Genomic DNA, 115,343 nt, shown 5'->3' on the forward strand with positions numbered 1-115,343 from the left:
GCGCACCACCCGCCGCAAGCTGCCCTTCGGCGTCTGCCAGGTCGGCAAGGCCTTCCGCAACGAGATCACGCCGGGCAACTTCACCTTCCGTACCCGCGAGTTCGAGCAGATGGAGTGCGAGTTCTTCTGCAAGCCGGGCACCGACCTGGAGTGGTTCGCTTACTGGAAGGATTACTGCGAGAACTGGCTGCTGAGCCTGGGCATCCAGAAGGAGCACCTGCGCCTGCGTGACCACGAGCCCGCAGAGCTGGCTTTCTACAGCCGTGCCACCACTGATATCGAATATGCCTTCCCGTTCACCGACTGGGGCGAGCTGTGGGGCATTGCCGACCGCACCAACTACGACCTGAGCCGCCATCAGGAGGCTTCCGGCAAGAGCCTGGAGTACTTCGACAGCGAGACCAACGAGCACTACATCCCCTACGTCATCGAGCCGTCTCTGGGCTGTGACCGTGTGGCGCTGGCCTTCCTGTGCGAGGCCTACGACGAAGAGCACCTCGTGGATGCCAAGGGCAAGGAGGATGTCCGCACCGTTCTGCACCTGCATCCGGCGCTGGCTCCCTACAAGTGCGCTGTCCTGCCCCTGAGCAAGAAGCTGGGCGACAAGGCAATGGAGATCCGCAACGAGCTGAGCAAGTACTTCATGGTCGATTACGACGATACCGGTTCCATCGGCAAGCGTTACCGCCGTGAGGATGAGATCGGCACCCCGTACTGCATCACCGTGGACTTTGACACCGTCGGCGACGAGGCCAAGGGCATCGCAGCAGACAACTGCGTCACCGTCCGCGACCGCGACACCATGGAGCAGGTCCGTATGCCCATCTCTGAGCTGAAGAGCTACATTGAGAGAAAGATCGAGTTCTGAATTTTTTGATTTCAGAGCGATAAAATCAGCCCCGCCGTTGCAATTTCGGCGGGGCTGTGGTATAGTATAAATAGACGAAGAGAATGCTGCCCGGCAAACGGTCAGCACCTTTCCGGCATGTCAACTATAAAAAGTGACCGCACGAGTTGGGAGCTGGGCGGTCACTTTTTATGTGTAAAGATCTTCCATGCGATGTCGAACATGCCAAAGCCGACGGTTGCAAGCAGCGTCAGCAGAGCTAAAGTCTCCAAGAGCGTCATGAAGCATCCCCCCTTCCGCATAAAACGTCGGGGGTGCATAAAAATTGTCTGCCTCCCCGACGCAGGGCCGGAAAGGTGAACGGACCGCATGCCGTATGTGGGCAGCATTCTCATAAGCCAGTATACCAGACGTTTTGCCCTTTTTCAACGGGGCGGGACGTCTTTTTCTGTTTCGGCTGTGGACATCCCCTCGGAAAAAGGGTATACTGGACACAAGATCAACTGTGTGCCGTTTTTGCACGGCGGAAAGGAACTTTTGTGGAAAACTTCAACGAACTGCTGAAAAAATATGCCGATTTCATTGTCCGGGTGGGGGTGAACCCCCAGCCGGGCCAGACTCTTATCATCCGTTGCTCGCTGGAGGCTGCTCCGCTGGCCCGGCTGTGCGTCCGCAGTGCCTTTGAGGCCGGGGCGCGGGATGTGCAGGTGGACTGGAACGACAATGCCGTTTCCCGCAGCCGCATGGAACTGGGCAGCGAGGAGGCCCTGACGGACTTCAAGCCTTACCAGCTGCGCCGCTATCTGGACTACGCCGAAAGCGAAGGCAGCGTCTGCGTGCTGCACCTCATCGCCGATGATCCGGAGGTCTACGCCGGGCTGGACAGCGCCAAGATCAGCCGGGTGAACGCCGCCAACCGGAAATTCATGGCCCCGTGGCGGGAGTACACCATGAACGACCGGGTCCAGTGGTCCATCGCTGCCATGCCGAGCGCGCCGTGGGCGAAGAAGATGTTCCCCGACCTCGACACCGATGCCGCCATCGAGAAACTGTGGCAGCTCATCTTTGATGTCTGCCGTGTGACTGGCGGCGACCCGGTGGGCGAGTGGAAAGCACACCTCGACCGCCTGATGACCCTGCGCGACAAGATGAACGCCTTCGACCTCGAAAGCGTCCACTTCAAGAGCAGCAACGGCACCGACCTGACCGTCGGTCTGGCCGACAAGGCCAGCTGGGAGAGCGCCGGCAGCAGGAACGAGAAGGGCGTGGAGTTCCTGCCCAACATCCCCACCGAAGAGGTCTTCACCGCGCCCCACAAGGACAAGGTGAACGGCGTCGTCTACGGCACCAAGCCCTACGTCTTCAACGGCCAGCTCATCAAGGGCTTCCATGTGACCTTCCAAGACGGTAAGGTCGTGGAGCATGGTGCCGAGGAGGGCGCTGACCTGCTGGGTCAGCTGCTGGACACCGATGAGGGTGCCCGCAGCATCGGCGAAGTGGCGCTCGTGCCCGCTTCCAGCCCCATCAACCGCAGCGGTGCCCTGTTCTACAGCACCCTGTTCGATGAGAACGCCGCCTGCCACATCGCCTTCGGCGCCAGCTATCCCGGCACCACGGCCGACGGCACCCGCCTTTCCAAGGAGGAGCTGCTGGAGCGCGGCATGAACCAGTCGGCCATCCACGAGGACGTCATGATCGGTGCGGAGGACAGCGAGATCACCGGCAAATGCCGCGACGGCCGCACCGTGACCCTCTTCCAAAACGGTGTCTGGGCGCTGTAAGAGATTTTTCAACGAAATCTCTTGCATATTTTGCCGGAGTATGGTATATTCTATTTGTACGATATAACTTTTATGGAACGTGGGCCGCAAGGTCCGCGTTTCTTGTTTGTTTGGAGGTTTTTTATGGCGAAGCAGTCTGGCGGCAATACCGCCCAGAGAGTCGAAGCGCTTGTCCGCCCCACCGTGGAGGGCATGGGGCTGCGCCTGTGGGACGTTGTGTTTGAAAAGGAAGGGCCGGACTGGTATCTTCGCGTCCTCATCGACAAGACGGACGGCACCACCATGGACACCGACACCTGTGCCGATGTCTCCCATGCGCTGGACCCCATCCTGGATGAGGCAGACCCCATTGAGCAGAGCTATTATCTGGAAGTGGGCAGCCCCGGCCTGGGCCGCAAGCTGACCCGCCCGGAACATTACGAAGCCGTCAAGGGGCAGAAGGTCAGCGTCAGGCTGTTCCGTGCCAACGAGAACGGCACCAAGGAGTTTTCCGGCATCCTGACCGGCCGCGAGGGCAGCACCATCACGGTCGAGACGGAGAATGGCACCGTGAACTTTGAAGCGTCGGCCGCCAGCACCGTGCGTCTGTGCGACGACGAGGATCTGTTTGACTGAAAAAGAGAAAGAATTAGGAGGAACCCGAAAAATGGCAGCTGCTAATAATGAATTTTTTGAAGCTCTCTCCATGCTGGAGCACGAGCGCGGCATCACCGCGGAGTACCTGATCGAGAAGATCAAGGCAGCCATCGTGATCGCTGTCAAGAAGAACTACGAGGTCGAGGACGACAACGTCATGGTCGAGATCGACCCCGCCACCGGCAAGTTCAATGTGGCCCTGCTGCAGAACGTCGTCGCCGATGAGGACTGGTACGATGAGCACGCTGAGATCGGCCTGACCGAGGCCCAGAAGCTGCGCAAGAGCTACGAGATCGGCGACCGTGTCGTCACCCCGCTCAAGACCAAGGACTTCGGCCGCATCGCAGCCCAGACCGCAAAGCACGTCATCCGTCAGGGCATCCGCGAGGCCGAGCGCAGCCAGCAGCTGAGCGAGATCCAGAGCCGCGCCCATGACATCATCCAGGCCACCGTGACCCGTGTGGACAACGAGAAGGGCATCGTGGCCCTGGACCTGGGCAAGGGCGGCGAGGCCATCCTGCCCCGCAACGAGCAGGTGCCCGGCGAGACCTACACCGAGGGCGAGACCCTGCAGGTCTACGTTGTGGACGTCGTCAGCGGTGAGCGCGGTGCCCGCGTTATGATCAGCCGCACCCATCCGGGCCTGGTCAAGCGTCTGTTCGAGCTGGAAGTGCCGGAGATCTACGACGGTACCGTCGAGGTCAAGGCCATCAGCCGCGAGGCCGGTGCCCGCACTAAGATGGCCGTCTGGTCCAAGGACCCCAACGTCAACCCCGTTTCTGCCTGCATCGGCCCCCACGGCGACCGTGTGGCCGCTGTCGTCGAGAAGCTGGGCGGCGAGAAGATCGACATCGTGAAGTGGAGCGAGGATGTCTCCGAGTTCATCTCGGCAGCCCTCAGCCCCGCCAAGGTGCTCAAGGTCGAGCTGCTGCCCGGCGAGACCCGCTCCTGCCGCGTGACCGTGCCGGACCAGCAGCTGAGCCTGGCCATCGGCAACAAGGGCCAGAACGCCCGCCTGTGCGCCCGCCTGACCGGTTATAATATTGATATCCGCCCCGAAAGCGGTTATTATGGTGAGGAAGAGCCCAAGGCCGAAGAGACCAAGACCGAGGAGACTGCAGAATAAGCAGCCGCCCCATGCCGAAGGAGGGAAATCGGATGGCACAGAAGAAGATCCCTGCCCGCCAGTGCATCGGCTGCATGACCAGCCGCCCCAAAAAGGAGCTGGTGCGGGTGGTGCGCGCGCCCAGCGGCGAGATCAGCATCGACCTCGTGGGCAAAAAGCCCGGCCGCGGCGCATACCTCTGCCCGGACCCGGCCTGCCTGGCAAAGGCAAAGAAGAAAAAGGCGCTGGAGCGCTGCTTTGAGCAGCCGGTTCCCGCCGAAGTGTACGATGCACTGGCCGAACAGCTGGCCGGTGCCGCAAAGGAGGCGGAGCAGAATGGCAAAGCAGACTAAAAAGACCGAAAAGCCCACCCTGCCCCCGCAGGAAGCCCTGTATCAGGCCATCAGCCTCTGCCGTAAGGCGGGCGCATTGACCATGGGCTTTGACGCCGTGGAAGACGCCTGCGTCAAGGGCAAGGCCTGGCTCGTGATGACCGCATCCGACGCCAGCGCCAAGACCGTGCAGCGTTTGAATTATGCGGTGGGTGACCTCGTGGATGTGATCACCATGCCGCTGACACAGGACCGGCTGGCCGATATCAGCCGCAAACCGGTGGCGGTGTATGCCGTGACCGACCGCAACCTCGCAAAGCTCTGCTTTGACCGTCTGTCGGACTGCGGGGCAATCAAAAATGAGGAGGATATGAGCGAATGACCGTAAAATATAAAGTGAGCGATTTTGCAAAGGACCTGAACATTTCCGCAAAGAAGGTCCTGGATGAGCTGGCCGCGATGGGCAGCACCGGCAAGAAGAACAGCTCCACTCTGGAGGAGAACGAGCTGAACTACCTGCTGGAGAAATTCAGCAAGGACAACAGCGAGGCAGACCTGTCTGCCTACCTGAACAGCGCCCGGCAGCCGGCCCCGGAGAAGAAGGCCGAGCAGCCCAGAAAGGCCGAAAAGAAGGCAGAGCCCAAGGCTGAAAAGCCCGCAGCTCAGCCCGCTCAGCCTGCAAAGAAGGCAGAGCCCCAGAACAACCAGAACCAGAAGAACAAGAAGAACGAGCAGCACAAGAAGCGCGAGGAGAAGACCGTTTCTCTGAGCGAACTGGCCCGCGAGACCGGCGCCAAGGCAACCACCGCCCCGGCACAGTCGGTCTCTGTCCGCCGTGAGGACAGCCAGGTCACCGTCGATACCCGTACGGTGGACGTGAACGTGGACCGCTTCGATGCCCGTTACGATGATCTGGCCTCCACCAAGAACACCGAGAACCGCCGCAAGCCGACCCCGCAGGGCAACAAGCAGAAGTTCACCCAGCGCGGCCAGCGCCAGCGCCAGCAGTTCCAGAAGGGCAAGCGCGAGACCGAGTTTGAGCGGCTGCAGCGCATCCAGCTGGAGAAGGCCCGCAACGCACAGCTGAAGGTCTCCATCCCCGACGAGATCACCGTCGGCGAGCTGGCTGCCCGCCTCAAGCAGCAGGCCGGCAAGGTCATCGCCAAGTTCATGCAGATGGGCGAGATGCACGCCATCAACGACGTCATTGACTTCGATACCGCCTCCCTGCTGGCCGAGGAGTTCCACGCCAAGGTCGAGCACGAGGTGCATGTGACCATCGAGGAACGCCTGTTCACGCAGGAAGAGGACGCACAGGAAGACCTCGTCGAGCGTCCGCCGGTCGTCTGCGTCATGGGCCACGTTGACCACGGCAAGACCAGTATCCTGGACGCCATCCGCAAGACCAACGTCACCGCCGGTGAGGCGGGCGGCATCACCCAGGCCATCGGTGCTTATCAGGTCAAGGTCAATGACAGCGTCATCACCTTCCTGGATACGCCGGGCCACGAGGCGTTCACCTCCATGCGCGCCCGCGGTGCCAACATGACCGATATCGCGGTCCTGGTCGTTGCAGCCGATGACGGCATCATGCCCCAGACCGTGGAGTCCATCAACCACGCCAAGGCCGCCAACGTCAAGCTGATCGTGGCCATGAACAAGATGGATAAGCCCACCGCAAACCCGGAGCGCGTGATGGAAGGCCTGACCAAGTACGGCATCATCACCGAGGACTGGGGCGGCGACGTCGCCTGCATCCCCGTTTCTGCGCTGACCGGCATGGGCATCAACGACCTGCTGGAGCGCATCGCGCTGGAAGCCGAGGTCATGGAACTGAAGGCCAACCCCAACCGCCGCGCCAAGGGTGCTGTCGTTGAGGCCCGCCTGGATAAGGGCCAGGGCCCCATCGCCACCATTCTGGTTCAGAACGGCACCCTGCATGCCGGTGACGTCATCATCGCCGGTACCGCCGTGGGCCGTGTGCGCACCATGCGCAGCGACAAGGGCAAGCTGCTGAACGATGCCGGCCCCTCGACCCCGGTCGAGATCACCGGCCTGACCGCCGTGCCCGAAGCAGGCGACCTGTTCGAGGCCGTTGCCGACGAGCGCCTGGCCCGTGAGCTGGCCGAGCAGCGCATCGCAGCCGCCAAGGAGAAGCAGTTCTCTGCCTTCCAGAAGGTCACGCTGGATAATCTGTTCAGCCAGATGGCCCAGAACGATATGAAGGAGCTGGCCATCGTCGTCAAGGCCGATGTGCAGGGTTCCGCCGAGGCCGTCAAGCAGAGCCTCGAAAAGATCTCCAACGACGAGGTCCGCGTCCGCGTTATCCACGCCGGTGTCGGTGCCATCAGCAAGTCCGACGTGGACCTGGCCGATGCGTCCAACGCCATCATCATCGGCTTCAACGTCCGCCCCGACAACGTGGCCAAGGAAGAAGCCGCTGCCACCAAGGTCGAGATGCGGATGTACCGCGTCATCTACGATGCCATCAACGATGTCACCGACGCGATGAAGGGTATGCTGGCACCCAAGTTCCGCGAAGTCTCGCTGGGCGAGCTGCAGGTCCGTCAGGTCTACAAGATCAGCAATGTTGGCACCGTTGCAGGCTGCCGCGTCACCAGCGGCAAGATCACCCGCGACAGCAAGGTGCGTGTCGTCCGTGATGGCATCGTCATCACCGAGGACGAGATCGCATCCCTGAAGCGCTTCAAGGACGACGCCAAGGAAGTGGCCGAGGGCTACGAGTGCGGCGTCACGCTGGCAAAGTTTGCGGACGTCAAGGAAGGCGACGTGTACGAGGCCTTCAAGATGGAAGAGTACCGCGACTAAATAAGGAGAAACCGAATGTCTCAGAAAAATATGGGGCGTCTTGCCCAGGATATGAAGCGTGAGCTCATCGCCATCATCGGGCGGCTGAAGGACCCGCGCCTGGAGGGCGGTCTGCTGACCGTCACCCGTCTGGATGTGACGCCCGACCTGGATGTCGCCAAGGTCTATGTGAGCGTGATGGGCCGTGCCGACGGCCCCAAGCCCGCCATCGAGGCGCTGAACCGCGCTTCCGGCCATGTGCGCACCGAAGTGAGCAAGAAGATGCACATCCGCAAAGCTCCGCGCTTCATCTTCGTGGAGGATGACGGCGCAGCCTATGCAGCCCACATCAATGAGCTGCTCCGTGAGCTGAACGTCAACGGCGACAGCGAACAGCCGTCGCAGACCGAGGAATAAACAGCCTGCGGAAAGGATGGATCATGGGATGACAGAACAGTTGAATGTGCAGCAGATGGCCGAAAAGCTCCTGACTGCGGACGACATTTTGATTCTGTGCCACAAAAACCCGGATGGGGATACCGTTGGCTGCGGCAGCGCCCTGTACTACGCGCTCAGTGCGCTGGACAAAACAGCGGCGGTGCTCTGCTCCGACCCCATTCCCAGCCGGTATGCGTTTACCAACCCGCGTCTGTACAAAGGCGAGTTCGAACCCCAGATCGTCGTGGCCGTGGACGTGGCAAGCCTCCAGCTCTTCGGCGAGAACAACGGGATGCCGCAGTTCAGCCGCCACGTCGATCTCTGCATCGACCACCATGCGGGCAACAGCGGCTATGCCGAGTTCACCCTGCTGGACGGCACGGCAGCGGCAGCGGCAGAGCTGCTGTACGAGGTGCTTTGCGCCATGGGCGTGGACCTGACCCCGCACATCGCCAACTGCCTTTATACCGGTCTGTCCACGGACACCGGCTGCTTCCGGTTCTCTTCCACCACGGCCCGCACCCACATCGTGGCGGCCAAACTGATGGAAGCAGGGGCGCGGGTGGAAGAGCTGAATACGCTGCTCTTCGACACCAAGCCCCGCGAGCGGATGGAGGCGGAGCGGATCGCGCGCAACCATCTGGAATATCATCTGGACGGCCGCTGCGCTCTTATCTACCTCACCCGCGATGAGATCGAGCAGAGTGGCGTAGACCCCGCCGACCTCGAAGAGCTGACCAGCCTGCCCATCAGCATCGAGGGCGTCAAGGTCGGCCTGACCCTGCGCCAGCAGCCCGGCGGCAGCTACCGCATCAGTGTGCGCACCGCCAAGGGTGTGGACGCCTGCGCCATCGCGCGGCGTCTGGGCGGCGGCGGCCACACCCGCGCAGCGGGCTGTGAGCTGCTGGGCAACCTGGACAACGCCAAGAGTGCGATCCTGGCTGAGGTAGAAGCCGTGCTGGACGCAGAAAAACAGCCGCAGGAGGGCGAATGAATGCAGGGCATCCTCATCGTTGACAAGCCCACCGACTGGACCAGCTTTGACGTCATCGCAAAGCTGCGGGGCATCCTGGGCACCCGGAAGCTGGGCCACAGCGGTACGCTGGACCCCATGGCCACCGGGGTGCTGCCGGTGTTCTGCGGCGGGGCCAGCAAGGCCGTAGACCTGCAGCTGGACCACACCAAGGCCTACCGCGCCGTGCTGCGGCTGGGGGCCCGCACCGACACCGGCGACATCACCGGCACGGTGCTGGAAATGGCCCCGGTCACGGCAGGGGAGAAGGAGCTGCTGGACGTGCTCCCGCAGTTCATCGGCCCCCAGATGCAGACGCCGCCCATGTACTCGGCCGTCAAAATCAACGGCCAGCCGCTCTATAAAATGGCGCGGCAGGGCATCGAGGTGGAGCGGAAGGCCCGCCCCATCGAGATCCTGCACATCGAGTACGAGGGCAGCCCGGCAGAGAACGAATACACCCTGACGGTGCGCTGCTCCAAGGGCACGTATATCCGCGTTCTGCTGGAGGACATCGCCGCCGCCATGGGCCAGAAGGGCACCATGAGCGCCCTGCGCCGGGTGGCCGCCGGTGTTTACACCGAGGCCGACGCCCACACGCTGGAGGAGATCCAGGCGGCAAAGGACGCAGGCCCTGCGGCGCTGGAAGCGCTGATGCTGCCGGTGGAGAGCGTCTTTGCCTCGCTGCCGCTGCTGACGGTGGCCCCCAGGGTGGAACAGCACCTCTACAACGGCTGCCCCACCAGCCGCTACCCCGCCGCCGACGGGCGCTACCGCGTCCGGAACGAGGCCGGGCAGTTTCTGGGCCTTGCCAACATCGTGGGCGGAGTGCTCCGAGTCGAAAAGCTCTTTGTGGAGCGAAACTAACACAAAAAGGAACAAAATTTGATGCAGATCTTATCCTCTCTTTCGCCGCTGGCGCTGGAACACGAGGGCGGCACTGCCGTCGCTATGGGCTTTTTTGACGGCATCCACATCGGCCACCGTGCCGTGATCAACGGGGCCGTCCAGTGGGCCAGAGAACACGGTGCGGCCCCGGCGGTGTTCACCTTCCGGCTGCCGGCCGACAATAAGATGAAGGGCAAGCGCCTGCTCTCCACCGAGGACAAGCACGCCCTGATCGAAAGCCTTGGGGTGGAATATTACCTCTGCCCGGACTTTGAAGAGATCCGCGCGATGACGCCGGAACAGTTCGTGTACGGCATCGTGCAGGACTGCCATGCAAGGGCACTGTTCTGCGGCGAGAACTTCACCTTCGGGGCAAAGGCAGCGGGCGACCCGGATCTGCTGCGCAGGCTCTGCGCCCCGCTGGGCGTGGAGGTCGTGGTGGTGCCGATGGCCCAGTTTGAGGAAAAGCCGGTGTCCTCCACCCGCATCCGCACGGCGCTGGAGGGCGGCGACATCCCGGCGGCCAACGCCATGCTGGGGATGCCCTACGCCATCCGCTTTGCGGTGCAGCATGGGGCGGGCCTCGGCCGTACGCTGGGGGTGCCCACCATCAACCAGCTCTACCCGCAGGGTTTCCAGCTGCCGCGCTTCGGCATCTACATCACCCGCACGAAGATCGGTGATGTCTGGTATCCCTCGGCCACCGGGCTTGGCACCCGGCCTACCGTCAACAACGACCCCGCCAAGGTGACCTGCGAGACCTTCATCCCCGGCTTTTCCGGCGACCTTTACGGCACCGACCCGGTGGTGGAGTTCCACGCGTACCTCAGCCCCAGCAAAAAATTCGATACGCTGGACGAGCTGAAAGCCTGCATCAACCATGCAGCCGAGCGGGCGCAGGCGTATTTCCGGGCAGAGGCCTGAGCGTGAGCCGGAAAAGAAAGCACAGAATGGAGAATTTTTTCTTGCTTTTTACGTTGGTTTCTGTTATACTAGCCTTGTTACCGCAGCACGGGGCTGGGAGTATGCCCGTTTTTGGGAGTACCGTTTTTCCCGCATTCTGTGCCGACGGCAAATAAAATTTTATAAAGAGGTACTGTTACTATGAACAAGCAGGAAGTTATGGCCAAAGTCGCTCTGACCGAGAAGGACACTGGCTCCCCCGAAGTTCAGGTCGCTCTGCTGACCGCTCACATCAATGAGCTGAACGAGCATCTGAAGAAGAACCCGAACGATCACCACAGCCGCCGTGGTCTGATGAAGATGGTTGGCCGCCGCCGCAATCTGCTGGCCTACCTCCAGAAGAAGGACATCGAGCGTTACCGTGCTCTGATCGCAACCCTGGGTCTGCGTAAGTAATAGAAAACAGAGGGCAGGTACCGCAGCTGTGGTGCCTGCCCTTTGCTTTTTTTGTGGAACAAACGGCCGCTGCTGCGTGTTGCAGCAGTAAATCGAACGCCTGTGCCCGCCCTTTGGGGTGGTCTGCACGGGCGCTGGATTTATTGCTATGATGCGCGGCGGGCAGCCTTTTGGAAGATAAAAACCGCTAAAAGGACAAAGGAGGCAAACCAAATGGCAATCGAATTTGGTTCCCGCAAAGAGACCTTTGAGAACTTCAAGGTCTACGAGACGACGCTGGCTGGCCGGCCCTTCAAGGTCGAGATGGGCAAGATGTGCGGCCTGTCCAACGCAAGCGCCCTCATCCGCTACGGCGAGACCTGCGTGATGTGCAACGTGGTCATGAGCCCCAAGCCTCGCGAAGGTGTGGATTTCTTCCCCCTGAATGTCGAGTATGAGGAGAAGCTCTACGCCGCAGGCCGCATCCCCGGCAGCTTCATGCGCCGCGAGGGCCGCCCCGGTGAGCGCGCCATCCTCACCAGCCGTGTTGTGGACCGCCCCATGCGCCCGCTGTTCCCCAAGGAGATGCGCAACGATGTCTGCATCACCATGACCGTCATGAGCCTGGACCCGGACTGCAGCCCGGAGATCGCCGGTATGATCGGCGCATCCCTCGTCACTGCTGTGTCGGAGATCCCCTGGAACGGCCCCATCGGCGGCGTTCAGGTCGGTCTGGTGGACGGTGAGATCGTCCTGAACCCGACCCAGGAGCAGCGCAAAAAGAGCGACCTGGCCCTGACCGTGGCTGCCACCATGGATAAGATCGTCATGATCGAAGCCGGTGCCAACGAGGTCGATGAGGACACCATGCTGAACGCCATCAAGGCGGCGCATGTGGAGATCAAGAAGACCATCGCGTTCATCAACGAGATCGTGGCCGAGCGCGGCAAGCCGAAGATCGACTTCCAGGTCGTGGGCCTGGATATGGACGTCTTCCATGCCATCAAGGAGAAGTATCTGGACGACTTCAAGGCTGCGATGGACACCGACGACAAGAACGTCCGCGATGCCGCGCTGCTGCCCATCCTGGACAAGATCGCCGCAGAGTACCCCGACCTGAGCGACGCAGACCTCGACCTCGTCAGCTACAAGATGCAGAAGTACGTCGTCCGCCGCTGGCTGCTCGATGAGGGCAAGCGCGTGGATGGCCGCGGCATCAACGAGATCCGCCCGCTGGCCGCAGAAGTGGGCATCCTGCCCCGCGTCCATGGCTCCGGCATGTTCACCCGCGGCCAGACCCAGGTGCTGACCACCTGCACCCTGGGCGGCACCAAGGACAACCAGCTCATGGATGACCTGACCGATGAGCAGACCAAGCGCTACATCCACCACTACAACTTCCCGCCGTACTCGGTCGGCGAGGCCCGCGCACCCCGCAGCCCCGGCCGCCGCGAGATCGGCCACGGCGCACTGGCCGAGCGCGCCCTTGTGCCGGTGCTGCCCTCTCTGGAGGAGTTCCCCTACACCATCCGCTGTGTGTCCGAGGTCCTGAGCTCCAACGGTTCCACCTCGCAGGCTTCCATCTGCGGTTCCACGCTGGCTCTGATGGACGCCGGTGTGCCCATTAAGGCTCCGGTCGCCGGAATCTCCTGCGGCCTCATCACCGAGGGCGACCGCTGGATGACCATGCTGGACATTCAGGGTGTCGAGGACTTCCACGGCGACATGGACTTCAAGGTCGGCGGCACCCGCAAGGGCATCACCGCCATCCAGATGGACATCAAGATCGACGGCCTGACCTATGATATCATCGCCGAGGCCTTTGAAAAGTGCCGCAAGGGCCGTCTGTACATCCTGGACGAGATCATCAAGCCTGTCATCGCTGAGCCGCGCCACGAGCTGAGCCGCTGGGCCCCCAAGATGTTCAGCATGATGATCCCCACCGATAAGATCAAGGACGTCATCGGCAAGGGCGGCAAGGTCATCCAGGACATCTGCGCGACCTGCAACTGCAAGATCGATGTGCAGGAGGACGGCCACGTCTTCGTTTCCGCGGTCGATCAGGAGGACGCGAAGCGCGCCATCTTCACCATCAAGACCATCGTGGAGGACCCGGAGATCGGTGCCATCTACAAGGGCAAGGTCACCCGCCTGATGAACTTCGGCGCCTTCGTCGAGATCGCACCGGGCAAGGAGGGCCTCGTCCACATCTCCAAGCTGGACACCAAGCGTGTCGAGCGGGTGGAAGATGTGGTGGCCGTGGGCGACGCCATCGTGGTCAAGGTCACGGACATCGACCAGCAGGGCCGCATCAACCTGAGCCGCCGCGACGCCATCCTGGCTCTGGAAGCCAAGCGCGCCGCACAGGAGCAGGGCTGATTCGCGCTGAATCGGAAAGAACCAAATCCCCCGAAGGGAATCGAACGCAAAAGCGTTCGGCCTCTTCGGGGGATTTTTTGCGTTTTGAATGAAGAAAATGCAGAAACCCCCTTGACAAAAAACTAAAATCGTATATTATTGTATTAAGCGCTTAACATAGTAACACAAGGAGAAAAGACCATGAGCGAACAGTTTGATTCCAGCCGGCCGATCTATGCCCAGCTGGTGGAACGGCTCAAAGCCAGGATTCTGGCGGGCACCTACCAGCCCGGCGGGCACCTCGACTCGGTGCGGGACCTTGCCGCAGCGGCAGGGGTCAACCCCAACACGATGCAGCGGGCGCTGGCCCAGCTGGAAGCCGAGGGCCTGGTCCGCACCGAGCGGACGAGCGGCCGGTTTGTAACGGAGGATACCGATTTGATCGAACAACTGCGGGCGTCTGCGGCCCGAAACATCGCAGCAGATTTTCTGGAAAAAATGCGCAGCATCGGCTATACGCCCCAGCAGGCGGCAGAGCTGCTGCGCAGCTGGAACGAAACGGAGGGAAAACAGCATGAGTAAGATCCTGACTTGTGAACATCTGACCAAGGCCTATGGGAAAGAGAAGACCGCCCTGAACGGCATCGACCTGAACCTTGATTTTGGCCGCATCGTCGGCCTGCTGGGCCCGAACGGCAGCGGCAAGACCACGCTGCTCAAACTGGCAAACGGTCTGCTGCAGCCCACCGAGGGTGTGGTGAAGATCGCGGGCATGATCCCCGGCCCGGAGACGAAGGAGATCGTCTCCTACCTGCCGGATGCCGATTGGCTCCCCGACTGGATGCGGGTGGAAGAGCTGGTGAACATGTTCCGGGATTTCTACGGGACGCCCTGCGAAGCCAAAGCGTACATCGGGTTCGATGCCGCCAAAGCCAACGAGATGCTGGCCCGGCTGAACATCGACCCCAAGGCCCGGCTCAAGACGCTTTCCAAGGGCACCAAGGAAAAAGTCCAGCTGGTGCTGGCTATGAGCCGCGCCGCCAAGCTCTACCTGCTGGATGAACCCATCGGCGGTGTGGACCCCGCCGCGCGGGACTATATCCTGAACACGATCATTTCCAACTACAGCAAGGACGCAACGGTCGTCATCTCCACCCATCTCATTGAGGACATCGAGCCGGTGCTGGACGAGGCTGTGTTCCTGAAGGACGGCAAAATCTTCGCCCACCGCGCTGTGGACGACATCCGCGAGACCGAGGGCAAGAGTGTCGATGCGTATTTCCGGGAGGTATTCAAATGCTGAAGCAATTGTTGAAATATGAGTTCAAGGCCACCAAAAGCCTGTACTTCGGGCTGTATCTGGCGCTGGCACTGCTGAGCGTGGTGCTGGGCGTTTCGTTCCGGCAGGAAAATGCATGGGCCGACAATACGAATTTCGGGCGGCTCGAAGTCATTCTGATGGTCCTCTATCTCTCTGTCATCTTCGCCATTGCGGTGCTCTGTTTTGTCAGCACGGTCCAGCGCTTTTATAAAAATCTGCTGGGGCGTGAAGGCTACCTGATGCACACCCTGCCCGTGACCGAGACCCAGCTCATCCTCTCCAAGCTCATCACCAGCATGGTCTGGGTGCTGTGCAGCGGCCTGGTGGGCATCGTCTGCATCACGGTCATGGTTGCTGTCGGCGTGTTCGACCCGGAGACCTTCGGCATGGTGGACTGGGAAAGCTGGAAGCAGCTGTGGGGGATGCTGTATGGGGAACTGGACGCGAAGTTCTGGCTGGTGACGTTCTGGACCATCCTCATCAATCTGGCCCGGCTGGCCGACCTCATCCTCTGCGTTTACGCCGCCTGCATGATCGCCCATCCATTCCGGAAGTATGGGATGGTCTCCGGCATCCTCGCCTTTATCGGCCTGAACGTTGTGGAGAACCAGATCGATAAGCTGCTGGGCACGAACCATGTGAACCTGTTTGTGGACATTACCTATCGGGTGGCCGATGTGAACGTGACCGGTGTGACCTATGGAATGACCCCGATGCAGACCATGACCACAGCGTTCGGGGCCGACTCCGGCTACCTGTTCTGCTTTGTTGTGACCTCGGCCTTCGCGGCGGCCTACTTCTGCCTGACCCGCTGGCTGATGAAGCATAAACTGAATCTCGAATAAGAAAAGAAGCTGAACAACAGAAAAATGGCTTCCGGCAACTGCCGGAAGCCATTTTTTGTCAGGTGTAAAAATCAGCGGGCGTCGCGGTTGGCCTCGTACTCCTCCATGGAGATGTAGTGGTCCAGCACATGGATGCCCTTCAGGCGCTTGTTGGAGAAGCCGGTGGAAGCGTACTGGCCCTCCCAGTAGTTCAGGCGGGTGGCCAGATAGGCGGGCACACTCATGCCGCGCGGGATGACCAGCGCGTTGTTGATGAGCAGGGCCTCGGCATCGGCGAAGGCCTTGTAGCGGGCGTCGATGTCATCGGTGATCTGCTTGGCAGCCTCGATGGCGGTCATGTACTGCATGATGGCGTCCGCTGTGTCGCCGGTGATGAAGCCGTCTTCCACGCCGGTGCGCAGATACGCATAGCGCATCCCGCGGGAATCCTCGGCCTGATAGAACGGGTCGGTCTCGGTCTCCGGGTCGGAGTAGTCGGCGCCCCAGTTGCAGAGCAGGAACTCGAACTTGCCGTTGCGGCGGACGGCGGACAGGAAGCTGTCCGCAGGGCCTTCGGTGATGATGACATCAATGAAGTCGAAGCCGTCGTTCAGCACACCCTCCAGCTGCTGCTTGAAGACCTGGCACTGCTTGTCCCAGTCGGTGGAAGAGGGGTTGTAGGGCAGCTGCACCTTGATGGGGAAGGTGGCACCGGCAGCGGTCAGCTCCTCGATGGCAGCATCGCGGAACTCCTTGGCCTTGGCCTCATCGAAGAACTCGGTGATGTTGGCCAGGTCGCCGCACTGGGTGTAGTCCACACCGGCAGTGGTGGCGCAGAAGTTCGGGGGCGTGATGGTGTTCAGCTTGTAGCCGTCATAGCCTTCCGGGGCAGAAACGGCCAGTGTGACGGCGTTGTTGATGCCGTACAGGAAGGCCTTGCGGAAGTTGGTGTTGTTGATGGCCTTGGCCCAGTTGTCCGGCTCATACTCGGCATCCACGCCCTCGACGCTCCAGTTGGAGAACTCGTGGGCGTAGGGCATGAAGTTGAACATGTAGAAGTAGGTGTAGTTGGTGTTGGGGCGGTCCATGGAGACCATGCTCCTGGTGGTGTCGTCGCTCAGCCAGCTGTCCAGAATATCGGGACCGATGGTGGCTTCGTCGATCTCGCCGCGCTTGATCATCTCCGGGCCGTTGACGGCGGCTTCAGCGTTGTAGATGCGGCTGATGGTCTCGATGAAGACGTTGTCGGCGTCGTAGTTCTCCGGATTTTTCTTCATGATCCAGGTCTCCAGAGACTCGTAATCCGCCAGATAGAACGCACCGCAGCTGTACATGGTCTCGGCAGAGGTGGCGTACTGGTCGCCCATCTCGTCCAGCAGGGGGCCGTAGGCAGGCTCATAGGGCAGGTAGCACAGCAGGCTCAGGAAGCCGGGGAAGTCGTAAGTCAGGGTGTAGGTCAGGGTGTGGTCATCCACGGCCGTGACGCCCACGGTGTCGAAGTCCAGCGGCTCGTAGGTGCTGGCGGTGCCGTCCGGAGCGGTCACGGTGACCAGACCGCTGGCGTCGGCGGTGTAGGTGGTGCCGTCGTCGTCCACAACGCCGGTGTTGGCGTTGTTCAGGTAGACGTAGTAGTTGTAGTAGTCATCGGCACCGGCGATGTAGGCGGTGACCAGACCGACGTTGGAGGAGGCGTAGTCCGGGGTCAGAACATACTTCAGGGCGTCCACAAAGTCCTGCGCGGTGACGGGGGCCACGACTTCGCCGTTGTTGTCCACCCAGTTCTCCTCCCGCAGATGGAAGGTCCAGGTCAGGGTGTCCGCATCCCAGTCCCAGCTGGTGGCCAGACCTTCGCGCATGACGCCCTTGTTGTCGTACTCGACCAGCGTATCCACGCAGTTGGCACCCACGACCATTTCCAGGTCGGTGGCGGTGGTCAGGTAGTTCAGGGTGGCGGGCTGGCTGGAGTACAGGATGGTGTACTTGGAGGTGTCCACCGTGCCGGAAGCCGCGCTGCCGGTGCTGCCGGCAGAGGAACTGCCGCCGCAGCTGGTCAGCAGACCGGCTGCACATGCGCCTGCGGCTGCCAGACCGCTGGCTTTGAGGAACTGGCGGCGAGAAATCAAATGATCCATGATAAAATCCCTCTTTCTTCGTATTTCATGTTTTTGTGTGCGCCAGCGGCTGGGGTGCACTGTTTCCCATCAGCGGGGAATTGCAAAAAGGCGTAACGGAATACTTCCGTTACGCCTTTGTAACAGTCCCTCCCGACCACAGCCGTGTGGTTACAGAAAGTATAGCATCCTTTCGGGCGGACGTCAATTCTTTAATTCATATTGGTTTCGGCAGCGGGCGCTTCCGGCACAGCGGCGGCGGGGGCCGTTTCTGCGGCTGCGGCAGCCGACTCGGCCTGGACTTCCGCCGCCAGTGCCTTGGCGGCTTCCTCGGCGGCGCGCTTGGCCTCGCGCTCGGCCTGGCGCTCCTTGGCCTTGGCCACGGCTTCTTCCTGCCGCTTTTTGGTGCGGATTTTGATGCGGCAGACCGAGCAGATGCCGTCCTTGCAGTTGGGGGCGATGGGCTTGCCGCACTCCTTGCAGAGGCTCTTGGTGCATTTGTAAACGCTCACCGGGCCCAGCGTGGTCAGCTGGCGGAGCTTCAGCCCGTCCAGACCGCCGTTGGAGCAGGTGGCAACGCAGACGCCGCACTCACTGCACTTCCACGGCGTGATGACCGCGCGGGTCTGGCCGTCGGGCAGATCCTCGAAGCGGATGGCCCCGGCGCGGCAGGCCTTTTCGCACCGGCCGCAGGCAAAGCACTTCTGGGTGAAATTGGGCAGGTGGTAGCCGTATTTGAGGGGCGTTTCGCTGGCGGCTTTCAGCTGCTTGGTGCGCTGGTGCAGCAACAGGCGGAAGTCCACCGCGCTCTGGTCATCGTCCCGCAGGCCGGGCAGCATCCGGAGCAGCTGCTTCGTGCCCGCCTTGGAGCCGGCCGTCACCTGCTCCATCATCTCGCGGCGGGAGTATTCCTTGCTGTGGAAAGGGGCCGCATCCTGCTCGTAGGCCAGGGTGAACCGAGCCTCGAAGAGAGGCTGGCCGAAAAATTCCACCAGACGGGTGAGCTCGTTGCGCAGATGTTCGGCGCAGACGTCGTTCTCGCACTCGCCGCAGGGGGTCAGGTCCAGCACGATCTTTTTGTTCAGGGCCAGGTAGGCCAGCGCCTCCCACGAGAGGGCCGATACGCAGGCCCGGACGAGGGTGTTCTTGCGGGTGCTTTTCTCGCAGCCGATCCAGACGGTGTCGTTGTCGCTGTCGGCGGGGGCCGTGTCCCGCTGGACCTGCTCCGGCGAGGGGGCGATGCAGCCGCTGCGGCAGGCAGAAACGCAGAGGCCGCAGTCGGTGCAGGGGTCCCAGTCCTTGACGAGATTCGGGCGGGTGAAGATCGCATCCCCAAAGGGGCAGATGTCCTTGCAGGCCGTGCAGGGGGTGCGGTGCGGGTGCAGGTTCCAGCACTGTCTGCGGTTGATCTCCGGGTGGGTGGTCTTCATCAGCGCATCCATGGCGTAGCGCGTAAAGAAACTCATCGAATCACTCCTTATCCGGGTCCATGACCGAAGTCACGACGGCGTTGTCCAGCAAAAAGCGCTGGACCTTCTGGGCAGCTAGAGCAGCGGCCACGGTCTCCGGGGCCAGCACACGGCGGATGTCGGCTTCGGGGGTGTCCTGCTGCACGGAGAGGCGGCGGTATTCGGCGTTGACCTCTTCGGGCCGGACGGTGATGTTCTCGGCCTCTGCGATGGCGCGGGCCGCGTACATGGTGCGGATCTTCCGCTCAGCGTCGGCGCGGTAGCCTGCCCGCAGGGCCTCGGCGGTGGTGCGGCTGTTCTTGCAGTGCTGCTCCATGCTGATGCCGCTGCGGCTCAGGCGCTGGCTCAGCAGCTTCATCTCGTTGTCGGCGGTGCGGTCGAGCACGGCCTCCGGCACGGTGACGGTCAGGTTGGCACCGGCCATCTCCAGCAGCTTCTGCCCGGCGGCGCGGTCGGCACCGTCTTCGTGGATCTTCTGCTTTTTGGCGCGGACGGCCTCCCGCATGGCGGCGAGGGACGCATAACCGGCAGACTGCGCGAACTCCTCGGTCAGCTCCGGGGTGGTCTTCTCGGCCACGGAGTGGAGCGTGATCTCGAACTGCGCCGTCTTGCCGGAAAGCTCCGGCACGCGGAACGCAGCCGGATAGGTGAAGTCGAACCGGAAGGTCTCACCGGCCTTGTGGCCATAGATGGCCTGCTCGGCGGCGGGCATCAGCTTGCCGTCGCCCAGCACGACCATGACCTTCTCCATCCGGCTGTCGGGGATCTCCTGGCCGTCCATGAAACCGGCGAAATCCAGCAGCACCCGGCTGCCGCGCTTCGCGGCCTCGGTGGAGTTGTGGTAGGTGGCGCGCATCCGGGTCTGGTGGACCATCTCGATGTCCAGCGTCTTCTCGGAAATGCCGCGCACATGGCGGGTGACGGCCAGCCCTTTATACTGTCCAAGCTTTACTTCAGGGAAATTATTCTGCTGATTTTCCATTTTGCAATACTCCTTCTGACGATAGAACGTTTATTCGAAAAATGGGAGGGTGCGGTGTTATAACCCGTGGGCGACAAGCCAGCTCTCGGCGACCTGCGAGAACATTTCGGGGTATTGGGCATTTTCGGCGTCGAAGACGTGGAGGTAGGTCTCCACTTCGGCACGGGTGGGGGCGGCGACCCGCTCCCAGATGGTGAAGGTGTAGCCGTTGCCCATATCGAATGTGGCGGCAAGGGTGTGGGTGCCGTCCCGCAGCTCGGCGAATTTGGCGTTCAGCTTGTGGCCCAGCTCCGTGTCCGATGCGTAGGACAGGGGGTAGGGGTCAACGGTGACGACATACTTTGCCTCAAAGAAGCTCATGGGGAAGTTGTGGGTGCCCGGCACCGAGAAGCTGTCCGGCAGTTTGCCGTCCAGCGGCTGCTCCGGCAGCAGGCAGTTGCGCAGATGGCCGGGGTTGTAGAGCATGTCGTCGGTGATCATGTACGCGGTCTCGCCGTCGCCGAGGTGGACGCTGAGCCATTCGGTCACAGCCTGCAGCTGGCTCAGGTCCCTGCGGTCGCAGGTCAGACCGTCGAGCCGGACAAATTCTGCGGTGCTCTTGAGCGGGAAGTGGTCGATGAGAAAATCGGGCAGGGCCACCACCGTCAGCGGCGAGCAGCGCACCGATACGGCAAACACCAGCGTGAACGCCCAGTAGCCCAGCTTGAGGGCCTTGCGGCGCTCGATGCCCTCCGCCAGCGCCGCAGCGCCTGCCAGAAAGAGCAGGAAGTAGGCGGGGAGGAAGAGGAGCATCTGGTGGGAGCCGGTGTTCTGCACCCGCGTGAAGAGCACGAGGCTGACCGCCAGCTCACAGGCACCCAGCGCAGGCAGGGCGAACCGCTTGCGGCGGAAGGCATCTGCGATGCCCAGCCCGATGAGGATGAAGTTCAGCAGGCCGATGCGAAGGGTGTGGTAATAAAGCTCGGTGGCCATGCCGCCGACGTTGTAGTAAGAATAGCGGTCGGAGTAGTCAAAGGCGAGGATCCTGCGGACCATGGGCCAGAGCAGGGCGACCATTGCGACTAGGGCGCAGAGGCCGAAGGCGATGAGGTTGCGCACCCGGCGGACGGCCAGCGCCTTGTCGGTCCTGGCGAGTTTTGCGCTGCTGACCAGAAGCAGCAGTGCGTAGGAAAAGTAGTAGCCGACCACGAAGTAGAGATACCACCGGCGGGTCAGAATGACCGCTGCCGTGGCCAGAAAGAGGAGGGCGAACCGGCCCGGCTCCAGCTGTTCAAAGCGGTAGTCCAGCGTCAGCACCAGGATGGCGAAGGCGAAGATGAGGCCGAACCAGTCCGGCTGGGCCATCATTGCGCTCATCCGCAGAAACGGAAAGGTGAGCAGCCACGAAAAGCCGATGAGGAAGTAATAGAACCGGTTCTTCACCCGGAGCATCTGCCCCACCTTGATGACCACGCCCGCCAGCAGCACCATCAGGCTGGGCAGGACGCAGAACACCTGGCTGAACGCATAGCTGTCGCCGGTGCGGGCCGTCAGGCAGAAGGGAAACTCAGTGAACAGGGTGATGAAATTGGTGTAGTCCTCTGCGAAGGAGCCGAAAATGTACGCGAAGCCCGCCGCCGGGCCGGCAGCAAAGGCCGCCTCGGCGCTGTATTGCTTGACGAGGTAGTTGGCGTAGTCCCAGGCGTAGACGAAATCGCGCCGCCCCAGCGCCCAGTAGAAATAGAGCACCGCCGCCGCCCAGCAGCCCACAAGGACGGCCCGGTGGAAGAAGTCCAGCGTGACGCCGGACACCCGCAGCACCCACAGCGCCCCGTAGAACAGCGCACAGCTGCACCACAGGCTCACCAGCGGGAAGAATGCCGCCCCGGTGGGGAAGAGCAGCCCGATGGCTGCCAGGACCAGTACCCCGATGCCGAGCGCGGCCCCCGCTTTGCCCCAGGGGGTGAGGCCGCGTTTCAGCAGGGCCGAACGTGTTTGTTCCATAACACAAAACCTCTCACAAAACCTGATAGTTCATGTTACAGTATAACGGTTCTGCCCGGCGCTGGCAAGGCCGCAGCGGCGGCAAAACGGAAAATATCCCGCTGCATTTTCAGCAGACGGGATACTTTGAACAAAAAATTACTTTTTGGAATTGATTGCGGGCTTTGCAGCGGCCTTGCGCCGGGCAGCAGCAGCCTTCCGGGCCGAAGCCTGTGCGGCCTCGGCATGGGGAGCCTCCGGCGTCAGACGGAGCAGTCGGCTGCCCATGGCGGGCAGGTCGAGGGTCAGGGTGTAGTCCCGCCCATAGACGCCGCCGTCCGTGGTGTGGAAGCTCCGGGTCCGGCTCTTGTCGGCACCGTTCCAGCGGGAGGCCTCGCTGTTCAGCAGCTCTTCGGCCCCGCAGGGGAACTTGAGGTAGAGCGGGAACTTTTTGTGGGCGGTGTTCTGGGTGTTCATCACACAGAGCAGAGTCTGGCCCGCGCCCTTGCGCAGCCAGGCGTACACGCCCTCGTCCCGGCTCTCGCTGGCCACCCACTCAAAACAGCCGGGGTTGTATTCGCCGTCGTAGAGGGCGGGCTCTGTGGCGTAAAGGCGGCCGAGTTCGGCGAAGTATTTCTGGAAGCTGTCGTGGAAGGGGTATTTCATCAGGCCCCAGTCCAGCTCTTTCTTCTCGTCCCACTCGCGGAAATGGCCCAGCTCGTTGCCCATGAAGTTCAGCTTCTTGCCGGGGTGGGTGTACATGTAAAAGTACAGGGTGCGCAGCTGGGCGCACTTTTCCTCGTAGGTGCCCCAGAGCTTGTCGATGATGGTCTTTTTGCCGTGGACCACCTCGTCGTGGCTCAGCGCCAGCAGATACAGCTCGTTGTAGAAATACTGCATACTGAAGGTGAGCTTGTGGTAGGCATCCGGGCGCTCGCCGAAGGGGGTGGCGAAATAGTCCAGCGTGTCGTGCATCCAGCCCATGTCCCACTTGTAGTCGAAGCCGATGCCGTCGTAGCGGGTGGGGGCCGTGACCTTGAGGAAGTTGGTGGAGTCCTCGGCCGTGTAGATGCCGGTGGGGAACCGTGTGTTCAGGCCGTGGTTCAGATTCCGCAGGAAGGTGACCGCACCCTCGTTTACGCCGCGGTTGGGGTCGCCCTGCCAGTAGAGCGCGCGGGAGATGGCGTCCATCCGGATGCCGTCGCAGTGGTAGACGTCCATCCACAGGGCGGCGGCGCTGTTCAGGAAGCTGCACACCTCCCGGCGGTAGTAGTTGAAGTTGCAGGTGCCCCACTCGCTGTGGCCCACATCGCTGTCGTACTCATACAGATGGGTGCCGTCAAAGTTGGCCAGCGCGTCGCCGTTGGCGGCAAAGTGGACCGGCACAAAGTCCATGATGACGCCGATGCCCATCCGGTGGCAGGCGTTGACGAAGGCTGCAAAATCGGCCGGGGAGCCGTAGCGGCTGGTCACGGAGAAATAGCCGGTGGTCTGGTAGCCCCAGCTGCCGTCGAAGGGGTGCTCGGCCAGAGGCAGCAGCTCCACATGGGTGAAGCGGTGGTCCAGCAGCCAGGGAATCAGCTCCCGTGCCAGCTCGCGGTAGTTGTACCAGCCGTCCGAGCCGTCCTCGCAGGTGGCGTTGGGCTTGTGCTTCCAGCTGCCCGCATGGAGCTCGTAGATGTTCAGGGGCAGGTTGCGGCACTTGTCCCGCCGCTCCATCCAGGTGTGGTCGTCGAACGGGAAGTCCAGTTTGGTCAGGATGCTGGCCGTGCCGGGGCGCAGCTCGGTGGCAAAGGCGTAGGGGTCGGCCCGCATCACGGTGTTGCCGTCCCGCCCGTGGATGCGGAACTTGTACATCTCGCCCTCCTGCAGACCGGGGACGAAGCCGTTCCAGATGCCGGTCTCGGCCCGCTGCATGGGCACACCGGGGCCCCAGCCGTCAAAGCCACCGCAGATCTCCACGGCCACGGCGCTGGGGGCCCACACCGCGAACCGCCAGCCGTCCCGGAAGGGATGCGCACCCAGTGTGCGGTAGGCGTCAAAGCAGTCGCCCAGAAAGAACGAACGATCGATCGAAGGAAATTCCATGCCAAAAACTCCTTTTCTATTCACAGCCCTGCCCCCTCCGCCATTGCTTCGCAATGCCGCCTCCCCAAAGTGGGAGGGTTTGGCAGTTTATGCAGACGCGAAGCGGCCTGAGAGGGTGAGGCACCTTTCCTTTTTGTCATTGTTACTAAGAAAACCAAATCGAAATCGTCAAACCTGCTGATTTTGCAGGAGACTTTGTATAAAAATTAGCAAAGTTCCACACTTTGGTCCGGAACTATGCTATACTATCTCTGTCGCCCGTATGCGGCGGGCGCAGGAAAAACTGCTAGAATGGGAGAGACTGTAACGATGGCTTGGTATGACAACGCTGTATTTTATCACATCTATCCGCTGGGGCTGTGCGGCTGCGCACATGAGAACGACGGCCAGCCCACACCCGGTGCCTTTGCAAAACTGAACGCCTGGGCCGAACACGCTTATGAGGACCTTGGCTGCACGGCCATTTATATCGGCCCGCTGTTTGAGAGCGGCTCCCACGGCTACGATACCATTGACTACCGCCGGGTGGACCGCCGCCTGGGCACGAATGAAGAGTTCCGGGAGTTTGTGGCCAACTGCCACGCCTGCGGCCAGAAAGTCATCGTGGACGGCGTGTTCAACCATGTGAGCCGTGATTTCTTCGCCTTCCAGAACCTGAAAACGGACCGCGAGAACGCCCGGTATAAGGACTGGTTCTGCGATGTGAATTTCTGGGGCAACAACGAGTACAACGACGGCTTCTCCTACGGCAACTGGGGCGGCTTCAACCTGCTGGTCAAGCTGAACCAGCGCAACCCGGAGGTCCAGAATTACCACTACGATACGATCCGCTTCTGGGTCCGTGAGTTCGACATCGACGGCATCCGTCTGGATGCAGCCGACGTGCTGGACTTCGAGTTCATGAAGGGCCTGCGCCGCCTGGCCAACGAGGTCAAGCCGGAGTTCTGGCTGATGGGCGAGGTCATCCACGGTGATTACAGCCGGTGGGCCAACCCCGAAATGCTCCACTCGGTGACCAACTACGAGCTGCACAAGGGCCTGTGGAGCGGCCACAACGACCACAACTATTTCGAGATCGCGCACACCATGCGCCGTTTGCAGGGCCTGTGCCACGACACCCGGCTCTATCTCTTCTCGGACAACCACGATGTGGAGCGCCTGCCCAACAAGTTGCGCAACCGGGCCCACATCCGCCACATTGCTCTTCTAGTATATACGCTTTGGGGCATTCCGTCCATCTATTATGGCTCGGAATTTGCAATTGAGGGCAAAAAAGAGTGGGGGAGCGACTGGCCGCTCCGCCCCTGCCTGGAATTGGATGACTTCAAGGATGCGCTGACCACCAATCCGGTCACCAGCGTATACGCAGCGCTGGGGCGGCTGAAGGCCGCGTGCCCGGAGCTGACCTGGGGCGAGGTGAAAGAGTTGCAGCTGACTACCCAGTGCTATGTGTTCGCCCGTGTGCTGGACGGCAAGGCCGTCGTGGCCGTCTTCAACAACGGCGACAGCCCCGCGCAGCTGGAGTTCCCGCTGCCGGTGGAGGCCACCGGTGCCGAAGACCTGCTGGCCGACTGCGTGGGCAGCCAGCCGATCCGGACGGAAATCGAGTGGGGCCGGATGAAGGTGCAGCTGCCCTCCAATTACGCTACGCTCCTCCGCCTGAAATAAACTTGCACATTCCTGCGGGGTCTGTTATTATAAGGTAAAATCAGAAAACAGGGGGGCATTCGGATGAATGCTGTACAGCGCAGAGAAGTGATATTGGAGCGGCTGAGCAACGCCGACGCACCGGTCAGTGCCAGTGTGATGGCGGCGGAGCTGGGCGTCTCCCGCCAGATCGTGGTGGGCGATGTGGCCCTGCTGCGGGCCGGCGGTGCGGCCATCGAAGCCACGCCGCGGGGATATCAGTTCCACCCGGCCCCCGGCGGCTACACCGGCATCCTGGCCTGCGTCCACCGCACGGCAGAGGAGATGCGCACCGAACTGTATGCGGTGGTGGACCAGGGCGGCACTGTGGTGGACGTGGCCGTGGAGAACCCGCTGTACGGCGAGCTGCGCGGCAACCTGAACCTGTCCAGCCGGTATGATGTGGACAACTTCATCCAGCAGGCAGCGGATACCCCCGAATGCCTGCTCAGCCGGATGACCGGCGGGGTGCATCTGCACACCCTCTGCTGCCCGGACGAGAAAACGTTCCACCGCATTGAGGCAGCGTTGGAAAACGCGGGTGTCCTGTATAAAAAAGAGTAACAAAACCCGCAGATTCTGTCTATCAACAAAATCCGAAAAGGGTTGGGTATCCGACAAAATACCGAAAGAGGTGGATTATTTTTGGACATCCGCATCGAAAAGACCGACCGCGCCATCGAAAAAGCGTTTCTGGAACTGCGCAGCAAAATGCCGCTGGAAAAGATCAAGATCAAAGACCTGTGCGCACTGGCCTGCGTGAACAAATCGACGTTCTATGCCCATTATGAGGATATCTATGCACTGTCCAGCCGGTTGGAGGACAAGCTCATTGCCGACATTCTGGCCAGTGTCTCGGCGGTGGAGCTGCACCCGGTCCGGACGGAGGCGCTGACCCGTGAGCTGTTCCGGGCCTTTGTCCAGAACAAAACGGCGGTGAACATCCTCTTCGCTGATTCCCGTCAGGGCATCTTTGCCAACCGCATCGAAAAGGGCCTGCGGGAGCGCCTGACCGCGCAGGACCCCACCTTCGCCAACGACCCCAAGCGCGGCATCCTGCTGTCGTTCTGTGTGCAGGGCTGTTTCTATGCCTTTACCAACAACAGCAGCCGGATGGACGAGAAACACCTCGTGGACCTTCTGGCAGAGATCGCCAGGGCGGCGCAGAAAATCAAGATGTGAACACAAAAAAGAGCTTCCGGCATCTGATATGTAGGGGCTGTTGCACAAGTCCCTACAAAAAGACCAGAGTTATTCAGCCAAAAGGCTTTACAACTCTGGTCTTTTGCTTTTTAACGGCAGTCCTCCCGGTAGACATTCCTATGGGTCTAGGAACCGCGGTGGTCTGCGTTGATGATGTAGCCAAAGGGAATGGCACCGCCAGTGAACTTTCCCTTCAGTGCGTTTTCGGTCAGGCCACGAATGACCTTTTCTGCAAGGTCAGCGGAATAATACTCGGCATAACCTTCCAGCACCGATTCCAGAATGATGCCCACCGACCTATGGTTTTCGCCATAAGCTGGTGGGCATCTGTTGTTCTGGCTTATAATTCACTGATGGTTGCAGTAATGGGCTGCATAAGGATCCGCCTGACCGGGGTATATACTGCCAGCACCACCGCCGCCAACACGACGGCGACGGTCACAGCAAGACAGCCCCACGGCACCTGCCACGCTGCACCGAAATAATGGGTGATGAGCCGGGTATACAGCATCCGGTTCAGCACAAGACCCAGCGCAATGCCCACCACAAGACCGGACACCGCATAGGTGCCAGCTTCGGCAGAGACCATGCGTTTCAGCTGTGCATCATCCATCCCGATGGCACGCAGGATACCATACTGCTTCATTCGTGCCGACACGCTCATGGAAATGCTGTTGATGATGTTCAGAATGGTGATTCCTGCAATCACGATGAGAAACGCATAGACCACCAGATGGAACGCCCAGTAGGTGCTTTGTATCATCCGATTTCCTTCGATTCGGTTGGAAAAAACAACCTGCTTGTTTAACGTGTCGCTCAGCAGGGTGTGTATTTGTGCAATGGCTGCGTCTGCTGTGGTATCTTTTAGTTGAATATCGATCACCGCATAGCGGTTTTGCCCGGTCAGCTGATGGAAGGTTTCTTCAGTGCAGATAACAATCGGGGAATCGGTACTACTGAACGGGCTGTCGTTCAATACACCCACGACTGTGAGCTTTGCATCCTCCAGCTGAATGGTATCACCCACGGTCAGGGAGTTGCTTTTGTCGAATACCGTCAGCACAGGGTATGTGCCATCCTCCGGCTCCTGCGGAAAGGTTCCGCCAATCAGGTCTTTTTTCGCCCAGCCAAACTGTATCGTATCGTATGAAATCAGGTCGATGGACCCCTGTTTTCCCTGATATTCCGCCGGGAGCGGGCAATACATCCGCCCGAATGCGTGTTTGACTTCCGGCAGAGCTTCCAGCTGCTCCACCAGCACCGGGTCAAGGACATTTTGCCCGGATGTTTCACCCACCGATAAGTCCGGCGCGTAGGGCTGCAACGGATTCAGCGCAAATCCAACCCATCGAAGCAAAACCGAAAAGCTCAAAAACAGGAGAATGCTTAACGCAAAGGAACCTGTCATCAAAAGCAGATTCTTTTTGGACGAGGTTGCATGGCTCACGCCCAAAGAAAGCTCTGCACGACTTCCAAACAACCGAGCATGACACGGAGAAGCCGCTGCATTTTCCACCGCATTCCCGGTTGCTGCTGTGATTGGAGAAGCTTTTGCCGCCCGCCGTGCCGGAGAAGATGCCGCGAACCAAACCGTGACTAGTCCCAATACCATTCCGCAAACAATGCCGACCGGGCTTATTCCGAACACCGGCAAAGAGCTGAATTCATCGCCGACAAATCCACGCAAAAAGGCACACAATCCCCATGTGGAAACGATTCCCAGCACACACCCTGCTGGAACAGCAGTTTTACACCAGAAAAGAGCTTCCAGCCGGACAAGCGTCCGAACCTGATTTTTTCCTGCCCCAAGACAACGCAGCATTCCATAATAGCTGGTACGCTGAGCCACATTGCTGTTGATGCTGCCTGTGATCATAAAAATTCCGGCAAGGACGACCATGCCAGCCAACACAGCCGCCACCGTATATAAGCCTACAATATAATCGTTGTTGCTGCTTGCGTTCAACGCCATCAGGTAAGCGTTTTCGGAGATTTTTTCTTCTGAAATTCCGTACTTGTTTTCGATGTTCACAATGGACTGCCGCAAATTGGTACGTGGCTTGAACTGGATGAAATACTGTGTTTCAAAGGATTCTTCTGCCTGTGCGGCAATCTGAGAAAATGTACTGCGGTTCATCACCAGCACAACAGCATCATACTGGTTCGCATCGGAGGTATCCTCATTGAAACCTGCGACAGTAAGCGAAATGGTCTGTCCATCCGGGAGCGTCAGCGGAATCGCTGTACCGACCGTAACATCCAGCCAATCCCGGATGTTTGCTGTCACGAGCACTTCGCCATCCGCCGGGGCAGTGCTGCACTGCATTCCCGGAAAGATTTGAAGGATTGCATCATCTGCTCCTACCAGTGCGGCACGTTTATCTCCGGCAAAGTAGTTTTCCGTAAGGGAAGCGTTGATGTCGCTATACGCCGAAAATGCAGCAACATCCTCCTGTGCGGCAAGCTCTGCGGCTGTTTCAGGGGAGATGTCCTTTACCATGATATGCCAGTTTCCGTTTTTGTTCAGCTGGTTTGAGGTTTCCATCCGAATCGCCATATCTGCCATACTGAACACCGCCGTGACCAGAAACACCGCAAGGACGATGCACAAAATCGTCATGCGGTTCTGCCGTCTGCGTACCTTGGCAGAAATCGGAATCAGGCTCAGATAGCTTTTCATTTCTGTGCTGCTCATTCCCGGCACCTCCCAAAATCGGTCAGGCAGCCGTCCGATACCTGCAGCACCCGGTCTGCCGTCTGCGCAATGCTGCGGTTGTGGGTGATCATCAGGATGGTCTGCTCGTATTTCCGGGATGTTTCTTTTAGCAGGGCAATGACCTCGCTGGTGTTCTGGGTGTCCAGATTGCCAGTCGGCTCATCCGCCAAAATCAGCGAAGGGCGGGTCATCAGGGCGCGGCCAATGGCTACCCGTTGCTGCTGCCCACCGGAAAGCTGACTTGGCAGATGCTTCCGACGGTCTTTCAGATTCAGCACGGTCAGCAGTTCTTCCAGATATGCCCTGTCCGGCTTTTGGTAGTCCAGCAGCACCGGGAACAGGATGTTCTGTTCTACGGTCAGTTCCGGGATGAGGTTGAATGCCTGAAAGATAAAACCGATATTGCGGCGGCGGAAGATCGTCAGCTCCCGGTCTTTCATGGCAAAAACATCCTTGCCATCAATCAGCACCTTGCCGGAAGTCGGCGTATCCAGTCCACCAATCAGATTGAGCAGGGTGCTTTTGCCAGAGCCGGATTCGCCAACGACCGCCACATATTCGCCTTTCGGCACGGAAAAGCTAACATCTTTCAGCGCATGGACAGCGGTTTCTCCGCTGCCGTAGGTCTTGCAGAGATGGTTGACTTCTAATAGTTCCATAGCGTATCCCTCACTTTGCAGGTTCCTTCGATTCAGACGGATCTTCTCTGTCTGTGCAGAAAAGGATAACACGTCAACCTTACTGCAAGCCTACACTCAGCCTACAATTTTGTAGGAATCGGAAAATTCAGAGTAAAGGTCGTGCCCTTTCCCAGCTCGCTGCCTACTTCAATGGTGCCGTGATGGGCTTCCACAACGGCTTTTGCCAGCGGCAGACCCAGCCCGATGCCCTGTGTATCCTGTGAAAAGCGGCTGCGATAAAACCGTTTGAAGATATGGTACAAATCTTCCGGGTGGATGCCGCTGCCGTTGTCGCGCACTTTGATCTGAACCATGGACGGCAGTGCATTCCACTCTACCTGAATCGTATCTCCGCTCTTTGTGTGGTCAAGGGCATTCTTTACAAGATTGTCCACAGCTTCCTGCATCCAGTCACGGTCGCACCAAAGTGTAACCGCCTCTGAACCGGACAGAACAAGCTTTTTCTGTTCCTGCTCTGCACGATAGTGATACTGCCGCGCGATGTCCTGCACCATTTCAGCAACATTTTCGTTTTTCTTCTCCAAGACGACCGAACCGGCATCCAGCCGGGTGATTTTGAGCAGATTCTGCACCAGCGTTTCGATGCGGTCCAACTCCTGTTCGGACAGGTCTGCAAACTCTTTGACCTCCGATGGCGAAACAACTTCGTCCTGAAGCAGACCGTTGTAGATATTCAACGCCGCCAGCGGTGTTTTGAGCTGGTGCGAAATATCTGCAATGGTATTTTTCAAAAAACGCTTCTCCCGTTGCTCGTTGTCTGCGTGTGCGCTCAGAACTGCCGCCAATGCATTAACGGAGTGAAACAGACGGTAAAGTTCTCCCTCCCGGTCGCAGTCCAGTCGTGCATCCGGGTTGCCATCCAGACAGCTTTGGATTTGCTGGACTGCCTGTTCCAGAAGCGCGCTCTGCCTTTGGAAATAGCGAAAAAGCACGCCCCAGAGACAGCCGCCCAGAAGCAGAAAAACAAACAGTGACCCGAAAGAGAATGCGTGCGTTGTATGCCATGCAACGCCCTGCGTGAGAGCCAATGCCACTGCCCAGACCGCCAGCACGGCTTGGAATAAATTCCGGATCTCCCGGTTTGCGAATACTTTCATACGGCACCTTTACCCATTCCATTTATAGCCCATCCCGCGAACGGTCAGCAGCATCTGCGGTTTGCCGGGGTCGTCCTCGATCTTCATCCGCAGCCGCCGGATGTACACCGTTAAGGCACTGCTGTCAATGTAATCTCCATCGCAGTCCCACAGTGCATCCAGAATTTGTTCCTTGGATAGCACGGCATTCGGATGCTGCATAAAGAAGCATAGCAGCTTGTACTCTGCGCCGGTCAGTTCCAGCAAGGTTCCGTTTTTGTATGCCTGCCCCTGCAACAATCGGACGGTGATGCTGCCCGATTCCAGTACGGGTTCTCCTGCGTCGGACGCATTTGCACGGCGAAGCAGTGCATTGACCCGCGACAGCAGGACACCCAGCTTGAACGGCTTGGTCAGGTAATCATCCCCGCCCAGATCCAGTCCCATGATGATATTCATTTCCTCATCCGAAGCGGTCAGGAACAGAATCGGCACGTTGGATGTGCGCCGCACCTTCTGGCAGAAATCGAAGCCAGAGCCATCCGGCAGGGAAACATCCAGCACCAGCAGGTCATATTTTCCGTCTGACCACAGCGCATCGGCTTCTGCCAGCGTCCGGGCGGTATCCAGTGCAAAGCCCTGCTTCTTGAATGCAAAGGTCAGCCCACTGACCAGGCTCAAGTCATCTTCCAAAAGGAACAGTTTTCTCATGATTCCCTCTCTTTTCTGCGTTTTGTGTGTCCTACAGGTTCAAAAGCATTATAAATTTTTTCTGCGAACATTACAATGCGCGAAACGGAAATTGTTTCTTGCCGTGTGTTAAACATAAGTCCTCCTATCACTGCTTTACTGCAATAAAATTTGCAAAACCATCTTGACGTGCCCTGCAATCCATGATACCCTTTATCGCAAATCCCACCGAGCTTGTCGGGGCAAGGCCCCTCCATCTTGCTTGCGCAAGACCGTTCGGTCGCTTAAAAGCCCCACTGGGGCTTTTGTTGCTGCGCAAACGCGAGCTTGCCTATGGCAGGCAGAGCAGGCTCATCATGCCCCCAGCAAAGAAAAACAGAGCGTTCCCGACGGGGAACGCCCTGTTGTACATATCGCTGTTGTCTGTGACTTTTGGCAGGGTGCGTCCGCAGGGCGCACCCTGCTTTTTTTACTATGCTTCATCATTTTCTGCGCGCAGCATCCGGTATCCGACACCAACATGGGTCTGGATCAGATGCGGCGCATCCGGGTATCGTTCCAATTTTTTGCGCAGGGATGCCATGTAAACTCGCAAGGAAGCAATGTCATTTTCCTGCGTACTGCCCCATACTTTCTGCGTGAGGGAGGTATGCGTCAGCACTTTGCCCACATTATGCGCCAGCACACACAGCAGCTTGTACTCGATGGGGGTCAAATGCAATTCATTCTCGCTCAACCAGACGCAGCCTGCCGAGAAGTCGATCTTCAAAGGACCATTGACAAAAACCGGGCTGTTTATGCCGTCAGAAGCCAGCAGATTCAATCGGCGCTGCGTTACACGCAGTCTTGCCAGCAGCTCATCCACGGAAAACGGCTTTGTCAGATAATCGTCTGCGCCGTTGTCCAGTGCCTCGATCTTATCAGAATCTTCGCTCCGGGCACTCAGGACGATGATGGGCAGGTTCGACCATGTGCGGACGCTGCGGATGACCTCGATGCCGTCTATATCGGGCAGCCCAAGATCCAGCAGCATGATGTCCGGGTTGTGGCTGGTAGTCATCATGATCGCCGTTTCCCCATTGGAAGCAGTCAGATATTTATAGCCGTGGGTTTTCAGGGTCGTTGTGATCAGACACCGTACAGGAACATCATCCTCTACGACCAGAATGGACGGCTTATTCATGAATGTTCACCTCGCTTTGCGGCAATGCAAAGGAAAAGACACTGCCATTGGGAATGTTGTCACGCAGGGTCAATGTTCCGCCGTGAGCCGTCAGGATCGCTCGGCAGAGGGGCAAGCCCAGTCCAAGGCTGCGGTGACTGTCTGCGATGCGGCTCTGCCCGGTATAAAACATCTCGAACACCTGTGCTTTTGCGCGATCCGGAATGCCGGGACCGTTATCTGCAACTTCCACTACGACCTGATGGTCTTTCCGGTAAGCCGAAATCTGAATGACCGAGCCCACGGGGGTGTATTTGATGGCGTTATCCACCAGATTGACAACGACCTGCATGATCAGCCGTGCATCCACATTGACCAAGAGGATCTCGTCCCCATACTGTGTTGTGATGGTGTGTTCGCAGCTTTTCCGGTTGACATGATGCAGAGCTTCTTCGATCATTTCGTCCATCAGCTGCGGTGAGATCTGCAGATTCATCCGACCATCCTCAATGCGGGTGATGGAAAGCAGATTTTCCACCAGACCGATCAGCCATTGCGCATCGTCAAAAATATCGGTGCAGATCTTGTTCCGGGTCTCTGTATCCAGTGTTTCTCCGTTGGAAAGCAGATTGCTGGCATTGCCGGAAATGGAGGTCAGCGGGGTGCGCAGGTCATGGGAGATCGTGCGCAGCAGATTTGCCCGCAGCTCTTCATTCCTTGCCTGCAATGCAGCTTGCTCTTTTTCCAGCGCGTTTCTGCGGTTTTCGATGGCCAGCGCACCTTCGCCCAGAATGGAAAGCAGCACACTGTTTTCAAAGGCATCCAGCGGTTTTTCGGATAGATCGATCCCGATCACTCCAAACACGCCGCCTCCGGTCCGAAGTGCAAGATAAAGCCCCTTTGCATCCGGGTAGCTATCCGTGCCTGCGCCGGAACGCTTTTTGTTGGCAAACGTCCAGTTTGCTGCATCCCGTTCTTCCGGTGCAGAAAAGATGTTACACGGCACTTCCCCATCAACCTCAAAAACCTGTTCTGACCCAAGATCTCCGTTTTGTTCCGGGTAAACGATCAAACTCCGGTTCAGCAGCTTCATCAACTGGGACGCTGTCTGAGAGAGGATTTCTTCCTCGCTTTTTGCTCTCTGTAAAAGCTGATTTGTATCAAACAGTATTTTTGTACGGAACGCTGCCTGCGCAGACATTTTTGCATGATCCTTCAGCCGCGTTGTCAGGGTACAGGTGACGATGGCAGAAGTCAGCATCAGCACAAAGGTGATTTGATACCCCGGATCATAGGCATGGAATGTCAGTCTTGGCTCCGTCAGGAAGAAGTTATAGAGCGCAACGCTGGCGATCGAACCAAAAACGCCGCAGGAATAGCCAGATGTTGTAAGAGCCGTGAGCAAAACGCCCAACATATAGAACATAATGATATTGTAGCGCGCAAAGTCCAGTTGCAGGAACAAAAAGCCAATCACCGTGATGCAGGCTAGAATCCCTGCCGTAATCAGCAGATCACGGAACGATGGGACGATGGAACGGGCAAACAACCTTCTGCCAGAGCCGTAATCCTGCTCAACTGCTGCATCCGGGATGATATAAATATCCAGATTAGGCGCAGTCATCGTCAATTTTTCAGTCAGTGACGGTCCACTCCAGAAATGGCGGCGATGTACGCTGGAGCGCCCCAGCACGATTTTTGTAATGCCGGAGATGCGGGCAAACTCTGCGATCTGCTGTGGAATGTCATCCCCGTAGATCGTAGAAATGTCGGCACCTGCCTGCTCTGCCATACGAATGTGCTGCTGCAAGCGCCGACAGTCTTCTTTTCCCATCTGATCCGAATCCGGAGTCCGGACATACAGAGCTGTAAAGGTCCCGCCGAACGCTTTTGCCATCGTTGCTGCCGTCCGCACGATCTTTGCATTGGAGGGAGAGGACGACAGACACGCCAGAATATGTTCAGTGGGTGGGTCGTTCTGATTCATAAAGATCACCTGCCTTGCCCACAGTATAGCACAATTTGATGGTCACGACCACCAGCCGCGTCTTTTTCCTTCTTGTCGAATGATTTCCTTTCGTATGTGATCCAGCGCATCTGCTGCCCAAAATCCACTCAACATGACGCCAAGAACCATCAACAACAAAACGACATCCATATGATCCGTCCTATCTTTTCAGAGCCGGAAACACTTTTGGATCGATGCGTATTTCCCCAAAACCAGCATGCTTTCATCCCGGCACAGCTGCGTATCCGGCGTGATGTTCATATCGAGCTTTCCGTCTTTTTTCAGCGCAAGAATATTGATGTTATACTTTTTTCGGATATTGATCTCGCCGATCGTGCGATCCATCCATTCCGGCGGAATGGTCACTTCCATGATGGCGTGGTCGTCCTGCAGCTCGATATAATCCAGAATGTGTTCGGAGCTGTATCGGATTGCTGCCCACTTTGCCAGCTGCTTTTCCGGGTAGACCACTTCATCCGCACCGTTGCGTAGCAGAAACTTGGCTTGTACATCCCGCTCTGCACGCGAGACCACAAGCTTTGCTCCCAATTCTTTGAGCAGCGATGTTGTTTCCAACGAACTCTGAAAATTGCCGCCGATCGTTACGATGCACACATCAAAATTGCCGACACCAAGGGAGCGCAGAAAGTATTCGCTGGTGCTGTCACCGATCTGTGCATTCGTCACATAGGAAAGCACGGCATTCACACGGTCTTCGTTGCAGTCGATTGCCATGACCTGATGACCCAGCTCATTCAGTTCCTGCGCAATATGGCGGCCAAAACGGCCAAGCCCAATCAAAAGAATCGATTTCATACTTGTCTCCTTTATCCGATCGCGATTTTCTCCTGCGGCAGACGAGAGTGGGCAGGGCTGCTGCCAAATGCCGCATAAATCAACGTCAATCCGCCAACACGTCCCAAAAACATCAGTGCGATCAGCACCCCCTGCGAAAGGATGCCCAACTGCGGCGTGATGCCCAATGTCAGACCTACCGTTGCCACAGCCGAAGCAGTCTCATACAAACAGACTGACATCGGCAGCTGCTCTGTCGCAGCAATGACAAAGGCTCCGAGGAAGAACAGCGTCAAATACATCCCTGCAATCGTGGCAGCATTCTTGACCGCAGAACCATCTATGCGCCGCCCGAAAAATTCCGCATCTTCTCTGCGGCGGAAGGTTGCCCACATATTGGCCAGCAGAACGGCAAATGTTGTGGTTTTCATGCCGCCTGCCGTAGAGCCGGGCGATCCGCCCAACAGCATCAGAACCACCATCAATGCCTGTGAAGCGCTGCCCATCGCAGCAAGATCAGCGGTGTTAAAGCCGGCAGTACGGGGGGTAACGGATTGGAACATCGACAATAAAATGCGCTGCCGGGCAGAGCCTGCCGTGAACTCGAAGCAATAAAAGTACAGCGACGGCAGCACCAGAAGAAACGCCGTTGTGACAAGGATCACCTTGCTCTGCATCCGGTAACGGTGAAAGTCAAGGCGGTATGTACAAATGTCCTCCCATGTCAGAAAGCCAAGGCCGCCAAAGACGATCAGGGCCGCGATTACTGTGGTAAGCAATGGGTCACCTGCATACCGTGTCAGCGAAACAAATTTTGCACCCTCTGTTCCCAGCAGGTCAAAACCTGCATTGCAGAACGCCGAAATGGAATGAAACAGTGCATACCAAATCCCGCGCAAGCCATAATCGGCGCAAAATGTCGGCAGCAACAGTGCAGCACCGGCCAGTTCAAACAGAGCGGTGATCCGCAGAATAAAGCCTGTCAGCCGCACGATGCCGCCCATCTGTGGGGCAGCGGTGGCTTCCTGCATCGTGCTGCGCTGCTTGAGGGAGATCTTTCGCCCGGAAAGCAGCGCAAAGGCAGCGCCCACTGTAATGACACCCAATCCTCCGATCTGGATCAGAAGAAGGATCACACTTTGCCCAAAAACCGACCAGTAGCTGCCGGTATCCTGTACCACAAGGCCGGTCACGCAAAGGGCAGAAGTGGAGGTAAACAGTGCCTCATGGAACGGTGTGATGCACCGCTGCTGTGCAGCGATCGGGAGCATCAGAAGCAATGCGCCCACCAGATCAACTGCCGCAAACCCTGCAATAATGACCTGAAAAGAAGAAAAACGGTGCTGCCTGTAACGAGGATGTTGAATCATAAAAGCTCCTTTACCTATCCGTGTGCATAAAGATTAGCATGGAATAGATAAAGGAGCCGTAAAGAAAATTGTAGAAGTATAAAGATTCCATTAAAATTGATCGGCCAACACTAAAAAATGCCGGACATCACCAGCTCAAAAAAGCGGTAATGTCCAGCATTCATTCGGATTTCTAGTCCATGGCTCCCGGCCACATTCTTCAAATATTCCTCCGGGTCACCATTCAAAATCAAATCCGCATAGCCCAGCGGGTCATTGTAGATAAGGTAGTCCAGTTTTGACCTCTGCATCATGGTCACATCCAGTGCACTGGGGCTTTCATTGCTGCGCAACCGCGGCATTCTGCTTTCCGAAGAAAACAAAAAATCCGAACCCCTCTCCTATCGAGAAAAGGTTCGGATTTTCTATTTTAACGGCAGTCTTCCCGGTAGACATTCCTACGGGTCCAGGAACCGCGCACGAACAAAAGCCCCACTGGGGCTTTTGTTGCCCCGCCTGCGGCAGGGCCGTGTTGTTCAAGTCCTCTTATCCGCATAGAAGAGTGTTTCCAAAAGGACGGACGCAAAAGAAAAACGACAGCCTTTTTTGAAAGCTGTCGTTTGAGAGTGCGGATAAGAGGACTTGAACCTCCACCGAGTTGCCCCGATTAGAACCTGAATCTAACGCGTCTGCCAATTCCGCCATATCCGCATATTTTGTTTTCGTTCGTGAGCCGTGTCGCTCGGAACGATAGTAATTATACCATGGAAACGGGAAATGTCAAGCGCTTTTTTCGAATTTTTCTGACAAAAATTCCGGATGAAATTTTGGCACCGGAATGAGGACGATGGGGCGAAATTTTCGGTGAAATATGATACAATAAGACCTGAGCTGTCCGGGGCCTGGGGCCCTGCGGCAAAATACGATGGAATGAGGGAACCACACATGTTCAACTTTCTGATCTTTATCATCGGGGCGGCGCTCATGCTCGGCATGGGGGTGCGCAGTGTGCTTGCGCGGCGGCGTTTGCAGACAAAAGGCGAAAAGGTCACCGCCCGCGTTGCGGGCACCGCGCAGGGCCGGGACGGTCAGGCCTATGTGCTGGAATTTGAGACGGCAGGCGGCAGCCACCGCCTCCATTACCCGAAAGCGGCCAAGGGCAAGGGCTTTGCGGCCGGGGAGACCGTTACCTTATATTATGACCCGGAAGATCCGGAGAAGATGTATGTGGAAGGCGACCGCGCCGTGCTGGGGGCCGAAGTGCTGTACTTTGCTCTGGCGGTGGTGCTGGTGCTGCTGATGGCCGGATTTGTGCGGTGAGGAGGAAATGCCATGAAACTGGAACATTTTGGGATGCCGGAACCGGGCGACTGCCGGGTGGTCTTTTCGGCCAGTGCCGAGGAGCTGGAAGCAGCGGTGCAGGCCGAGCAGGCGGCACCGGATGCGCCCAAAGAGGAAGAAGACCTGCTGACGGCAGCGGTGAACCGCGCCATTCTGGAAGGTTTTTCGCCGCTGTTTGCGCAGCTGATGGAGGAGCACCGGCTCGTCCCGGTGACGGACCCGGACTTTGAGCTGCTGGCCGTCAACCGGGCTGAAGGGTTCCGGGCGGGGGCGGAGTTTTTCTGCCTGCCGCCGCTGGAACTGGGGCGGTACACCGGCTTTGTGCAGCCCATCCGGCCCCGGCCTATCCGGAAACTGACCCTTGAACTGGAGATCAACCGCCACCACGGCGACGAGGACCGCGCCGCCGACGAGGCGGGCAAAAAAGCCCTGCGGGACCGTGTGGCACGGGAGATCTACAAGACCCGCTGCGCCCAGGCCGAGACGCTGGCTGAGCGGGAGCTGGTCTACCAGCTCGGCGGCGAGGTGAAGGGCGCGCTGCCGAAGCAATTGGTGGCGGGCAACTACTTTGCCGAGCAGCGGGAGTTCAACCTGCGGATGCAGGCGAACAACATCAACTTTGACCAATACCTGAAGGTGCAGGGCCAGACGGTGGAACAGTTCCGGGCGGAGCTTCACGCTCAGGCGGAACAGAAACTGCGGGGGCGTCTGGGGCTTCTGCTGGTCGCCGAAACGGAACATCTCTGGCCCACAGAGGCCGAGGTGCAGGCTGCGCTGGAGGGCTGGAACGGGGAGCGGACCTTCCCGTCCAACGACAAGCGAAAGCTGCGGCAGGGCATTGCCAGCCAGCGCGCAGCTGCCTTTGTGCGGGCGCACTCCACGCTGACCCCGCCGCCGGAGGAGCCAGTGGTGGTCGAGACGGTCTGAAACGACGGGCGGCAGGATTCTGGCAAACAAAAATGGGATGCTTGTTTCAAGCATCCCATTTTTTGTTTGTGCCGGTCAGGTCTCCACGCCCTCGAACTGGCTGTTGTAGAGCTTGGCGTAGAAGCCGCCCTGGGCCAGCAGTTCGTCGTGATTGCCCTGCTCCACGATGTGGCCGTCCTTCATCACAAGGATGACGTCGGCTTCGCGGATGGTGGACAGGCGGTGGGCCACGATGAAACTCGTGCGGCCCTGCATCATCCGGGCGAACGCGGCCTGGATGCGCACCTCGGTGCGGGTGTCGATGGAGGAGGTGGCCTCGTCCAGAATCAGCATGGGCGGCAGGCAGAGCATGACGCGGGCGATGCAGAGCAGCTGCTTCTGGCCCTGGCTGATGTTGCCGCCGTCCTCCGCGATGACGGTATCGTAACCGTCCGGCAGGCGGCGGATGAAGCTGTCGGCGTGGGCTGCCTTGGCCGCGGCAACGATCTCTTCGTCGGTGGCGTCGGGCTTGCCGTAGGCGATGTTCTCGCGGACGGTGCCGGCGCGCAGCCAGGTGTCCTGCAGCACCATGCCGTAGCTGCCGCGCAGGGAAGCGCGGGTCACGTTCCGGATGTCGTCGCCGGAGACGGTGATGGAGCCGCTGTTGACATCATAGAACCGCATGAGCAGGTTGATGAGGGTGGTCTTGCCGCAGCCGGTGGGGCCGACGATGGCAATGCGCTGGCCGGGCTTGACGTCCAGGTTCAGGCCCTCGATGAGGGGGCGGTCCGGCAGGTAGCGGAAGGAGACGTCCTTCAGCTCCACATGGCCGTCCGGCTGCAGCACCCTGGCGTGTTCGGCTTCGGGCACCTGGTCGTCGGCGTCCAGCAGCTCAAAGACGCGGGCCGCGCAGGCCAGTGCGTTCTGCAGCTCGGTGACGACGCCGGAGATCTCGTTGAAGGGCTTGGTGTACTGGTTGGCGTAGTTGAGGAAGATGCTCAGCTGACCGATGGTGATGCCGCCCGCCACAGCATAGATCGCACCCACCAGACCGACGCCTGCATAGACGATGTTGTTGACGAAGCGGGTGGCGGGGTTGGTCATGCTGGAGAAGAAGATGGCCTTCAGGCTGACATCCTGCAGCTGCGTGTTCACCTCGTCAAAGGAGGCAAGGCTCTCGGCCTCGTGGCCGAAGGCCTGCACGACCTTCTGGCCTTCGATCATCTCGTTGACCAGAGCGGTCTGCTCACCGCGCACGGTGCTCTGCCCCTGAAAATACTTGTAGCTGCGCTTGGCCAGGAAGCTGGCTACCACCAGGCTCAGCGGGGTGATGCAGACGACCACCAGCGTGATGGGGACATTCTCCCACAGCATGAACAGCAGGGTGCCGAAGATGGTCAGCAGGCCGGAGAACAGCTGGGTGAAGCCCATCAGCAGGCCGTCGGCGAAGGTGTCCACATCGGCGATCATCCGGCTGACGATGTCGCCGGAGGGGTGGCTGTCGAGGTAGGAGAGGGGGAGGGTCTGGATCTTCCGCAGGGCGGCATTGCGCAGGTCGCGGCTGACGGAGAAGGTGATGCGGTTGTTGCAGACGCTCAGCAGCCACTGCGCAAAGGCTGCGAGGATGGCTACGGCCACGATCTGCAGGATGATCTGCATCACACCGGCAAAGTCCACACGGCCCTTGCCGAGCATCAGGTCGATGGCGCTGCCGCAGAGGATGGGGATATACAGCTGGGCGGCCACGCTCACGGCGGCCACGATGAGGCTGCACCCCACGAAAAAGTAGTAGGGGCGGATCTTTTTCAGCACCCGGCGGAGCGTTGCCTTGCGCTGTTCCGGGGTCAGGCTGCTCTTTGCTTTTGCACTCATTTCTGCGCATCCCCTTTCTTGAACTGGCTGGCATAGATCTCCTCATAGACCGGGCAGGAGGCCAGCAGGTCGGCGTGTTTGCCGAGGCCGACGAGTTTGCCGTCGTCCAGAACGAGGATCTGGTCGGCGTGCTGCAGGCTGGCGGCGCGCTGGCTGACGATGAAGACGGTCAGGCTGCCGGGCAGAGCCGCCAGTGCCTTGCGCAGGGCGGCGTCGGTGGCGTAGTCCAGAGCGCTGGCACTGTCATCCAGAATGAGGATGTCGGGCTTGCTCACCAGTGCGCGGGCAATGGTCAGGCGCTGCTTCTGGCCGCCGGAGAGGTTCCGGCCGCCCTGCTCTACCGGCTCGTCCAGCCCAAGGGGCTTCGCCTTGACGAATTCCGCAGCCTGTGCCGTTTCCAGTGCGGCCCACAGGTCGGCATCCGAGGCGTTCTTGTTGCCCCAGAGCAGGTTCGAGCGGATGGTGCCGCCGAAGAGCTGCGCTTTCTGCATGACGACGCTGACGCTGCCGCGCAGAACGTCCCGCGGGTATGCCTGCACCGGACGGCCCAGGATCTCAACCGAACCCTCGGTGGCATCGTAGAAGCGGGGGATGAGGTTGATGAGGCTGGATTTGCCGCTGCCCGTGCCGCCGATGACGCCGATGGTCTGGCCGCGTTTGGCTGTGAAGCTGATGTCCGACAGGCTGGGGGCACCGGCACCGGCGTAGGTCAGGCTGACATGGTCGAACCGGACGGCGTCGTCGGCCTTGCTTGCCTCCACGGCATCCGGAAGGGCAGCGGGGAACGCCATCCCCGGTTCCGTGTCCAGCACGGCCTGCACACGGCTGGCGCAGGCCAGCGCCTTGCTGATCTGCACGATGAGGTTGGCCAGCTTGACCAGCTCGACCAGGATCTGGTTCATGTAGTTGACCAGCGCGATGACATCACCGGCTGCCATGCCGCCGATGTTGATCTCGATGCTGCCTACATACAGCAGCGCCACGATGGCCAGGTTGATGATCACGTAGGTCAGCGGGCTCATCAGGGAAGAGAGATGGCCGACGTGCAACTGCATTTTGGTCAGCAGGTCGTTGGCAGACTCGAAGCGGTCGATCTCGCTCTTCTCCTTGTCAAAGGCGCGGACGACGCGAACGCCGGTCAGGTTCTCGCGGGTCAGGCCCAGCACCCGGTCCAGACGGGTCTGGGCGGTCTTATACAGCGGGTTGGTCAGGACCATGATGCCGAAGACTACGATGGACAGCAGCGGGATGGCCACCACGAAGATCCATGCGGCCCGCGCATTGACCGTGAAGGCCATGACCATGGCACCGACCACCACGAACGGGCTGCGCAGGAACAGGCGGAGGAAGAGGTTCAGGCCGCTCTGCACCTGATTGATGTCACTGGTCATGCGGGTGATGAGGGTGCTGGTGCCCAGCGTATCCATCTCGGTGAAGCCGAGCTTCTGGATGTGCTCAAACAGCGCATGGCGCAGCGAGGTGGAGTAGCCCACAGCGGCCTTGGCGGAGAAATACTGGGCCGTCAGGCTGCAGGTCAGGCCGATGACGGCGAGCAGCAGCAGGATGCCGCACCGCGCAAGGATATAATGCAGGTCGTGCGCCGCAATGCCGACGTTGACGATGTCTGCCATGACCAGAGGGACAAACAGGTCGAACGTGGCTTCCAGCATCTTGAACAGCGGCGCGAGGACGGCCTCGCGCTTGTAGCCGTTCAGGTGGGTAAGCATTTTGTTCAAGGCGAAAGACTCCTTTTCTGAAATGTAAATTTCTGAAATGTAAATCGGGGGAAACTTTCCCATCGCATATTATAATACAACCGGAATCGGAATGCTATTGTTTTGCGGAAAAATGCGGTGCGTCTTCCCCATTGTGAAACTTGGGAAATCCTGCTATAATAAATTATTATGACGGATGGAAAAAGAAGGGTGATGCAAATGGCATACGAGAAAAGCGCACGGCGGTTCCGCCCGGTGGGCAGCCGGAAGAAAAAAGCCGCCCCCCAATACAGCCCGGCGGGCACGGGCTGCCCGGTGGTGGAGCAGGCCGTGGAGCGGCTCTACCGGGAGCAGAACGAGACGCATTTCTGGAACCTGATGAACGCCCTGAACTATGCACTGGAGCTGAAAACGCGGGTGCTGGTGCCGCTGGATGCCGCAGCTGACCCGCAGAGCGGCCCGGCCCCGTGGGCTTCCATGCCCATCCCGGCGGAAAAGGCAGAGGGGCTGGACCCCTGGCTGCTCCACACCCGGAAGGAACGCAGCTACCTGCCCCTGTTCACTTCGGTGAAGACGGCGGAAGCCGAGCGCGCCACGGCCACCCGGCCCATGGCCGAGCGCGGGATGCGAGAGGCCATGGAATATGCCCTGAACACCGACGGTATCGACGGTGTGGTCATCGACCCGTGGACCAATTCCGCTACGCTGGATGGCTCCATCCTGAACGGGCTGCTCAAGTCGGAGCGGGGCAGCGAAGGCCCCGGTCTGGAAGAACTGGATGCGGGCTACGATGCCGCGCGGCAGGGCAGCTGGGCCGAGGCGGTGCAGCACTATGAAAAAGCCGCCGAGGCGGGCAGCGCCGAAGCGCTGGCGCTGTTGGGCGACTGCCTGTATCAGGGCCGGGGTGCCCGGCGCAGCAAGGTACAGGCCCGGCGGATGTGGAAAAAAGCCGCCAAGGCCGGGGAAGTGCAGGCCATGATCGCCCTTGGCGATGACGCAGCGGCCTCCGGGCAGGAAGCCGCCGCCGCGCTGCAATACTACCGCCGCGCCCAGAGTGCCGCCCGCGGGATGCCGGATGTCTCCTATACGCCGCAGATCCGGCTCCGCATCGCCCAGTGCGAAACGCGGTATGTCTCCCGCAAAAAGGCGCTGATGGAGCTGGCGGAGGCCGAGCAGGGCTTCTGCATCCAGCTGGAAGAGGGGGCACCGGACGCGGAGATCTGGCTGGACGAGACCCGGAAGACCGTGGCGGAGCTGATGAACGAAGGGCTGGAGAACCGATGAAATCGGCAGGAACACAAATTCTTTACATTTGTTCTATGAAATCGTCATAGGAAATCGGTAAGATGATTCTGGAAAAAAATCTGTGCCGCAAGAAAAGAGGACAAGCACTATGAGCAACGTGATCGGAATCGACCTTGGAACGACCAACTCCTGTGTGGCAGTGGTCGAGGGCGGCAAGCCCGTGGTCATCGCCAATGCCGAGGGCGAACGCACCACCCCCAGCGTGGTCGCCTTTACCAGAGACGGTGAGCGTCTGGTGGGCGGTGCGGCCAAGCGCCAGATCGCGACCAACTCCGGCCGCACCATCTCCAGCATCAAGCGCTACATGGGTTCCGACCACCGGGTCCACATCGACGGCAAAGACCTGACCCCGCAGGAGATCAGCGCCATGATCCTGACGAAGATCCGCCGCGACGCTGAGAGCTACCTCGGCGAGCCGGTGACCGAGGCCGTCATCACGGTGCCCGCCTACTTTGACGACAGCCAGCGCAAGGCCACACAGGACGCAGGCCGCATCGCGGGGCTGAACGTTCTGCGCATCATCAACGAGCCTACGGCTGCTGCGGTGGCCTACGGCCTGGACAACGAAGCGCCGCAGAAGATTTTGGTCTATGACCTGGGCGGCGGCACGTTCGATGTCTCCATCATCGAGATCGAGGACGGCACCTTCACGGTGCTGGCCACCGGCGGCGACACCCATCTGGGCGGCGATGATTTCGATGAGCGGATCGTGGAGTATGCGGTGGCGGAGTTCAAGAAATCCGACCGCATCGACCTGAGCCGCGACCCCGCCGCCATGGGCCGCCTGAAAGAGGAGGCCGAAAAGGCCAAGAAGGAGCTGTCCAGCGCGCTGAGCGCCCAGCTGAACCTGCCCTTCATTGCGGTGGGCAAAGACGGCCCCCACCATCTGGACCTGACGCTCACCCGCCCGCAGTTCGAGATGATGACCGGCGACCTGCTGGCCCGCACCGTGCAGCCGGTGCAGAATGCCCTGCGGGATGCGGGCATCGCCGCCAGCCAGCTGGGCAAGGTGCTTCTGGTGGGCGGCAGCACCCGGATGCCGGCCGTAGAACGTCAGGTCAAAGAGCTGCTGGGCTGCGAGCCCAGCCACAGCCTGAACCCGGACGAATGTGTCGCCATGGGCGCAGCGGTCCAGGGCGCTCTGCTGCAGGGCGGCGGCAAGCTGGCCGGTGCTTCCGGTGCTGCCGCACAGGGCCTTGTGCTGATGGATGTCACCCCGCTGACCTTGTCCATTGAGACGCTGGGCGGTGTGGCGACCCCGCTCATTACCCGCAACAGCATGATCCCCACCCGGAAGAGCCAGATCTTCACGACGGCGCGCCCGATGCAGACCAGCGTGGAGATCAACGTCCTGCAGGGGGAGCGCCACTTTGCGCGGGACAACAAGAGCCTGGGCAAGTTCAAGCTGAACGGCATCCGTGCCAGCTTCTCGTCCAAACCGCAGATCGAAGTGACCTTTGACATCGACGTCAATGGCGTCGTGAAGGTCTCCGCCAAAGACCTCGGCACCGGGCGGGAGCAGAACATCACCATCACCGGCAGCACGAACCTGTCGGAACACGAGATCCAGCGCGCCATGGCGGATGCCGCCGCGTATGAGGCCGAGGACAGCCGCCGGAAAGAGCGGCTGGAACTTCATAATCAGGCCGAAGTGCTGGCCTACAAGGTGGATGAGGCCTTGTCCAAGTGCAAAAAGGAGCTGGACAAGGACGAAAAGAACCGCATCAAGGCCGATGTGGCCAACCTCCGCCGCTGCCTGCGGAAGGACAAACCCGAAAAGATGAACGAGACCGAGGAGGCAAACCTCCGGCAGGCCAAAGAGCGGCTGGAAGCTTCGGCCAACCACCTGATGATGCTCTACACGAGCGAAGAACAGGAAGAACAATAAGAAGACAAAAAAATCTCCGCGCAGCTGCGCGGAGATTTTTTTGTCGGCAGGGCCGGAACAGAGGGTGGAGAAACGGACATGTTTACACGATCAGTTCCACCGTGCTCCCCCCGCTGCGGGCCTTTTTGACGAGGACCTGATGGTCGATGCGGTCTTTGAGGGCGGCGACATGGGAGATGATGCCCACGAGCCGGTCGCCTTCGGTCAGGCCGGAGAGGACCCGGATGGCCTGTTCCAGACTTTCCTCGTCGAGGGAACCGAAGCCCTCGTCGAGGAAGAGGGTGTCCAGCCGGATGCCGCCGGCCGTGCTCTGGACTTCGTCCGAAAGGCCCAGCGCCAGCGCCAGCGAGGCCTTGAAGCTCTCGCCGCCGGAAAGGGTCTTCACGCTGCGGCGGGTGCCGTTGTAGTGGTCGATGACGCCGAGGTCCAGGCCGGACTGGCTGCGCTGGTTCTCGGCCCCGACCCGCTCCAGCTCGTACTGCCCGGCGGTCATCTGCATCAGGCGGGTGTTGGCGTGGACGAGGATGCGGTCGAGATAGTGCATCTGGATGTAGGCTTCCAGCTTGATCTTCTGTTTGCTGCTCAGGGTGCCGCCCGCTGTGGAGGCCAGCGCGTTGACCCACTGCCAGCGGGTCTCCAGCACCTGCCGGGCCGCGGCCAGGCGGCGGTAGTCGGCGGCGGCGCGGCGGTTGGGCACGAGCTGGGCCGTCAGGGCTTTTTCCTGTTCGGCGGCCTGCTGGCGGGCCGTTTGCAGCGCGGCGAGCCGGGTGCGCAAAGCGTCGAGATCTGCGGCCCCGGTCTCCGGGGCCTGCTGGTCTTGCAGGGCCTGCACGGCGGCTTCGGCGGCAGCGACGGCGTTTTCCGCAGCGCGGCGGGCGGCTTCGGCCTGCTCCATGTCGGTGCGCAGGGCAGTGCGCTGGGCCGTCAGGTCGGCGACCGTCTGCTGGGCCTCGGCGCGGCTGGCCGGTGCGCTCTGCCGGGCTTCGGTGATCTGCTGTTCCAGCGCCACAGCCGTGGCTTCGCGGGCAGCGGCAGTCTGTTCGGCAGAGGCCGCTGCTGCTTCCAGCGCGGTGCGCTGGGCCGTTTTGGTCTTGCGGGTGGTATCCAGCCGGGTGCGGCGGGCACAGTCGGCGGCGGCCTTTTGCCGGGCTGCGCGGTTCTCGGCCTGTGCGGTCTGGAGCGCGGCAGTCTCCTCGGCAAGAGCCGTTTTCAACAGGGCCACGGTCAGAGCGACCGGCCCCTCCGGCGAGGTGAAGCGTTCGGGCAGAAGGCTTTCGGCGTCCCGGCGGAGGGTGGCTTTGCCCTCCCGCTGGGCGGCGAGGGCTTCGCGGGCGGCGGCCGCGCGGTCCTGCGCTTCGCGGTCTGCTGCTTCTGCCGCCTGCTTGGCGGCGGTCACCTGCGCCTGGGTGGGGGCAGTGTGAGGCAGCGCTGCCTTGGCCGGGTGGTGGACACTGCCGCAGACGGGGCAGGGGGTGCCTTCGGCAAGGCCCTGCGCCAGAAGCCCGGCCTGTGCGTCCAGAAACGCCCGCTCGCAGGCGTCCCGCTCCGCGTGGGCAGCGTCCTGCGCGGCGGCTGCGGTGCGGTAGGCGTCCTGTGCCTGTCTGGCTGCGTGGGTGCGGCGCTGGTCTTCGGTCAGGCTCTGGGCCAGCGCGGTGAGGGCGGTCTCCCGGCGGGTGAGCTGCTCGGCCTGAGCAGTCAGGGCCACATTTCGGGTCTCCGGGTCGCCGAGGGCGGAAGCTTCGGCGTCCAGTGCGGCAAGTTCTGCATCCAGTGCGGTCAGCTGGGCCCGCGCCTTGCGGGCTTTGGCCTGTTCCAGGTCGGCCTCGCTGCGGGCGGCGGTCTGTGCGCGGCAGAGCTTGTCCAGCGCGTCGCAGGCGTCAAGGCCCGCTCTGGCCCGCTCCAGCTGGGCGGTCAAAGCGTCCAGTGCGGCAGCATCGCCTGCATGGCGGGCCGCATCGGCGCGGGCCGCGTCCCGGCGGGGGAGCAGGGCGGCAAGCTCGGCCTGCTTTTCGACCCGCTGGCGGCGGAGGGCTTCGGCCTGCTCGGCCCGGCCCAGCGTCTGCTGCAAAGCGTCCAGCTGCGCCTGCGCGGCGGTGTGGGCGGCGGCAGCAGCGGAGAGTTCCGCTTCCTGCCGGGTAAGGAGCCCGTCCAGAAGGGCGGTGACTTCCTCGGCGGGGCGCTGCGCCGAAAGCTCGCCCAGCGCTTCGGCGTCGGGGTCGGTCTCCGGATAGCGGATGCCGGAGAGCACCGCGTCCAGCTGGACGTTCTGGGCCGTGCGCTGGGCCGTGAGGCGGGCGTTCTCCTCTTGCAGCGCGTCCTGCAATTTCTGGTAGCGCTGGGTGCGGAACAGTTTGCGGAAGATCTTGCTCCGCTCCTCGGTCGTGGCGTTGAGCAGGCGGGTGAACTGCCCCTGCGCGATCATAGCAATCTGGCAGAACTGGTCGTAGTCCAGCCCGATGAGAGCGGTGACGGTGGCGGTGACATCCTTCGAGCGGGTCACGGGCGGGCGTCCGTCCGGGTAGGTGAGGACGGCGTCCGCCTTTTCGGTGGTCGTGCCCTCGCCCCGCGCCTTGGGGCGGAGGTAGTCCGGGTTGCGGCGGACGGTGTACCGCTGGCCGCGCACCTCGAATTCCAGCTCGACAAAGGTGGGGGTGCCGGGGTCGGCGTACTTGCTGCGCAGCATGGCACCGTCCCGCACACCGCCGCTGGAATGGTCGTACAGGGCATAGGTGATGGCATCGAAAAGGGTGGTCTTGCCCGCGCCGGTGTCGCCGGTGACGAGATACAGGCCGCCTTTGCCCAGGCGCTCCAGCTCCAGCGTGACGGCGCTGGCGTATGGCCCGAAGGCCGAGAGGGTCAGCTTCAGGGGTCTCATGCGTCCTCCTCCTTCCAGAGCGTTTCAATGAGCTGCTGGCAGAACGCAGCCTGCTCGGCGCTCAGGGGCTGATTGTTTTGCAGCGCATAAAAGGCCGCGAAGTGTTCCAGCGGTGTTTTCTGCTCGGTCTGGGCCGGGGCGTCGAGGTCGGCCTGGGTGCGGGTGCGGAGGTTGTCGTAGTCCAGCCGCATCAGATTCGGATAGATGACCCGCAGCCGGGCCAGCGCATCGGGCACATCCTGCTCGTCGGTCAGGGTGATGTGCAGATAGTCGTCGGTGGCCGTGCCTGCGTAGCTGCGGCGGTCGGTCAGCTCCATGTAGCTGCCGCGCAGCTCCCGCAGGTCGTGCTTCGGGGTCAGCGGCGCGGTGGAAAGCGTGACCTCTCCCTTCGGCCCCAGCTCCACAAACGTTGCGCTCTTGTGCTGGTGTGCCTCCGAGAAGGAATACTTCAGCGGGGTGCCGCAGTAGCGCAGGGTGTCGCGGCCCACCTTCTGGGGGCTGTGCAGGTGGCCGAGGGCCACATAGTCGAAGCCGTCAAAGAGGGCAGCATCCACACAGTCCAGCCCGCCCACCGATGGCTCCTCGCTCTCGCAGGCGGTGGCACCGGCCACGAACTGGTGGGCCACCAGTACGCTGCGGCGGGCCGGGTCGGGGGCGCAGCGGCGCAGCACACAGCCCAGGGCGTCGCTGTAGCTCTCGATGGGCTCGTCCGGGTAGATGTGGCGCACCGTGGCGGGTTTCAGGAAGGGTAGTAAGTAAATGTCCACCGGGCCATATGCGTCGGTGAGGGGGATGGGGGCCGGGACTCCTTCGAACACCGGGCTGACGTAGACCTGGCTCCCCGCCAGCAGATGGGCACCGAACGCGACCCGCTCGGCGGAGTCGTGGTTTCCGCTGATGGCGAAGACCGGCAGCTTCCGGTCGGCCAGTTCGGTGAGGAACCAGTCCAGCAGACGGACGGCTTCGGCGGGGGGCACGGGTTTGTCGTAGAGGTCGCCCGCCAGCAGAACAGCATCCACGGGGCGGGTGTCGAGGAGCGACAAGATCTCCTCCAGAATATACCGCTGGTCGTCCAGCATGGAGAACTCGCAGACCCGCTTGCCGAGGTGCAGGTCGGAGAGGTGAAGAAAACGCATGGGAGCACCGCCTTTCAGTTGGGGATGCTTTTATTATAAACGGCCTTCCCCTCTCAGTCAAACCCTGCGGGTTTGCCAGTTCTCCCGAAGGGCGAGCCATTGGCATGCCGGGCAGCCCCTGCTGGACGCTGAACGTATTTCATATCGTAAACGGAAGCGCTCCGCTGTCAGGGCCAACAACATCTGTACTGCGCTCTGACAAAGAGCGTTTGGGTAGATGCGGTCGAACGAAACAACGGAGCACTCCATTTTAGGGTTTCAAGAAACTTTGCTCATCCAGTACGCCCAAAACCGTCTCGCCAGTGGCTCCCCCTTCGGGGGAGCTGTCTGCGAAGCAGACGGAGAGGGTGGGCCGTCGTCAGAACATCTTCTCCCAGGTGGCTTTGCCGACTGCGCCGTCGGCAGTGAGGCCGTTGCGGCGCTGGTAGCGCTCCACAGCGGCTGCGGTGGAAGCACCGTATTTGCCGTCGGTGGAGAGCTTTTCACCCAGCGCGTTCAGCTTCTGCTGCACCAGCCGGACCGTGCCGCCGGAACTGCCCTGCCGCAGCACGATGCCGGGGTAGGGGACGTGCAGGCCGTGTTTGGCGGTGTACTTGGTGTAGAGCACGTTCCAGGTGTTCGCGCCCACCTTGCCGTCCACATTCATGTCGTTTTTGAGCTGGAACTCCTTCACCGCGTTCACGCTCTTGGTGCCGAACCGCCCGTCTGTGGTCAGTTCGTGATACCAGGTGCAGGTGTCGCGCAGGCCGTTGAGCCAGGTCTGCACCAGTGCTACGTCGGGGCCGGTGGAGCCGCGCTGGATGAGGGAATAATAGGCCGGAATTGCCATGGTCAAACTCACACTCCTTCCACCAGGAGCTTATGCGGCGGAAGGTGGAAGTGTGCGTTGGGACCTTTGTCAGATCCAGCAGGCAATGCCCGACGGCCAGGGCCTCTCCTGCCGGGAGAGGCGGCATCGCGGATGCGGGGACGGAGAGGTCATCCCAGCAGGATGACGTCTTCCCGGCGGGCGGTGTGCTTCTGCCACCACTCCACGCATTTGAACCGCAGGAGATACCGCCCGCAGACGAGGTCGTTCTCGGCGGGGGCGGCATAGCCGCCGCAGGCGGTGCGGCAGAGGCCGGGGTAGAGCACACACCACCAGTTCCGGCCATAGGGGGCTGCGCCGATGTCGATGCGCAGGGCCTGATACCGCCCGGCGGGCAGGGCCGAGGCAGAGTAGCGGGTGGTGCCGAAGTACATTTCCACCAGATAGACCCGCACCGGTGCAAAACTGCCGCGACCGGCCAGCACGGTGCGGGCGACCCGCTGCAGCTCAGACAGATGGGCCGCAGCCCAGCGGAGGGCGGCGGGCTGGTCTGCCGCCGGGCAGGCTGTGTCCAGATACGCGAGCACGGCGTCCCGCACGGCCAGCTTGTCGGTCTGGTCGGCGGTGGTGTCGCTGGCAGCGCGGATGTGGAGCCGCAGAGTGTCGGCGACAAGCGCGGCTCCGGTGTCGAGCTGGGTGCGGCCCCAGCCCAGCAGGCCCTGCAGACCGATGCAGAGCGCGAGCGCACCGCTGAGTGTGATGCACCAGACGGTCATCTGGCGGCGGGATAAAATGCGGCTGTACATAAAAAACAGACCCTTTCTCTGGAAATACTATCCAGAGTCTGGGTCTGCGGGAGGGATTTTATTCTTAGTTTTTCAGCGACTGCATCGGGGCGGGCAGGCGGCCGCCGCGGTTGATGAAGACCGACGGGTCGCGCTGGTTGACCGGCATGATGGGGCCATAGCCCAGCAGACCGCCGAAGTCCAGGATCTCGCCTGCCTTGCGGCCGATGGCCGGGATGACGCGGACGGCGGTGGTCTTGCTGTTGACCATGCCGATGGCGGCTTCGTCGGCGATGAGGGCGCTGATGACGGCAGGGGTGGTGTCGCCGGGGATGATGACCATGTCGATGCCCACCGAGCAGACGGCGGTCATAGCTTCGAGCTTTTCGATGGTCAGGCAGCCGCACTCCGCTGCGTGGATCATGCCGTCGTCCTCGCTGACGGGGATGAAGGCACCGGACAGGCCGCCCACGTGGTTGGAGGCCATGACGCCGCCCTTCTTGACGGCATCGTTCAGCAGGGCCAGGCAGGCTGTGGTGCCGCAGCAGCCGCAGGTCTCAAGGCCCATCTCTTCGAGGATGTTGGCTACGCTGTCGCCCACAGCCGGGGTGGGGGCCAGCGACAGGTCGATGATGCCGGCGGGCACACCCAGCGCCTTGGAGGCGAGGTTTGCCACCAGCTGGCCCACGCGGGTGATCTTGAACGCCGTGCGCTTGACCAGCTCGGCCACCTCGTCGATGGGGGCATCCTTGGGCAGTTTGGCCAGCGCGGCGCGCACTGCACCGGGGCCGGAGACACCGACGTGGATCTCGCAGTCAGGCTCGCCGGGGCCGTGGAACGCACCGGCCATGAAGGGGTTGTCCTCCGGCGCATTGCAGAAGACGACCAGCTTGGCCGCACCGATGCACTGGCGGTCTGCCGTCAGCTCGCTGGCCTTCTTGACGGCTTCGCCCATCAGCTTGATGGCGTCCATGTTCAGGCCCGCCTTGGTGGCGCCGATGTTCACCGAGCTGCACACGATGTCGGTCTCCGCCAGTGCGCGGGGGATGGACTCGATGAGCCGGAGGTCGCCCGCCGAAAAGCCCTTGTGCACAAGGGCCGTGTAGCCGCCCACAAAGTTGACGCCTACCTTCTTGCCGGCGGCGTCCAGTGCTTTGGCAAAGTCCACCGGGTCGGCATCCGGGCAGGCACCCAGCAGCATGGCGATGGGCGTCACGCTGATGCGCTTGTTGATGATGGGGATGCCGTATTCGGCGCTGATGTGCTCCACGGCGGGCACCAGATTGGCCGCCTTGGTCACGATCTTGTTGTAGACCTTCTCACAGGCCTTTTTCGGGTCCGGGTCGATGCAGTCCAGCAGGCTGATGCCCATGGTCACGGTCCGCACGTCCAGATTGTCCTGGGTGAACATCTCGATGGTTTCGAGGATGTCACCGGTATTCATCATGCTCATAATAGATTCCCTTCTCTCTTAGATTCCTCTGTCGCTGACAAAAACGCGAAACCCGGCTGCTTTGGAGCCGCAGGCGGTCAGCACGTTCAAAACCGGCCTGCCAAGGCCTCCCCTCAATAGGGGAGGCGGCATCGCGTCAGCGATGACGGAGAGGTTAGATCGTGTGCATCGCGTCGAACACTTCCTGACGGGTGACGTTGATCTGCATCCCCATCTCCTTGGCCAGGGCGTCTGTGCGGTTGTGCAGTTCCTCGTGGCTGACGCTGCAATGGCTGATGTCCACCAGCATGATCATGGCGAACATGCCCTGCAGGATGCTCTGGGTCACGTCTTCGATGTTGATGTTGAGCTCACTGCACAGGGCAGCAACTTTTGCGACGACGCCGACAGTGTCGTGGCCGATGACCGTGATGAATGCTTTCATATTCCTTACCCCCATTGAGTCAATGTGAAAACCTCTCAGTCGGGCTTGCGCCCGCCAGCTCCCCTGGCAGGGGAGCCTTTGGCATCAAGATGAAGTGAAATCGGCTGCCAAGGACTCCCCTCGTTAGGGGAGGTGGCATTGCGAAGCAATGACGGAGAGGCTGAAGTCCCTTCCAGTATAGCAGATTTACCGGTTTTTGAACACACTTTTTGGAAAAAAGAACGAGAACTGAGCGGAAAAGACGGTCTATCTAAAAAACAAGATGCAAATACGGCGCGCTTGTGCTATACTGAAAGATACAAATCGACGCGGTACGCCGCGGATACAAAGGAGTAACGACGATGGAACAGCTTTTGAAACTTCTGGAAGACAACGCGCGGCTGCCGATCGAGGACATTGCCACGATGCTGAATAAATCCCCCGCTGAGGTGGCGGCGATGATCGACCTGGCCCGTGCGCAGGGCATCATCAAGGGCTACAAGACCCTTGTGGACTGGGAAAAGGCCGGGGTGAACCGGGTGGAGGCCGTCATCGAACTGAACGTCAGCCCCAAGAAGAGCCGCGGCTTTGACGAGATCGCAGCCACCATCGCCGCCTTTGACGAGGTGGAGAGCGTGCTGCTGATGAGCGGCGGCTACGACCTGCAGCTGGTCATCAAGGGGCAGACCTTCCAGGAGATCGCCCTGTTTGTGGCCAAGCGCCTGAGCCCGCTGGATGACGTGCTGTCCACGGCCACCCATTTTGTCCTGCGTACCTATAAGAAAGAGGGCCGCTTCTACCAGGACGACGAAATCGATGAAAGAGAGTGCACCGTGCTGTGATGGATTACGATAAACTGATCGCGCCTGCCGCTGCGGCCATGCGCCCCTCCGGCATCCGCAAATTCTTCGACCTTGCCGCCGATATGCCGGAGTGCATCAGCCTGGGCGTCGGCGAACCGGATTTCAAAACGCCCTGGTCCGTGCGCGAGGCCGGCATCGAGAGCCTGGAACACGGCCGCACCCGCTATACCGCCAATGCGGGCCTGAAGGAGCTGCGCGCAGAGATCTGCCGCTATCTGGAGCGCCGGATGAACCTGCACTACGACCCGCTGAGCCAGGTGCTGGTCACCGTGGGCGGCAGCGAGGCCATTGATATGTGCATCCGCACCGTGGTGCAGCCGGGGGATGAGGTCGTCATCCCGGAGCCGTGCTTTGTCTGCTATGAGCCCATCACCACCCTGTCAGGCGGTGTGCCGGTCCATGTGGCCTGCCGCCAGGAGGATGAGTTCCGCCTCCGCCCGGAGGCCCTGAAGGCGGCCATCACCCCCAGGACCAAGCTGCTCATCATGCCGTTCCCGAACAACCCCACCGGTGCCGTGATGGAGAAGGAAGACCTCGAAGCAATCGCGGACGTTCTGCGGGATACGAACGTTCTGGTGCTGTCGGATGAGATCTACGCCGAGCTGAACTACGGCCTGCGGCCGCACGTCTCCATTGCCACCCTGCCCGGCATGGCCGAGCGGACCATCGTGGTGAACGGCTTCTCCAAGAGCTATGCGATGACCGGCTGGCGTCTGGGCTATGCCTGCGGCCCGGCTCCCATCATCAAGATCATGACCAAGATCCACCAGAGCGCCATCATGAGCGCCCCCACCACCAGCCAGTATGCCGCCATCACGGCCCTGAAGGACTGCGACGGCGAGATCGACCGGATGCGGGATGAGTACAACATGCGCCGCCGTCTGGTGGTGAAGGGCTTCAACGCCATGGGCCTGACCTGTTTTGAGCCGCGGGGCGCGTTCTACGCCTTCCCCTGCATCAAGTCCACCGGGATGACCAGCCAGGAGTTCTGCACCCGGCTGCTGGAGCAGAAGCACGTGGCACTGGTGCCCGGCGATGCTTTTGGCGCTTCCGGCGAGGGGTACTGCCGCGTGTCGTATGCGTACTCGGTGGAGCATCTGACCGAAGCCATGAAGCGCATCCGCGCCTTTTTGGAGGAAAACGGCATCGCAATGCCGCAGTGAGGAGAGTTGAAAATGGCAAAACTGAACCGCGTGACCGTTCTGGCCCCTGCCAAGCTGAATCTGGCGCTGGACGTGGTGGGTACTCTGCCCAACGGATACCACGACCTTGACATGACCATGCAGGCCATCACCCTGTATGAAAAGGTGGTGCTGGCCCGCAGCAGCAGCCTGAACCTCTCTCTGCCCGGAAGCCCGGTCGCCGCCAACGACAGCAACACCGCCATCAAGGCGGCCATCGCGTTCTTCCGCTACACCGGCCTGCTGGCGGGCGTGGACATCACCATCTATAAGAACGTGCCCGTGCGGGCCGGTATGGCGGGCGGCAGTGCGGATGCCGCCGCCGTCCTCGTGGGCTTGAATGCTCTGTATGGGGCACATCTGTCCATGAGCGAGCTCTGCGCGCTGGGTGCCAAAATCGGTGCCGATGTACCGTTTGCCCTCATGGGCGGCACCTGCCGGGTGCAGGGCGTGGGCGATGTGATGAAAGCTCTGCCGCCCTGCCCGGACTGCTGGTTCACGGTGGTCATGCCGGACTACGGTGTCTCGACCCCGGAGGCCTTTGCGGCCTATGACCGGGTGGGCAGCAGCCGCCACCCCGACTGCGAGGCGCAGGAAGCCGCGATCCGCGCCGAAGATCTGGCCGCCGTCTGCGCCGCCGCAGGCAACGCGCTGGAAGAGTGCAGCGGTGCCAAGGACAATGAGGCCATCAAGGCTGCGCTCTGCGAACACGGTGCGCTCACGGCCCTGATGACCGGCAGCGGCGCAGCGGTGTTCGGCATCTTTGCCGATGAAGCCGAAGCCCGCTCGGCGGCTGCGGCCCTGAAGACCCGCTGGCCGCAGGTCTATGTGGCTCAGCCCGACAAGGGCGGTGCACGGGTCACCGCCCCGAAGTGGATGCTGTAACACAAAACGGAATAAGACCCTCTTTCCTGGGAAATGCTATTCCCAAAGGAAAGGGGGTCTTTTTGTGCAGACCTTTTATAAAGTGTGCCTGATCTTGATGATCATCGGCGGCATCAACTGGGGCCTGGTCGGGCTGTTCCAGTTCGATTTTGTGGGGTGGCTGCTGGGTGGCAGCAGCTCCATCTGGTCCCGCATCGTCTTCACCGTGGTCGGCATCGCCGCAGTCTGCGGCATTCCGGGCTTGTTCACGGACGACGACATCGAGTGAGACGAACAAAAAAGGGCCACGGCCGCAGCCGTGGCTCTTTTGCTGGGTCAGGTCCCGTCATCCCAGCCCATCAGGTCGGGCAGGGTAAGGGTCTCGTCGGAGCAGTGGGGGTTCGCGTCGGTGCGGACCTGAACGGTAGCTGCCTCCACGGCCCGGACGACCTCGTGGATAGCGGCGCAGTCTTCGGGCAGGTCGGTCTGGCTGCGGCCGGAATGGGTGAACAGGATTCTGCCCATGGGGCCCACCACCAGCGTCAGCGGCAGGATCTGCGGGGCAGACTTGTCGTAGTGATAACCGGCATCTTTGGCGGCCTTGTAGATCTTCTGGGCCGCGAAGCTCCAGCTCAGCAGGCCGCGGGTCTGCTCCACGCCCAGATAGCCGTACAGCACACCCGGCCCGTCGCAGATGACCGGGAAGGGAAACTCCGACCCACGGGTGGCCGTGGCCACCGCCTTGGCGCTGGACCGCACCACGCAGGCCAGCCGTGCGCCCTTGAGGGCGGGCAGGGTCTTGAGGTAGCGGGTGATGTACTCACGGCTGACGGGATGGTCGAACCCCGGCAGGAAGATCATGCACAGGGGCCGGCTGCCCTCGCACAGGGCATAAAAATCGTTTTCCGGTACCGTGGGGGTGTCGTAGGTGAATCGGGGGATGTTCGTCCCCACCAGATGCTCAGACTTCATGCCGCAATTGCACATCCTTTCAAACACGCTGACAAATCCGCGAAGCCCTGCTGCAAAAGAGCCCGCAGGGCGAAAACCAATAGCCAAAACCGGCTTGCCAAGGGCTCTCCCTTTCGAAAGACTCCCCCGGCCGGGGGAGGTGGCACATTTGCGCCAGAAGGGGATAAGCTGGCGAGCGCAGCGAGACTGAGAGGGTATAAAAAAATCCACACACTGTTCCTCCTGGCAGAGGACAGCGGTGGATGAAGTCCCTATAAAAAGATCCCGCCCGGTCGTCTGCGGCAATCAAACCTACCCTTGCGGACAGGTGGGTGCCCTGTCTCCGGATTCACGCTTCCTCATCGAACCTCTGGGGTCGAGCCCACAGCGGGGAGGTCTGCAATCCACCGGCGAACGCCGGGCTCCCGTTGAATGATTAGTAGGATCATATAAACCGCAACAAATCGAGCCGGGCAGGAAGTCTTGCACGGGTCAATCGTCTGAAAAACTTACTCGATCTCGAACTGGTCGCTCAGCCGCTTCTCAAACAGCTTGCTGACTTCCAGCAGGGTCTCGTCGTCTTCCACGACATCCAGATATTCGCCCTCGCTGTCCTCGCCGACGCTCAGGATGACGAGCTGAGCATCCTCGTTCACGTCTTCCTCGTCCTCGGCGTATTCCACGACGGCCATATAGTGCACGCCCTTATGGTCCAGCGCGTCGATCACCTCAAAGGTGACTTCGTTGCCGTCCTCGTCCTCAAGGGTCATCAGATCGGGCTGATATTCCTCTTCGGCGTTCAGGTTCTTGATCTCTTCTGCCATAAGATACGTTCTCCTGTTACAAACGAAAAATAAAGTTGGGGCAGCCGGGGCTTTCTGTGCTCCCACAGGCCCTTGCTGTGCTTATAGTGTAGCGTTTTTTTGCCCGCTCGTCAAGATGTTTTTCGCACAGAAATCTGCGGACAAATTTTCACGCATTTCCCTCTCGCATCCGGCGCAGAAATATGCTATACTGAACTCTGTGTACCGCCTGCTCGGTTCCGGGCGAGCGGGAAGCTGTTACTATGCTATTCACCGAGAGGTCAGAGTTATGAATCGTTTTTATAAAAAAGCGCTGGCGGTGCTGGCGCTCCTGGGCTGTGTGGCGCTGACGGGTTGTTCGCTCAAGGACAAGCTCAGCGGCACTTCGGGGCCGAAATCCATCTCCCGCCCGGCGGTGGAGTCCGCCGAGGTGCAGTTCACCCACCCGGCGGCGGGCGACACCATCGCGGTGTTCGATACCTCGGCGGGTGTGTTCAAGGCCGTGCTTTTCCCCACGCTGGCCCCGCAGGCTTGCGACAACTTCATCGGCCTTGCGCAGGCGGGGTACTACAACGGCCTGACCGTTTCCCGCGTCGAGAACGAATTTCTCGTCGAGGCCGGGCAGGGGGCTGATGGAAAAGGCGCTACCATCTGGAACGGCAGCCGCTACCCCATTGAGGCCACCGACCGGCTCCATCACTACGCCGGGGCGCTGTGTGCGGCCACGGATGCCTCCGGCCAGTGCGCCAGCGTCTTCTATGTGATGGAATCGCTGCCCGGCGGCGATTCCGTGACGCAGGAGCTTGTGGACCAGATGAACGCGGCCTCCTATCGCGCAGAGGTCGTGGCCGCCTACCAGACGGCGGGCGGCGCACCCTACCTCGACTACACCGACACCGTCTTCGGCCAGGTGTACGAGGGGATGGACATCGTGGACAACATCGCCCAGACGGCGGTGGATGAGAACCAGAAGCCCACCGAGGCCATCACCATCCACAGCGTCAGCATCGAGACGTATCAATAACAACTGCGCAATGCAAAAAGGCTCCCGTAGCAGTGGGAGCCTTTTTTGCTGCTCAGATTTCGCCGGGGTGTTCTTTGCGCCAGGCAAGGTAATCTTCGAGGATGACGGTGGCGCTGACGGAGTCGAGGATCTCTTTCCGCCGGGCGCCGAAGGTGCCGGTCTCGGAGAGGATATCGGCGGCTTCGCAGGTGGACTGTCGCTCGTCCCACATCCGGACGGGCAGGCCGCTCCAGATCTGCAGCGTCTTGGCCAGTTTGCGGCTCTTTTCGGCGCGCTCGCCCTCGGTGCCGTCCATGTTCAGCGGCAGGCCCACCACGATGAGCTCGGCATGGATCTCGGCGGCGATCTCGCACACCCGCGCCGCCACCTTCGGGCGGGCTTTCAGGGTGATCTGCGGCGTGATGGCGGTGGTGAGAAATTCGGAGGCGTCGCAGGTGGCAAGGCCGGTGCGGCTGGCTCCGTAGTCAACGGCTAATATCTTCATAATGGCATCCTTTCCCATTCGGTTTTCCCCAGTGTATCACAGAATAGATGTTCTTGCAATTTTGTGTTACAATAAGAATAGGTCACGCCCTCTCAGGCGCTTCGCGATGACGGAGAGGGCAGGCAAGCAAAGAGAGGTTTTTATGTTACAACTGGTCTTAGGCGGGTCGGGCAGCGGCAAGACGACGCTGCTGTATCACCGCATCCGTGCCCGCGCCGAGGCGGGGCAGAAGAGCATCCTGCTGGTGCCGGAACAGTTCACCTCCTCCACCGAGGGGCGCATCTACCGCGAACTGGGCGATGCGCTTTCCGGCATGGTGGAGAGTTTTTCATTCACGAGCCTGGCCGAGAAGATCTTGTCCGTGGAGGGCGGCGCAGCCGTGCAGACCCTTTCGGACGCAGGCCGCACTGTGCTGGTGCGCCGCGCACTGGAGGAATTGCAGGAAAACGTCCATTACTACTACCGCAACCGGCGGAGCGCGGCGTTCTGCCAGATGGCCGCCGAGACCATTGACGAGCTCAAGAGCGCGGGCCTGTCCGGCCAGCAGCTGGCTGACCTTGCCAAAGGCTGCGGGGCCGAGAGCGGCAAGCTGGGGGAGCTGGCCCTGATCTTTCAGGGCTACGAGACCCTGCTCGCCCGCAGCGGCATGGACCCCGCCGACCGGCTGGAGCTGGCCGGAGCGCGGCTCGAAGAGGCGCTGGCCTGCGGCGCAGTGCCGGGATTTTTGCAGGAGCGGGAGGTCTTCATCGACGAGTTCGATACCTTCAACGCGCCCAAAAAGCGGTTGCTAGGGGTGCTGCTGGCCGCTCTGCCCAGGGTGACGGTGGCCCTGTGCGACGATGGGGCGCCGCTCGTGCCCGGCGATGTGAGCCTGTTTTCTGGGGCCAAGCAGGTGGCCGTGCAGCTGCGCCAGCTGGCCCGCAAAAATGGGGCCGAGGTGGCTGCGCCCCAGCTGCTCCGGCGGGACCTGCGGCACACCGAGGCCCCCGGCCTTGCGGCAGTGACCGCGCTGCTGGAGACCGGCACCTGTGCACCGCTGGAAGCGCCGGCGGACGAGGTGCGGCTGTTTGCTGCGCCCAGCCGGGAAGAGGAGGCCCGCGCCGCCGCTGGTGCCATCCGCCGCCTGATGCGGCAGGGGGTGCGGTGCGGCAGGATCGCGGTGGTCTGCCGCGACATCGGCAAGTACCGCGCCGCCGTGCGGTATGAGTTCCGGATGGCGGGCATCCCGCTCTACTGCGATGAGCCGACCACCCCGGAGTTCAGCGCCCCGGCCACGGCGGTCCGGGCGCTGCTGGCGCTGGCCCGTGGGGCCGATCTGACCGAGAATCTGACCACGCTGGCCAAAACGGGCCTGTGCGCCCTGACCGAAGAAGAGGTCTGCGCCCTCGAAAACTACGCCTATACCTGGTCGCCCAATGCGGCGGCATGGCGGGCAGCGTTCCGGAACGACCCCAAAGGCTTCGGTGATCGGGAGCTGACCGAAGAGGACGCCCGGAACCTGTCCGATGCCGAAAAGGCCCGCGCCCTGCTGGTGAACGCCGCCGATGCCCTGCGCGGCAAGGTGCGGAACGCCAACGCCGAGGCCATCAGCCGCGCGCTCTACTTCTGCCTCAGAGAGCTGGGCGCAGAGGAACAGCAGGCGGCGCAGGTGGAAGCCATCCGCGCGGCACGGGGCATCCCGGCGGCGGAAGAGGCCGCCCGCGAGTGGAACGTGGTCATGGAGCTGCTGGACGAGATGGCCCGCCTGCTGGGCGAGCAGACCGTGACGGTGGCCGAATACGAAGACCTGTTCGGGCTGCTGCTGCGCTCGTCCGACCTGGGGCATATCCCGCAGACGCTGGACGCCGTGGTGCTGGCCAGCGCGGGCAAGATGCGGCTGGACGAGCCGGACTATGTCTTTGTGCTGGGCCTTGCCGAGGGCGAGTTCCCCACAGCCCCCGGCGAGACGGGCCTGCTGACCCACGCCGACCGCGACGCCCTGATGGCGCAGAAGATCGACCTGCCCGACTGCTTTGAGAACCGGGTGGTCCGCGAGCAGGTCTGCTTCTATAAGGCGCTCACCGCCCCGGCCAGAGGGCTGTGGCTGAGCTGGCCCAAGGGGCAGGGGCAGACCCTCTGCGCGGCATTGGAGCCGATCGTGGAGGCGCTGGAACCGGCTCCGCCGGAGCTGGCTCTGCCCGACCTGGCCGCGACCCCTGCCGACGGCCTCGACTGCCTGGGCGGCGGATGGCCCCTGACCGGAACGGAACGCGCCAGCCTGACCGAGGCTCTGTGCACCCCCGGCGGCGAGGAGCCGGAGGGCCTGAAGCTGCTGCGCCGGATGGCGGACGCTTCGCCCCGGCAGGTCAGCGACCTGGATGCACTGGAAGAACTGCTGGGCCGGCGGCTGCGCATCTCGCCGAGCCAGCTGGAAAAATATTATACCTGCCGGTACGGCTACTTTTTGCAGTACGTGCTGGGCCTGCGCCCCCGCCGCCGGGCCGAGCTTTCGGCTGACCAGAGCGGCAGCCTGATGCACTGGGTGCTGCAGATGGCACTGGACCCGGACCCTGCGCCGGACAACCCCTGCGCCGCCATGCTGGCTCCCTTCATCGAGCTGGACGACGACGCCATGGCGGAGCTGGCGGGGCTTCTGGTGGACGAATACGCCCGCCGCTATCTGCCCGAAGACACAGCCCGTTTTGCCTACCTGCTCTCCCGCCTGAAAAAGAGCATGGCGAGCCTGCTGTGTTACCTGCGGGATGAACAGCGCCAGTCCAGCTTCCGGCCTGTGGCCTGCGAGCTGAAGATCGGCAGCGGCGGGGACGGCGTCCGCGCCCAGACCTATCACCTCTCGGATGGACGGACCGTCCAGCTGGTGGGCACCGTGGACCGCGCCGACGAGTGGGTCGAGGAGGACGGCACCCGCTGGGTGCGGGTCGTGGACTACAAGACCGGCAGCAAAAAACTGGACCTGAAGGAGGTCTACTGCGGCCTCGACTGCCAGATGTTGCTCTATCTGTTCAGCCTGACGCGGGACGGCAGCGGCCGCTTTACCGGGGCGGAACCGGCGGGCGTTCTGTATCTGCTGGCCGACCCGGCCCCGGAGAACACCACCCGCGCCAACGCAGCCCGCAGCGTGGAATACAAGCTGGACGGCCTGGTGCGGGACGAGCAGAAGCTGTTCCGCGCCATGGACGCCGACGAGACGGGGCGGTATCTGCCCTTCTCGTATCTGCGCGGTGTGCCCAGCCCCTACCAGAAGGACAAACGCGCCGACAGCGCCAAGCTTGACCGCATCCGGCTGCATCTGGACGACCTCGTGACCCGGATGGGGGAGCAGCTCTACGGCGGGCAGATCGCCGCCGAACCGCTGGTCACGGGCCGAAGCCCCTGCCTGTGGTGCGATTACAGCTTCATCTGCTGCCACGAGAACGGCATCGGCGAGCGGGCACTGGATGCTCCGGCCAAGCCCTTTGAAGTCCCTGAGACCCCGCCGGAAGAAGGAAAGGAGGAACAGCCGTGAGTGAAACCAAATGGACAGCCGCCCAGCAGGCCGCCATCGACGACCGGGGCGGTGCGCTGCTGGTCAGTGCGGCTGCGGGCAGCGGTAAGACGGCGGTGCTGACCGAACGCGCCGTCCGGCTCATCACCGACCCGGAATGCCCCATCGACGCCGACAAACTGCTCATCGTCACCTTTACGAACGCGGCCGCAGCCGAGCTGCGGGCCCGCATCGGGCAGGCACTGCTCCGCCGCAGCCAGGCCGAACCCGGCAACACGGCTCTGCGCCGCCAGCGGATGCTGCTGCAGCGCGCCCCCATCTGCACCATTGATGCGTTCTGCCTGGACCTTCTGCGCAAGCACTTCCAGGCGCTCGATATCCCGCCGGACTTTTCCCCCGCCGACCCCGGCAGTGTGGCGGCCCTGCGCGCGGCGGCACTGGCCGAAACGCTGGAACAGGCCTATGCCGACCCGGATTTCTGCGCCTTTGCAGACCTCTACGGCAAGGGCCGCAGCGACAAAGCCGCCGGGGATACCATCCTGCACGTCTACGATTTTCTCCGCGCCCTGCCCGACTACGACCGCAAGCTGGATGAATTTCTGGAACCGTGGCAGGCCGGGCATGGATTCGATGCGACCTGCTGGCACGACCTGCTGCTGGCCGAGGCGGTCCGCGCTGCCAGAGCCGGGCGGGAGCTGTTCTGCGCCGCCTGGAACGACTGCAAAGAAGACCTCGTCCTGGCCCGCATCGAGGCCGAGAATAAAGGAAAGACCGATGCCGCCCGCGCCAAGGCCGTGGCAGGCGTCAACGATAAATTCGCCGAACCGCTGGAACGGCTCGAAGCGGCCGCTGCCCTGCTGGGCGAGGTGGAACGGCTGGCCGAAGCAGGGGAGTGGACCCCGCTCTACGACCGGCTCACCCCCTATGTGCTCGGCATGGAGCCGATGCCCGGCCTGAAGGGAATGAAGAAGCGGCTGACCGGAGAGCACAAAGCCGCCGTCAAGACCCGCGCCGACGAAGCGGCTGCGCTGTTCGGGCAGATCCTGGAACTGATCTCTTGCAGTGAAGACGAGGCCGAAGCCGACCGCGCCGCCGCCCTGCCCCGCCTGCGGGCCCTGTTTGCCGCCGTGCGGGCGTTCGATGCCCGCTTTGCGGCCAAAAAGCAGGAGCGGAAGCTGCTGGAGTTCAGTGACTTCGAGCATCAGGCGCTCCGGCTCCTCCGCAGCCCGGACGGCACCCCCACCCCGCTCTGCGAGACCATCCGGCAGAACTACGCGGCCGTCATGGTGGACGAGTATCAGGACACCAACGCCTTACAGGACGCACTCTACCGCTGTCTGGCTTCGCCCGCCGGGGACGACCTCTTCCTTGTGGGCGATCTAAAACAGAGCATCTACCGCTTCCGGCAGGCAGACCCCAGTATCTTCCGGGAAAAGCTGGATGCCTGGCCGCTCCTGCCCGGCGGCGCGGCCCGCCCCCGCCCGGCGGAAGGAACGCCCGGCCAGAACGCGCTGCTGGCGCTGGATGCGAACTTCCGCAGTGCGCCGGAAGTGGTGCGGGGTATCAACTTCCTGTTTGAGCAGCTCATGACCCCCGCCCTGGGCGATACGGCCTACGGCGACGGCCAGCGGCTGGTCTGCGGCGCACCGGGCGAATATGCAGGCAGCGTGGAGGCCTGCTTCCTGCCCGACGACACCGCCGAGACGGACGCAGAGTGCATCGCCCGGAAGATCGAAGCCCTGATGGCCTCCGGGGAGCAGGTGCGGGACGGCGGCTCCACCCGCCCGGTGCAGTACGAGGATTGCTGCATCCTGCTGGCGGCGCGCGGCGACTTCCCGGCCTATGTGGAAGCCCTGACCGCCCACGGCATCCCGGTTTATGCGGACGCTCGCGAAAATCTGCTGGATGCGCCCCACATCCGGCCCCTGATCGCACTGCTGAAGGTCATCGACAACCCGGCGCAGGATATCTATCTTGCCGCCGCCATGCTGGGCCCGCTGTTCGGCTTTACGGACGACGACCTGGTCCGCCTCCGTGCCCGCGCGGAGGAATTGCAGAAACAGCAGGACGAGGCCCGCCGTGCCGCACAGGAGGCGGCAGGGGAGACGCCTGCACCGCAGCACCGCCAGCGGATGAGCCTGTACGGGGCACTGCTGTTGACCGTGAACAGCGCCGAGGAAAGCCCCTTTGAACAGAAAGTCCGGGCGTTCTATGCCCGGCTGACCGAGCTGCGCCGGATGGCCCGGAGCGTACCGGTGGAACAGCTGCTCGAAGAGATCTTTGCGTCCACGGGCTATCTGGCCGCGCTGGGCGTGATGGAGAATGGCACCAAGCGCCGGGAAGATGCCCGGCGGTTCGCGTCCTTCTGCGCCGGGGCCGGGGCAAACGGCATCTCCGGCCTCATCCGCGCCATTGACGCCGCCGCGCAGGCAGGCTCCACCGGGCAGGAGACCGTGCCCGGCGGCTCCCGCCCCGGCTGTGTGACCATCATGACCATCCACCGTTCCAAGGGCCTGCAGTTCCCGGTGGTCTTTGTGGCCGATACGGCCCGGCGGTTCAATGCCGCCGATACCCGCCAGCCGGTGCTGCTCCATCGAGTGTACGGGGCCGGGCTGCGTCTGCGCCCCGAAGACGGCGAAGGTTCCTATAAAACGGCGGCCTACGCGGCGCTGGCCAATGTCCACGCCGCCGAACTGCGCAGCGAGCAGATGCGCCTGCTGTATGTGGCGCTCACCCGCGCACAGGACAAATTGATCCTGACCATCCCGCTGGGCATGACCAAAACGACCAACCCGCTGGCGAAAGCAGCGGCCTTCCTCGCGGCGGGCGCAGGGGAGACGCTGAACCGGCAGGCCAACAGCTTCGCCGACTGGCTGCGCATGGCCCTGCTCGTCCACCCCAACGGCGGGCCGCTGCGCCGCCTGGCCGAGAACCTCGAACTGCCGTTTGCGGACACCCGCAGCACCATCGACTTTTCCTTTGAAGAGGCTCCGGAAGAGCTCCGGCCCGCAGCGGAAGAAGCCCCGGCCCCGGAAGCCCCCGCCGCCGACCCGGTCTTGACGGAACAGCTGCGGCAGGGCTTTGCCTGGCAGTACCCGGCGGCTTCGCTGGCGGCAGTGCCCGCCAAGGTCAGCGTCACGAGCATCGTGCATAAGCGGGAGCAGACGACACTGGAGCGCCCCGGCTTCCTCTCCAAAGATGGCCTGACGGCCGCAGAGATGGGCACGGCGCTGCATGCCTTCCTCGAACACGCCGACTTTGCCGCCCTTGCCGCTGCAAAGGCATCCGGCACCCTCGATGAGGCTATCTGCGCCGAACGGGACCGTCAGGTGGCCGTGCAGCTGACCCCGCCGGAGATCGCGGAAAAGCTGGACGTCCGCCGCATCCGCCGCTTTGCCGAGAGCGATGCCTTTGCCCGCATCTGTGCGGCGGATGCCGTGCTGCGGGAGCTGGCCTTCATCACGGCCCTGCCCGCCTCGGCGGTGCTGGCTGCACAGGGCAGCGCGGCCCCGGAGGGCGAAGCGGCGAAAGCCAGCGTCCTCGTGCAGGGCATTGCGGACATCGTGCTTGTCTTCCCGGACCATCTCGAACTGCTGGATTATAAGACCGACCGCCGCAAGACCGAGGCTGACTTCCTCGCCGCCTACCGCGCCCAGCTCAACCTGTATGCCCTCGCCATCGACAAGCGCTTTGCGCCGAAGAAGGTGACCTATAAGGGCATCTATTCGCTGGAACTGGGAAAGCTGATCGAGGTATAAACCTCTCAGTCTCGCCTACGGCTCGCCAGCTCCCCTGGTAGGAAAGACTCCCTCCGGCCGGAGGGAGATGTCGCGAATAGCGACAGAGGGAGGACGACCACTGGCGAGTCGGTGATGGTCGTACTGGACGAGCAAAGTTTTTCGTATTCGTAAACGGCCGGGCTCCGCTGCCGAGATTCACGGTTGCTGGCTCAGCATCCCTGTTAGAGCGCAGTCCCGCAACTGCTGCCAAGGAGAACAGGGCCCGGCGCCTTGCGCCCGATTTGGCCTATGCGGATAGCAGGGCTTGCCCGGCCTGCCAAGGGCTCCCCTATCAGGGGAGCTGTCTGCGAAGCAGACTGAGAGGTTGGGATAATTTTCTGCAAAATCACATAAAAATGCTTGACAGGCTTTGCTGGGTGTGGTAAACTGTTCCGGTAAAGAAAGCAGCTACGGCCTGGCCGCGCTCGCCTTGTGAGGGACAACATCCTCCGGGCTATACGAAAAACCGGTTCGTTTTGTGCGAACTGCGCTTTTGAGTGAATTTTGCGCGGCTGTCCTGAAACATGGGCGGCCGCGTTTTCTATGCCAAATATTGCAACACTATGGATTATTGTTTGGAGGTGCATTCATTATCGCTACCGCTGGAAAGTCGAAGGAACTGGAGATCAACGGCCAGATCCGTGATCGTGAAGTTCGCCTGATCGGAGCAGACGGCGAGCAGAAGGGCGTTGTCACCATTCAGGTGGCCATGCGCGCTGCTGAGGAGGCCGGCCTCGATCTGGTCAAGATCGCACCGCAGGCTGTACCGCCTGTGTGCAAGGTGCTGGACTACGGCAAATACCGTTTTGAACAGCAGAAGAAGGAGAAGGAAGCCAAGAAGAACCAGAAGGTGGTCGAAGTCAAGGAGACCCGCCTCTCGCTCAACATTGACACCAACGACTTCAACACCAAAGTGAACCAGACCGCCAAGTTCCTGGCAGCCGGCCACAAGGTGAAGGCTTCGATCCGCTTCCGCGGCCGTGAGATGGCGCACAGCGCTCTGGGTGCTGACGTGCTGAAACGCTTTGCCGAGACTCTGCCCCAGGCAAGCATGGATAAGCCGCCGGTGCTTGAGGGCCGCACGATGTCCATTCTGCTGATCCCGAAACCCAATAAGGACTAATTTTAGGAGGAAACTAAAATGGCTAAGATGAAACTGAAGACGCACTCCGGCGCTAAGAAGCGCTTTAAGCTGACCAAGAACGGCAAGATCAAGCGCGGCCACGCATTCCGCAGCCACATCCTGACCAAGAAGACCACCAAGCTGACCCGTGGTTATCGTCAGCCCAGCTACGTTGATAAGACCAACGCAGCTACCATCAAGAGCATGCTGCCCTACGCCTGAGTAAGCGAGCCGCACGCACAACCAAGACATTGACAGAAACTAAAGGAGATATATAAAATGGCACGTATTAAGGGCGCTACGATGACTCACAAACGTCGCAAGAAGATGCTGAAGCTGGCAAAGGGCTTCTACGGCTGCAAGAGCAAGCACTTCAAGATGGCCAAGCAGCAGGTCATGAAGAGCGGCAACTACGCTCTGGCTGGCCGCCGCATGAAGAAGCGTCAGTTCCGCAACCTGTGGATCACCCGCATCAACAATGCGGTCCGTCCTCTGGGCATGAACTACTCTACCTTCATGGCTGGCCTGAAGAAGGCAGGCATCGAGCTGAACCGCAAGATGCTGAGCGAGATGGCCATCAACGATCCTCAGAGCTTTGCAGCTCTGGTCGAGACCGTCAAGAACGCCTAATAGAACTTGACAAAGACGCCCGCGCGTATGATTACGCGGGCGTCCTTTTTGTATCTTTCTGGATTCGGGAGGAGCCTGCATGGACGAAAAAATCACCAGCCGGGACAACGCGAAGATCAAATACGCCTGCCGCCTTTCTTCCAGCGCGGCCTTCCGCCGCAGCGAGGGGTGTTTTCTGGCCGAGGGGCGCAAGCTCTGCCCGGAGCTCTGCCGCGGGGCTGAGCTGGAAACGCTGTTCTACACCGGGGCCGCTGCCGAAAAATGCCCGGAGCTGCTCACGCTGCCCGGTGAACATTATCTGGTGGAGGACCATGTGGCGGACAAGCTCGCCGATGTGGGCACCCATCAGGGAGTGTTCGGCGTGTTCCGCACCCCGGTGCATACACTGGATGAGGTGCGCACCGGCGGGCGGTATCTGGCGCTGGAACGGGTGCAGGACCCCGGCAATGTTGGCACTCTGCTGCGCTCGGCGGCGGCATTCGGCTTTGATGGCGTCCTCCTGAGCGACGGCTGTGCATCTCCGTTTGCCCCCAAGACCCTGCGGGCCTCCATGGGCGCGGCGGTGCGGGTGCCGGTCATTGAGGCCGGAGCCCTGCCGGAGGCCATCGCAGCCCTGCGGGAAAAGGGCATCATCTGCCTTGCGGCGGCGCTGTACCAGTCCCAGCCGCTGAGCGCGGCGGCGTCCCGCTATCCGGGCGGCGTCTGCGTCGTCATCGGCAGCGAGGGCCAGGGCCTGACCGATGCGGCCATCGCCGCCTGCGACGGCACCGTCCGCATCCCGATGACCGACCGGGTCGAGAGCCTGAATGCGGGCATCGCGGGCAGCATCCTGCTGTGGCATTTCCGGGAGGAGAGCCTGTGAGCGGGCCGGACCCTGCCTGGGCTCAGACCAGCTTCTTCCCGCCCGAACCGGCCCCCGACCCGCTGCTCTGCTGGCTCTGGCTGGCCGGGACGCTGGGCGTCGGCAGCAGCCACAACGGCAGCGTTCTGGATGCGTTTGGCGGGGCGCAGGAGGCGTGGGAGCAGCGGGGGAGCGATGCGTTCCGCCGCGCGGCAGGGCCGGGGGCAGCGCAGCGGGCGCTCCTGCCCGACCACACGCCGGAGCATTACCGCGCCTTTGCGCGGCGGTGTGCGGCCCGGAATATCCGCATTCTGACCTATGAAGACCCGGACTATCCGCTGGCGCTGACCCGCATCCCGGATATGCCGCTGGTGCTCTACTGCACCGGGGACCCGGCTTGGCTCAACCAGCCCGGTACCGTGGGGATGGTGGGCAGCCGCAAGCCCACCGAGTACGGCCTGCAGGCCGCAGAGGACATCGGGCGGGGGTTGGCCAGAGCCGGTGCCATCGTGGTGAGCGGCCTGGCCGACGGCCTCGACAGCGCTGGGCACCGTGCCGCCGTGCGGGAAGACCGCCCCACCATCGGGGTGCTGGGCGTCCCGATCGACAAGACCTATCCCGCCACCAACCGGGAACTGCGCCGGAAGATCGAGGCCAACGGCTGCGTCATCAGCGAGTATCCGCCGGAGAGTGCAGCCATTGGCCGCGTGGGCTTTTTGCAGCGCAACCGGCTCATTGCGGCGCTGTCGATGGCGCTGGTGGTGGTGGAAGCCCAGGAAAAAAGCGGCACCATGTCCACGGTGGGCCATGCGGAGCGGTATGGCAAGCCGGTGTTTGCGGTGCCGGGCAGCATCTATTCGCCCAACTCCGCAGGCACCAACGGCCTGCTGCGGGAAGGGCGGGCAAAGGCCGTCTGCAAGGCGGAAGATTTGTTTGAGACGCTCCACCTGACCCCGGCTGCGCTCCGCCCGGCGGTGCCCCAACCGGCACCTGCCGCGATGAGCGAGACCGAGCGGAAGGTGCTGGCCTGCATCGGGGCCAAAGCGAAGGGCGTGGAGGAACTGGGCCTGCAAAGCGGCCTGCCCACTGCGCTGCTGCTGGGCACGCTCATGAAATTGGAGCTGACCGGCCGGGTGGCCTGCCTGCCGGGCAAACGGTATATTCTGCGCTAGGTGCGCACATGTTAAGTTGAGCATTCAAACCTCTCAGTCATCGCTGCGCGATGCCGGTGCCCCGGAGCGGGGAGCCTTTGGCAGGCCGGGCAGCAGATGGCAAGGTTTTTTATATAGGAGAGAAACTATGTCAAAACTGGTGATCGTGGAGTCGCCTGCAAAGGCGAAAACCATCGGCAAATATCTGGGCAGCGACTACGAGGTGACGGCCAGCATGGGCCACATCCGCGACCTGCCCGCCTCCCAGCTGGGCATTGATGTCGAGCACGGCTATACGCCGCAGTACATCAGCATCAAGGGCAAGGAAAAGCTCATCAAGGAGCTGAAGAGCAAGGCCAAACACTCCGACGGCGTCCTTCTCGCGACCGACCCGGACCGTGAGGGCGAAGCCATCAGCTGGCATCTGGCCAATATCCTGGGCCTGGACCCCCATGAGCCCAACCGCGTGACCTTCGACGAGATCACGAAAAAGGGTGTGCAGGAGGGCATGGCCCATCCCCGCGCCATCGACGAAGACCTGTTCAACGCCCAGCAGGCCCGCCGTGTGCTGGACCGTCTGGTGGGCTATAAGCTCAGCCCGTTCCTCTGGCGGAAGGTCCGCCGGGGCCTGTCGGCCGGCCGTGTCCAGAGCGTGGCCGTCCGCCTCATCGACGACCGCGAAAAGGAGATCGAGGGCTTCAAGCCCGAAGAATACTGGAATGTGGATGCCACCCTCGGCGTGGGGCACAAGAGCTTCACGGCCCGCCTGGCCTCCGACGACAAGGGCAAAAAGCTGCTGCCGCACACCGAGGCCGAGGCCCGCGCCATCGAAAAGGGGCTGGAAGGGGCCGAGTACACGGTGGGTGAGCTGAAAAAAGGCAAGCGCGCCAAGCAGCCCACCCCGGCGTTCATCACCAGTACCTTGCAGCAGGAGGCATCCCGCCGCCTGGGCTTTACGGCTACCCGCACCATGCGCGCGGCCCAGACGCTGTACGAAGGCGTGGACATCGCGGGCCACGGCACCATGGGTCTGATCACCTATATGCGTACCGACAGCCTGCGCATCTCCGACGAAGCGGTAAACGCAGCCAAGGAGTATATTGCGGGCGCTTATGGCGAACCGTATATCTGCCCCTATAAGCGCACCTGGAAGACCAAGAGCGCGACCGCTGCGCAGGACGCCCACGAAGCCATCCGCCCCTCGGTGCCGTCCCTGACGCCCGACGAGGTGGACAAGAGCATCAGCGGCGACACCGCCAAGCTCTACCGGATGATCTGGAGCCGCTTCATGGCCAGCCAGATGGCCGACTGCCAGCAGGACACCGTGTCCGTGACCGTGTATGCGGGCGGCTACCGGTTCAAGGCCAGCGGCTACACCGTCACCTTCGACGGCTTCACCGCCCTGTATGAGGAGGCCACGGACGAGAAGGAAAAGAAGGAAACCAGCCTGCCCCCGCTGGAGCAGGGCCAGGTGCTCAAGCTGCGGGAGCTGAAGAGCGAACAAAAGTTCACCCAGCCCCCCGCCCGCTACACCGAAGCCACCCTCATCAAGGCGCTGGAAGAAAACGGCATCGGCCGCCCCTCCACATATGCGCCCATCATCACCACCATCATCGACCGCGGCTATGTGGAGCGCGACCAGAAAAAGCTCAAGCCGACCCTGCTGGGCCGCGCCGTGGACGGCCTGATGCTGGAGCAGTTCCCCCACATCGTGGATGTGGACTTCTCCGCCGAGATGGAGAAGAACCTCGACAAGGTCGAGAGCGGCAAGGCCGACTGGCACAAGACCGTGGACGACTTCTATCAGGGCTTTGCAGCCAGCCTCGAACAGGCAGAAAAGAACATGGAAGGCAAGAAGGTCAAGGTGCCGGACGAGCCGTCCAGCGAGGTCTGCGACCTGTGCGGCCGTCCCATGGTCATCAAGGTGGGCAAGTACGGCAAGTTCCTGGCCTGCAGCGGCTTCCCGGAGTGCCGGGGCACCAAGCGCCTGGTCAAGGACACCGGCGGCATCTGCCCCAAGTGCGGCAAGGGCCGTATGCTGGAGCGCAAGAGCGCCAAGGGCCGCATCTACTACGGCTGCGAGCGCTACCCCGACTGCGATTTCATGACCTGGGATACCCCCGTCCCCACCAAGTGTGAAAAGTGCGGCTCCACCCTCTTCCGCAAGGGCTCCAAGCTCTACTGCGCCAAGGAGGGCTGCGGGTTCGAGATGCCGGTGCCGAAGAAGGAGTAAGACCAGCTCAGGCCGCTTCGCGTCCGGCTCTCCCAAAGGGCGGGCTTTTTCAGCGAGTACGATAAAGTTTTCCTCTTTGCCAAAAGGCAATAACGGAGAGTGCTTGATGAAAGGAAACATCAATGAGTCAATATCATGTAACAGTTTTAGGTGCCGGTCTGGCGGGCTGCGAGGCGGCGCTCTGGCTGGCGGGCAAGGGTGTGGACGTCACGCTCTGTGAGCAGAAGCCTACCCACTTTTCCCCGGCCCACAAGAGCGAAGGCTTTGCAGAGCTGATCTGCTCCAACAGCCTGAAAGCGGAGCGGCTGGATTCCGCTTCCGGCCTGCTGAAAGAGGAGATGCGCCGGATGGGCAGCCAGCTGCTGTCTGCCGCCGAGGAGGCCCGCGTGGCCGCCGGCGGCGCGCTGGCCGTGGACCGCGACGCCTTCAGCGCTGCCGTCACCCGCCGGGTGGAGCAGTGCCCGAACATCACCGTCCGGCGGGAGCGGGTGGAGCAGATCGACGAGAGCGCTCCCATCCTGGTGGCCACCGGCCCGCTGACCGACGGTGCGCTGGCCGACGAGATCGGCCGCCTGACCGGCGACGAGCGGCTGCATTTCTACGATGCTGTGGCCCCCATCGTCACGGCCGAAAGCCTGGACTACGACCGGGTCTTCGCCGCTTCCCGCTACGACCGGGGCGAGGCGGATTACCTGAACTGCCCGTTCAACAAGGCCGAGTACGAGGCATTCCATGCAGCGCTGGCGTCTGCCGAGCGCGCCCCGCTCCACGATTTTGACGCCGGTGCCGAGCAGGGAGCCGCGCCCGACCCGGATGCCCACGGCAAAAAGGCCGACACCGTCACGGTCTATGAGGGCTGTATGCCCATCGAGATCATGGCGGCCCGCGGTGCCGACACCATGCGGTTCGGCCCGCTGCGCCCGGTGGGTCTGGTGGACCCCAACACCGGCCACCGCCCCTGGGCGAACGTCCAGCTCCGCGCCGAGAACAAGGAGCGGACGCTGTACAATATCGTCGGCTTCCAGACGAATCTGAAGTGGGGCGAGCAGAAGCGGGTGTTCCGCATGATCCCCGGCCTCGAAAACGCCGAGTTCGTGCGGTACGGCGTCATGCACCGGAACACCTTCCTCGATGCGCCCCGTGTGCTGAACGCGGGCCTTTTCCTGAACGAGCACCCCAACGTCTTTTTTGCGGGCCAGATCACCGGTTTTGAGGGCTATATGGAAAGCGCCGCCTGCGGTCTGCTGGCGGCCCGCAGCCTGTATGCCCGCCTGACCGGCAGGCAGCTGCCCCCGCCCCCGGCGGACACCATGTGCGGTGCGCTGCTCCAGTATCTGACCACCGAGAACAAGCACTTCCAGCCGATGGGCGCGAATATGGGCATCCTGCCCCCGCTGCCCGCCGAGACCCGCCCGCGCGACAAGCGCCTGCGCTACATGGCTGTGGCCGAACGTGCCGTGGCCAGCTTCCAGCAGTGGCTGGACGAAACGTCTCTGTAAAAAAGAACCTCTCCGTCTGCTTCGCAGACAGCTCCCCTGTTAGGGGAGGTGGCATCGCGCAGCGATGACGGAGAGGCTGAACATCCCAGAAACAGAAGGGAGAATTACTATGAAGATCATCGTGGACATGATGGGCGGCGATAACGCCCCGCTGGCTGTGCTGGAAGGCGCAGCCGCAGCCGTCAAGGAGTATGGCGTCTCGCTCATCGGCGTGGGCAATGAGGAGCTGGTCCGCAAGACCGCCGCAGAGCACAACATCCCGTTGGACGGCATCGAGCTGGTGAACTGCACCGAGACCATCGAGATGTGCGATGAGCCTGCCCGTGCCATCCGCAGCAAGAAGGATTCCTCCATCGTCGTGGGCCTGAACCTGCTCAAGGAGGGCCGGGGCGACGCCTTTGTCTCTGCCGGCAGCACCGGCGCACTGCATGTGGGTGCCAGCCTCATCGTCCGCACCCTGAAGGGTGTCAAGCGCCCGGCGCTGGCCACCATGGTGCCCGCCAAAAAGCAGGCCTACCTGCTGCTGGACTGCGGCGCGAACGTTGAGTGCCGCCCTGAAATGCTGGCCGCATTCGCCGTCATGGGCAGCTGCTACGTGAACAGGGTCGAGGGCCGCACCTCGCCCAGCGTGGCGCTGGCGAACAACGGCGCAGAGGAGTCGAAGGGCACTCCGGTGCTCAGGGAGGCCCACCAGCTGCTCAAGACCACCCCCGGCATCCGCTTCGTGGGCAACATCGAGCCTCGCGACGTGCCGAATGGTGAGGTGGACGTCGTGGTCTGCGACGGCTTCACCGGCAACGTCATTCTCAAGCTGACCGAGGGCGTGGCCAAAATGCTGCTGGGGATGCTCAAGGAGATGTTCCTCCGGAACCTTGGCGGCAAGGTGGCCTATCTGCTGCTCAAGAGCGGCGTGTCCGATCTCAAGCACCAGATGGACAGCGAGGAGTACGGCGGCGCACCCTTCCTGGGTGCAAAGCAGCCGGTCATCAAGGCCCACGGCTCCTCCAAGGCCAAGGGCATCAAGAACGCCATCCGTCAGGCGAAGATCTGCGTGGAGAACGACCTGTGCGGCACCATGCAGAAGGCGCTGGATGACCTGAACGCCCCGGCTGCGGAATAAAAACAGTTTTGAGGATTATAGAACGGCATTGCGTCTGACCTGCGGAAGACCGCATCCGGCCGCAATGACATAAGGGAGATAGAGCATCTATGAGTCATCCACTCGAAACGATCATTGGCTACAAATTCAAGAACCCCAGGCTGCTGGAAACGGCGCTCACCCACACCAGCTACGCCAACGAGAGCCGTGCCCCGGTGCAGCACAATGAGCGGCTGGAATTTCTGGGCGACAGTGTGCTGCAGATCGTGTCGGCCGATTACCTGTTCCACGCCTACGCCGACCGCCCGGAGGGCGATTTGACCCGCATCCGCTCCAGCCTCGTCAGCGAGGGGGCGCTGTTCCAGTTCGCGCAGGAGATCAACCTGGGCGACTATCTGCGCCTGGGCCGCGGCGAGGAGCGCTGCGGCGGCCGCACCCGCCCCAGCGTCGTGTCCGATGCGTTCGAAGCCGTCATCGCGGCGCTGTATCTGGACGGCGGCATGGAGGTGGCCCGCAATTTCATCCTGCCCTTCATCACCGAGGGCAAACATGCCGAGGCCGACTACAAGACCCGTTTGCAGGAGATCGTCCAGCAGAACCCGGAGGAAAAGCTCAGCTACGTGGTCGAACAGGAGTCCGGCCCCGACCACGACAAACATTTTGTGGTGGCCGTGCGCTTCAACTCCGACAAGGTGGCCCGCGGCGAGGGCCGCAGCAAAAAAGTGGCAGAGCAGCATGCCGCCCGTGAGGCGCTCAAGCTGCTGGGAGTCATAAAGGAAAAGTAAGCGGATGGTATTTAAGGAACTGGAGATCCAGGGCTTCAAGAGCTTTCCCGATAAAGTCAAGATCACCTTTGGCGAGGGCGTCACCGGCGTCGTCGGGCCAAACGGCTCCGGCAAGTCGAATCTGTCGGACGCGGTGCGGTGGGTGCTGGGTGAGACCAGCGCCCGCCAGCTGCGCGCGGCGGGCAAGATGGAGGACGTCATCTTCGGCGGCACCCGCCGCCGGGGGGCCATGGGCTTTGCTCAGGTGCGCCTGACGCTGGACAACAGCGCCCACACGCTGGATCTGGACGCCGACGAAGCTGTCATCGGCCGCAGGTATTACCGCTCCGGCGAGAGCGAGTACAGCATCAACGGCCAGGTCTGCCGGTTGAAGGATGTCTATGAGCTGCTGCTGGACACCGGCATCGGGCGGGACGGCTATTCGGTCATCGGGCAGGGCCGCATCGCCGAGATCGTGGCTGCCAAGAGCACCGAGCGCCGGGAGATCTTTGAGGAAGCCTGCGGCATCGCCAAGTACCGCTACCGCAAAAACGAGGCCGAGCGCCGTCTGGCGGCAGCCGCGGAGAATCTGGAGCGCCTGCGGGACATCCTGGGCGAGCTGGAAGCCCGCGTCGGCCCACTGGAAAAGGAGAGCGCCAGGGCCGAGACCTTTCTTGCCCTGAGCGCGCAGCGCAAGACGCTGGAAGTCACGCTCTGGACCGACGGCGTCCACCGCGCCAGAGAGGCCGTCCGCCGCCAGGTGCGGGATCACGAGACGGCCCAGGCCGACTATGAACGCTTCGACCGGCAGGTCAAAGCCGCTGAGAGCGAGGCTGAGGAGATCCGGATGCAGGCACAACAGCTGACCATTGCGGTCGAGCGCCTGAATGGGGATATCCGCAGCATCACCGAGCAGATCAGCGGCAGCGAGAGCCGGATCGCCGTGCTGGAAAACGACATCGCCCGCAACGAGGAGAGCGCCGAAGAACTGCGGGCCGAGCTTGCCGCCGGTCAGCAGGACAGCACCGAAGCCGCCGCCGCATTGGAGCGCCACCGCGCAGTGGCCGCCTCCATGGAAGCCGCCGGGCAGCAGCTGGCCGCAGAACTGGCGGCACTGAACGAAGCACTGGACCGCCTGACCCACGACAACGACCGCAGCGGGGCACGGAAGGACAGCCTGCGGGCGGAGATCACGGCGCTGACAGCCCGGCGCACCGAGGCACAGGTGGCCAGAGCCGCCGCCGAGGCCGCTGCCGAAACGGCGAAGAGCCGCCTGCCTGCGTTGGAAGAAGCCGCCGGGGCGCTGACGGCCCAGCGGGACGACGCCAAGCAGGACCTTGCGGATACTGTGAAGTACCGCGCGATGCTGGCGGAGAACGAAACACAGCTGGCCAATGTCCGCGCGGGCCTGGAACTGAAGTACAAGGCCCGCCGCACCGCACTGGATGCCGCTGACGACGACGAGCAGAAGCTCAGCCGTGCACTGGATGCGGCCCGCCAGCGGCTCTCGGTGCTGCGGGAGCTGGAAAAGAACATGGACGGCTACCAGAACTCCGTCAAGACCGTCATGCGGGCCGCGTCGGCCCGGCGGCTGCGGGGCATCATCGGGCCGGTGTCCTCCATCCTGCGCGTGGAACCGGGCCGGGAGGTCGCCATCGAGACCGCACTGGGCGGTGCCTTGCAGAACATCGTGGTGGAGAACGAAGCCGCTGCCAAGGCGGGCATCGCCCTGCTGCGCAGCGAGAACGCGGGCCGCGCCACCTTCCTGCCGCTGGATACCGTCCAGCCCGGCGTGTTCCGGGGGCGGCTGACCGGTTCGGCACGGCTGGCTTCCAGTCTGGTGCAGGCCGATGCACGGTATGCCAACATCGTTTCCAATCTGCTGGGCCGGATCGTGGTGGTGGACGACATCAACGAGGCCTCCCGCGTGGCGCGGGACCTCGGCTACCACAATAAGGTCGTCACGCTGGACGGTCAGGTCGTCAACGCGGGCGGCAGCTTCACGGGCGGCAGCGTCCAGCGCAGTGCGGGCCTGTTCACCCGCAAACAGGAGCTGGAAGAGCTGCGGGTGAAGGCGGCAAAGCTGCAAAAGGACTGCCTTGCCGCGCAGGAGAAGACCGACCAGTGCAAGGCGCAGATGGATGCCGTTTCCGCCGAGCTGACCGCCGCGAACAGCGAACAGATCACGGCTGCGAACGACCGGGTCCGGGCCGAAGCGGAGCAGAAGCGGCTGGAAGCCGCCGTGGAGCAGGCCGAAACGGCCCTCGCCGCCCGCCGGAAGGAAATCGACACCCTCAACGCCCAGCGGACCGAAAGCCGCACCAGAGCGGCCGAGGCCGAGGGGCAGGAGGCGGAGTGCGCTGCGGCCCTTGCGGAAAAGTCGGCGGAACTCCAGCACATCACCGAGGGCGACGATGCCTTCCTGACCCGCCAGCGGGAGCTGGCCGACCAGCTCAGCGCCAAGCGGCTGGAACAGATCACCCGCCAGAAGGACGCCGAGCTGGCGCAGGCGCAGATCGCCGCGCTGGAACAGCGCACCAGAGACGCTGCTGCCCGCAAAGCATCGCTGGAAGAGAGCCTGACTGCGCTGGCCGATCGCAGTGCGGTCTGCCGGGCGGAGATCGAAGCCATCCGGAAGGCCAAGAGCGAGAGCGCAGAGCAGATCGCTGCGAAGGAAGCAGAGATCCGCCGGGCCACCGAGGAGCGCCTGACCCGCCAGAAGGCTGAGACCGAAGCGCTGGCCAGGGCCCGCGCCGCCGCCGATGAGCGCGAGGAGATGAGCCGGGAGATGGCCCGTCTGGCCGAGCGGAAAGCGGCAGCGGAGAGCGAGTACGATGCCACCGCCGCCAAGCTCTGGGATGAATACCAGCTGACCGTCTCGCAGGCCGAAGCGCTCTGTGTGGACTTCGACAGCCTGCCTGCCCTGCGGGCGCAGGCGGCCGAGGTGCGAAACAAGATCCGTGCGCTGGGCAGCGTGAACGTCCGCGCCATTGAGGAGTATCGGGAAGTCAAGGCCCGGTACGACACCCTGCGGGTGCAGGTGGCGGATGTGGAGGGCAGCCGGAACGAGCTGAGCCGGATGATCGCGCAGCTGTCGCGCCAGATGCGGGAGATCTTCACCGACAGCTTCCGCGCCATCAACGAAAACTTTGGCCGCATCTTTGCCGAGCTGTTCGGCGGCGGCGAAGCCAGCCTGGTGCTGGAAGATGAATCGGACGTGCTGGGTTGCGGCATCGGCATCCGGGTCGCACCACCGGGCAAGGTCATCAAGAATCTGGAAGCCCTTTCGGGCGGCGAGCAGGCGCTGGTGGCCATCAGCATCTATTTTGCAATCCTGGCCGTCAACCCCGCGCCCTTCTGCATCCTCGATGAGATCGAAGCCGCGCTGGACGACGCCAACGTCAGCCGCTTTGCACAGTACCTCCGCCGCGTGAGCGACCGGACGCAGTTCATCGTCATCACCCACCGCCGGGGCACCATGGAGGCCGCCAATGTCCTTTATGGCGTCACCATGCAGGAGGACGGCGTGTCAAAGCTGCTCAAACTCGACCTCGAACAGGTTGACGCGACACTGGTTTCGTAGGTATAATAAAAAGAGGAACCTCTCAGTAAAAGGGAGAAACCTCTCAGTCATCGCTTCGCGATGCCAGCTCCCCTGATAGGGGAGCCACTGGCGAGTCGGGAGTGGCTGTGCTGGACGAGCAAAGTTTTCTGTAATCGGGAACGGCTGGGCTCCGCTGTCTCGATTCACGACTACTTACCAAGCGCCTTTTGTTAGGGCGTATTCCCGCAGCCGCTGTCCGTTCGGACAGGGCCAGCCGCCTTGCGCCCGATTGGTGCCAAGCGAACAGCAGGGCCTGCCCGTTCTGCCAAGGGCTCCCCTACCAGGGGAGCTGGCGAGCCGTAGGCGAGACTGAGAGGTTGTACGAAGGAACCCCTGCCCTTGAAAGAGGTCGCACGGAGAAAAACGTAGGAGAAAAGCCGATATGGGACTTTTTGGATTTGGTAAAAAAGAAAAAGACAAGATGAAAGATGGCCTCGAAAAGACCCGCACGGGCTTTTGGGGCAATATCCTGAACACACTCACCGGCAGCAAGATCGACGATGACCTTTACGATGAGTTGGAAGAACAGCTCATCCTGGCCGATGTCGGCGGCGAAGTGGCGATCAAACTGGTGGACAAGCTCCGCGACCGCGTGAACGAAAAGGGCCTGAAGACCGGTGAGCAGGCAGCGGACGAGCTGCGTGAGCTCATCGCGGACGAGATGCGCCCCGAAGCGGAGATGCAGCTGGACGGCCACCCCGCCGTCATTCTGGTCATCGGCGTCAACGGCGTGGGCAAGACCACGAGCATCGCAAAGCTGGCCGACTATTACACCCGTCAGGGCCGCAGGGTCATGCTGGCCGCAGGCGATACCTTCCGTGCCGCCGCCAGCGAGCAGCTGGAGATCTGGGCCGACCGCGCCGGGGTCCCGCTGGTCAAGGCCGGTGAGGGGGCCGACCCCGCCGCCGTCATCTTTGACACGGTGAAGTCTGCCACCGCCCGCGGCTATGACATGGTCATTGCCGACACCGCCGGGCGCCTGCACAACAAGGCGAACCTGATGGGCGAGCTGGCCAAGATCAGCCGCAGCGTCAAAAAAGCGGCCCCCGATGCCAGCCTGGAGACCCTGCTGGTGCTGGATGCCATCACGGGCCAGAACGCCATCAGCCAGGCAAAAGAGTTCTGCAAGGCGGCCAGCGCCACCGGCATCATCCTGACCAAGCTCGACGGCACCGCCAAGGGCGGCTGCGTCGTGGCGGTCAAGCAGCGGCTCGGCCTGCCGGTGCGGTTCATCGGCGTGGGCGAGGGCATCGACGACCTCATTCCCTTCACCCCGGAAGGCTTTGTGGAGGAGCTCATCCCCCGCACCGGCTGGAAGCACTGAGGAGGTACACCCATGAAAATTTGTGCAGCGACCGGCAACGCCGGAAAGCTCCGCGAACTGCGGCGCATCCTTGAAGCCCAGGGCCACGAAGTGGTCAGCCAGAAAGAGCTGGGCATCACCATCGAGCCGGACGAGACCGGCACCACCTTTGCGGAAAATGCCCTCATCAAGGCCGAGACCATCTGCAAGGCCAGCGGTCTGCCCACCATCGCCGATGACTCCGGCCTGTGCGTGGAGGCACTGAACGGTGCCCCCGGCGTCTACAGCGCCCGCTATTGCGGCCGCCACGGCGACGACGAGGCCAACAACGATAAACTGCTGGAAGCGATGAAGGACATCCCGGCGGGGCAGCGCGGCGCAAAGTTCGTGGCGGCGGTCTGCTTCATCCTGCCCGATGGTCGGCATCTGACCTGCGTGGGCGAGTGCCCCGGCAGCGTGGCATTTGCGCGGCTGGCAGGGGACTACGGCTTCGGCTACGACCCGCTGTTCATCCCCGCCGACTGCGGCGTGGGCAAAACGGGCAGACGCCCCAACACCGAGGGCCGCAGCTATGCGCAGCTGACCCCCGACGAAAAGGACGCCATCAGCCACCGCGGCAACGCGCTGGCCGAGATGGAACAGAAACTGCCGGGATTTCTGGCAGAACGATGAACCAAATACTCTGTACAACCTCTCCGTCATTGCTCACGCAATGCCACCTCCCCTTGTAGGGGAGGCTCTGGCGAAAAGATGGAGTGTTCCGTACTGCCAAGGGCTCTCCTACAAGGAGAGCTGTCGAACGAAGTGAGACGGAGAGGTTGTACGGAGAAGACCGTATCAACATCAAGATCGAAGGAGAAACTAACTATGCTGACGAGCAAACAGCGCGCGATCCTGCGCGGCAAGGCAAACACCATGGACCCCGTTTTCATTGTGGGCAAGGGCGAGATCGACGAGACCATGATCCAGGGCGTGAAGGACTGCCTCGACGCCCGCGAACTCATTAAGCTGAAGGTGTTGGAAAGCAGCATGTACAATGCCCGCGAGGCTTCCGTCAAGCTGGCCGAGGCCACCGGCGCAGACTGTGTGCAGGTCATCGGCTCCAAGTTCGTGCTCTATCTGCAAAAGAAGAAGGACAGCGCCTACGCTGACCTGCTGAAATGAAAGTCCTGCTGTACGGCGGCAGCTTCGACCCGCCCCACAACGGCCACCTGAACAATCTGCGGGCAGCGGCGGCGCGGGTCCGGCCGGACCGGATCGTGGTCATGCCCGCCGGAATGTCCCCGTTCAAGCGGGGGACGAACGCTTCCGGTGCGCTGCGGCTGGAGATGTGCGGCTGTTTTTCCGCGCTGGCGGAGGAGGGCGGCTTCCCGGCTCTGACCGTGAGCGGCTGGGAGGTGCAGCAGGCTGCGCAGGGGAGGCGGAACTACACCGTCCTCACGCTGGAGATGCTGGCGGCAGGATTCCCCGGCGCAGAGCTTTATCTCGCCATCGGCAGCGATATGCTGCTGAGCTTTGACGGCTGGTACCGCTGGCAGGACATCCTCAGACTGGCCCGCCTCGTGGTCACGAGCCGGAACGTCGGCGACGACCCGCTCCTCCACGAAAAGGCAAAGCAGCTGGACGCCACCGGGGCCCGCATCCTGTTCGCGCCGGTGGAAGCGCTCCCCATGGCGAGCAGCGCCCTGCGCGCCCGCCTTGCCGCCGGGGAACGCTGTGAAAACGAACTCCCGCCCCTGGTGCGCCGTGTCATCCAGCGCGAGGGGCTGTACCGGGAAACAAAAGGAGACGAAGATCGGAATGACTCTGAAACAGGCAAAAGAGCTTGTGCGCAGCCGCCTGAGCGATCAGCGCTATGAGCACACCCTGAACGTGAAGAAAATGGCCGTCAAGCTGGCGAAGCGCTACGGGGCCGACGAAGAGCAGGCCGCGCTGGCGGCGTTGCTGCACGATGCGGCCAAGGAGATCTCCAAGGACGAGATGCGGGCCATCATGCGGGCGTACCCCGAATACGCCGAGGGCGGCGAAGAGCGCCCGACCCCGGTGTGGCACGGCATCTGTGCCGCCATCCTGGCCCGCACCGAGTGGGGCGTGGAGGATGAGGCCGTTCTCTCGGCCATTGCCTGCCACACGGCGGGCAAGCCGGGCATGAGCAGGCTGGATAAGATCCTCTATCTGGCCGATATGACCAGCGCCGAGCGGGACTGGTCGGGCGTGAACAAGCTGCGCAAGCTGGAACGGAACGATCTGGATGCAGCCATGCTGGTGGCCCTCAAGCAGACGAACGACTTCGTGCTGTCTCAGGGCAAGCCGCTCGACCCCATGTCCAAGGCCGCTTACGAGGACATTCACGCGCAGGTGGAGGCCCGTGCCGGAACGACTTGAGATCTGTCCGGCTGACCGGAAATGAAAACCGATTGCAGATTGTGGGGAAGGATGCTATACTAAAGGGTATCATGAACGTGAACCGACCCCGAATGAAAAAGCTGGAGGAAATCTAGGAATGAGTCAAGCTCCGCGCCGCATCAACACCCAACGTTCGCTGAACCGCCCGACGGAACAGCGGCCGACGGAGGCTCCTGCCTCCCGCCCGGCTCCGCTGCAGGGCCAGCCGGATTTCTTCGAAGAGCCGTCTGTACCGCATCCGGAGCAGAGGCCCCGTCCGGCTGCCCCGGCGCATCCGGCTCCGGCAGCAGGCACCGGTGGAAACGGCGGCAGAACCCCGCCGCCCCGCCGGGGCGGTGCCCATGCGGCTCCCAGTGAGCCGCCCCGCCGCCGCAGCGCCAAGCCCAGAAAGAAGAAAAAAAGAGCCCCCATGTGGCTTCCGCTGGCCGTGACGCTGGCGGTGCTGGCCGTCCTTTCGGGCGTCGTGGTCTATGCGGCCGGCATGATAAACCGGGTGGAGGAGAACCTGAAGCCGGAGGAGAACGCTGCTTCGCTGGTGGAGGAGATCCAGACGCTGGAGGAGTACAAGGGCGATGTGGTCAACATCCTCGTCTGCGGCATCGACTACGAGGACGGCCGCGGCTATTCTTCCGATGGCACCAACGACGGCATGACGGATATGATCCTGTACTGCCAGTTCGACATCAAGGGCGGTGCGCTCCGGATGCTGCAGATCCCCCGCAACAGTCTGGTGGCGACCAAAAGCCGGAAGATCACCCTCTCCAACGGCAAGACCTATTCCGCCTCGAACTACCAGATCAACTCGGTGGCTCTCTCCAACGGCGGCAATGTGGCGGCTCTGGCAGAGGTCATCTACGACCAGTACAAGCTCCCCATCGACTACTATGTCACCATCGACATGCAGGCGCTGGTGGAAATGGTGGATAACTTCGGCGGCATCGAGGTCTATATCCCCCACGACATGTCCTTTGCAGGCAGTGCCCTGAAGCAGGGCTACCGCAATCTGGATGGCGCATCGGCCGAGTTCTTCGTCCGCTGCCGCCACGGCGAGGGCTACTCCAACTCCGATATCGACCGCCTGAACATGCAGCGCTATTTCTACGCCGGCCTGTTCAAGCGGGTGCGCAGCATGGGCGTGACCGACGTCATCAACCAGCTGCCCCTGATCTTCAACAATTATATCCACACCGACATGGATCTGACCACCATCGCCAAGATGCTGGTCTCCTTTACCCGGATCGACAGCGCCAACATCATGCTGGCCCAGACGCCGGTGTTCATGGGCGTACCCAATGTCGGCAAGACCGACAGCTTTGACGGCTACTCCTGCGTGGTGCCGGATGCCGGTTCCATCGCAGAGCTGCTCAACACCTACTTCCGCAATTATACCGGCCCCGTCAGCGCCGAGGAGCTCAACCTTGTGACCAACGACTGGCCCCACGGCACGGCTTCCACCAGCGCCAACGTCCAGTTCGTGGGCCAGCTCGACAAAGAGTCGGATGACGCCATCCTCAGCGGCGACACCGACGTGGCGGGTGCCACCACGACCGACGGCCAGGCGGCCGGGCAGTAACGCAAACAACAGATAGGAGAAATCAGATGGAGAACAACATCGACAGCAAGTCTCTTGCCATTGAGATCGCAAAGATCCTGGATCAGAAAAAGGCACAGGATGTCCGGGTGCTCAAGGTCGAGAGCCTGACCGTCCTCACCGACTACTTCGTCATCGCCTCCGGCACCTCCACCACGCAGGTGGGGTCGCTGGCCGACGAGGTGGAGTTCGCGCTTTCCCAGAAGGGCATCGAGCCCATCAGCACCGAGGGCTTTGACTCCAAGAACTGGGTCCTGCTGGACTACTCGAATGTCATCGTGCATGTGTTTGTGCCCAACACCCGCACCTATTACGATCTGGAGCACCTGTGGGCCGACGGCGAGCCCATCGACATCTCGGAGTATCTGACGCCGGATCACAGCCTGTAAGGGAACATATCCCGGCCCGATGTTTTTTCGGATGCCCTCTCAGCCCTGCTTCCGCAATGACGGAGAGGTTGTATCGAGAAACACCGGACAATGACCGGGATTGTCATAAAAGAATCTTTGGTAGTGAAGAAAAGTCTGGAGCTGATTACAACAATGAAGTATGATTACAAGGCCGTTGAGGCCAAGTGGCAGAAGGTGTGGGAGGACGAAAAGACCTTCCACGCCGAGATCGACCACAGCAAGCCCAAGTTCTACGCCCTCGTCGAGTTCCCGTATCCTTCGGGTGCGGGCCTGCATGTGGGCCACCCCCGCAGCTATACGGCACTGGACGTGGTGAGCCGGAAGCGCCGCCAGAACGGCTACAACGTGCTCTACCCGATGGGCTGGGATGCCTTTGGCCTGCCCACCGAGAACTTCGCCATGAAGAACCACATCCACCCGGCCATCGTCACCAAGAAGAACGTGGATCATTTCCGTGAGCAGCTCAAGGCTCTGGGCTTCTCCTTCGACTGGGACCGCGAGATCAACACCACCGACCCCGAATACTACAAGTGGACCCAGTGGATCTTCTTGCAGCTGTACAAGCACGGTCTGGCCTACAAGAAGGAAATGAACGTCAACTGGTGCACCGGCTGCAAGTGCGTCCTGGCCAACGAAGAAGTGGTCAACGGCGTGTGCGAGCGCTGCGGCAGCGAGGTCGTCCACCGCGTCAAGAGCCAGTGGATGCTGAAGATCACGGCATATGCCGACAAGCTCATCGACGGTCTGGACGGACTGGATTACATCGAGCGCGTCGCCACCCAGCAGAAGAACTGGATCGGCCGCAGCCACGGCGCAGAGGTCAACTTCGGCACCACCGCAGGTGATACCCTGACCGTTTACACCACCCGCTGCGACACCCTGTTCGGTGCCACCTACATGGTCGTCTCCCCGGAGCATGCCATGGTCAAGCAGTGGCTGGACAACGGCACCATTCGGAATGCAGAGGCCGTCAAGGCATATCAGGCCGAAGCTGCCCGCAAGAGCGACTTTGAGCGCAGCGAGCTGAACAAGGAGAAGACCGGCGTGAAGCTGGAGGGCGTCATGGGCATCAACCCCGTGAACGACAAGGAGATCCCCATCTTCATCTCTGACTATGTTCTGGCCACCTACGGCACCGGTGCCATCATGGCCGTGCCTGCCCACGATACCCGCGACTGGGAGTTCGCAAAGAAGTTCGGTCTGCCCATCATTGAAGTCGTCAAGGGCAATACCCCGTCGAATCTGGACGAGGCCGCCTTTACCGATGTGGCCACCGGCACCCTCGTCAACTCCGGCTTCCTGGACGGCCTGTCCGTCGCCGACGCCAAGAAAAAGATGGTCGAGTGGCTGGAGAGCAGCGGCAAGGGCAAGGATAAGGTCAACTACAAGCTGCGCGACTGGGTGTTCAGCCGTCAGCGCTACTGGGGCGAACCCATCCCCATGGTCAAGTGCGAGAAGTGCGGCTGGCAGCCCCTGCCCGAAAGCAGCCTGCCCCTGACGCTGCCCGACATCACCGACTTTGAGCCGGGCCCCGACGGCGAATCCCCGCTGGCCCGCCACACCGACTGGGTCAAGACCACCTGCCCCTGCTGCGGCGGCCCCGCGACCCGCGAGACCGACACCATGCCCCAGTGGGCCGGTTCCTCCTGGTACTTCCTGCGCTACATGGACCCGCACTGCAAGGACGCCCTCGCTTCCAAGGAGGCGCTGGAGTACTGGTCCCCGGTCGACTGGTACAACGGCGGCATGGAGCATACCACCCTGCATCTGCTGTACAGCCGGTTCTGGCATAAGTTCCTGTACGACATCGGCGTCGTGCCCTCTCCGGAACCCTACCAGAAGCGCACCGCCCACGGCATGATCCTGGGCCTGAACCCCCACAGCTTCGTCAACCTGCCCGCAGAGGAGCAGGAAAAGCTGCTGAAGAAATACGGCAGCCAGAAGGCAGCGGAGAAGGCGCTGGAAGAGAAATACGGTGAGATGGCCCGCCACCCCATCGTCAAGATGTCCAAGAGCCTGGGCAACGTCATCAACCCGGACGAGGTCGTGGATACCTACGGTGCCGACACCATGCGTCTGTATGAGATGTTCATGGGCGACTTCGAGCAGGCAGCTCCCTGGCAGACCTCTGCCATTGCAGGCTGCAACCGCTTCCTGGACCGCGTGTGGGCACTGTCCGACAAGCTGGTCGAGGGTGAGGGCTATCGCCCGCAGGTCGAGACCCTGATGCACCAGACCATCAAGAAGGTCGGCGCGGACATCGAGGGCCTGAAGATGAACACCGCCATTGCACAGCTGATGACGCTGGTCAACACCCTGTACGACAACGGCGGTGCCACCAAGGCCGAGTATGAGACCGTCGTTCAGCTGCTGAACCCGTTTGCTCCCCACATGACCGAGGAGCTGTGGGAGAAGCTGGGCCACAGCCACGACGAGCAGCTGGCCTATTACCCCTGGCCCCAGTACGAGGAGGCCAAGTGCGTGGAGGCCATGGTCGAGATCGCAGTGCAGGTCAACGGCAAGGTCAAGGCCCGCCTGAAGGTCGCAGCCGACATCACCAGCGAGGATGCCATTGCAGCCGCAAAGGCTGAGCCTGCTGTGGCCGAAGCTCTGGCCGGCAAGACCATCGCCAAGGAGATCTACGTCAAGGGCCGTCTGGTCAACCTGGCCGTCAAGGGCTGATAACCTCTCAGTCTCGCTTGCGCTCGACAGCTCTCCTAATAGGAGAGCCTCTGGCGTATACATCAAGCTGTGCCCGGCTGCCAAGGCCTCCCCTCCGCAGGGGAGGTGGCAGTGCGAAGCACTGACGGAGAGGTTTTCGAAAAAACTTTCAAAAAAAGGTTGACGAACGCATGAAAATGCGCTATACTGTCTACTGTTAGTTACCATGTAACAACGAAATTCCTGCCTCACGGTCCAAGGGAGGGAATAAGATGTCGGAAATTCGTGTTAAAGAGGGCGAGTCGCTGGAAAGCGCACTGCGTCGCTTCAAGCGGAGCACTGCTCGCAGCGGTGTGCTCGCAGAGGTCCGTAAGCGCGAGGCTTACGAGAAGCCGTCTGTTAAGCGCAAGAAGAAGTCTGAAGCAGCCCGCAAGCGTAAGTTCAAGTAATTAACTGCTTGAAATCGCTGGTTGTTCAGATTTCAAACGTGTTGCTAACGCTGATGTAGGAGAGCCTGAGAGTTTCAGGCTCTCCTATTTTCATTTTGTGATCCCCTTCGTACGACCTCTCCGTCATTGCGAAGCAGGAGTTTATCTGAGAAAGAGCAGCAAATGGTTGAAATGAGGTCAAAGCTATGCTGATAACCCCCGAATATGTTTTTCAGGATGTGACCCACATCACGCCGGAATGGCTGGCGGAAAAGGGCATCCGGGCGCTGGTGCTGGACATCGACAACACCCTGACGGCTGACCGCAGCCAGGAACTGCCGGACGAGGTGGCCCAGTGGCTGGCCGACCTGCGCACGGCGGGCATCGGGCTGACCATCGTATCCAACGGTGCCGAAAAGCGGGTGCGCCCCTTTGCCGAAAAGCTGGGGCTGGCGTATCTGTACCGCTCGGCAAAGCCGCTGCCCTTTGCGCTGATGGTGGCCCGCCGCCGGATGGGCGTCAAACGCCGTGAGATGGCGATGGTGGGCGACCAGCTCTATGCCGACCGGATGGCCGCAGCCCTCTACGGCATCCCCGGCCTGATGGTCATCCCGCGCGGGCCGGACCTCGGCGCACAGGTCATCCTGAAGCGCAAGTGGGAGAAAAAACACTGGCAGGCGTACTACGACCGGGGAGGGAAGACCCTGTGAGGGAGTGGAAGATCCGGTTCGGCACGGCGGGCACGAGCGACAGCTTTGCAGCGCAGGGCTACAAAACCAGCCTGGATATCCCGGCCTACACGGCCCGGATGGGGCTGAACGCCTTTGAGTACCAGTGCGGGCGCGGCGTCCGGCTGGGGCTGGACAAGGCCCGGCAGATGGCCGCCGATGCGGCGGCGCGGGACATCCTGTTCAGCGTCCACGCGCCGTATTATATCAGCATGTCCAGCCTGGAAGAGGACAAGCGGTTGAACAGCGTGAACTATCTGCTGCAAAGCGCGGCGGTCTGCAAGGCGCTGGGCGGGCAGCGGGTCATCTTCCACTCCGGCAGCTGCGGCAGGCAGAGCCGGGAGGCTGCATTGGAAAAGGCGCTGGACACCCTGCGCCGGGCACAGGCCGCGCTGGACGAAGCAGGCTTTTCGGACATCACCCTCTGCCCGGAGACGATGGGCAAGATCGGCCAGCTGGGCACACTGGACGAAGTGCTGGCCCTGTGCCGCGTGGACAGGCGCATCACCCCCTGCATCGACTTCGGCCACCTCAATGCCCGGACGCTGGGCGGCATCGCTTCCAAGGCCGATTATGCCGCGATCCTCGACCGGATGGAGGAGGCCCTCGGCGATGCGCGGGCCAGGCGGTTCCAGGTCCATTTCTCTCGCATCGAGTATACGGCGGGCGGCGAAAAGCGCCACTGGACCTTTGCCGAGACCCAGTTCGGCCCGGAGCCGCAGCCGCTGATGGAGCTGCTGGCGGAGCGCAGGCTCGAACCCGTCATCATCTGCGAAAGCGCCGGGACACAGGCGGAGGATGCGCGGACGATGGCGGAGATGTATGGAAGGGCGAACCCTCTCCGTCAGCGCTGACGCGCTGCCACCTCTCCCAAGGGGAGAGGCATTGGCAGGCCGGTGTTGGCCCTGCTGGCTGCCTGGGTCAATGCGATGGGAAACCTGCGGGCCTTGCAGCAACGGCAAGCTGCTGCTGGCAAGGAGAACAGGGCCCGGCAGCAGGAGAGCCGCAAGGCGACAATGCACGGACTTTCCCGGTCTGCCAAAGGCTCCCACACTGGGGGAGCTGTCACCGCAGGTGACTGAGAGGGTTTTTTTCTGTTTTCACCGTCTTTTTTGCTCAAACCCCTTGCCAAATCGTGCGGGATTGAGTAAAATAAATAGAGATATGCGTCAAGCATCAATGAGATTTTACTAATGGAGGAATTCCTATGATTTCTGCAGGCGAGTTTCGCAACGGCGTGACCTTTGAGCAGGACGGCCAGGTTCTTCAGGTCGTTGAGTTCCAGCACGTCAAGCCCGGCAAGGGCGCTGCCTTTGTCCGCACCAAGACCAAGAACGTCATCACCGGCTCTGTGGTCGAGACCAGCTACAACCCGACCGCAAAGTTCCCGCAGGCTTTCATCGAGCGCAAGGATGTCACCTACAGCTACGAGGATGGCGATCTGTACCACTTCATGGACAACGAGACCTATGACGATATCCCCGTCAACGCTTCCGATGTCCCTGATAACTTCAAGTTCTGCAAGGAGAACGAGCTGTGCAAGCTGCTGAGCTACAAGGGCAAGGTCTTCAGCGTTGAGATCCCCAACTTCATCGAGCTGGAAGTGACCCAGACCGAGCCGGGTGTCAAGGGCAACACTGCCACCAACACCCTGAAGCCCGCTACCGTCGAGACCGGTGCTGAGATCCGCGTCCCCCTGTTCATCAACGAGGGCGACCACATCCGCATCGATACCCGCACCGGCGAGTATATGGAGCGCGTCTGATTTTATCGACAGGACCGGGCAGCGGGCGACCGTTTGCCCGGTTTTTTGTTCAGGAAAACGGCTTTGCCTTCTCAGGCCGCTTTGCGTCCGTTGCATGGACAGCCAAAACCTCCCGCTTCGGGGGGAGGTGGCATCGCACAGCGATGACGGAGAGGGTGAGCCCGTTGACCGGCTTAGAAATTTTATAGACTAGGAGGCATTCGTATGGAACTGAAGGAAAAGGCTGCATACCTGAAAGGCTTGGTGGAGGGCCTCGGCATCGACGAGACCACCAAGGAAGGCAAAGTTATCAAGGCCATGAGCGAGCTGCTGTGCGAGATGGCACAGGCCGTGGACGGCATTGACGAGGATGTGACCCAGGCTTACGATCAGATCAACGACCTGAGCGAGGAGCTGGAAGACCTCGAAGCCGATCTCTACGAAGACGACGATGCCGACGAGGAAGACGACGAGCCTGAAGCAGAGGACGACGCCGACGACAACGCCGATGTGGCCAGCGAGCCCTACTATGAAGTGGCCTGCCCGGCCTGCGGCGAGACCGTGTACGTCAGCGAGGACGACCTGGATGCAGGCGAGGCCATCTGCCCCAGCTGCAAGGTCGCCTTTGAGGTGGCTCTGGCCGACGACGAGGAGCCCGAAGAGGACGACGGCCCCGTGCAGTACGAGGTGACCTGCCCGGCCTGCGGTGCCACCGCAGTGTTTGAGGAAGCCGACCTGCTGGACGGCGAACCTACCTGCCCCAACTGCGGCAAACCGCTGGACTTTGAAGTGACCGAAGAGTAAATCCGATGCAAAAAGGGCCTGCCTCCCATGGGAGACAGGCCCTTTTTTGACGGCCGCCGAACGCTCAGCGGCTCTCGTTTGCTTTCTGGAGCCAGATGCTGCCGATGTCCAGCGCGTTGTACAGGCCGTTCTTGGTGGTCTGGCGGAATACGCGGGCTTCGGGGGCGAGGCTGTCGTTGGTGGAGAACACCTGGATGTGGACCTTATCGGCCACCTCCATCCCGCCCACGGGCTTGGTGCTCAAGATCTGCATACGCAGTACATAAGGGTCGGTCATACGGCCGTAATACAGCTCGTTGTCCTTGCGGACGAGGGGCTTGCCTTTATAAGTCAGTTTGGGTGTAAATGGCATCGTGAAAGCCTCCCTATCGTTTAGATTCACTTTAGTATATCACACATCCGGGGGTGGATGCAAGCCGGATGGGCACTTCGCCCGCACTTTTTTGGCGCGGGAAGTTTTTCCTTGACAAAGGGCGTCCGGGTGTGTTATCATTCGGTCAGAAGAAGTTTTTGCTGCTGACGGAACGTTGTGGAGCACCACAGTGCAGCAGAGACCGGGTTTGATGTCAATGCCGACCGTCTGGGCAGCCTTGCGCAATTGCTGTGCAAAGCTGCCCTTTTTGTTTTGAAGGAGGATGTTCCATGAAGTCTGATATCGAGATCGCACAGGAAGCCCGCATGAAGCCCATTGCCGAGATTGCTGCCTCGCTCGGCCTTGCCGATGAGGATGTGATCCCCTACGGCCGCTACAAGGCCAAGATCAACCACCGCCTCATCCACAAGGCTGGCAAGCAGGGCAAGCTGGTCCTGGTCACGGCCATCAGCCCCACCCCGGCGGGCGAGGGCAAGACCACCACCAGCGTGGGCCTGGCCGACGCCATGAACGCGCTGGGCAAAAAGACCATGCTCTGCCTGCGTGAGCCTTCGCTCGGCCCCGTGTTCGGCGTCAAGGGCGGCGCAGCCGGCGGCGGCTATGCACAGGTGGTCCCGATGGAGGACATCAACCTCCACTTCACCGGCGACCTCCACGCCATCGGCGCGGCCAACAACCTGCTGGCCGCCATGATCGACAACAGCATCCAGCAGGGCAACCCGCTGAACATCGACCCCCGCCGCATCACCTGGAAGCGCTGCATGGACATGAACGACCGCCAGCTCCGCTTCATCGTGGACGGCCTGGGCGGCAAGGTCAACGGCACCCCGCGTGAGGACGGCTTTGATATCACCGTCGCCAGCGAGGTCATGGCCATCTTCTGCCTGGCCACCAGCATCTCCGACCTGAAGGAGCGGCTGGCCAAGATTGTCTGCGCCTACACCTACGACGGCAAGCCCGTCACAGCGGGCGAGATCGGCGCCGCCGGTGCCATGACCGCCCTGCTGAAGGATGCACTGGACCCGAACCTCGTTCAGACGCTGGAAAACAACCCCGCCATCATCCACGGCGGCCCCTTTGCCAACATCGCCCACGGCTGCAACAGCGTCATGGCCACCAAGCTCAGCCTCTCGCTGGCCGATTATGTCATCACCGAGGCCGGTTTCGGTGCCGACCTGGGCGCAGAAAAGTTCCTGGACATCAAGTGCCGCTATGCGGGCATCGCACCCAGTGCCTGTGTGCTGGTGGCGACCGTCCGCGCCCTCAAGAGCCACGGCGGCGTTGCCAAGGCTGACCTGAACCAGCCCAACCTCGAAGCCGTCAAGGCCGGTGCGGCCAACCTCGTCCGCCACATCGACAATCTGAAGAACGGCTTCGGCCTGCCGGTGGTGGTCGCCATCAATGCGTTCCCGACCGACACCCCCGAAGAGCAGGCGTATGTGGAGCGGGTCTGCGCCGAGCAGGGCGTACCCTGTGTGCTGAGCGAGGTCTTCGCCAAGGGCGGCGAGGGCGGCAAGGCACTGGCCGAGAAGGTGCTGGAGATCCTGGAAGACCGCTCCATCCAGTATGTCTACCCGCTGGACATGCCCCTCAAGGACAAGGTGAAGGCCATCGCCAGGAAGATCTACCGTGCGGACGACGTGAACTTCAGCGCCGCCGCCAGCAAGACGCTGGCCGAGCTCACCGAGCTGGGCTATGGCAACCTGCCCGTCTGCATCGCCAAGACCCAGTACAGCTTCAGCGATAACGCCAAGCTCCTGGCTGCGCCCACCGGCTTCACGATGGAGGTGCGCGAGGTCCGCCTTGCTGCCGGTGCCGGATTCGTGGTGGTCATCTGCGGCAACATCATGACCATGCCCGGCCTGCCCAAGAAGCCTGCCGCCGTCAACATCGACGTCGATGCCGATGGCAAGATCACAGGGCTGTTCTGATTTTGCACAAAAAGGAAGGCTCCCTCGACAACCGCCGGGGGAGCCTTCCTTTTTTGTAATCGTATCATGCCGCAGCGGAGGTCACGCCGGGATTGATGGTGTGGGTGCGGAGGTAATCGACCCAGGCGGTGTAGCCTTCGGGCTTGACGTGGTAGCCGTCGTTCTGGGCATATTCGGCCTTCAGGTCGCCGTTCTCGTCGGCCAGGGCCTCCCACAGGTTGAGGAAGACGCAGCCTTTTTCGAGCGCGATGGCGGAAAGCTCATCATTGATCTCGCACAGGCGCTCTTTGTAGAGGCCGGGGTGGGAGGCCCGGACTTCCGGCCGCACCGGCGTGATGGACTGGACGTAGATCTGCGTGTTGGGCAGAGCCTGTGCGATCATGTCCAGCATGAGGCGGTAGTAGGTGAGGAAGCTGGAATAATCGCCGTCCCGGTTGAGCACGTTGGTGCCGAGCAGGATGTAGAGCACCTTTGGCTGCTGGGCCGTCAGGACCTCCATCGGGATCTCCTTGACGCCGTCCCGGCGGGTGCAGGTGGTGCTGTTGACCACGGCGTTGGGGCCGATGCCTTTATAGGCGCAGAAGGAGGCTTCCGGCAGGCCGGTGCTGTAGATCTGCATCCCCTGCGTCAGGCTGTCGCCCAGAAAACAGGCGTCATTGAAATAGCTGCGGTCCACGGCCGGGCTTTCGGCCAGCGCGGCCAGACGGAAATCCATAGCGGTGGTGCCGTCGGCGCTGAGCTGCACCGCCAGCCGCCGGGCGGGCGTGTAGTTGACGGTGTTCCACTCGCTGCCCTGCAGCTCCTGCTGGAAGATGGTCGGCCCCTGCACGGCGGCAGGGGAGTGCTCCCGGTGGAGCCGTTTCCACAGTGTACCCACGACGCCCACCAGCACCAGCAGGAAGAGCAGCCCTGCAACGGAGAAGGTCCGGAACCAGCGCTTGCGGAGGATCCGGCGGCGGTATTCCTGATAATCGGCCATAAAACACCCTGCTTTCTGTAGCTCATTTTCTTCATTATACAGCACGGCAGGCCGCGGCGCAAGCCATGCCGCAAATCCTTTGCGTTAGGGCAGGGTTTGTGCTATAATTATTCTGGTTTATTATGAGAAAACGTCGGTTCAGGGCGGAACGCTCTGCGACGGCAAGCAAAGAAAGCAGGAATCGAATCTTATGCTGCAAAATCCTGAATTGCATTATCTGGACAACGCCGCTACCACCATCGTGGCCCCGGACGTGGCGGATGTCATCGACAGGGCCATGCGGGAGCACTGGGCGAATCCGTCGTCCCTGTACGCCCCCGGTGCCCGGAGCGAAGAAGCCCTGAACGCGGCCCGCGCCGTGGTGGCCCGGAGCCTGGGCTGCAAATCGCGGGAGCTGTACTTCACTTCCTGCGGCAGCGAGGGCAACAACATGGCCCTGCTGGGCGCGGCGCTGACCCGGAAGTTCGGCAAGGGCATCGTGGTGTCCGGTTTTGAACACCCCAGTGTGCAAAAGCCGCTGGAACGTCTGGCTGCGATGGGCTATGACGTCACGGTCGTGGCCCCCCGCCCGGACGGTACGCTGGACATTGATGAGATGCTGTCGCATGTGGACAGGAACACCATCCTCGTGGCCTGCATGATGGTCAACAACGAGATCGGCACCCGGAACGAGGTCGAGCGCCTGGCCGCCGAGGTCAAGCGGAAGAACAGCCGCACCCTCGTCCATGTGGACGCGGTGCAGGCGTGGATGCGGGTCCCCATCAAGCTGGCCAACATCGACACGCTGGCGGTGAGCGGACACAAGATCCACGCGCCCAAGGGCGTGGGGGCGCTCTACCTCAGCGACAGTCTGGCACAGGCGTTCCAGCCGCCCTACCTTGGCGGCGAGCAGGAGCGTGAGAAGCGCCCCGGCACCGAGAACCTGCCCTACGCGGTGGGGCTGGCCGCTGCGGTCAGCCGCCTTTCGAAGAACATGAAGAGCCGGGACACCGCCGTCCGCGCCTTGAACCAGCAGCTGCGCGAGGGGCTGAAAGCCTTCCCCGAAGTGGAGATCAACAGCCCGGACAGCGCCGTGCCGGAGGTGCTGAACTTCAGCGAGAACTGCATCAAGAGCGAGACGATGCTGGCGTTTCTGGCGGAGGAGCAGATCTATGTTTCGTCGGCCAGTGCCTGCGGGCGGGGCCAGCCCAGCCACACGCTGGCGGCCATGGGCCGCAGCCCGCTGGCCATCGACACGGCCATCCGGGTGTCCTTCTGTGCAGACAACACCCCCGAAGATGTGGATGCCTTCCTGAACCGTTTTGAGGACGGTATGAAGCATTTGCAGAGAATAAGGAGATAATATATGAGAGAGATCATTATGGGCTATCAGGGCGAGATGTCCCTGAAGGGCCTCAACCGCAACCAGTTCGAGTCGGCCATGATGAAGATCCTGCGGTACCGGCTCAAGACCGTGGGCAGATTCAAGGTCTACTGCACCCAGTCTACCTTTTATATGGAGCCGGAGGAAGAGGACATCGACATGGACCTCGCTTTCGACCGGGTGCGAACCGTCTTTGGTCTGGCCGCACTGAGCCGCGCGGTGGTCTGCGAGAAGGGCTTTGACACCATCTGCCAGACCGCTGAGGACTATCTCGGCGGCAGCCTGCACGGCATCAGGACCTTCAAGGTGGAGGCCCGCCGCTCGGATAAGACCTACCCCATGACCAGCCCCGAACTGATGCGGGAACTGGGCGCGTATCTGCTGGGCAAACACAACTACCTCAAGGTGGATGTCCACAACCCGCAGTTCAAGGTCATCGTGGAGATCCGCGATTACGGTGCCTACATCCACGGCCCGAAGATCCCCGGCGAGGGCGGTCTGCCCGTGGGGACTTCCGGCCGCGCCTTGAACATGCTCTCCGGCGGCATCGACAGCCCGGTGGCTGCGTACCGGATGGCAAAGCGCGGTCTGGCGCTGGACCACATCCATTTTGCGTCCCCTCCGTATACTTCGGAGCGCGCAAAACTCAAAGTTAAGGCACTGGCCCAGAAGATCACGCCCTACACCGGCAGCACCAACCTCTTCGTGGTGCCCTACACCCGGCCGCAGGAGTACATCCGGGACAACGCCCCCGATGTGCTGTTCACGGTGCTGATGCGCCGCAGCATGATGCGCATCGCCAACAGCATCGCCCAAAAGCAGGGCAGCGAGGCCCTCATCACCGGCGAGAGCCTGGCGCAGGTGGCCAGCCAGACCGTCAAGGCGCTGCAGTGCACCGATGCTGCCCAGGATCTGCCCATCCTCCGCCCCCTCATCGGCATGGACAAGACTGAGATCATCGAGACCTCCCGCCACATCGGCACGTTTGAGACCAGCATCCTGCCCTATGAGGACTGCTGCACCATCTTCACTCCGCCGCACCCGAAGATCCGCCCGGAGCTGGACGAGATCCTGACCGCCGAAGCCGCCATGCCGGGTCTGGCTGCACTGGAAGCCGAAGCGGCAGAGAACACCGAGCGCATCCGCATCCGGATCACCGACGAGATCGAGTTTGAGGGGTGATGCCGCATGACCGCAGAGATCATCAGTGTGGGCACCGAGCTGCTGCTCGGCAACATCCTGAATACCAACGCCCAGTATCTGAGCCGGGAGCTGGCCGACCTGGGCATCACCGTGCAGCGGGAGAGCACCATCGGCGACAACCAGGGCCGTCTGGCGGACTTCGTCAACGAGGCCAAGGCCCGGTGTGACCTGCTGGTCTTCACCGGAGGCTTAGGCCCTACGGCAGACGACCTGACCAAGGAGACGGTGGCGGCCTGCTACGGCGATACGTTGGCCTTTGACGAAGAAGAGTGGGCGAAGATCACCCGCTACTTTGCCCGCTCCGGCCGCGAGACGACCCCCAACAACCGCAAGCAGGCCATGGTGCCCGTGCACGGGCGGAAGATCGTCAACCACCACGGCACCGCCCCCGGCGCCTGGTTCGAGCAGGACGGCCGCTGCGCCGTTCTGATGCCGGGCGTCCCCAGTGAGATGAAGGCCATGTGGACGGAGAGCATCCGCCCGCTGCTGCTGGAACGCCAGAACTGCACCCTGCACTCCATCACCCTGCGGGTGCTGGGCGGCGAGAGCAATCTGGAATATCAGGTGCGGGACCTGTTGGATCATGCCAACCCCACCGCCGCCATCTACTGCAAGACCGGCGAATGCGAGGTCCGCATCACGGCCCGTGCCGCCTCCGACGAGGACGGCGAAAAAATGTGCCGCGCATACGCCAGGAAGTTCTACGATCTGCTGGGCGATGCGGTGTATGATGAGGATGTGGCCGGGCTGGAAGAGACGGTGGTGCGCACCCTGAAGGAAAAGGGGCTCACCGTCTCCACCGCCGAGAGCTGCACCGGCGGCATGATCGCAGAGCGCATCACCGCAGTGTCAGGCTCCAGCGAGGTGTTCGGTTACGGCTTTGTGACCTATTGGGAGCAGGCGAAGGCGAAGCTCGTCGGCGTGGACCCGGACGTCATCGCACGATACAATGTGGTGTCGGCCCCGGTGGCCGCGCAGATGGCGCTGGGCGCGGCGAAGGCGTCCGGCTCGGACGTCGCCGTCAGCGTGACCGGCGTAGCAGGCCCCACCGGCGGCGATGCCGTCCGCCCGGTGGGCACCGTCTATCTGGGGGCGGCCCGCGGCGAGACCGTGTATGTGAAGAAGCTCTTCGTCTCCCGCCCGGACCGCGCACTGGTCCGCGCCCGCGCTGCGCAGGCTGCACTGGAACTGGTGCTGCGTCTGGCGCAGGGCAGGACCCCCGCAGGCACAAAGCCCCTGATCGCAGCCCAGCAGCACGACACGGCCGTGCTCGATGCGCTGGACGCGGCATTCTTGAGCGAATAACACGCAGGGGTGAGCAGCATTGACAGAAGAGAAGAAGGCCGAATGTGTGCTGCGGCTGTTCGGAGTGCCGGACGCCGCCGTGAAAGAGGCAGCGGGCGGGTTTTCGCCCCAGTGGAAGGCGGAGGCCTGCTGGAAGAGCCGGGGCGCAGAGACTCTGGTGGCGCTTTCGGCCCAGAACCCGGCGGGCCTGAAAAAGGCCGCGCAGGTGCTGCGGGAGAAGTTTTCCGCCGACCTGTACGGGGCCGGGGAGACCACGCTGGCCGAGGCCGCCGTGCAGGAACTGGAACGGCACGACCGACTCCTCATCTGTTCGGATGCTGCCGCCGGGACCCTTCTGGAGGCCCGGCTGGAGACCATCGCCGGGGCGGAACGGGTCTTTGACTTCGGGGCGCTGAGTTATGCCCACCCCAAGACCGGTGCAAAGATCGAGCAGCAGGCGGCAGCGCATTTGCCCGCCGACACCACCGACCCGGTGCGCCGTGCGCTGGCAAAAGCGCAGGCGGCCCGCCGGGTGGTGGGCTGTGACCTTGCCGCCGGGTGCGCCGAGCGGGAAGGGGACTGCGTGCTGGTGCTCAGCTGCAAAAAAGGCTGCTGGCTGCGCACGGTCCCGCTGGCGGACAGGCCTGCCCTCTGGCTGCTGGACATGATCCGCCGCGCAGCCTGCGACCTGCCGCAGGCCGCAGGCACCGGCTTTCTGCCCGCCCGCAAGGCCGCCCGGACGGCCCAGCCGGAAGCGGCCCCGCCTGCCCGCAGGCCCCGCCGCGCCCGGCGGGTGCTGGTGGTTCTGCTGGTGCTGGCCGTGCTGGCCGCGCTCTGCACCGTCGGGGCATGGGTGTACACGGGCGGCAACTTCTACGCGCTGCCCCAGCGCCTGCGCTCCCTCTGGGCCAACGGCCTGCCGCATTCGGGGGCTGTGCTATTGTAATAAAAGGCTGCTGGATACTCCTTCAGTCACGGCTTCGCCGTGCCAGCTCCCTCCAAGAGGGAGCCTTGACGTGCCGGAACGCTGTGAAAGCCTCCCTCGTTGAGGGTGGTGGCATCGCGCCAGCGATGACGAAGGGAGTTTTCAGCGGCCTTTTTGTTGATTTTACAGAAAATTCATTGGAAAATGGCCCAAAACGGAGCCTGTGGGTTTGACGGGTTTTCTGCTTTGGTGTATCATATAACTGTATGATGAACTCCCCCTGCCGGGCGGTCTCCGCCCAGATTTCAATAGATGAGGTGTAAGAATGTCCCTAGCTGAAAAGATCTTCGGTACCTTCTCGGACCGGGAGCTGAAAAAGATCAACCCGATCACCAAAAAGGTGCTGGCCCTGGAACCCAAATACCAGGCACTGTCCGATGCCGACCTGCAGGCCCAGACCCCCGCACTGAAGGCGCGTCTGGCCGGCGGCGAGACGCTGGACGATATCCTGCCCGATGCCTTTGCCGTCTGCCGCGAGGCCGCCTGGCGTGTGCTGGGCATGAAGCACTTCCCGGTGCAGGTCACCGGCGGCATCGCCCTGCATCGCGGTGCCATCGCTGAGATGCAGACCGGTGAAGGCAAGACCCTTGTGGCCACCCTGCCCGCCTACCTGAACGCCCTGACCGGCGAAGGCGTCCACATCGTCACCGTCAACGACTATCTGGCCAAGCGCGACAGCGAGTGGATGGGCAAGCTCTACCGCTGGCTGGGCCTGTCCGTCGGCCTCATCGTGCAGGGAATCGACGGCGACAGCCGCCGCCGTGCCTACAATGCCGATATCACCTACGGCACCAACAACGAGTTCGGTTTCGACTACCTGCGCGACAACATGGTGACCTATAAGGACAACATGGTCCAGCGCGGCCACACCTACGCCATCGTCGATGAGGTGGACTCCATCCTCATCGACGAAGCCCGCACCCCGCTCATCATTTCCGGCCGCGGCGAGGATTCGTCCAGCCTGTACACGCAGGTGGACCGCTTCGTCCGCACCCTGCGCAAGAGTGTGGTGGTCGAGCTGGAAGACAAGGTGGAGACCGACGAGCAGACCGACGGCGATTACGTTGTGGACGAAAAGCACAAGACCTGCACCCTGACCGCCAGAGGCATCAAAAAGGCCGAGGAATACTTCAAGATCGAGAACCTGGCCGCTGCCGAGAACATGACGCTGGCCCACCACATCGACCAGGCCATCAAGGCCTACGGTGTCATGAAAAAGGACATCGACTATGTGGTCAAGAACGGCGAAGTCATCATCGTCGATGAGTTCACGGGCCGCCTGATGATCGGCCGCCGCTACAATGAGGGCCTGCATCAGGCCATCGAGGCCAAGGAGGGCGTGAAGATCGCAGCCGAGAGCAAGACGCTGGCGACCATCACCTTCCAGAACTATTTCCGCATGTACAAGAAGCTGGCCGGTATGACCGGTACGGCCAAGACCGAGGCCACCGAGTTCACCGAGATCTACGGCCTGAACATCGTGACCGTGCCCACCAACCGCCCCAACATCCGCAAGGATTATCCCGATGCGGTCTACAAGACCGTCAACGGCAAATACCGCGCCGTCATCGAGCAGGTGATGGAGTGCTACAAAAACGGCCAGCCCGTTCTGGTGGGCACCGTCAGTGTGGAAAAGAGCGAGACGCTGGCGAAGATGCTGCAAAAACACACCCGCGATTTCAACGTGCTGAACGCGAAGAACCACGAGCGCGAGGCCGAGATCGTGGCGCAGGCCGGTAAGAAGGGTGCCATCACCATCGCCACCAACATGGCAGGCCGCGGCACCGATATCATGCTGGGCGGCAACGCAGAGTTCATGGCCAAGGCCCAGATGCGCAAAGAGCACTTTTGCGAGAACCTGCTCAACCCCGAAAAGCCCGAAGATGCCGACCCGAACGCCGTGGAACTGCTGCTGACCGAGGCCGACGGCCACGGCGACACCACCGATGAGAACATCCTCGCGGCCCGCAGGCGGTTCGAGGAGCTGTACGCCCAGTACAAGCCCGCCATCGAAGCCGAAGCGGACGAGGTGCGCAAGGCGGGCGGTCTGTTCATCATCGGCACCGAGCGCCACGAGAGCCGCCGCATCGACAACCAGCTGCGCGGCCGTGCCGGCCGTCAGGGCGACCCCGGCGCATCCCGCTTCTACCTGAGCCTGGAAGATGACCTGATGCGCCTGTTCGGCGGCGACCGCGTTTCCAGCCTGATGGATACCCTCAAGCTGGACGAGGACACCCCCATCGAGAACCGCATGATCACCAGCACCCTCGAAAGCGCCCAGAAGAAGCTGGAAGGCCGGAACTTTGAGATCCGCAAGAACGTGCTGAAGTACGACGATGTCATGAACCAGCAGCGTGAGATCATCTACGGCCAGCGCCGCAAGGTGCTCGACGGTGAGGACATCAGCACCGAGATGCACAATATGCTGCGGGAGAACATTGATTCCAGCTGCAAGCAGTTCCTGGCCGGTGACGTCAAGGACGAGTGGGACTTTGGTGCGCTCCGCCGCCACTATCAGGGCTGGCTGACGACCGACGCCGACTTCCACTATACCGTCGCGGATTACGACAGCCTCTCGGTCCAGGGCATCGCCGATCTGCTGTACGACCGCGGGATGGACATCCTGAACGACAAGGAACAGCGCTACGGCCCGCAGCTGATGCGGGAGCTGGAACGCATCTGCCTGCTCAAGTGTGTAGACCGCCAGTGGATGGACCATATTGACAACATGGACCAGCTGCGTCAGGGCATCGCGCTGCGCGGCTACGGCCAGAAAGACCCCGTCGTTGAGTACCGCATCGAGGGCTTTGACATGTTCGACCAGATGGTCGATTCCATCCGCGAGTCCAGCATCAAGATGCTGCTGACCATCGAGGTGCGCGGTGCGGGCACTGCGGCCCCTAAGCGGGAGCAGGTGGCCAAGCCCACCGGTGAGGGCTTCGTGCCCGGCAACGGCGCACCCGGTGCCAAGGGTGCCCCCAAGGGCCAGCCCATCCGCGTCATCAAGATCGGCCGCAACGACCCCTGCCCCTGCGGCAGCGGCCTTAAATGGAAGAAGTGTACCTGCGCCCAGTACCACCCCAATGGTTCCGACGGCGGGGAGCAGTGATCTGTAGAAGAATGCAACTGCTTTTAGTTGCATTTCTCTCCGATCGTGGTATACTATAAGCAGGGAGTGAATGTACAATGGGTCAGAAGGAAAAGCTGATCGAACGCCTGAAATCGAAACCGAAGACATTCACATTTGATGATGCGGAAAGCCTGCTGCGGTATTTCGCCTATGAGCGCTCCAACAAAGGCCGGACCAGCGGGTCCCGGATCATGTTCGTATCTGAGGAACATCCGCCCATCATGATGCACCGACCCCACCCCAGAAAAGAGCTGCTGGAATATCAGGTGAAGCAGCTCATCCAGATTTTGGAACAGGAGGGACTTCTATGAATAACACGATGGAATACAAAGGCTATGTGGGAAGCGTGGAATTCTCGGAAGAAGACGGCCTCTTTTACGGAAAAGTCATGGGCATCCGTGCGCTGCTCTCCTATGAGGGGACCACGGCGGCGGAGCTGGTCTGCGATTTCCACAATGCCGTCGATGATTACCTGACTCTGTGCGAAGAGACCCACAAGGAACCGGAGCGGGCGTATAAGGGCAGCTTCAATGTCCGCATCTCGCCGGAGCTGCACAAGCAGGCCGTGATCTTTGCTGCGGCACACAACATGAGCCTGAACAGCTTTGTGGAACATTCCATTCAACAGGCTGTGCACACAAGATAAAAAAGGGAGCTGATTTGAAATGATGGACCCGAAGGAACTGATGGCAGAAGCCGCCGTGCTGGAACCCCAGCTGCAAAACTGGCGGCGCACCCTGCACCGGCACCCGGAGGTAGGCTTTGACCTGCCCAAGACCAGAGCGCTGGTCAAGCAGGCACTCACCGAGATGGGTTACACCCCGCAGGACTGCGGCAAGGCGGGCATCCTTGTGCTGGCGGGCGGCAAAAAGCCGGGCAAGACCATTCTGCTGCGCGGCGACATGGACGCTCTGCCCATTCAGGAGGAGTCCGGCGTGGACTTTGCCTCTGAGGTGCCCGGCCGGATGCACGGCTGCGGCCACGACATGCACACGGCCATGATGCTGGGTGCGGCCAAGCTGCTCAAAGCCCACGAAGAGGAGCTGGAAGGTACCGTCAAGCTGGAGTTCCAGCCTGCGGAGGAGATCTTTCAGGGCTCCCCGGATATGATCGCCAACGGCCTGCTGGAAAACCCGAAGGTGGATGCGGCGGTCATGTTCCATGTGTTGGCTGGTATGCCTCTGCCCTCCGGCATGGTGCTGGTGCCGGGCGGCGGCATCACGATGGCCAGCTGCGAGCAGTACCACATCACCGTCCATGGCAAGGGCGGCCACGGCTCCATGCCCGAAGCCTGCATCGACCCCGTCACGGCGGCGGCGCACATCCACATCGCGCTGCAGGAGATCAACAGCCGGGAGATGGACCCGCACAGCTTTGGCGTCTTCACGACCGGCCGCTTCCAGGCAGGTGCTGCCTCCAACGTCATCCCCGACACGGCAGAGATGTGGGGCACCATCCGCACCATCGACCCCGAAAATAAGGTCGGTGAGCTGATCCACAAGCGGATGACCGAGATCGCACAGGGCGTGGCGGCGGCCTACCGCTGCACCGCCGAGGTCGGCTTCAGCGACTACTGCCCCTGCATGGTGGTGGACCACGCCCTCGCCGGAAACGCAATGACCTATATGACCGAGCTTGTGGGCCAGGGCGCAATGGATATGTCCAAGCTCACAGGCGGCAAGCCGGGCGGCGGCAGCGAGGACTTCGCCTTCGTCAGCCACGAGGTGCCCACCGTCAGCATGTTCCTGTCCGCGGGCAACGCCAAGGAGGGCTACGCCTACGGCCAGCACCACCCGAAGGTCAAGTTCGATGACAGCATCCTCTATGAGGGCAGCGCGGCCTACAGCTGGTTTGCTCTGCGCTGGCTGAGCGAGCACAAGTAACTCATTATCTCACAAAAAAACGAAAACCAGAGTTGCAAGGCAGACCTGCCAAACAACTCTGGTTTTCTTATTGGAGCATGTTGCGCTAAATTCTTTTTGTGAGCGAGTGCGGCAAACTGGAATTTTCAAATTAGTCTTTGCAAATAACCTTTGAACCTTCACCATCAATTACAATTCCCTGACGGTTGTTAATTGGGCATAGATTCAAATCTGAAAACTCAGTCATTATTTTCTCGGTAACTTTCTTAAATGGTGCTGTAAGATAATGCGGAAGAATATAGAAATCAATCAAATCAAGCCCTGCATCATCTTCTTGTGAGTAGTCCTCCGGCTTTTCATCCATTTGCTCGATATATTGGATGCTTGGAGCGCATATAATCGCACCTGCCGATTCACCAATCATCAGTTTTCCCTTTGCCAATTCTTTCTTCAACAGCTCATCCGTTCCCGTTTTACGGAGCTGGTCTATAAGGAAAAAAGAATTTCCGCCGGTAAAATATATCACATCCGCATCTTCAAAAACAGACTGTATCGTTGAATAAGCCTCCGTTGAAATATCAATTTCAGTTACGATTGCTCCCAACTTTTTGAATAATTTTCGAGCCGAGCCGACATAACCGGTGTAGCCTTCACGCAGCGAAGCTGTTGGAATAAATGCGACTTTTTTATTTTCAATTTCTTCCTTTATCAGACTTCCTACACTTGAAAAGTGCGAACATAAAAACAGTTTCATCAATATTCTCCTTTTATATATAAATTCCGATTTGTTGAACTGAGTATAGCATACTTTCAATTAAAAAAACACCCCCAATACAAAAAGAACCCCATGCCAACACCATCCGGTGGAGACATGGGGTTCTTTTTGGTAAAGGCCGAGCAACAAAACGAAGCCTTTTTGGAAGCAATGCCGGGCCTGCTGCTCGATCAGCAGACGGATGCTTATTTTCGCTTATTCGGAGACGAAGACCTTGCGCAGGGCGGCGTTGGTCTCGATGATCTTGACCAGCAGGACGCCCAGCACGGTGCAGCTGATGAGCTCACCGATGCCGACGGAGATGCCGTTGGTGATGCAGGCCAGCCACAGCGGGGCCGAAGAAGACGGGTCGGGGAAGAGGACGGCGATCTCAATGCCGATGATGACGGCGTTGAAGAGCACCGGCGGCAGCGAAGCTGCCAGAGCCAGACCCTTGAAGCGGAGATCCCGCAGCTTGTAGGTCACAAGGCAGGCCAGCAGGGTGGCCAGTGTGCCGAAGATGACGTCCACGATGGTGGAACCCAGCAGGTTGGCCAGGAAGCAGCCCAGCACGACACCGGCGATGTACTCCGGGCCGAACACGGGCAGCAGGCAGAGCGCCTCGGCCACGCGCACCTGCACTGCGCCGTAGGAGAACGGCTGCAATGCCATGCAGAGCACCACGTAAATGGCTGCGACCACAGCGCAGCGGGCCAGCTTGCGGACAGACGAATTCTGATTCATGATACAATACTCCGGCGGATGGAATTTTGACCATCCGGGGACCGCCAGCCCCGGTGGTTTGGCCCAGCATGGTTTCGAGGTCATGCCGGGGAGCCTAAAATCCTAAGTTGCTCTTCAAGGATGCCGTGCGCAGGGACGCACAACGAAATGCAGTATAGCACAAATTGGGCCGGATTGCAACGGAAAATGCGGAAAATCAGCGGCAAGCCTGCACCTTTCTGCCGGAAGTGCAAAAAAGAAGCTGCCGGGATGCGGCAGCTTCAGGGGAAAATCAGCCTCTGGGGTGGCCAACGTAGACCAGCGCGATGGTGTCGGGGCCGGTGTTGGCGGAGACGACGCCGCCCAGCGGGAAGACGATGAGCGGGTCTTTGCCGAAGGCTTTGCGGCAGGCCCGGATGAGGTCGTCCTTCTGGGGGATGTTGGTGTGACCGATCATATAATCGAAGTCCTCTACACCCTCGCTGCGCTTTTTGGCCAGCTCGACCATGGCGGGCACGACCTTGTCGTCGCCGCGCACCTTGGCCTCCACCTTGGTCTTGCCGTCGATGAGGGTGATGATGGGGCGGATGCCCATCAGCTCACCCATGACGGCGGCAGCGGCGGAGATGCGGCCGCTCTTCTTCATCTGCTTGAGGCTGAAGGGGCCGAGGACAATCTCGATCTTGTCCATCTGCGCCTCAAACTCGTGGATGACGTGGCTGATCTCCGCGCCGTTCTTCAGCTTGCGGGCCATCTCGCACACATACCAGCCGAAGGGCATGGAATAGGTGTGAGGGTCCAGCAGGTGGATCTTCAGGTGGTGCTCCGGGCGCTCTTCGCGCAGCATCCCCTGTGCCATGACGGCGTTGTTGTAGGTGGAGGAGCCGGAGCGGTTGATGGGCACATGGATGACATCCGTATAGCCTTCGTCCACGTACTGGCAGTATTTTTCGCAGAACTGCAGCGGGGTGATGGCGGCGGTGGAAGGGATGCCCTTTGCCGCGCGCATCTTCTCGTAAAACTCTGCGTTGGTGCAGCTCTCCCGCTCCACATAGTCCACATCATCCAGCAGGATGTGGAAGCCCATAATGTCAATGCCGTATTTCTCGGCCAGCTCCTGCGGGATGTCGCAGGAGGAATCGGTCAGGATCGCGATCTTGCTCATAATGTCCCTCATTTCCATTCATAATCTCGTAAGTGGCCGTGGTCCAGCAGCTCCGGGAAATCCCACTGGCGCAGGACCTCGTAAACGCCCACGGCGACGCTGTTGGACAGGTTCAGGCTGCGGCAGGTGTCCCGCATGGGCATCCGGATGCAATGTTCCTGATTGGCGGCCAGCAGGGCCTCCGGCAGCCCGGCATCCTCCCGCCCGAAGACGAGGTAGGCCCCGTCCGGGTAGGCGACGTCGGTGTAGCGCTGGGGCGCCTTGGTGGTGAAGTAGTAGAACGGGCCGCTGTTTTTGGCGAAGAAATCTTCCAGCCCGTCGTAATAGGTGATGTCCAGATAGTGCCAGTAATCCAGCCCGGCATGTTTGAGCTTTTTGTCGTCAATGGCAAAGCCCATGGGGCCAACCAGATGCAGGCGGCAGGCGGTGCAGGCGCAGGTGCGGGCCACGTTGCCCGTGTTCTGCGGGATGCGCGGCTCCACCAGCACGATGTTCAGGGTCGGTTTTTCGTTCATCGTCCGGCCTCCTCAGAACTCGCGCTGCGGGCAGAGCCGGGGCAGCAGCGGCTCGAACCAGACGCCGAAGCGGGTGTCCTGGTCGGCGGGGGTCTTCTGGATGGCCAGCGAGACGAACTCGGCGGCGTTGTCGGCGGCAGCGCTCAGGGCGTTGCCCTGGATGAGCGAGCCGATGAGAACGGCTCCGTACAGGTCGCCCGTGCCGGGGAAGCTGCGGTCGATGTGCAGCTTCCGGATGACAAAGCGGTCCCGGCCGGAACCGGCACAGCCGATGTATTTGCCCATGGGCAGCCCGGTGACGACGGCATTGGGGGCCAGTGCATCCAGTTCATCGGCCAGCGTCTGGGCCGCGGTGTCGTCCAGCGGCCCGGCTGCGGCATTCTTTTGCAGCAGCAACGCAGCCTCGGTGGCGTTGGGCAGGATGAGGTCTGCCCGGCGGGCCAGCTCTCGCATCCGGTCGATGAAGGCCGGGGTCACGGTGGAATAGGCATGGCCGTTGTCGCCCATCACAGGGTCCACGATCTTGCGGGCCGCAGGCCAGAGGTCAAAGGCCTTTTCGGCCAGCGCGATCTGCTCCTCGCCGCCGAGGTAGCCGGTGTAGATGCACGCAAAGTCCAGCCCCAGGTCGTGGTAATGCTCCAGCGCAGCCATGCCGTAGGCGGCACCGTCCATCCGGGCCGGGGTGCCGAAGCCCCCGGTGTGGGTGGAGAGCACCACGGTGGGCAGTGCCACCGGCTGTACGCCCATGACCGACAGCACCGGCAGGATCACCGCCAGGCTGCAGCGCCCCACGCCGGACAGGTCGTGGATGCAGAGAACTTTTTTTGGTTCAGTTGGTTTCAACAAAAATGTGGCCTCCTTCGCGCCATCGAGCGGGTCTGTATCAAACCCGGTGTATCAGCGTATGATACAGTATACCACATTTTGCGGGACAAAAAAAGCGTATAGTGTGTTCTTTTGGCGGAAATACTACCCTCAGCGGCCAGAAATGCAGGGAACGAAAGGAGAAATTTTTATGAGAAATGAACACAGACAGAGCGCAGGCAGCGGCCTGCTGCTGGGCATGGCGGCAGGTGCGGCGCTGGGAGCCGCCAGCGTCGTGGCCATGAACCAGAACCCGCGTCAGGTCAAGCGGACCGCCCGCAAGTTGGCAAAAGGTGCAGAACACGCCGTGACCCAACTGGATGAGATGGTCAGCGGTTTCGTGGAACGGAAGATGGACCTGTAACAACAACAAAAAGGTGCTGCCGCACGGTTCGATGTGCGGCAGCACCTTTTGGGTCGGGCAGACGGTCACTTTTTGTTCCAGATGCACATCCGGGCGGTGGTGTTGATCTCGCCGAGGAGGGCCATATCCATCTGGATGTTGCAGGTCACGGTGATGGACTTGTTCACATCGCTGCCGGTCAGCACCGAGGCGGGCAGGTTCTTGATGGTGAGGGAGGCAGTGCTCTTTTCAAAGTCGCCGGTCAGGGTGCCGTCGTAGGTCACATCGCCGATGGTCAGGCCGGAGAGAGAACCGGTGACGCCCATCTTGGAGACCTGCTTGAGCGGCAGGGTCAGGGTATAGGTGCCGTTGGCCTGCCGGGTAAGGGTGGCGGTGCGGTCGGCGTCGATGCCGCTGTTCGCCATGGATTCCTTATCGGATCGTTCCTTCCAGAATTTGACGCCCACCGTCTGGCTGGACGCAGCACTGGCACCCATGGCCAGCACACACAGCAGCACCAGCGAGAGCAGCGCTGTGCCGGAACGTTTCAGGAATGTCGTCATACTACAAATCGCCTTTCTTTCGCCGCAGAGGCGGCCCATGGACCGGCACAAAAGATTTTTCCACCGGTTTGTCACCGCTAAAATATCATAGACGAAGCAAAATGTCAACCCAAACAAAACAACCGCCTATCGGTCACGATAAGCGGCTGCTCTGCACGACTTCTCCGTCTCGCATGCGCTCGACCGTTCTCCTGGCGGGAGAGCCTTTGGCATCGCGCAGCGATGACGGAGAGGTTCAATGCTTAAATCTCAAAGTTGGGGTCGTCCTTCAGGACATGGATCTCGTCCATGTAGGGGCTCTGCTCCGGGTCCGTGAAGGGAGCTTCCTTGACGTACTTGTTCAGCTGGATGGCGGTACGGGCCGGGTCGGCAATGGTGCCGGCGCCGCCGATGCAGCCGCCGGGGCAGCCCATGCCTTCGAGCAGGTAGCCGTTGTACTTGCCGGCCTTGGCCATCATCAGCAGCTTCTTGCACTCGGCCAGGCCCTGTGCAGATGCGATCTTGACCTCCATGTCGGGGTTCCACTCCTTGATCTTGTCGGCAACGGCCTTGGCCACGCCGCCGGACTGTGCAAAGCCGCGGCCAGCGGAAGAAGCGGAGCAGAGGGCTGCTTCGTTCTCATCGACCTCCAGCAGGCTGGTGTCGATGTCCTTGGCCTCGATGATGCCGGCCAGCTCCTCAAAGGTCAGCACGAAGTCCACATCGCTGCGGACGGTGCGGCGGGAAGCCTCCAGCTTCTTGGCGGCGCAGGGCCCGATGAAGCACATGCGGGCGGTGGGGTCCTTCTGCTTCATCATGCGGGCGGTGAAGACCATGGGGGTCATGGTCATGGAGATGTTCTTGGCCAGATCGGGGAAGGCAGTCTTAGCCATCATGCTCCAGGCCGGGCAGCAGGAGGTCGCCATGAAGTTCAACTCGGCAGGCACCTCTTTGAGGAAGTCGTGAGCCTCGTCCACGGTGCACAGGTCGGCACCGATGGCAACTTCGACCACGTCGTAGAAGCCGATGGCCTTCAGGGCTGCCTTGAGCTTGCCGGTGGAGGCCAGGCTGGGGAACTGGTTGATGAAGGCGGGAGCCACCAGGGCGTAGATGCGGTCGCCGCGGTTGAAGCCCTGGATCAGCTGGTAGATCTGGCCCTTGTCGGCAATGGCGCCGAACGGGCAGTTGACCAGGCACTGGCCGCAGGAAACGCACTTGCTGTAGTCAATCTCAGCACGGCCCAGCTCGTCGGAGTGGATGGCACCCATGCCGCAGGCCGCAGCGCAGGGACGCTCCGTCTTGACGATGGCGTTGTAGGGGCAGACGCCGACGCAGCGGCCGCACTTGATGCACTTGTCCTGATCGATGATGGAACGGCCGCTCTCCCAGGTGATGGCCTTCTTGGGGCAGACCTCCATGCAGGGGTGTGCCAGACAGCCCTGGCACAGGTCGGAGACCTTGACCAGCTTTTCGGGGCAGCGGTTGCAGGCGAACTTGATGACGTTCACCAGCGGGGGATCGTAATACTTATCGGCAATGGAAGCATCTTCCAGACCGGAAACGACGCTGTTGTGCTCGTCCATGCGGCGGGTGGGCAGGCCCATGGCCAGGCGGACGCGCTCCTCAACGATGGCGCGCTCCAGGAAGATGTCCTTGCGCAGCTTGCCCTCCTCACCGGGGATGATGGTGTAAGGGATCTTGCGCATCAGGTGGTTGGCCTGCTCGCCCTTGACGTTGGCATAAGCCATCCGGGCCACCTCGGTGAACACCTGGCGGCGGATCTGGATGACCGTCGTGTTGATTCCTCTAAAGCTCATTCCAAACTCTCCTTGTACAGATACAAAACATCCCGCAGCGGCGCGGCTTTGCAACGCACCCTGCGGCTTTCTTTCCTGCGGGCCTGCTGGTACTGCGCCGCTGCAATCGGCGCACCGGCCCCAAGATTCCATCCTCATTTTAACACAAAGACGTCTGCCTGAAAAGAGCAAACGCCAAAATATGTTAAAGAATTCTCAAATGGCAAAGATGAAGGATATTCAACCGTGAGATTCAGCAAAGTGCTGCCCGCACCCGCTCGCCGTCGTAGCTGCCCAGCCGGACGCGGACGATCTCGCCGCTTTTGCGGCCGGGGGCCGAGACCACCACCGGCACATACAGCCGGGTGTAGCCGGTGAAGAGCGTCTCGCTGAGGGCCGTTTCGAGCAGCACCTCGTCCTCCATGCCCTCATACGTCGTGAGCACGTCCCGGCGGAGTTCTTCGGCAAGGGCGTTCATGGTGCGGCTGCGCTCCTGCTTTTCCCGCTCGTGGACCTGATCGGGGAAATCGTAGGCGGGGGTGCCGCTGCGGCGGGAGTAGGGGAAGACATGCACCTTGAGGAAACCGATCTGCTTCAGGAAGGCGCAGCTCTCCTCAAAGTCTTCCACCGTCTCGCCGGGGAAGCCGCAGATGCAGTCGGTGGTGAAGCTGACGGGCCGGTCGCCGTAGGCGGCGCGGATGTCGGCCACGACCTGGGCGTACTGCTCGGCGGTATAGACGCGGCGCATCCGGCGCAGGGTGGCCGTGCAGCCGCTCTGCAGGCTCAGGTGGAACTGGGGGCAGAGCTTGTCCACTGCGGCAAGCCGGGCGATGAACTCCGGCGTGAGCATGTCGGGGTCCAGGCTGCCCAAGCGGATGCGCTCGATGCCCTCGACCTGGGCGCACTTTTCCACCAGTTCCACAAGGTTGGTGCCGGTGTCGAGGCCGTAGCTGGGCAGGGAGATGGCACTGAGCACGACCTCCCGGTAGCCGGAAGCGGCCAGCTGGCGCAGCTCGTTCAGGATGCTGGCCTCGGCGCGGCTGCGCACCGGGCCGCGGGCGCGGGGGATGACGCAGTAGGCGCACTGGCGGTTGCAGCCGTCCTCTACTTTAATGAACGCGCGCGTGTGCGTCTCGAACCGCTCCACGGGCAGCTCCTCGAACCGCTCGCCGCGCTTGTGGGGGGTGACGGCGACGATCCGCTCGTGGCCGTCCAGCAGCTTGAGCACATTGTCGAGGATGGCCTTGCGGTCGCCGTTGCCGCAGACGAGGTCTGCTTCCAGAAAATTCGCGGCCTCTTCGGGGAAGGCCTGGGGGTAGCAGCCGGTGAGCACCGTCACGGCACCGGGGTTCTCGCGCTTGGCTCGGCGGAGCCACTTGCGGCTCTTCTGGTCGCCGAAGTTGGTCACGGTGCAGCTGTTGACCACAAAGACGTCGGCCTCTTCGCCTTCCGGCACGATGGTGAAGCCGGCCCCCCGGAACATCTGTTCCAGGGCCCCGGTCTCGTTCAGATTGACCTTGCAGCCAAGGGTATAAAAACAAACTCGCATGAGGGGATATCCTTTCTATGGGGAACAAAACCCTCTCAGTCTCGCTTCGCTCGCCAGCTCCCCCAAAGTGGGAGCCTTTGGCACACCGGGAAACCTGTGCTGTTCGCATGGGCCTGATTTGTCAGAACGCAGTGGGCCCTGTCCTCATTGCCAGCAGATGCTGGCCTCTGTCGCGGAGCCCGGACATGTTCGATCCAATAAAAGCCCTGTTCGTTCAGCAGTTTCAAAACCGGCCTGCCAATGGCTCTCCCTTCGGGAGAGCTGTCAAAGCCGACAGGCTTTGACTGAGAGGGCGAGTTCATTTGCAAATAACAGAAACCATCTAATTATAGCAGATTTTTCCCCGTGAGAAAAGAGCATCCCACCCGAATTTTTTGCATAGAATGCAACCAGAGAGTTTACTGCGGGGAGGTACGAGGAATGGAACGGAAAAATCTGGCCCTGCTCTGTGCGGGGGTGCTCTGTTTCTGGCTGTTTGCGCTGGCGTTCGGGTCGGCGCAGGGCGCGGGGCTGCGGGCGGTGAAAACGGAAGCCCCGGCACAGGCCGCTGCGGCGGATGCCCCGGCTGCACAGACCGCCGCCCCGGCAGACAGCCTGTCGCTGCCCTGCCGCGCCGCCGTCCTCATCGAACCGGCAAGCGGCCGGGTGCTCTATGAGAAGAACGCCGACGAGCGGGTGCCCATCGCGTCCATCACCAAGCTGATGACTCTGCTTCTCACCTTTGAAGCCGTCCACGGTGGAAAACTCACGCTGGACACGCCGGTGCCGGTCAGCGAACATGCCTACCACATGGGCGGGAGCCAGATCTGGCTCGAACCGGGGGAGCAATTCACGCTGGATGAGATGCTGCGGGCCATCTGCGTTTCCTCTGCCAACGACGCTGCAGTGGCCGTGGCGGAGCTGGTGGGCGGGAGCGAACCGGTCTTTGTGGAACAGATGAACGCCCGTGCCGCTGAACTGGGGCTGCAAAATACCTCGTTCCGGAACGCCTGCGGGCTGGACGCCGAGGGGCATCTTTCCACCGCGCGGGATGTGGCGGCGCTGAGCTGCTACATCCTGAACACCTGCCCGGAGATCCTGCATTATACGGGGATCTGGACCGACAGCCTGCGCAACGGCCAGACCCAGCTTGTGAACACGAACAAGCTGCTCAAGCGATACAGCGGCATCACAGGGCTCAAGACCGGCACCACCGGTGGGGCAGGGGTCTGCATCTCGGCCAGCGCCACGCGGGATGGGCTGACCCTCATCGCGGTCATCCTGGGTGCGCCGTCCAGCGCCGAGCGGTTCCAGGCCGCGACGGCCCTGCTGGACTATGGGTTCGCAGCCTATGCGGCCGTTCCGGTGCCGCAGCTGC

99 protein-coding genes, 1 tRNA gene, 1 other RNA gene, 2 pseudogenes and 2 riboswitches (2 of these 105 only partly in view) are annotated in these 115,343 nt (G+C 61.7%); of the genes and pseudogenes, 64 read left to right on the forward strand and 39 right to left on the reverse strand.

Annotation, left to right across the window (positions count from 1 at the left end):
* From DWY95_RS00585 to DWY95_RS00660, 16 genes are all read left to right on the forward strand, one after another.
* Positions 1-868 carry the 3' portion of a glycine--tRNA ligase gene (locus DWY95_RS00585; RefSeq protein WP_118551517.1) on the forward strand. The gene continues 554 nt to the left of window position 1, outside the view, so only the last 868 of its 1,422 coding nucleotides appear in the window; its start codon lies off the left edge, out of view; its stop codon occupies positions 866-868.
* 518 nt (positions 869-1,386) lie between these two features.
* Positions 1,387-2,628 (forward strand): aminopeptidase, encoded by a 1,242-nt coding sequence (locus tag DWY95_RS00590; protein ID WP_118551519.1) that lies wholly within the window; start codon positions 1,387-1,389, stop codon positions 2,626-2,628.
* Positions 2,629-2,751: 123 nt separating this feature from the next.
* Positions 2,752-3,243, forward strand: a complete 492-nt coding sequence (gene rimP, locus DWY95_RS00595; protein ID WP_118551521.1) for a ribosome maturation factor RimP — start codon at positions 2,752-2,754, stop codon at positions 3,241-3,243.
* Positions 3,244-3,274: 31 nt separating this feature from the next.
* Entirely contained in the window at positions 3,275-4,390 is a 1,116-nt protein-coding gene (gene nusA, locus DWY95_RS00600) for a transcription termination factor NusA (RefSeq protein WP_097792781.1), read from the forward strand.
* Positions 4,391-4,422: 32 nt separating this feature from the next.
* Positions 4,423-4,722 carry a YlxR family protein gene (locus DWY95_RS00605; RefSeq protein WP_097792780.1) on the forward strand — a complete coding sequence of 100 codons (300 nt, stop codon included), beginning with the start codon at positions 4,423-4,425 and terminating at the stop codon, positions 4,720-4,722.
* The gene (locus DWY95_RS00610) at positions 4,706-5,083 is read left to right on the forward strand and encodes a 50S ribosomal protein L7ae (RefSeq protein WP_097792779.1); all 378 of its coding nucleotides are present in this window, start codon (positions 4,706-4,708) and stop codon (positions 5,081-5,083) included. Before DWY95_RS00605 ends, DWY95_RS00610 begins: the two co-directional genes overlap by 17 nt.
* Entirely contained in the window at positions 5,080-7,530 is a 2,451-nt protein-coding gene (gene infB / locus DWY95_RS00615) for a translation initiation factor IF-2 (RefSeq protein ID WP_118551523.1), read from the forward strand. The genes DWY95_RS00610 and infB overlap by 4 nt, the downstream gene beginning before the upstream one ends.
* Positions 7,531-7,545: 15 nt before the next feature.
* Entirely contained in the window at positions 7,546-7,926 is a 381-nt protein-coding gene (rbfA, locus tag DWY95_RS00620) for a 30S ribosome-binding factor RbfA (protein ID WP_097792777.1), read from the forward strand.
* A 16-nt stretch (positions 7,927-7,942) separates the two neighbouring features.
* Positions 7,943-8,941, forward strand: a complete 999-nt coding sequence (locus DWY95_RS00625; protein ID WP_097792776.1) for a bifunctional oligoribonuclease/PAP phosphatase NrnA — start codon at positions 7,943-7,945, stop codon at positions 8,939-8,941.
* Positions 8,942-9,826: a tRNA pseudouridine(55) synthase TruB gene (gene truB / locus DWY95_RS00630; RefSeq protein WP_118551525.1), complete on the forward strand. Its 885-nt coding sequence runs from the start codon at positions 8,942-8,944 to the stop codon at positions 9,824-9,826.
* A gap of 21 nt (positions 9,827-9,847) precedes the next feature.
* Complete coding sequence (gene ribF, locus DWY95_RS00635) at positions 9,848-10,771, forward strand: riboflavin biosynthesis protein RibF (RefSeq protein ID WP_118551527.1); 924 nt, start codon at positions 9,848-9,850, stop codon at positions 10,769-10,771.
* Between the two features lie 180 nt (positions 10,772-10,951).
* Positions 10,952-11,206, forward strand: a complete 255-nt coding sequence (gene rpsO / locus DWY95_RS00640; RefSeq protein ID WP_005933138.1) for a 30S ribosomal protein S15 — start codon at positions 10,952-10,954, stop codon at positions 11,204-11,206.
* Between the two features lie 213 nt (positions 11,207-11,419).
* A complete protein-coding gene (locus DWY95_RS00645) occupies positions 11,420-13,564 on the forward strand; it encodes a polyribonucleotide nucleotidyltransferase (RefSeq protein WP_097792773.1) in 2,145 nt (714 codons plus the stop codon).
* 180 nt (positions 13,565-13,744) lie between these two features.
* Complete coding sequence (locus DWY95_RS00650; RefSeq protein WP_097792772.1) at positions 13,745-14,125, forward strand: GntR family transcriptional regulator; 381 nt, start codon at positions 13,745-13,747, stop codon at positions 14,123-14,125.
* On the forward strand, positions 14,118-14,846 hold the full coding sequence (locus DWY95_RS00655) for an ABC transporter ATP-binding protein (protein ID WP_097792771.1): 729 nt from the start codon (positions 14,118-14,120) through the stop codon (positions 14,844-14,846). Before DWY95_RS00650 ends, DWY95_RS00655 begins: the two co-directional genes overlap by 8 nt.
* Positions 14,840-15,709, forward strand: a complete 870-nt coding sequence (locus tag DWY95_RS00660; RefSeq protein WP_118551529.1) for a hypothetical protein — start codon at positions 14,840-14,842, stop codon at positions 15,707-15,709. The genes DWY95_RS00655 and DWY95_RS00660 overlap by 7 nt, the downstream gene beginning before the upstream one ends.
* A gap of 71 nt (positions 15,710-15,780) precedes the next feature.
* Here the strand turns inward: DWY95_RS00660 and DWY95_RS00665 are convergent, their stop codons facing one another.
* From DWY95_RS00665 to glgB, 5 genes are all read right to left on the reverse strand, one after another.
* A complete protein-coding gene (locus DWY95_RS00665) occupies positions 15,781-17,820 on the reverse strand; it encodes an ABC transporter substrate-binding protein (RefSeq protein ID WP_118551531.1) in 2,040 nt (679 codons plus the stop codon).
* 191 nt (positions 17,821-18,011) lie between these two features.
* Complete coding sequence (locus tag DWY95_RS00670; protein WP_118551533.1) at positions 18,012-19,265, reverse strand: 4Fe-4S dicluster domain-containing protein; 1,254 nt, start codon at positions 19,263-19,265, stop codon at positions 18,012-18,014.
* 4 nt (positions 19,266-19,269) lie between these two features.
* Positions 19,270-20,250, reverse strand: a complete 981-nt coding sequence (gene tig / locus DWY95_RS00675; RefSeq protein WP_118551535.1) for a trigger factor — start codon at positions 20,248-20,250, stop codon at positions 19,270-19,272.
* Positions 20,251-20,307: 57 nt separating this feature from the next.
* The gene (locus DWY95_RS00680; protein ID WP_118551537.1) at positions 20,308-22,233 is read right to left on the reverse strand and encodes a hypothetical protein; all 1,926 of its coding nucleotides are present in this window, start codon (positions 22,231-22,233) and stop codon (positions 20,308-20,310) included.
* A 138-nt stretch (positions 22,234-22,371) separates the two neighbouring features.
* The gene (gene glgB / locus DWY95_RS00685; protein ID WP_118551539.1) at positions 22,372-24,300 is read right to left on the reverse strand and encodes a 1,4-alpha-glucan branching protein GlgB; all 1,929 of its coding nucleotides are present in this window, start codon (positions 24,298-24,300) and stop codon (positions 22,372-22,374) included.
* 309 nt (positions 24,301-24,609) lie between these two features.
* Between glgB and DWY95_RS00690 the strand changes: the two genes are divergently transcribed.
* From DWY95_RS00690 to DWY95_RS00700, 3 genes are all read left to right on the forward strand, one after another.
* Positions 24,610-25,968: an alpha-amylase family glycosyl hydrolase gene (locus DWY95_RS00690; RefSeq protein WP_187116948.1), complete on the forward strand. Its 1,359-nt coding sequence runs from the start codon at positions 24,610-24,612 to the stop codon at positions 25,966-25,968.
* Positions 25,969-26,031: 63 nt separating this feature from the next.
* Positions 26,032-26,550, forward strand: coding sequence for a transcription repressor NadR (locus DWY95_RS00695; protein WP_118551543.1), 519 nt, complete (start codon positions 26,032-26,034; stop codon positions 26,548-26,550).
* Positions 26,551-26,631: 81 nt separating this feature from the next.
* Positions 26,632-27,168, forward strand: a complete 537-nt coding sequence (locus tag DWY95_RS00700; RefSeq protein ID WP_118551545.1) for a TetR/AcrR family transcriptional regulator — start codon at positions 26,632-26,634, stop codon at positions 27,166-27,168.
* A gap of 161 nt (positions 27,169-27,329) precedes the next feature.
* On the opposite strand, the pseudogene DWY95_RS00705 reads toward DWY95_RS00700, so the two are convergent.
* The 12 genes and pseudogenes from DWY95_RS00705 to DWY95_RS00770 form a co-directional block, all read right to left on the reverse strand.
* Positions 27,330-27,479: pseudogene (locus DWY95_RS00705) on the reverse strand (recombinase family protein); the annotation flags it as partial.
* Between the two features lie 50 nt (positions 27,480-27,529).
* Complete coding sequence (locus tag DWY95_RS00710; RefSeq protein ID WP_243082494.1) at positions 27,530-29,869, reverse strand: ABC transporter permease; 2,340 nt, start codon at positions 29,867-29,869, stop codon at positions 27,530-27,532.
* Between the two features lie 11 nt (positions 29,870-29,880).
* On the reverse strand, positions 29,881-30,564 hold the full coding sequence (locus tag DWY95_RS00715; protein WP_005942816.1) for an ABC transporter ATP-binding protein: 684 nt from the start codon (positions 30,562-30,564) through the stop codon (positions 29,881-29,883).
* Between the two features lie 101 nt (positions 30,565-30,665).
* Complete coding sequence (locus DWY95_RS00720) at positions 30,666-31,703, reverse strand: HAMP domain-containing sensor histidine kinase (RefSeq protein WP_118551549.1); 1,038 nt, start codon at positions 31,701-31,703, stop codon at positions 30,666-30,668.
* A 9-nt stretch (positions 31,704-31,712) separates the two neighbouring features.
* On the reverse strand, positions 31,713-32,393 hold the full coding sequence (locus tag DWY95_RS00725; protein ID WP_118551551.1) for a response regulator transcription factor: 681 nt from the start codon (positions 32,391-32,393) through the stop codon (positions 31,713-31,715).
* A gap of 451 nt (positions 32,394-32,844) precedes the next feature.
* Positions 32,845-33,555, reverse strand: a complete 711-nt coding sequence (locus tag DWY95_RS00740; RefSeq protein WP_005926942.1) for a response regulator transcription factor — start codon at positions 33,553-33,555, stop codon at positions 32,845-32,847.
* Complete coding sequence (locus DWY95_RS00745) at positions 33,548-35,431, reverse strand: DUF4118 domain-containing protein (protein ID WP_118551553.1); 1,884 nt, start codon at positions 35,429-35,431, stop codon at positions 33,548-33,550. The genes DWY95_RS00740 and DWY95_RS00745 overlap by 8 nt, the downstream gene beginning before the upstream one ends.
* Positions 35,432-35,563: 132 nt before the next feature.
* Entirely contained in the window at positions 35,564-35,692 is a 129-nt protein-coding gene (locus DWY95_RS17500) for a hypothetical protein (RefSeq protein ID WP_263286303.1), read from the reverse strand.
* Between the two features lie 18 nt (positions 35,693-35,710).
* Complete coding sequence (locus DWY95_RS00750; protein WP_118551555.1) at positions 35,711-36,358, reverse strand: TrkA family potassium uptake protein; 648 nt, start codon at positions 36,356-36,358, stop codon at positions 35,711-35,713.
* A gap of 11 nt (positions 36,359-36,369) precedes the next feature.
* Complete coding sequence (locus DWY95_RS00755; protein WP_118551557.1) at positions 36,370-37,707, reverse strand: potassium transporter TrkG; 1,338 nt, start codon at positions 37,705-37,707, stop codon at positions 36,370-36,372.
* 110 nt (positions 37,708-37,817) lie between these two features.
* A pseudogene (locus DWY95_RS00760) lies at positions 37,818-38,015 on the reverse strand (DUF6061 family protein); the annotation flags it as partial.
* A 298-nt stretch (positions 38,016-38,313) separates the two neighbouring features.
* Positions 38,314-38,397, reverse strand: a tRNA-Leu gene (locus DWY95_RS00770).
* A gap of 234 nt (positions 38,398-38,631) precedes the next feature.
* Here DWY95_RS00770 and DWY95_RS00775 point away from each other — a divergent pair.
* Together DWY95_RS00775 and DWY95_RS00780 are read left to right on the forward strand one after the other, a co-directional pair.
* Positions 38,632-39,006, forward strand: coding sequence for a DUF3592 domain-containing protein (locus tag DWY95_RS00775; RefSeq protein WP_097792754.1), 375 nt, complete (start codon positions 38,632-38,634; stop codon positions 39,004-39,006).
* Positions 39,007-39,018: 12 nt separating this feature from the next.
* Entirely contained in the window at positions 39,019-39,954 is a 936-nt protein-coding gene (locus DWY95_RS00780) for an FKBP-type peptidylprolyl isomerase (RefSeq protein ID WP_097792753.1), read from the forward strand.
* Between the two features lie 75 nt (positions 39,955-40,029).
* Here DWY95_RS00780 and DWY95_RS00785 read toward each other — a convergent pair whose 3' ends face one another.
* On the reverse strand, positions 40,030-41,805 hold the full coding sequence (locus DWY95_RS00785; protein WP_118551561.1) for an ABC transporter ATP-binding protein: 1,776 nt from the start codon (positions 41,803-41,805) through the stop codon (positions 40,030-40,032).
* Positions 41,802-43,541, reverse strand: a complete 1,740-nt coding sequence (locus DWY95_RS00790) for an ABC transporter ATP-binding protein (RefSeq protein ID WP_337995339.1) — start codon at positions 43,539-43,541, stop codon at positions 41,802-41,804. The genes DWY95_RS00785 and DWY95_RS00790 overlap by 4 nt, the downstream gene beginning before the upstream one ends.
* A 198-nt stretch (positions 43,542-43,739) precedes the next feature.
* Between DWY95_RS00790 and DWY95_RS00795 the strand changes: the two genes are divergently transcribed.
* Entirely contained in the window at positions 43,740-44,804 is a 1,065-nt protein-coding gene (locus DWY95_RS00795; protein ID WP_118551563.1) for an SseB family protein, read from the forward strand.
* A gap of 109 nt (positions 44,805-44,913) precedes the next feature.
* Positions 44,914-46,713, forward strand: coding sequence for a molecular chaperone DnaK (gene dnaK, locus DWY95_RS00800; protein ID WP_118551565.1), 1,800 nt, complete (start codon positions 44,914-44,916; stop codon positions 46,711-46,713).
* 82 nt (positions 46,714-46,795) lie between these two features.
* Here dnaK and DWY95_RS00805 read toward each other — a convergent pair whose 3' ends face one another.
* The 6 genes from DWY95_RS00805 to DWY95_RS00830 all read right to left on the reverse strand — a co-directional run bounded on the left by DWY95_RS00805 (position 46,796) and on the right by DWY95_RS00830 (position 54,194).
* The gene (locus DWY95_RS00805) at positions 46,796-49,588 is read right to left on the reverse strand and encodes an SMC family ATPase (protein ID WP_118551567.1); all 2,793 of its coding nucleotides are present in this window, start codon (positions 49,586-49,588) and stop codon (positions 46,796-46,798) included.
* The gene (locus DWY95_RS00810; protein ID WP_118551569.1) at positions 49,585-50,724 is read right to left on the reverse strand and encodes an exonuclease SbcCD subunit D; all 1,140 of its coding nucleotides are present in this window, start codon (positions 50,722-50,724) and stop codon (positions 49,585-49,587) included. Before DWY95_RS00810 ends, DWY95_RS00805 begins: the two co-directional genes overlap by 4 nt.
* Positions 50,725-51,082: 358 nt before the next feature.
* Positions 51,083-51,553: a peptidoglycan-binding protein gene (locus DWY95_RS00815; protein WP_118552054.1), complete on the reverse strand. Its 471-nt coding sequence runs from the start codon at positions 51,551-51,553 to the stop codon at positions 51,083-51,085.
* Positions 51,554-51,702: 149 nt separating this feature from the next.
* Positions 51,703-52,338 (reverse strand): stage II sporulation protein R, encoded by a 636-nt coding sequence (locus DWY95_RS00820; protein ID WP_243082498.1) that lies wholly within the window; start codon positions 52,336-52,338, stop codon positions 51,703-51,705.
* 64 nt (positions 52,339-52,402) lie between these two features.
* The gene (locus DWY95_RS00825) at positions 52,403-53,770 is read right to left on the reverse strand and encodes a PFL family protein (RefSeq protein ID WP_097792746.1); all 1,368 of its coding nucleotides are present in this window, start codon (positions 53,768-53,770) and stop codon (positions 52,403-52,405) included.
* Positions 53,771-53,924: 154 nt separating this feature from the next.
* Positions 53,925-54,194 carry an ACT domain-containing protein gene (locus DWY95_RS00830; protein ID WP_097792745.1) on the reverse strand — a complete coding sequence of 90 codons (270 nt, stop codon included), beginning with the start codon at positions 54,192-54,194 and terminating at the stop codon, positions 53,925-53,927.
* A gap of 341 nt (positions 54,195-54,535) precedes the next feature.
* Here DWY95_RS00830 and DWY95_RS00835 point away from each other — a divergent pair, with 341 nt between their 5' ends.
* The 4 genes from DWY95_RS00835 (at position 54,536) to DWY95_RS00850 (ending at position 57,370) form a co-directional block, all read left to right on the forward strand.
* Complete coding sequence (locus DWY95_RS00835; protein ID WP_055190616.1) at positions 54,536-55,015, forward strand: Lrp/AsnC family transcriptional regulator; 480 nt, start codon at positions 54,536-54,538, stop codon at positions 55,013-55,015.
* Positions 55,015-56,199: an aminotransferase class I/II-fold pyridoxal phosphate-dependent enzyme gene (locus tag DWY95_RS00840; protein ID WP_118551571.1), complete on the forward strand. Its 1,185-nt coding sequence runs from the start codon at positions 55,015-55,017 to the stop codon at positions 56,197-56,199. Before DWY95_RS00835 ends, DWY95_RS00840 begins: the two co-directional genes overlap by 1 nt.
* 12 nt (positions 56,200-56,211) lie before the next feature.
* Positions 56,212-57,102 (forward strand): 4-(cytidine 5'-diphospho)-2-C-methyl-D-erythritol kinase, encoded by an 891-nt coding sequence (gene ispE / locus DWY95_RS00845; protein ID WP_118551573.1) that lies wholly within the window; start codon positions 56,212-56,214, stop codon positions 57,100-57,102.
* Positions 57,103-57,166: 64 nt separating this feature from the next.
* Positions 57,167-57,370 (forward strand): DUF378 domain-containing protein, encoded by a 204-nt coding sequence (locus DWY95_RS00850; RefSeq protein ID WP_097792741.1) that lies wholly within the window; start codon positions 57,167-57,169, stop codon positions 57,368-57,370.
* A gap of 47 nt (positions 57,371-57,417) precedes the next feature.
* On the opposite strand, the gene DWY95_RS00855 is transcribed toward DWY95_RS00850, so the two are convergent.
* The 3 genes from DWY95_RS00855 to DWY95_RS00865 form a co-directional block, all read right to left on the reverse strand.
* Positions 57,418-58,053: a hypothetical protein gene (locus tag DWY95_RS00855; protein ID WP_118551575.1), complete on the reverse strand. Its 636-nt coding sequence runs from the start codon at positions 58,051-58,053 to the stop codon at positions 57,418-57,420.
* A 257-nt stretch (positions 58,054-58,310) separates the two neighbouring features.
* Positions 58,311-58,515, reverse strand: a non-coding RNA gene (gene ssrS / locus DWY95_RS00860) — 6S RNA.
* A gap of 26 nt (positions 58,516-58,541) precedes the next feature.
* Positions 58,542-58,856: a DUF1292 domain-containing protein gene (locus tag DWY95_RS00865; RefSeq protein ID WP_118551577.1), complete on the reverse strand. Its 315-nt coding sequence runs from the start codon at positions 58,854-58,856 to the stop codon at positions 58,542-58,544.
* 268 nt (positions 58,857-59,124) lie between these two features.
* Between DWY95_RS00865 and DWY95_RS00870 the strand changes: the two genes are divergently transcribed.
* A complete protein-coding gene (locus tag DWY95_RS00870) occupies positions 59,125-59,859 on the forward strand; it encodes a peptidylprolyl isomerase (RefSeq protein ID WP_118551579.1) in 735 nt (244 codons plus the stop codon).
* Between the two features lie 52 nt (positions 59,860-59,911).
* Here the strand turns inward: DWY95_RS00870 and ruvX are convergent, their stop codons facing one another.
* On the reverse strand, positions 59,912-60,343 hold the full coding sequence (gene ruvX, locus DWY95_RS00875) for a Holliday junction resolvase RuvX (RefSeq protein ID WP_118552058.1): 432 nt from the start codon (positions 60,341-60,343) through the stop codon (positions 59,912-59,914).
* Between the two features lie 142 nt (positions 60,344-60,485).
* On the opposite strand from ruvX, the gene DWY95_RS00880 reads away from it, so the two are divergent.
* The 25 genes from DWY95_RS00880 to DWY95_RS01005 all read left to right on the forward strand — a co-directional run bounded on the left by DWY95_RS00880 (position 60,486) and on the right by DWY95_RS01005 (position 92,625).
* Positions 60,486-63,848, forward strand: a complete 3,363-nt coding sequence (locus tag DWY95_RS00880; RefSeq protein WP_118551581.1) for a PD-(D/E)XK nuclease family protein — start codon at positions 60,486-60,488, stop codon at positions 63,846-63,848.
* Entirely contained in the window at positions 63,845-67,585 is a 3,741-nt protein-coding gene (locus tag DWY95_RS00885; protein ID WP_118551583.1) for a UvrD-helicase domain-containing protein, read from the forward strand. Before DWY95_RS00880 ends, DWY95_RS00885 begins: the two co-directional genes overlap by 4 nt.
* 592 nt (positions 67,586-68,177) lie before the next feature.
* Positions 68,178-68,729 (forward strand): translation initiation factor IF-3, encoded by a 552-nt coding sequence (infC, locus tag DWY95_RS00890; protein WP_081027701.1) that lies wholly within the window; start codon positions 68,178-68,180, stop codon positions 68,727-68,729.
* Positions 68,730-68,747: 18 nt separating this feature from the next.
* On the forward strand, positions 68,748-68,951 hold the full coding sequence (gene rpmI, locus DWY95_RS00895; protein WP_005928215.1) for a 50S ribosomal protein L35: 204 nt from the start codon (positions 68,748-68,750) through the stop codon (positions 68,949-68,951).
* A 57-nt stretch (positions 68,952-69,008) separates the two neighbouring features.
* Positions 69,009-69,359, forward strand: a complete 351-nt coding sequence (rplT, locus tag DWY95_RS00900; protein ID WP_097792734.1) for a 50S ribosomal protein L20 — start codon at positions 69,009-69,011, stop codon at positions 69,357-69,359.
* Between the two features lie 79 nt (positions 69,360-69,438).
* Positions 69,439-70,221: an RNA methyltransferase gene (locus DWY95_RS00905; RefSeq protein ID WP_118551585.1), complete on the forward strand. Its 783-nt coding sequence runs from the start codon at positions 69,439-69,441 to the stop codon at positions 70,219-70,221.
* Positions 70,218-71,372 carry a DNA-processing protein DprA gene (gene dprA, locus DWY95_RS00910; protein ID WP_118551587.1) on the forward strand — a complete coding sequence of 385 codons (1,155 nt, stop codon included), beginning with the start codon at positions 70,218-70,220 and terminating at the stop codon, positions 71,370-71,372. The genes DWY95_RS00905 and dprA overlap by 4 nt, the downstream gene beginning before the upstream one ends.
* Before the next feature lie 127 nt (positions 71,373-71,499).
* On the forward strand, positions 71,500-73,584 hold the full coding sequence (gene topA, locus DWY95_RS00915) for a type I DNA topoisomerase (protein ID WP_118551589.1): 2,085 nt from the start codon (positions 71,500-71,502) through the stop codon (positions 73,582-73,584).
* 122 nt (positions 73,585-73,706) lie between these two features.
* Complete coding sequence (gene trmFO / locus DWY95_RS00920; RefSeq protein ID WP_118551591.1) at positions 73,707-75,083, forward strand: methylenetetrahydrofolate--tRNA-(uracil(54)-C(5))-methyltransferase (FADH(2)-oxidizing) TrmFO; 1,377 nt, start codon at positions 73,707-73,709, stop codon at positions 75,081-75,083.
* A gap of 109 nt (positions 75,084-75,192) precedes the next feature.
* Positions 75,193-76,203 (forward strand): phosphate acyltransferase PlsX, encoded by a 1,011-nt coding sequence (plsX, locus tag DWY95_RS00925; RefSeq protein ID WP_118551593.1) that lies wholly within the window; start codon positions 75,193-75,195, stop codon positions 76,201-76,203.
* 89 nt (positions 76,204-76,292) lie between these two features.
* On the forward strand, positions 76,293-76,967 hold the full coding sequence (gene rnc / locus DWY95_RS00930) for a ribonuclease III (RefSeq protein WP_097792728.1): 675 nt from the start codon (positions 76,293-76,295) through the stop codon (positions 76,965-76,967).
* A gap of 4 nt (positions 76,968-76,971) precedes the next feature.
* Positions 76,972-80,529, forward strand: coding sequence for a chromosome segregation protein SMC (gene smc, locus DWY95_RS00935; protein WP_118551595.1), 3,558 nt, complete (start codon positions 76,972-76,974; stop codon positions 80,527-80,529).
* A 403-nt stretch (positions 80,530-80,932) separates the two neighbouring features.
* A complete protein-coding gene (gene ftsY / locus DWY95_RS00940) occupies positions 80,933-81,874 on the forward strand; it encodes a signal recognition particle-docking protein FtsY (RefSeq protein WP_097792726.1) in 942 nt (313 codons plus the stop codon).
* 12 nt (positions 81,875-81,886) lie between these two features.
* Complete coding sequence (gene rdgB / locus DWY95_RS00945) at positions 81,887-82,525, forward strand: RdgB/HAM1 family non-canonical purine NTP pyrophosphatase (RefSeq protein ID WP_097792725.1); 639 nt, start codon at positions 81,887-81,889, stop codon at positions 82,523-82,525.
* A 195-nt stretch (positions 82,526-82,720) separates the two neighbouring features.
* The gene (locus DWY95_RS00950; RefSeq protein ID WP_005932885.1) at positions 82,721-83,017 is read left to right on the forward strand and encodes a YhbY family RNA-binding protein; all 297 of its coding nucleotides are present in this window, start codon (positions 82,721-82,723) and stop codon (positions 83,015-83,017) included.
* A complete protein-coding gene (gene nadD / locus DWY95_RS00955; RefSeq protein WP_118551597.1) occupies positions 83,014-83,712 on the forward strand; it encodes a nicotinate (nicotinamide) nucleotide adenylyltransferase in 699 nt (232 codons plus the stop codon). Before DWY95_RS00950 ends, nadD begins: the two co-directional genes overlap by 4 nt.
* Positions 83,654-84,238 (forward strand): bis(5'-nucleosyl)-tetraphosphatase (symmetrical) YqeK, encoded by a 585-nt coding sequence (gene yqeK / locus DWY95_RS00960; protein WP_118551599.1) that lies wholly within the window; start codon positions 83,654-83,656, stop codon positions 84,236-84,238. The genes nadD and yqeK overlap by 59 nt, the downstream gene beginning before the upstream one ends.
* 118 nt (positions 84,239-84,356) lie before the next feature.
* Positions 84,357-85,832, forward strand: coding sequence for an LCP family protein (locus tag DWY95_RS00965; RefSeq protein WP_118551601.1), 1,476 nt, complete (start codon positions 84,357-84,359; stop codon positions 85,830-85,832).
* Positions 85,833-85,858: 26 nt separating this feature from the next.
* Positions 85,859-86,239, forward strand: a complete 381-nt coding sequence (gene rsfS / locus DWY95_RS00970; protein ID WP_097792721.1) for a ribosome silencing factor — start codon at positions 85,859-85,861, stop codon at positions 86,237-86,239.
* Positions 86,240-86,392: 153 nt separating this feature from the next.
* On the forward strand, positions 86,393-88,942 hold the full coding sequence (gene leuS / locus DWY95_RS00975) for a leucine--tRNA ligase (RefSeq protein WP_118551603.1): 2,550 nt from the start codon (positions 86,393-86,395) through the stop codon (positions 88,940-88,942).
* A 251-nt stretch (positions 88,943-89,193) separates the two neighbouring features.
* Positions 89,194-89,370 (forward strand): 30S ribosomal protein S21, encoded by a 177-nt coding sequence (gene rpsU / locus DWY95_RS00980; RefSeq protein WP_005928271.1) that lies wholly within the window; start codon positions 89,194-89,196, stop codon positions 89,368-89,370.
* Between the two features lie 185 nt (positions 89,371-89,555).
* Complete coding sequence (locus tag DWY95_RS00985) at positions 89,556-90,059, forward strand: YqeG family HAD IIIA-type phosphatase (protein WP_118551605.1); 504 nt, start codon at positions 89,556-89,558, stop codon at positions 90,057-90,059.
* Positions 90,056-90,931 carry a TIM barrel protein gene (locus DWY95_RS00990; RefSeq protein ID WP_118551607.1) on the forward strand — a complete coding sequence of 292 codons (876 nt, stop codon included), beginning with the start codon at positions 90,056-90,058 and terminating at the stop codon, positions 90,929-90,931. The genes DWY95_RS00985 and DWY95_RS00990 overlap by 4 nt, the downstream gene beginning before the upstream one ends.
* A 353-nt stretch (positions 90,932-91,284) precedes the next feature.
* Positions 91,285-91,842 (forward strand): elongation factor P, encoded by a 558-nt coding sequence (gene efp / locus DWY95_RS01000; RefSeq protein ID WP_015563681.1) that lies wholly within the window; start codon positions 91,285-91,287, stop codon positions 91,840-91,842.
* Between the two features lie 204 nt (positions 91,843-92,046).
* Complete coding sequence (locus DWY95_RS01005) at positions 92,047-92,625, forward strand: CD1247 N-terminal domain-containing protein (protein ID WP_097792717.1); 579 nt, start codon at positions 92,047-92,049, stop codon at positions 92,623-92,625.
* Between the two features lie 64 nt (positions 92,626-92,689).
* Here the strand turns inward: DWY95_RS01005 and DWY95_RS01010 are convergent, their stop codons facing one another.
* Entirely contained in the window at positions 92,690-92,977 is a 288-nt protein-coding gene (locus tag DWY95_RS01010) for a hypothetical protein (protein WP_097792716.1), read from the reverse strand.
* Positions 92,978-93,127: 150 nt separating this feature from the next.
* A riboswitch (ZMP/ZTP riboswitch) is annotated at positions 93,128-93,218 on the forward strand.
* A 49-nt stretch (positions 93,219-93,267) separates the two neighbouring features.
* Between DWY95_RS01010 and DWY95_RS01015 the strand changes: the two genes are divergently transcribed.
* A complete protein-coding gene (locus tag DWY95_RS01015; RefSeq protein ID WP_118551611.1) occupies positions 93,268-94,929 on the forward strand; it encodes a formate--tetrahydrofolate ligase in 1,662 nt (553 codons plus the stop codon).
* A 64-nt stretch (positions 94,930-94,993) separates the two neighbouring features.
* Here DWY95_RS01015 and DWY95_RS01020 read toward each other — a convergent pair whose 3' ends face one another.
* Positions 94,994-95,908 (reverse strand): GDSL-type esterase/lipase family protein, encoded by a 915-nt coding sequence (locus tag DWY95_RS01020; RefSeq protein WP_118551613.1) that lies wholly within the window; start codon positions 95,906-95,908, stop codon positions 94,994-94,996.
* A 190-nt stretch (positions 95,909-96,098) separates the two neighbouring features.
* Here DWY95_RS01020 and DWY95_RS01025 point away from each other — a divergent pair, with 190 nt between their 5' ends.
* The 8 genes from DWY95_RS01025 to DWY95_RS01060 all read left to right on the forward strand — a co-directional run bounded on the left by DWY95_RS01025 (position 96,099) and on the right by DWY95_RS01060 (position 105,756).
* Positions 96,099-97,250 carry a cysteine desulfurase family protein gene (locus DWY95_RS01025; protein WP_118551615.1) on the forward strand — a complete coding sequence of 384 codons (1,152 nt, stop codon included), beginning with the start codon at positions 96,099-96,101 and terminating at the stop codon, positions 97,248-97,250.
* 3 nt (positions 97,251-97,253) lie between these two features.
* A complete protein-coding gene (gene thiI / locus DWY95_RS01030; RefSeq protein WP_118551617.1) occupies positions 97,254-98,453 on the forward strand; it encodes a tRNA uracil 4-sulfurtransferase ThiI in 1,200 nt (399 codons plus the stop codon).
* A 6-nt stretch (positions 98,454-98,459) separates the two neighbouring features.
* Positions 98,460-99,779, forward strand: coding sequence for a competence/damage-inducible protein A (locus DWY95_RS01035; protein ID WP_118551619.1), 1,320 nt, complete (start codon positions 98,460-98,462; stop codon positions 99,777-99,779).
* Between the two features lie 19 nt (positions 99,780-99,798).
* A complete protein-coding gene (locus tag DWY95_RS01040) occupies positions 99,799-100,704 on the forward strand; it encodes a hypothetical protein (protein WP_118551621.1) in 906 nt (301 codons plus the stop codon).
* A 304-nt stretch (positions 100,705-101,008) separates the two neighbouring features.
* Positions 101,009-103,852 carry a preprotein translocase subunit SecA gene (gene secA / locus DWY95_RS01045; RefSeq protein WP_118551623.1) on the forward strand — a complete coding sequence of 948 codons (2,844 nt, stop codon included), beginning with the start codon at positions 101,009-101,011 and terminating at the stop codon, positions 103,850-103,852.
* 77 nt (positions 103,853-103,929) lie between these two features.
* Positions 103,930-104,184 carry a type II toxin-antitoxin system HicA family toxin gene (locus DWY95_RS01050; protein ID WP_097792708.1) on the forward strand — a complete coding sequence of 85 codons (255 nt, stop codon included), beginning with the start codon at positions 103,930-103,932 and terminating at the stop codon, positions 104,182-104,184.
* Positions 104,181-104,519, forward strand: coding sequence for a type II toxin-antitoxin system HicB family antitoxin (locus DWY95_RS01055; RefSeq protein WP_118551625.1), 339 nt, complete (start codon positions 104,181-104,183; stop codon positions 104,517-104,519). The genes DWY95_RS01050 and DWY95_RS01055 overlap by 4 nt, the downstream gene beginning before the upstream one ends.
* 19 nt (positions 104,520-104,538) lie before the next feature.
* Positions 104,539-105,756, forward strand: a complete 1,218-nt coding sequence (locus DWY95_RS01060) for a M20 family metallopeptidase (RefSeq protein WP_118551627.1) — start codon at positions 104,539-104,541, stop codon at positions 105,754-105,756.
* Between the two features lie 130 nt (positions 105,757-105,886).
* On the opposite strand, the gene DWY95_RS01065 is transcribed toward DWY95_RS01060, so the two are convergent.
* From DWY95_RS01065 to DWY95_RS01085, 5 genes are all read right to left on the reverse strand, one after another.
* Positions 105,887-106,489: a Type 1 glutamine amidotransferase-like domain-containing protein gene (locus DWY95_RS01065; RefSeq protein ID WP_118551629.1), complete on the reverse strand. Its 603-nt coding sequence runs from the start codon at positions 106,487-106,489 to the stop codon at positions 105,887-105,889.
* 216 nt (positions 106,490-106,705) lie between these two features.
* A complete protein-coding gene (locus DWY95_RS01070; protein ID WP_097792702.1) occupies positions 106,706-107,233 on the reverse strand; it encodes a QueT transporter family protein in 528 nt (175 codons plus the stop codon).
* A 9-nt stretch (positions 107,234-107,242) separates the two neighbouring features.
* Positions 107,243-107,346, reverse strand: a riboswitch (PreQ1-III riboswitch).
* 158 nt (positions 107,347-107,504) lie between these two features.
* Entirely contained in the window at positions 107,505-108,395 is an 891-nt protein-coding gene (locus DWY95_RS01075; RefSeq protein WP_097792701.1) for a DegV family protein, read from the reverse strand.
* Positions 108,386-108,892: a tRNA (cytidine(34)-2'-O)-methyltransferase gene (locus DWY95_RS01080; RefSeq protein WP_118551631.1), complete on the reverse strand. Its 507-nt coding sequence runs from the start codon at positions 108,890-108,892 to the stop codon at positions 108,386-108,388. The genes DWY95_RS01075 and DWY95_RS01080 overlap by 10 nt, the downstream gene beginning before the upstream one ends.
* A gap of 12 nt (positions 108,893-108,904) precedes the next feature.
* Positions 108,905-109,738, reverse strand: a complete 834-nt coding sequence (locus tag DWY95_RS01085; protein WP_243082501.1) for a bifunctional hydroxymethylpyrimidine kinase/phosphomethylpyrimidine kinase — start codon at positions 109,736-109,738, stop codon at positions 108,905-108,907.
* A gap of 169 nt (positions 109,739-109,907) precedes the next feature.
* Between DWY95_RS01085 and DWY95_RS01090 the strand changes: the two genes are divergently transcribed.
* Positions 109,908-110,120 (forward strand): hypothetical protein, encoded by a 213-nt coding sequence (locus tag DWY95_RS01090; protein WP_097792699.1) that lies wholly within the window; start codon positions 109,908-109,910, stop codon positions 110,118-110,120.
* A 65-nt stretch (positions 110,121-110,185) separates the two neighbouring features.
* Here DWY95_RS01090 and DWY95_RS01095 read toward each other — a convergent pair whose 3' ends face one another.
* The 3 genes from DWY95_RS01095 to mtaB all read right to left on the reverse strand — a co-directional run bounded on the left by DWY95_RS01095 (position 110,186) and on the right by mtaB (position 113,986).
* Positions 110,186-110,662: a pilin gene (locus DWY95_RS01095; RefSeq protein WP_118551633.1), complete on the reverse strand. Its 477-nt coding sequence runs from the start codon at positions 110,660-110,662 to the stop codon at positions 110,186-110,188.
* 242 nt (positions 110,663-110,904) lie between these two features.
* Positions 110,905-112,458, reverse strand: a complete 1,554-nt coding sequence (locus DWY95_RS01100; RefSeq protein ID WP_118551635.1) for a 4Fe-4S dicluster domain-containing protein — start codon at positions 112,456-112,458, stop codon at positions 110,905-110,907.
* Between the two features lie 232 nt (positions 112,459-112,690).
* Positions 112,691-113,986: a tRNA (N(6)-L-threonylcarbamoyladenosine(37)-C(2))-methylthiotransferase MtaB gene (gene mtaB, locus DWY95_RS01105; RefSeq protein ID WP_118551637.1), complete on the reverse strand. Its 1,296-nt coding sequence runs from the start codon at positions 113,984-113,986 to the stop codon at positions 112,691-112,693.
* Between the two features lie 420 nt (positions 113,987-114,406).
* Here mtaB and DWY95_RS01110 point away from each other — a divergent pair, with 420 nt between their 5' ends.
* Positions 114,407-115,343, forward strand: the 5' portion of a protein-coding gene (locus DWY95_RS01110; RefSeq protein ID WP_118551639.1) for a D-alanyl-D-alanine carboxypeptidase family protein. It continues 302 nt past the right edge of the window; 937 of the gene's 1,239 nt are visible here — the first part of the coding sequence; the start codon lies at positions 114,407-114,409; the stop codon falls past the right edge of the window.

Source organism: Faecalibacterium sp. AF28-13AC, assembly GCF_003478405.1.
Classification (GTDB): domain Bacteria; phylum Bacillota; class Clostridia; order Oscillospirales; family Ruminococcaceae; genus Faecalibacterium; species Faecalibacterium prausnitzii_E.

Excerpts from the sequence above, each read along its gene's own strand:
- ispE (WP_118551573.1), top strand. The coding sequence starts at position 56,212 with ATGGCAAAACTGAACCGCGTGACCGTTCTGGCCCCTGCCAAGCTGAAT.
- DWY95_RS00655 (WP_097792771.1), top strand. The coding sequence starts at position 14,118 with ATGAGTAAGATCCTGACTTGTGAACATCTGACCAAGGCCTATGGGAAA.
- thiI (WP_118551617.1), top strand. The coding sequence starts at position 97,254 with ATGAGAGAGATCATTATGGGCTATCAGGGCGAGATGTCCCTGAAGGGC.
- DWY95_RS00605 (WP_097792780.1), top strand. The coding sequence starts at position 4,423 with ATGGCACAGAAGAAGATCCCTGCCCGCCAGTGCATCGGCTGCATGACC.
- dnaK (WP_118551565.1), top strand. The coding sequence starts at position 44,914 with ATGAGCAACGTGATCGGAATCGACCTTGGAACGACCAACTCCTGTGTG.
- DWY95_RS00865 (WP_118551577.1), bottom strand. The coding sequence starts at position 58,856 with ATGGCAGAAGAGATCAAGAACCTGAACGCCGAAGAGGAATATCAGCCC.
- rpsO (WP_005933138.1), top strand. The coding sequence starts at position 10,952 with ATGAACAAGCAGGAAGTTATGGCCAAAGTCGCTCTGACCGAGAAGGAC.
- DWY95_RS00825 (WP_097792746.1), bottom strand. The coding sequence starts at position 53,770 with ATGAGCATGATGAATACCGGTGACATCCTCGAAACCATCGAGATGTTC.
- DWY95_RS00810 (WP_118551569.1), bottom strand. The coding sequence starts at position 50,724 with ATGCGTTTTCTTCACCTCTCCGACCTGCACCTCGGCAAGCGGGTCTGC.
- ribF (WP_118551527.1), top strand. The coding sequence starts at position 9,848 with ATGCAGATCTTATCCTCTCTTTCGCCGCTGGCGCTGGAACACGAGGGC.
- nusA (WP_097792781.1), top strand. The coding sequence starts at position 3,275 with ATGGCAGCTGCTAATAATGAATTTTTTGAAGCTCTCTCCATGCTGGAG.
- rsfS (WP_097792721.1), top strand. The coding sequence starts at position 85,859 with ATGGAGAACAACATCGACAGCAAGTCTCTTGCCATTGAGATCGCAAAG.
- DWY95_RS00610 (WP_097792779.1), top strand. The coding sequence starts at position 4,706 with ATGGCAAAGCAGACTAAAAAGACCGAAAAGCCCACCCTGCCCCCGCAG.
- DWY95_RS01005 (WP_097792717.1), top strand. The coding sequence starts at position 92,047 with ATGGAACTGAAGGAAAAGGCTGCATACCTGAAAGGCTTGGTGGAGGGC.
- DWY95_RS00745 (WP_118551553.1), bottom strand. The coding sequence starts at position 35,431 with ATGGCAAAAGCGTTCGGCGGGACCTTTACAGCTCTGTATGTCCGGACT.
- DWY95_RS17500 (WP_263286303.1), bottom strand. The coding sequence starts at position 35,692 with ATGGATGTCGTTTTGTTGTTGATGGTTCTTGGCGTCATGTTGAGTGGA.
- DWY95_RS01075 (WP_097792701.1), bottom strand. The coding sequence starts at position 108,395 with ATGGAAATGAGGGACATTATGAGCAAGATCGCGATCCTGACCGATTCC.
- DWY95_RS01035 (WP_118551619.1), top strand. The coding sequence starts at position 98,460 with ATGACCGCAGAGATCATCAGTGTGGGCACCGAGCTGCTGCTCGGCAAC.
- smc (WP_118551595.1), top strand. The coding sequence starts at position 76,972 with ATGGTATTTAAGGAACTGGAGATCCAGGGCTTCAAGAGCTTTCCCGAT.
- DWY95_RS01025 (WP_118551615.1), top strand. The coding sequence starts at position 96,099 with ATGCTGCAAAATCCTGAATTGCATTATCTGGACAACGCCGCTACCACC.
- DWY95_RS00725 (WP_118551551.1), bottom strand. The coding sequence starts at position 32,393 with ATGAGAAAACTGTTCCTTTTGGAAGATGACTTGAGCCTGGTCAGTGGG.
- DWY95_RS01020 (WP_118551613.1), bottom strand. The coding sequence starts at position 95,908 with ATGGCCGATTATCAGGAATACCGCCGCCGGATCCTCCGCAAGCGCTGG.
- DWY95_RS00750 (WP_118551555.1), bottom strand. The coding sequence starts at position 36,358 with ATGAAATCGATTCTTTTGATTGGGCTTGGCCGTTTTGGCCGCCATATT.
- ruvX (WP_118552058.1), bottom strand. The coding sequence starts at position 60,343 with ATGAAGATATTAGCCGTTGACTACGGAGCCAGCCGCACCGGCCTTGCC.
- DWY95_RS00625 (WP_097792776.1), top strand. The coding sequence starts at position 7,943 with ATGGATCATGGGATGACAGAACAGTTGAATGTGCAGCAGATGGCCGAA.
- tig (WP_118551535.1), bottom strand. The coding sequence starts at position 20,250 with ATGGAAAATCAGCAGAATAATTTCCCTGAAGTAAAGCTTGGACAGTAT.
- DWY95_RS00805 (WP_118551567.1), bottom strand. The coding sequence starts at position 49,588 with ATGAGACCCCTGAAGCTGACCCTCTCGGCCTTCGGGCCATACGCCAGC.
- glgB (WP_118551539.1), bottom strand. The coding sequence starts at position 24,300 with ATGGAATTTCCTTCGATCGATCGTTCGTTCTTTCTGGGCGACTGCTTT.
- DWY95_RS00840 (WP_118551571.1), top strand. The coding sequence starts at position 55,015 with ATGGATTACGATAAACTGATCGCGCCTGCCGCTGCGGCCATGCGCCCC.
- rnc (WP_097792728.1), top strand. The coding sequence starts at position 76,293 with ATGAGTCATCCACTCGAAACGATCATTGGCTACAAATTCAAGAACCCC.
- DWY95_RS01070 (WP_097792702.1), bottom strand. The coding sequence starts at position 107,233 with ATGAATCAGAATTCGTCTGTCCGCAAGCTGGCCCGCTGCGCTGTGGTC.
- infB (WP_118551523.1), top strand. The coding sequence starts at position 5,080 with ATGACCGTAAAATATAAAGTGAGCGATTTTGCAAAGGACCTGAACATT.
- DWY95_RS00905 (WP_118551585.1), top strand. The coding sequence starts at position 69,439 with ATGGACGAAAAAATCACCAGCCGGGACAACGCGAAGATCAAATACGCC.
- DWY95_RS00695 (WP_118551543.1), top strand. The coding sequence starts at position 26,032 with ATGAATGCTGTACAGCGCAGAGAAGTGATATTGGAGCGGCTGAGCAAC.
- DWY95_RS01055 (WP_118551625.1), top strand. The coding sequence starts at position 104,181 with ATGAATAACACGATGGAATACAAAGGCTATGTGGGAAGCGTGGAATTC.
- truB (WP_118551525.1), top strand. The coding sequence starts at position 8,942 with ATGCAGGGCATCCTCATCGTTGACAAGCCCACCGACTGGACCAGCTTT.
- DWY95_RS00965 (WP_118551601.1), top strand. The coding sequence starts at position 84,357 with ATGAGTCAAGCTCCGCGCCGCATCAACACCCAACGTTCGCTGAACCGC.
- DWY95_RS00830 (WP_097792745.1), bottom strand. The coding sequence starts at position 54,194 with ATGAAAGCATTCATCACGGTCATCGGCCACGACACTGTCGGCGTCGTC.
- DWY95_RS00690 (WP_187116948.1), top strand. The coding sequence starts at position 24,610 with ATGGCTTGGTATGACAACGCTGTATTTTATCACATCTATCCGCTGGGG.
- DWY95_RS00780 (WP_097792753.1), top strand. The coding sequence starts at position 39,019 with ATGAAACTGGAACATTTTGGGATGCCGGAACCGGGCGACTGCCGGGTG.
- DWY95_RS00720 (WP_118551549.1), bottom strand. The coding sequence starts at position 31,703 with ATGAAAGTATTCGCAAACCGGGAGATCCGGAATTTATTCCAAGCCGTG.
- rdgB (WP_097792725.1), top strand. The coding sequence starts at position 81,887 with ATGAAAATTTGTGCAGCGACCGGCAACGCCGGAAAGCTCCGCGAACTG.
- rpsU (WP_005928271.1), top strand. The coding sequence starts at position 89,194 with ATGTCGGAAATTCGTGTTAAAGAGGGCGAGTCGCTGGAAAGCGCACTG.
- DWY95_RS00650 (WP_097792772.1), top strand. The coding sequence starts at position 13,745 with ATGAGCGAACAGTTTGATTCCAGCCGGCCGATCTATGCCCAGCTGGTG.
- DWY95_RS00795 (WP_118551563.1), top strand. The coding sequence starts at position 43,740 with ATGGCATACGAGAAAAGCGCACGGCGGTTCCGCCCGGTGGGCAGCCGG.
- efp (WP_015563681.1), top strand. The coding sequence starts at position 91,285 with ATGATTTCTGCAGGCGAGTTTCGCAACGGCGTGACCTTTGAGCAGGAC.
- DWY95_RS00835 (WP_055190616.1), top strand. The coding sequence starts at position 54,536 with ATGGAACAGCTTTTGAAACTTCTGGAAGACAACGCGCGGCTGCCGATC.
- DWY95_RS00665 (WP_118551531.1), bottom strand. The coding sequence starts at position 17,820 with ATGGATCATTTGATTTCTCGCCGCCAGTTCCTCAAAGCCAGCGGTCTG.
- DWY95_RS00715 (WP_005942816.1), bottom strand. The coding sequence starts at position 30,564 with ATGGAACTATTAGAAGTCAACCATCTCTGCAAGACCTACGGCAGCGGA.
- DWY95_RS00660 (WP_118551529.1), top strand. The coding sequence starts at position 14,840 with ATGCTGAAGCAATTGTTGAAATATGAGTTCAAGGCCACCAAAAGCCTG.
- secA (WP_118551623.1), top strand. The coding sequence starts at position 101,009 with ATGTCCCTAGCTGAAAAGATCTTCGGTACCTTCTCGGACCGGGAGCTG.
- DWY95_RS01065 (WP_118551629.1), bottom strand. The coding sequence starts at position 106,489 with ATGAAACTGTTTTTATGTTCGCACTTTTCAAGTGTAGGAAGTCTGATA.
- ftsY (WP_097792726.1), top strand. The coding sequence starts at position 80,933 with ATGGGACTTTTTGGATTTGGTAAAAAAGAAAAAGACAAGATGAAAGAT.
- rplT (WP_097792734.1), top strand. The coding sequence starts at position 69,009 with ATGGCACGTATTAAGGGCGCTACGATGACTCACAAACGTCGCAAGAAG.
- DWY95_RS00645 (WP_097792773.1), top strand. The coding sequence starts at position 11,420 with ATGGCAATCGAATTTGGTTCCCGCAAAGAGACCTTTGAGAACTTCAAG.
- DWY95_RS00815 (WP_118552054.1), bottom strand. The coding sequence starts at position 51,553 with ATGGCAATTCCGGCCTATTATTCCCTCATCCAGCGCGGCTCCACCGGC.
- topA (WP_118551589.1), top strand. The coding sequence starts at position 71,500 with ATGTCAAAACTGGTGATCGTGGAGTCGCCTGCAAAGGCGAAAACCATC.
- plsX (WP_118551593.1), top strand. The coding sequence starts at position 75,193 with ATGAAGATCATCGTGGACATGATGGGCGGCGATAACGCCCCGCTGGCT.
- DWY95_RS00775 (WP_097792754.1), top strand. The coding sequence starts at position 38,632 with ATGTTCAACTTTCTGATCTTTATCATCGGGGCGGCGCTCATGCTCGGC.
- DWY95_RS00880 (WP_118551581.1), top strand. The coding sequence starts at position 60,486 with ATGTTACAACTGGTCTTAGGCGGGTCGGGCAGCGGCAAGACGACGCTG.
- DWY95_RS00985 (WP_118551605.1), top strand. The coding sequence starts at position 89,556 with ATGCTGATAACCCCCGAATATGTTTTTCAGGATGTGACCCACATCACG.
- DWY95_RS01090 (WP_097792699.1), top strand. The coding sequence starts at position 109,908 with ATGAGAAATGAACACAGACAGAGCGCAGGCAGCGGCCTGCTGCTGGGC.
- DWY95_RS00680 (WP_118551537.1), bottom strand. The coding sequence starts at position 22,233 with ATGGAACAAACACGTTCGGCCCTGCTGAAACGCGGCCTCACCCCCTGG.
- rbfA (WP_097792777.1), top strand. The coding sequence starts at position 7,546 with ATGTCTCAGAAAAATATGGGGCGTCTTGCCCAGGATATGAAGCGTGAG.
- nadD (WP_118551597.1), top strand. The coding sequence starts at position 83,014 with ATGAAAGTCCTGCTGTACGGCGGCAGCTTCGACCCGCCCCACAACGGC.
- rimP (WP_118551521.1), top strand. The coding sequence starts at position 2,752 with ATGGCGAAGCAGTCTGGCGGCAATACCGCCCAGAGAGTCGAAGCGCTT.
- DWY95_RS00785 (WP_118551561.1), bottom strand. The coding sequence starts at position 41,805 with ATGAGTGCAAAAGCAAAGAGCAGCCTGACCCCGGAACAGCGCAAGGCA.
- mtaB (WP_118551637.1), bottom strand. The coding sequence starts at position 113,986 with ATGCGAGTTTGTTTTTATACCCTTGGCTGCAAGGTCAATCTGAACGAG.
- DWY95_RS01010 (WP_097792716.1), bottom strand. The coding sequence starts at position 92,977 with ATGCCATTTACACCCAAACTGACTTATAAAGGCAAGCCCCTCGTCCGC.
- DWY95_RS01100 (WP_118551635.1), bottom strand. The coding sequence starts at position 112,458 with ATGAGCTTTAGAGGAATCAACACGACGGTCATCCAGATCCGCCGCCAG.
- DWY95_RS01050 (WP_097792708.1), top strand. The coding sequence starts at position 103,930 with ATGGGTCAGAAGGAAAAGCTGATCGAACGCCTGAAATCGAAACCGAAG.
- DWY95_RS00820 (WP_243082498.1), bottom strand. The coding sequence starts at position 52,338 with ATGTACAGCCGCATTTTATCCCGCCGCCAGATGACCGTCTGGTGCATC.
- DWY95_RS00855 (WP_118551575.1), bottom strand. The coding sequence starts at position 58,053 with ATGAAGTCTGAGCATCTGGTGGGGACGAACATCCCCCGATTCACCTAC.
- leuS (WP_118551603.1), top strand. The coding sequence starts at position 86,393 with ATGAAGTATGATTACAAGGCCGTTGAGGCCAAGTGGCAGAAGGTGTGG.
- DWY95_RS00710 (WP_243082494.1), bottom strand. The coding sequence starts at position 29,869 with ATGAAAAGCTATCTGAGCCTGATTCCGATTTCTGCCAAGGTACGCAGA.
- DWY95_RS00870 (WP_118551579.1), top strand. The coding sequence starts at position 59,125 with ATGAATCGTTTTTATAAAAAAGCGCTGGCGGTGCTGGCGCTCCTGGGC.
- DWY95_RS00670 (WP_118551533.1), bottom strand. The coding sequence starts at position 19,265 with ATGAGTTTCTTTACGCGCTACGCCATGGATGCGCTGATGAAGACCACC.
- DWY95_RS01060 (WP_118551627.1), top strand. The coding sequence starts at position 104,539 with ATGATGGACCCGAAGGAACTGATGGCAGAAGCCGCCGTGCTGGAACCC.
- DWY95_RS01080 (WP_118551631.1), bottom strand. The coding sequence starts at position 108,892 with ATGAACGAAAAACCGACCCTGAACATCGTGCTGGTGGAGCCGCGCATC.
- yqeK (WP_118551599.1), top strand. The coding sequence starts at position 83,654 with ATGACTCTGAAACAGGCAAAAGAGCTTGTGCGCAGCCGCCTGAGCGAT.
- DWY95_RS00740 (WP_005926942.1), bottom strand. The coding sequence starts at position 33,555 with ATGAATAAGCCGTCCATTCTGGTCGTAGAGGATGATGTTCCTGTACGG.
- DWY95_RS01015 (WP_118551611.1), top strand. The coding sequence starts at position 93,268 with ATGAAGTCTGATATCGAGATCGCACAGGAAGCCCGCATGAAGCCCATT.
- trmFO (WP_118551591.1), top strand. The coding sequence starts at position 73,707 with ATGAGTCAATATCATGTAACAGTTTTAGGTGCCGGTCTGGCGGGCTGC.
- rpmI (WP_005928215.1), top strand. The coding sequence starts at position 68,748 with ATGGCTAAGATGAAACTGAAGACGCACTCCGGCGCTAAGAAGCGCTTT.
- DWY95_RS00755 (WP_118551557.1), bottom strand. The coding sequence starts at position 37,707 with ATGATTCAACATCCTCGTTACAGGCAGCACCGTTTTTCTTCTTTTCAG.
- DWY95_RS00950 (WP_005932885.1), top strand. The coding sequence starts at position 82,721 with ATGCTGACGAGCAAACAGCGCGCGATCCTGCGCGGCAAGGCAAACACC.
- DWY95_RS01095 (WP_118551633.1), bottom strand. The coding sequence starts at position 110,662 with ATGACGACATTCCTGAAACGTTCCGGCACAGCGCTGCTCTCGCTGGTG.